At 71.6% G+C, this 109,544-nt stretch carries 114 protein-coding genes, 1 tRNA gene and 1 pseudogene (1 of these 116 only partly in view); 47 read left to right on the top strand and 69 right to left on the bottom strand.

The window, feature by feature from the left end; genetic code table 11:
- Nucleotides 1-72 precede the first annotated feature (72 nt).
- Complete coding sequence (locus GT755_RS14615; protein WP_161480265.1) at nt 73-708, top strand: DUF305 domain-containing protein; 636 nt, start codon at nt 73-75, stop codon at nt 706-708.
- A gap of 70 nt (nt 709-778) precedes the next feature.
- A complete protein-coding gene (locus GT755_RS14620) occupies nt 779-1,072 on the top strand; it encodes a DUF3467 domain-containing protein (protein WP_030450588.1) in 294 nt (97 codons plus the stop codon).
- Here the strand turns inward: GT755_RS14620 and GT755_RS14625 are convergent.
- Complete coding sequence (locus GT755_RS14625) at nt 1,069-1,842, bottom strand: MBL fold metallo-hydrolase (protein WP_161480266.1); 774 nt, start codon at nt 1,840-1,842, stop codon at nt 1,069-1,071. The two genes, GT755_RS14620 and GT755_RS14625, sit on opposite strands and share 4 nt — an antisense overlap.
- Nucleotides 1,839-2,819, bottom strand: coding sequence for a cyclic nucleotide-binding domain-containing protein (locus GT755_RS14630; RefSeq protein WP_161480267.1), 981 nt, complete (start codon nt 2,817-2,819; stop codon nt 1,839-1,841). Before GT755_RS14630 ends, GT755_RS14625 begins: the two co-directional genes overlap by 4 nt.
- Nucleotides 2,820-2,944: 125 nt before the next feature.
- On the opposite strand from GT755_RS14630, the gene GT755_RS14635 reads away from it, so the two are divergent.
- The 4 genes from GT755_RS14635 to GT755_RS14650 are packed head-to-tail and all read left to right on the top strand — an operon-like array spanning nt 2,945 to nt 9,610.
- Entirely contained in the window at nt 2,945-4,228 is a 1,284-nt protein-coding gene (locus GT755_RS14635; RefSeq protein ID WP_202610036.1) for an adenylate/guanylate cyclase domain-containing protein, read from the top strand.
- The gene (locus GT755_RS14640; protein WP_161480268.1) at nt 4,228-4,902 is read left to right on the top strand and encodes an ABC transporter ATP-binding protein; all 675 of its coding nucleotides are present in this window, start codon (nt 4,228-4,230) and stop codon (nt 4,900-4,902) included. Before GT755_RS14635 ends, GT755_RS14640 begins: the two co-directional genes overlap by 1 nt.
- Nucleotides 4,899-7,274 (top strand): ABC transporter permease, encoded by a 2,376-nt coding sequence (locus GT755_RS14645; RefSeq protein ID WP_161480269.1) that lies wholly within the window; start codon nt 4,899-4,901, stop codon nt 7,272-7,274. The genes GT755_RS14640 and GT755_RS14645 overlap by 4 nt, the downstream gene beginning before the upstream one ends.
- On the top strand, nt 7,274-9,610 hold the full coding sequence (locus tag GT755_RS14650) for an FtsX-like permease family protein (RefSeq protein ID WP_161480270.1): 2,337 nt from the start codon (nt 7,274-7,276) through the stop codon (nt 9,608-9,610). Before GT755_RS14645 ends, GT755_RS14650 begins: the two co-directional genes overlap by 1 nt.
- 314 nt (nt 9,611-9,924) lie before the next feature.
- On the opposite strand, the gene GT755_RS14655 is transcribed toward GT755_RS14650, so the two are convergent.
- The gene (locus GT755_RS14655) at nt 9,925-11,031 is read right to left on the bottom strand and encodes an RNA-guided endonuclease InsQ/TnpB family protein (protein ID WP_161480271.1); all 1,107 of its coding nucleotides are present in this window, start codon (nt 11,029-11,031) and stop codon (nt 9,925-9,927) included.
- Between the two features lie 149 nt (nt 11,032-11,180).
- Between GT755_RS14655 and GT755_RS14660 the strand changes: the two genes are divergently transcribed.
- The gene (locus GT755_RS14660; RefSeq protein ID WP_161480272.1) at nt 11,181-13,145 is read left to right on the top strand and encodes a sensor histidine kinase; all 1,965 of its coding nucleotides are present in this window, start codon (nt 11,181-11,183) and stop codon (nt 13,143-13,145) included.
- Nucleotides 13,138-14,562 (top strand): phytoene desaturase family protein, encoded by a 1,425-nt coding sequence (locus tag GT755_RS14665; protein WP_161480273.1) that lies wholly within the window; start codon nt 13,138-13,140, stop codon nt 14,560-14,562. Before GT755_RS14660 ends, GT755_RS14665 begins: the two co-directional genes overlap by 8 nt.
- Here GT755_RS14665 and GT755_RS14670 read toward each other — a convergent pair.
- From GT755_RS14670 to GT755_RS14690, 5 genes are read right to left on the bottom strand one after another with little or no spacing between them, the layout of a single operon-like run.
- Nucleotides 14,448-14,867 carry a response regulator gene (locus GT755_RS14670; protein WP_161480274.1) on the bottom strand — a complete coding sequence of 140 codons (420 nt, stop codon included), beginning with the start codon at nt 14,865-14,867 and terminating at the stop codon, nt 14,448-14,450. The two genes, GT755_RS14665 and GT755_RS14670, sit on opposite strands and share 115 nt — an antisense overlap.
- 42 nt (nt 14,868-14,909) lie before the next feature.
- Nucleotides 14,910-15,578 carry a response regulator transcription factor gene (locus tag GT755_RS14675; RefSeq protein WP_030450597.1) on the bottom strand — a complete coding sequence of 223 codons (669 nt, stop codon included), beginning with the start codon at nt 15,576-15,578 and terminating at the stop codon, nt 14,910-14,912.
- A gap of 14 nt (nt 15,579-15,592) precedes the next feature.
- Nucleotides 15,593-16,645 carry a threonine aldolase family protein gene (locus GT755_RS14680; RefSeq protein ID WP_161480275.1) on the bottom strand — a complete coding sequence of 351 codons (1,053 nt, stop codon included), beginning with the start codon at nt 16,643-16,645 and terminating at the stop codon, nt 15,593-15,595.
- On the bottom strand, nt 16,635-17,297 hold the full coding sequence (locus GT755_RS14685; protein WP_161480276.1) for an SDR family NAD(P)-dependent oxidoreductase: 663 nt from the start codon (nt 17,295-17,297) through the stop codon (nt 16,635-16,637). Before GT755_RS14685 ends, GT755_RS14680 begins: the two co-directional genes overlap by 11 nt.
- Before the next feature lie 2 nt (nt 17,298-17,299).
- Nucleotides 17,300-19,327 (bottom strand): DUF6421 family protein, encoded by a 2,028-nt coding sequence (locus tag GT755_RS14690; protein WP_161480277.1) that lies wholly within the window; start codon nt 19,325-19,327, stop codon nt 17,300-17,302.
- 172 nt (nt 19,328-19,499) lie between these two features.
- On the opposite strand from GT755_RS14690, the gene GT755_RS14695 reads away from it, so the two are divergent.
- Nucleotides 19,500-20,201 (top strand): hypothetical protein, encoded by a 702-nt coding sequence (locus GT755_RS14695; RefSeq protein ID WP_161480278.1) that lies wholly within the window; start codon nt 19,500-19,502, stop codon nt 20,199-20,201.
- Here GT755_RS14695 and GT755_RS14700 read toward each other — a convergent pair.
- Both GT755_RS14700 and GT755_RS14705 read right to left on the bottom strand, forming a co-directional pair.
- Nucleotides 20,144-20,809, bottom strand: coding sequence for a response regulator (locus GT755_RS14700; RefSeq protein WP_161480279.1), 666 nt, complete (start codon nt 20,807-20,809; stop codon nt 20,144-20,146). The genes GT755_RS14695 and GT755_RS14700 overlap by 58 nt on opposite strands.
- A complete protein-coding gene (locus GT755_RS14705) occupies nt 20,806-21,954 on the bottom strand; it encodes a sensor histidine kinase (RefSeq protein ID WP_161480280.1) in 1,149 nt (382 codons plus the stop codon). The genes GT755_RS14700 and GT755_RS14705 overlap by 4 nt, the downstream gene beginning before the upstream one ends.
- 193 nt (nt 21,955-22,147) lie before the next feature.
- Between GT755_RS14705 and GT755_RS14710 the strand changes: the two genes are divergently transcribed.
- Together GT755_RS14710 and GT755_RS38590 are read left to right on the top strand one after the other, a co-directional pair.
- A complete protein-coding gene (locus tag GT755_RS14710; protein WP_161480281.1) occupies nt 22,148-23,611 on the top strand; it encodes a S1C family serine protease in 1,464 nt (487 codons plus the stop codon).
- Nucleotides 23,608-25,248, top strand: a complete 1,641-nt coding sequence (locus GT755_RS38590; protein WP_202610037.1) for a serine/threonine-protein kinase — start codon at nt 23,608-23,610, stop codon at nt 25,246-25,248. The genes GT755_RS14710 and GT755_RS38590 overlap by 4 nt, the downstream gene beginning before the upstream one ends.
- On the opposite strand, the gene GT755_RS14720 is transcribed toward GT755_RS38590, so the two are convergent.
- The 3 genes from GT755_RS14720 to GT755_RS14730 form a co-directional block, all read right to left on the bottom strand.
- Nucleotides 25,238-26,014, bottom strand: a complete 777-nt coding sequence (locus tag GT755_RS14720) for an ABC transporter ATP-binding protein (protein WP_161480282.1) — start codon at nt 26,012-26,014, stop codon at nt 25,238-25,240. The two genes, GT755_RS38590 and GT755_RS14720, sit on opposite strands and share 11 nt — an antisense overlap.
- Nucleotides 26,011-27,018, bottom strand: coding sequence for a FecCD family ABC transporter permease (locus tag GT755_RS14725; RefSeq protein ID WP_161480283.1), 1,008 nt, complete (start codon nt 27,016-27,018; stop codon nt 26,011-26,013). Before GT755_RS14725 ends, GT755_RS14720 begins: the two co-directional genes overlap by 4 nt.
- A 166-nt stretch (nt 27,019-27,184) precedes the next feature.
- A complete protein-coding gene (locus tag GT755_RS14730; protein WP_161480284.1) occupies nt 27,185-28,117 on the bottom strand; it encodes an ABC transporter substrate-binding protein in 933 nt (310 codons plus the stop codon).
- 228 nt (nt 28,118-28,345) lie between these two features.
- Here GT755_RS14730 and GT755_RS14735 point away from each other — a divergent pair, with 228 nt between their 5' ends.
- The 3 genes from GT755_RS14735 to GT755_RS14745 all read left to right on the top strand — a co-directional run bounded on the left by GT755_RS14735 (nt 28,346) and on the right by GT755_RS14745 (nt 31,474).
- The gene (locus GT755_RS14735; RefSeq protein WP_161480285.1) at nt 28,346-29,470 is read left to right on the top strand and encodes a sensor histidine kinase; all 1,125 of its coding nucleotides are present in this window, start codon (nt 28,346-28,348) and stop codon (nt 29,468-29,470) included.
- Entirely contained in the window at nt 29,461-30,105 is a 645-nt protein-coding gene (locus GT755_RS14740; RefSeq protein WP_161480286.1) for a response regulator transcription factor, read from the top strand. The genes GT755_RS14735 and GT755_RS14740 overlap by 10 nt, the downstream gene beginning before the upstream one ends.
- A 121-nt stretch (nt 30,106-30,226) precedes the next feature.
- Nucleotides 30,227-31,474 (top strand): acyltransferase family protein, encoded by a 1,248-nt coding sequence (locus GT755_RS14745; RefSeq protein WP_161480287.1) that lies wholly within the window; start codon nt 30,227-30,229, stop codon nt 31,472-31,474.
- Here GT755_RS14745 and GT755_RS14750 read toward each other — a convergent pair.
- Nucleotides 31,440-32,312 carry a Gfo/Idh/MocA family protein gene (locus GT755_RS14750; RefSeq protein WP_161480288.1) on the bottom strand — a complete coding sequence of 291 codons (873 nt, stop codon included), beginning with the start codon at nt 32,310-32,312 and terminating at the stop codon, nt 31,440-31,442. The genes GT755_RS14745 and GT755_RS14750 overlap by 35 nt on opposite strands.
- A gap of 73 nt (nt 32,313-32,385) precedes the next feature.
- Here GT755_RS14750 and GT755_RS14755 point away from each other — a divergent pair, with 73 nt between their 5' ends.
- Nucleotides 32,386-32,976, top strand: coding sequence for a histidine phosphatase family protein (locus GT755_RS14755; RefSeq protein WP_407929410.1), 591 nt, complete (start codon nt 32,386-32,388; stop codon nt 32,974-32,976).
- Here the strand turns inward: GT755_RS14755 and GT755_RS14760 are convergent.
- From GT755_RS14760 to GT755_RS14770, 3 genes are all read right to left on the bottom strand, one after another.
- Complete coding sequence (locus GT755_RS14760; protein WP_231515285.1) at nt 32,973-33,233, bottom strand: hypothetical protein; 261 nt, start codon at nt 33,231-33,233, stop codon at nt 32,973-32,975. The two genes, GT755_RS14755 and GT755_RS14760, sit on opposite strands and share 4 nt — an antisense overlap.
- A gap of 101 nt (nt 33,234-33,334) precedes the next feature.
- Nucleotides 33,335-33,568 carry a DUF397 domain-containing protein gene (locus GT755_RS14765; RefSeq protein WP_061294725.1) on the bottom strand — a complete coding sequence of 78 codons (234 nt, stop codon included), beginning with the start codon at nt 33,566-33,568 and terminating at the stop codon, nt 33,335-33,337.
- Nucleotides 33,555-34,391, bottom strand: a complete 837-nt coding sequence (locus tag GT755_RS14770) for a helix-turn-helix domain-containing protein (protein WP_051759271.1) — start codon at nt 34,389-34,391, stop codon at nt 33,555-33,557. The genes GT755_RS14765 and GT755_RS14770 overlap by 14 nt, the downstream gene beginning before the upstream one ends.
- Before the next feature lie 151 nt (nt 34,392-34,542).
- Between GT755_RS14770 and GT755_RS14775 the strand changes: the two genes are divergently transcribed.
- Nucleotides 34,543-35,079, top strand: coding sequence for an ATP-binding protein (locus GT755_RS14775; protein ID WP_285579239.1), 537 nt, complete (start codon nt 34,543-34,545; stop codon nt 35,077-35,079).
- Nucleotides 35,080-35,500: 421 nt separating this feature from the next.
- On the top strand, nt 35,501-37,876 hold the full coding sequence (locus GT755_RS14780) for a helicase-associated domain-containing protein (protein WP_161480290.1): 2,376 nt from the start codon (nt 35,501-35,503) through the stop codon (nt 37,874-37,876).
- An 85-nt stretch (nt 37,877-37,961) separates the two neighbouring features.
- Here the strand turns inward: GT755_RS14780 and GT755_RS14785 are convergent, their stop codons facing one another.
- Nucleotides 37,962-38,861 carry an AraC family transcriptional regulator gene (locus GT755_RS14785; RefSeq protein WP_161480291.1) on the bottom strand — a complete coding sequence of 300 codons (900 nt, stop codon included), beginning with the start codon at nt 38,859-38,861 and terminating at the stop codon, nt 37,962-37,964.
- A gap of 121 nt (nt 38,862-38,982) precedes the next feature.
- On the opposite strand from GT755_RS14785, the gene GT755_RS14790 reads away from it, so the two are divergent.
- Nucleotides 38,983-39,300, top strand: coding sequence for a putative quinol monooxygenase (locus GT755_RS14790; protein WP_161480292.1), 318 nt, complete (start codon nt 38,983-38,985; stop codon nt 39,298-39,300).
- Between the two features lie 50 nt (nt 39,301-39,350).
- Nucleotides 39,351-40,289: an alpha/beta hydrolase gene (locus GT755_RS14795; protein ID WP_161480293.1), complete on the top strand. Its 939-nt coding sequence runs from the start codon at nt 39,351-39,353 to the stop codon at nt 40,287-40,289.
- Here the strand turns inward: GT755_RS14795 and GT755_RS14800 are convergent.
- The 4 genes from GT755_RS14800 to GT755_RS14815 all read right to left on the bottom strand — a co-directional run bounded on the left by GT755_RS14800 (nt 40,286) and on the right by GT755_RS14815 (nt 44,766).
- Entirely contained in the window at nt 40,286-40,669 is a 384-nt protein-coding gene (locus GT755_RS14800) for a RidA family protein (protein ID WP_161480294.1), read from the bottom strand. The genes GT755_RS14795 and GT755_RS14800 overlap by 4 nt on opposite strands.
- A 58-nt stretch (nt 40,670-40,727) precedes the next feature.
- Nucleotides 40,728-43,229 carry a penicillin acylase family protein gene (locus tag GT755_RS14805; protein WP_161480295.1) on the bottom strand — a complete coding sequence of 834 codons (2,502 nt, stop codon included), beginning with the start codon at nt 43,227-43,229 and terminating at the stop codon, nt 40,728-40,730.
- 62 nt (nt 43,230-43,291) lie between these two features.
- Entirely contained in the window at nt 43,292-43,828 is a 537-nt protein-coding gene (locus GT755_RS14810) for a DUF1349 domain-containing protein (RefSeq protein WP_030450624.1), read from the bottom strand.
- 5 nt (nt 43,829-43,833) lie between these two features.
- Nucleotides 43,834-44,766 (bottom strand): acyl-ACP desaturase, encoded by a 933-nt coding sequence (locus tag GT755_RS14815; RefSeq protein WP_161480296.1) that lies wholly within the window; start codon nt 44,764-44,766, stop codon nt 43,834-43,836.
- 133 nt (nt 44,767-44,899) lie between these two features.
- On the opposite strand from GT755_RS14815, the gene GT755_RS14820 reads away from it, so the two are divergent.
- On the top strand, nt 44,900-45,505 hold the full coding sequence (locus GT755_RS14820) for an SHOCT domain-containing protein (protein WP_161480297.1): 606 nt from the start codon (nt 44,900-44,902) through the stop codon (nt 45,503-45,505).
- Here GT755_RS14820 and GT755_RS14825 read toward each other — a convergent pair.
- The 10 genes from GT755_RS14825 to kdd are packed head-to-tail and all read right to left on the bottom strand — an operon-like array spanning nt 45,489 to nt 53,837.
- On the bottom strand, nt 45,489-46,412 hold the full coding sequence (locus GT755_RS14825; RefSeq protein WP_161480298.1) for a hypothetical protein: 924 nt from the start codon (nt 46,410-46,412) through the stop codon (nt 45,489-45,491). The two genes, GT755_RS14820 and GT755_RS14825, sit on opposite strands and share 17 nt — an antisense overlap.
- Complete coding sequence (locus GT755_RS14830) at nt 46,409-46,873, bottom strand: hypothetical protein (protein ID WP_161480299.1); 465 nt, start codon at nt 46,871-46,873, stop codon at nt 46,409-46,411. Before GT755_RS14830 ends, GT755_RS14825 begins: the two co-directional genes overlap by 4 nt.
- A 3-nt stretch (nt 46,874-46,876) precedes the next feature.
- The gene (locus GT755_RS14835; protein ID WP_161480300.1) at nt 46,877-48,073 is read right to left on the bottom strand and encodes a macrolide family glycosyltransferase; all 1,197 of its coding nucleotides are present in this window, start codon (nt 48,071-48,073) and stop codon (nt 46,877-46,879) included.
- A complete protein-coding gene (locus tag GT755_RS14840) occupies nt 48,070-48,966 on the bottom strand; it encodes a patatin-like phospholipase family protein (RefSeq protein WP_161480301.1) in 897 nt (298 codons plus the stop codon). Before GT755_RS14840 ends, GT755_RS14835 begins: the two co-directional genes overlap by 4 nt.
- Before the next feature lie 32 nt (nt 48,967-48,998).
- Nucleotides 48,999-49,688: a nitroreductase gene (locus GT755_RS14845; RefSeq protein WP_161480302.1), complete on the bottom strand. Its 690-nt coding sequence runs from the start codon at nt 49,686-49,688 to the stop codon at nt 48,999-49,001.
- Between the two features lie 50 nt (nt 49,689-49,738).
- On the bottom strand, nt 49,739-50,200 hold the full coding sequence (locus GT755_RS14850) for a MarR family winged helix-turn-helix transcriptional regulator (protein WP_161480303.1): 462 nt from the start codon (nt 50,198-50,200) through the stop codon (nt 49,739-49,741).
- Between the two features lie 34 nt (nt 50,201-50,234).
- Complete coding sequence (gene kal / locus GT755_RS14855) at nt 50,235-50,603, bottom strand: 3-aminobutyryl-CoA ammonia lyase (RefSeq protein WP_161480304.1); 369 nt, start codon at nt 50,601-50,603, stop codon at nt 50,235-50,237.
- Nucleotides 50,600-51,349: a lysine 5,6-aminomutase subunit beta gene (kamE, locus tag GT755_RS14860; RefSeq protein ID WP_202610038.1), complete on the bottom strand. Its 750-nt coding sequence runs from the start codon at nt 51,347-51,349 to the stop codon at nt 50,600-50,602. Before kamE ends, kal begins: the two co-directional genes overlap by 4 nt.
- An 11-nt stretch (nt 51,350-51,360) precedes the next feature.
- Complete coding sequence (kamD, locus tag GT755_RS14865; RefSeq protein WP_161480306.1) at nt 51,361-52,860, bottom strand: lysine 5,6-aminomutase subunit alpha; 1,500 nt, start codon at nt 52,858-52,860, stop codon at nt 51,361-51,363.
- Nucleotides 52,857-53,837: an L-erythro-3,5-diaminohexanoate dehydrogenase gene (gene kdd / locus GT755_RS14870; RefSeq protein WP_202610039.1), complete on the bottom strand. Its 981-nt coding sequence runs from the start codon at nt 53,835-53,837 to the stop codon at nt 52,857-52,859. Before kdd ends, kamD begins: the two co-directional genes overlap by 4 nt.
- A 79-nt stretch (nt 53,838-53,916) precedes the next feature.
- Here kdd and GT755_RS14875 point away from each other — a divergent pair, with 79 nt between their 5' ends.
- Entirely contained in the window at nt 53,917-54,771 is an 855-nt protein-coding gene (locus GT755_RS14875) for a BKACE family enzyme (RefSeq protein ID WP_161480307.1), read from the top strand.
- On the opposite strand, the gene GT755_RS14880 is transcribed toward GT755_RS14875, so the two are convergent.
- Nucleotides 54,725-55,243 (bottom strand): hypothetical protein, encoded by a 519-nt coding sequence (locus GT755_RS14880; RefSeq protein WP_161480308.1) that lies wholly within the window; start codon nt 55,241-55,243, stop codon nt 54,725-54,727. The two genes, GT755_RS14875 and GT755_RS14880, sit on opposite strands and share 47 nt — an antisense overlap.
- 115 nt (nt 55,244-55,358) lie before the next feature.
- Between GT755_RS14880 and GT755_RS14885 the strand changes: the two genes are divergently transcribed.
- On the top strand, nt 55,359-56,534 hold the full coding sequence (locus tag GT755_RS14885) for a M20 metallopeptidase family protein (protein ID WP_161480309.1): 1,176 nt from the start codon (nt 55,359-55,361) through the stop codon (nt 56,532-56,534).
- Here GT755_RS14885 and GT755_RS14890 read toward each other — a convergent pair.
- Nucleotides 56,524-56,967, bottom strand: a complete 444-nt coding sequence (locus GT755_RS14890) for a TIGR02611 family protein (protein WP_161480310.1) — start codon at nt 56,965-56,967, stop codon at nt 56,524-56,526. The two genes, GT755_RS14885 and GT755_RS14890, sit on opposite strands and share 11 nt — an antisense overlap.
- A 209-nt stretch (nt 56,968-57,176) precedes the next feature.
- On the opposite strand from GT755_RS14890, the gene GT755_RS14895 reads away from it, so the two are divergent.
- Nucleotides 57,177-57,749 carry an RNA polymerase sigma factor gene (locus tag GT755_RS14895; protein WP_161480311.1) on the top strand — a complete coding sequence of 191 codons (573 nt, stop codon included), beginning with the start codon at nt 57,177-57,179 and terminating at the stop codon, nt 57,747-57,749.
- Complete coding sequence (locus GT755_RS14900) at nt 57,742-58,641, top strand: CU044_5270 family protein (protein WP_161480312.1); 900 nt, start codon at nt 57,742-57,744, stop codon at nt 58,639-58,641. Before GT755_RS14895 ends, GT755_RS14900 begins: the two co-directional genes overlap by 8 nt.
- A gap of 49 nt (nt 58,642-58,690) precedes the next feature.
- Here GT755_RS14900 and GT755_RS14905 read toward each other — a convergent pair whose 3' ends face one another.
- Nucleotides 58,691-61,414: a cellulose-binding domain-containing protein gene (locus GT755_RS14905; RefSeq protein WP_161480313.1), complete on the bottom strand. Its 2,724-nt coding sequence runs from the start codon at nt 61,412-61,414 to the stop codon at nt 58,691-58,693.
- Nucleotides 61,415-61,556: 142 nt separating this feature from the next.
- Between GT755_RS14905 and def the strand changes: the two genes are divergently transcribed.
- From def to GT755_RS14930, 5 genes are read left to right on the top strand one after another with little or no spacing between them, the layout of a single operon-like run.
- The gene (gene def, locus GT755_RS14910; RefSeq protein WP_407929411.1) at nt 61,557-62,093 is read left to right on the top strand and encodes a peptide deformylase; all 537 of its coding nucleotides are present in this window, start codon (nt 61,557-61,559) and stop codon (nt 62,091-62,093) included.
- Between the two features lie 8 nt (nt 62,094-62,101).
- Nucleotides 62,102-62,926 carry a patatin-like phospholipase family protein gene (locus GT755_RS14915; RefSeq protein WP_161480315.1) on the top strand — a complete coding sequence of 275 codons (825 nt, stop codon included), beginning with the start codon at nt 62,102-62,104 and terminating at the stop codon, nt 62,924-62,926.
- Nucleotides 62,927-62,955: 29 nt separating this feature from the next.
- A complete protein-coding gene (locus GT755_RS14920; RefSeq protein WP_161480316.1) occupies nt 62,956-63,378 on the top strand; it encodes a nitroreductase/quinone reductase family protein in 423 nt (140 codons plus the stop codon).
- A gap of 30 nt (nt 63,379-63,408) precedes the next feature.
- Complete coding sequence (locus GT755_RS14925) at nt 63,409-65,073, top strand: sodium:solute symporter family protein (RefSeq protein ID WP_161480317.1); 1,665 nt, start codon at nt 63,409-63,411, stop codon at nt 65,071-65,073.
- Between the two features lie 10 nt (nt 65,074-65,083).
- Nucleotides 65,084-65,317 (top strand): hypothetical protein, encoded by a 234-nt coding sequence (locus GT755_RS14930; RefSeq protein ID WP_051759199.1) that lies wholly within the window; start codon nt 65,084-65,086, stop codon nt 65,315-65,317.
- On the opposite strand, the gene GT755_RS14935 is transcribed toward GT755_RS14930, so the two are convergent.
- Nucleotides 65,303-66,376: a sugar ABC transporter substrate-binding protein gene (locus GT755_RS14935; protein WP_161480318.1), complete on the bottom strand. Its 1,074-nt coding sequence runs from the start codon at nt 66,374-66,376 to the stop codon at nt 65,303-65,305. The two genes, GT755_RS14930 and GT755_RS14935, sit on opposite strands and share 15 nt — an antisense overlap.
- 154 nt (nt 66,377-66,530) lie before the next feature.
- Between GT755_RS14935 and GT755_RS14940 the strand changes: the two genes are divergently transcribed.
- The 3 genes from GT755_RS14940 to GT755_RS14950 all read left to right on the top strand — a co-directional run bounded on the left by GT755_RS14940 (nt 66,531) and on the right by GT755_RS14950 (nt 70,113).
- Complete coding sequence (locus GT755_RS14940) at nt 66,531-67,490, top strand: LysR family transcriptional regulator (RefSeq protein ID WP_161480319.1); 960 nt, start codon at nt 66,531-66,533, stop codon at nt 67,488-67,490.
- Nucleotides 67,491-67,586: 96 nt separating this feature from the next.
- Nucleotides 67,587-69,026 (top strand): S1 family peptidase, encoded by a 1,440-nt coding sequence (locus GT755_RS14945; protein ID WP_161480320.1) that lies wholly within the window; start codon nt 67,587-67,589, stop codon nt 69,024-69,026.
- 103 nt (nt 69,027-69,129) lie between these two features.
- Complete coding sequence (locus GT755_RS14950) at nt 69,130-70,113, top strand: ABC transporter permease (RefSeq protein ID WP_161480321.1); 984 nt, start codon at nt 69,130-69,132, stop codon at nt 70,111-70,113.
- 5 nt (nt 70,114-70,118) lie between these two features.
- Here GT755_RS14950 and GT755_RS14955 read toward each other — a convergent pair whose 3' ends face one another.
- A complete protein-coding gene (locus GT755_RS14955; RefSeq protein WP_161480322.1) occupies nt 70,119-70,865 on the bottom strand; it encodes an IclR family transcriptional regulator in 747 nt (248 codons plus the stop codon).
- 89 nt (nt 70,866-70,954) lie between these two features.
- On the opposite strand from GT755_RS14955, the gene GT755_RS14960 reads away from it, so the two are divergent.
- Nucleotides 70,955-73,558, top strand: a complete 2,604-nt coding sequence (locus GT755_RS14960; RefSeq protein WP_161480323.1) for a DUF5107 domain-containing protein — start codon at nt 70,955-70,957, stop codon at nt 73,556-73,558.
- Between the two features lie 127 nt (nt 73,559-73,685).
- On the opposite strand, the gene GT755_RS14965 is transcribed toward GT755_RS14960, so the two are convergent.
- Nucleotides 73,686-73,759: transfer RNA gene (locus GT755_RS14965), tRNA-Ile, on the bottom strand.
- A gap of 261 nt (nt 73,760-74,020) precedes the next feature.
- Here GT755_RS14965 and GT755_RS14970 point away from each other — a divergent pair.
- Entirely contained in the window at nt 74,021-74,839 is an 819-nt protein-coding gene (locus GT755_RS14970; RefSeq protein WP_161480324.1) for a tyrosine-type recombinase/integrase, read from the top strand.
- A 1-nt stretch (nt 74,840) separates the two neighbouring features.
- Here GT755_RS14970 and GT755_RS14975 read toward each other — a convergent pair whose 3' ends face one another.
- From GT755_RS14975 to GT755_RS15000, 6 genes are read right to left on the bottom strand one after another with little or no spacing between them, the layout of a single operon-like run.
- On the bottom strand, nt 74,841-75,434 hold the full coding sequence (locus GT755_RS14975) for an alkaline shock response membrane anchor protein AmaP (protein WP_161480325.1): 594 nt from the start codon (nt 75,432-75,434) through the stop codon (nt 74,841-74,843).
- Nucleotides 75,431-76,036, bottom strand: a complete 606-nt coding sequence (locus GT755_RS14980; RefSeq protein ID WP_161480326.1) for a DUF6286 domain-containing protein — start codon at nt 76,034-76,036, stop codon at nt 75,431-75,433. Before GT755_RS14980 ends, GT755_RS14975 begins: the two co-directional genes overlap by 4 nt.
- Nucleotides 76,033-76,335, bottom strand: coding sequence for an Asp23/Gls24 family envelope stress response protein (locus tag GT755_RS14985; RefSeq protein WP_161480327.1), 303 nt, complete (start codon nt 76,333-76,335; stop codon nt 76,033-76,035). The genes GT755_RS14980 and GT755_RS14985 overlap by 4 nt, the downstream gene beginning before the upstream one ends.
- Nucleotides 76,332-76,517, bottom strand: coding sequence for a hypothetical protein (locus tag GT755_RS14990; RefSeq protein ID WP_161480328.1), 186 nt, complete (start codon nt 76,515-76,517; stop codon nt 76,332-76,334). The genes GT755_RS14985 and GT755_RS14990 overlap by 4 nt, the downstream gene beginning before the upstream one ends.
- Nucleotides 76,518-76,519: 2 nt before the next feature.
- Nucleotides 76,520-76,891: an Asp23/Gls24 family envelope stress response protein gene (locus tag GT755_RS14995; RefSeq protein WP_202610040.1), complete on the bottom strand. Its 372-nt coding sequence runs from the start codon at nt 76,889-76,891 to the stop codon at nt 76,520-76,522.
- Complete coding sequence (locus GT755_RS15000; protein WP_161480329.1) at nt 76,888-77,334, bottom strand: Asp23/Gls24 family envelope stress response protein; 447 nt, start codon at nt 77,332-77,334, stop codon at nt 76,888-76,890. Before GT755_RS15000 ends, GT755_RS14995 begins: the two co-directional genes overlap by 4 nt.
- Nucleotides 77,335-77,567: 233 nt before the next feature.
- Here GT755_RS15000 and GT755_RS15005 point away from each other — a divergent pair, with 233 nt between their 5' ends.
- Nucleotides 77,568-78,491, top strand: a complete 924-nt coding sequence (locus GT755_RS15005) for an alpha/beta hydrolase (protein WP_161480330.1) — start codon at nt 77,568-77,570, stop codon at nt 78,489-78,491.
- Here the strand turns inward: GT755_RS15005 and GT755_RS15010 are convergent.
- Genes GT755_RS15010 through GT755_RS15025 form a run of 4 tightly spaced genes read right to left on the bottom strand, consistent with a single transcriptional unit; the run spans nt 78,478 to nt 81,368 of the window.
- The gene (locus GT755_RS15010; RefSeq protein ID WP_161480331.1) at nt 78,478-79,308 is read right to left on the bottom strand and encodes a hypothetical protein; all 831 of its coding nucleotides are present in this window, start codon (nt 79,306-79,308) and stop codon (nt 78,478-78,480) included. The genes GT755_RS15005 and GT755_RS15010 overlap by 14 nt on opposite strands.
- A gap of 4 nt (nt 79,309-79,312) precedes the next feature.
- On the bottom strand, nt 79,313-79,660 hold the full coding sequence (locus GT755_RS15015; protein ID WP_161480332.1) for a TIGR03668 family PPOX class F420-dependent oxidoreductase: 348 nt from the start codon (nt 79,658-79,660) through the stop codon (nt 79,313-79,315).
- A 19-nt stretch (nt 79,661-79,679) separates the two neighbouring features.
- Nucleotides 79,680-80,594, bottom strand: coding sequence for an NADP-dependent oxidoreductase (locus GT755_RS15020; protein ID WP_161480333.1), 915 nt, complete (start codon nt 80,592-80,594; stop codon nt 79,680-79,682).
- Nucleotides 80,595-80,609: 15 nt separating this feature from the next.
- Nucleotides 80,610-81,368 (bottom strand): SDR family NAD(P)-dependent oxidoreductase, encoded by a 759-nt coding sequence (locus GT755_RS15025; RefSeq protein ID WP_161480334.1) that lies wholly within the window; start codon nt 81,366-81,368, stop codon nt 80,610-80,612.
- Nucleotides 81,369-81,445: 77 nt separating this feature from the next.
- On the opposite strand from GT755_RS15025, the gene GT755_RS15030 reads away from it, so the two are divergent.
- Complete coding sequence (locus GT755_RS15030; protein ID WP_161480335.1) at nt 81,446-81,652, top strand: TOBE domain-containing protein; 207 nt, start codon at nt 81,446-81,448, stop codon at nt 81,650-81,652.
- A 14-nt stretch (nt 81,653-81,666) separates the two neighbouring features.
- On the opposite strand, the gene GT755_RS15035 is transcribed toward GT755_RS15030, so the two are convergent.
- Genes GT755_RS15035 through GT755_RS40555 form a run of 3 tightly spaced genes read right to left on the bottom strand, consistent with a single transcriptional unit; the run spans nt 81,667 to nt 82,843 of the window.
- Nucleotides 81,667-82,074: a VOC family protein gene (locus tag GT755_RS15035; protein ID WP_161480336.1), complete on the bottom strand. Its 408-nt coding sequence runs from the start codon at nt 82,072-82,074 to the stop codon at nt 81,667-81,669.
- On the bottom strand, nt 82,071-82,538 hold the full coding sequence (locus tag GT755_RS15040) for an SRPBCC domain-containing protein (protein WP_161480337.1): 468 nt from the start codon (nt 82,536-82,538) through the stop codon (nt 82,071-82,073). Before GT755_RS15040 ends, GT755_RS15035 begins: the two co-directional genes overlap by 4 nt.
- Complete coding sequence (locus tag GT755_RS40555; RefSeq protein ID WP_202610041.1) at nt 82,535-82,843, bottom strand: ArsR/SmtB family transcription factor; 309 nt, start codon at nt 82,841-82,843, stop codon at nt 82,535-82,537. Before GT755_RS40555 ends, GT755_RS15040 begins: the two co-directional genes overlap by 4 nt.
- 77 nt (nt 82,844-82,920) lie before the next feature.
- On the opposite strand from GT755_RS40555, the gene GT755_RS15050 reads away from it, so the two are divergent.
- Both GT755_RS15050 and GT755_RS15055 read left to right on the top strand, forming a co-directional pair.
- Nucleotides 82,921-84,309: a hypothetical protein gene (locus tag GT755_RS15050; protein WP_161480338.1), complete on the top strand. Its 1,389-nt coding sequence runs from the start codon at nt 82,921-82,923 to the stop codon at nt 84,307-84,309.
- Between the two features lie 11 nt (nt 84,310-84,320).
- Nucleotides 84,321-84,788 (top strand): hypothetical protein, encoded by a 468-nt coding sequence (locus GT755_RS15055; RefSeq protein WP_161480339.1) that lies wholly within the window; start codon nt 84,321-84,323, stop codon nt 84,786-84,788.
- Nucleotides 84,789-84,860: 72 nt separating this feature from the next.
- Here the strand turns inward: GT755_RS15055 and GT755_RS15060 are convergent, their stop codons facing one another.
- Nucleotides 84,861-86,051 (bottom strand): ROK family protein, encoded by a 1,191-nt coding sequence (locus GT755_RS15060; protein WP_161480340.1) that lies wholly within the window; start codon nt 86,049-86,051, stop codon nt 84,861-84,863.
- Nucleotides 86,052-86,231: 180 nt separating this feature from the next.
- Here GT755_RS15060 and GT755_RS15065 point away from each other — a divergent pair, with 180 nt between their 5' ends.
- From GT755_RS15065 to GT755_RS40560, 3 genes are read left to right on the top strand one after another with little or no spacing between them, the layout of a single operon-like run.
- Nucleotides 86,232-87,458: an ABC transporter substrate-binding protein gene (locus GT755_RS15065; protein WP_161480341.1), complete on the top strand. Its 1,227-nt coding sequence runs from the start codon at nt 86,232-86,234 to the stop codon at nt 87,456-87,458.
- 27 nt (nt 87,459-87,485) lie between these two features.
- The gene (locus tag GT755_RS39545) at nt 87,486-88,454 is read left to right on the top strand and encodes a carbohydrate ABC transporter permease (protein ID WP_161480342.1); all 969 of its coding nucleotides are present in this window, start codon (nt 87,486-87,488) and stop codon (nt 88,452-88,454) included.
- Nucleotides 88,451-89,296, top strand: a complete 846-nt coding sequence (locus GT755_RS40560; protein WP_161480343.1) for a carbohydrate ABC transporter permease — start codon at nt 88,451-88,453, stop codon at nt 89,294-89,296. The genes GT755_RS39545 and GT755_RS40560 overlap by 4 nt, the downstream gene beginning before the upstream one ends.
- A gap of 109 nt (nt 89,297-89,405) precedes the next feature.
- Here GT755_RS40560 and GT755_RS15080 read toward each other — a convergent pair whose 3' ends face one another.
- The 4 genes from GT755_RS15080 to GT755_RS15090 form a co-directional block, all read right to left on the bottom strand.
- Nucleotides 89,406-89,996, bottom strand: coding sequence for a DUF6461 domain-containing protein (locus GT755_RS15080; RefSeq protein ID WP_161480344.1), 591 nt, complete (start codon nt 89,994-89,996; stop codon nt 89,406-89,408).
- Entirely contained in the window at nt 89,996-90,202 is a 207-nt protein-coding gene (locus GT755_RS15085) for a hypothetical protein (RefSeq protein WP_161480345.1), read from the bottom strand. The genes GT755_RS15080 and GT755_RS15085 overlap by 1 nt, the downstream gene beginning before the upstream one ends.
- A complete protein-coding gene (locus GT755_RS40565; protein ID WP_268903280.1) occupies nt 90,199-90,327 on the bottom strand; it encodes a hypothetical protein in 129 nt (42 codons plus the stop codon). Before GT755_RS40565 ends, GT755_RS15085 begins: the two co-directional genes overlap by 4 nt.
- Nucleotides 90,328-90,396: 69 nt before the next feature.
- Entirely contained in the window at nt 90,397-90,999 is a 603-nt protein-coding gene (locus tag GT755_RS15090) for a hypothetical protein (RefSeq protein WP_161480346.1), read from the bottom strand.
- A 44-nt stretch (nt 91,000-91,043) separates the two neighbouring features.
- Here GT755_RS15090 and GT755_RS41725 point away from each other — a divergent pair.
- A pseudogene (locus GT755_RS41725) lies at nt 91,044-91,203 on the top strand (IS982 family transposase); the annotation flags it as partial.
- 31 nt (nt 91,204-91,234) lie between these two features.
- On the opposite strand, the gene GT755_RS15100 reads toward GT755_RS41725, so the two are convergent.
- Together GT755_RS15100 and GT755_RS15105 are read right to left on the bottom strand one after the other, a co-directional pair.
- Nucleotides 91,235-92,173 carry a hydroxyacid dehydrogenase gene (locus GT755_RS15100; protein WP_328794349.1) on the bottom strand — a complete coding sequence of 313 codons (939 nt, stop codon included), beginning with the start codon at nt 92,171-92,173 and terminating at the stop codon, nt 91,235-91,237.
- Nucleotides 92,170-93,555: an aldehyde dehydrogenase family protein gene (locus tag GT755_RS15105; protein WP_161480348.1), complete on the bottom strand. Its 1,386-nt coding sequence runs from the start codon at nt 93,553-93,555 to the stop codon at nt 92,170-92,172. The genes GT755_RS15100 and GT755_RS15105 overlap by 4 nt, the downstream gene beginning before the upstream one ends.
- A 55-nt stretch (nt 93,556-93,610) precedes the next feature.
- Here GT755_RS15105 and GT755_RS15110 point away from each other — a divergent pair, with 55 nt between their 5' ends.
- Nucleotides 93,611-95,290, top strand: a complete 1,680-nt coding sequence (locus GT755_RS15110; protein ID WP_235966685.1) for a DUF2264 domain-containing protein — start codon at nt 93,611-93,613, stop codon at nt 95,288-95,290.
- On the opposite strand, the gene GT755_RS15115 is transcribed toward GT755_RS15110, so the two are convergent.
- The 3 genes from GT755_RS15115 to GT755_RS15125 are packed head-to-tail and all read right to left on the bottom strand — an operon-like array spanning nt 95,268 to nt 100,059.
- A complete protein-coding gene (locus tag GT755_RS15115; RefSeq protein WP_161480349.1) occupies nt 95,268-98,459 on the bottom strand; it encodes an ATP-binding protein in 3,192 nt (1,063 codons plus the stop codon). The genes GT755_RS15110 and GT755_RS15115 overlap by 23 nt on opposite strands.
- Complete coding sequence (locus tag GT755_RS15120) at nt 98,459-99,079, bottom strand: hypothetical protein (protein ID WP_161480350.1); 621 nt, start codon at nt 99,077-99,079, stop codon at nt 98,459-98,461. The genes GT755_RS15115 and GT755_RS15120 overlap by 1 nt, the downstream gene beginning before the upstream one ends.
- Nucleotides 99,079-100,059, bottom strand: a complete 981-nt coding sequence (locus GT755_RS15125; RefSeq protein WP_161480351.1) for a DUF559 domain-containing protein — start codon at nt 100,057-100,059, stop codon at nt 99,079-99,081. The genes GT755_RS15120 and GT755_RS15125 overlap by 1 nt, the downstream gene beginning before the upstream one ends.
- Before the next feature lie 453 nt (nt 100,060-100,512).
- On the opposite strand from GT755_RS15125, the gene GT755_RS15130 reads away from it, so the two are divergent.
- Nucleotides 100,513-102,072, top strand: coding sequence for a GDSL-type esterase/lipase family protein (locus GT755_RS15130; protein ID WP_202610042.1), 1,560 nt, complete (start codon nt 100,513-100,515; stop codon nt 102,070-102,072).
- A 22-nt stretch (nt 102,073-102,094) separates the two neighbouring features.
- Nucleotides 102,095-102,598: an O-acetyl-ADP-ribose deacetylase gene (locus tag GT755_RS15135; protein WP_161480352.1), complete on the top strand. Its 504-nt coding sequence runs from the start codon at nt 102,095-102,097 to the stop codon at nt 102,596-102,598.
- Here GT755_RS15135 and trxA read toward each other — a convergent pair.
- Genes trxA through GT755_RS15165 form a run of 6 tightly spaced genes read right to left on the bottom strand, consistent with a single transcriptional unit; the run spans nt 102,589 to nt 105,827 of the window.
- Complete coding sequence (gene trxA, locus GT755_RS15140; RefSeq protein ID WP_161480353.1) at nt 102,589-102,903, bottom strand: thioredoxin; 315 nt, start codon at nt 102,901-102,903, stop codon at nt 102,589-102,591. The genes GT755_RS15135 and trxA overlap by 10 nt on opposite strands.
- Complete coding sequence (locus GT755_RS15145) at nt 102,900-103,238, bottom strand: MerR family transcriptional regulator (protein WP_062352537.1); 339 nt, start codon at nt 103,236-103,238, stop codon at nt 102,900-102,902. The genes trxA and GT755_RS15145 overlap by 4 nt, the downstream gene beginning before the upstream one ends.
- Nucleotides 103,239-103,272: 34 nt before the next feature.
- Nucleotides 103,273-104,052, bottom strand: coding sequence for a class I SAM-dependent methyltransferase (locus GT755_RS15150; protein ID WP_161480354.1), 780 nt, complete (start codon nt 104,050-104,052; stop codon nt 103,273-103,275).
- Nucleotides 104,053-104,108: 56 nt separating this feature from the next.
- Nucleotides 104,109-104,285 (bottom strand): DUF4236 domain-containing protein, encoded by a 177-nt coding sequence (locus GT755_RS15155; RefSeq protein ID WP_137246908.1) that lies wholly within the window; start codon nt 104,283-104,285, stop codon nt 104,109-104,111.
- Nucleotides 104,286-104,319: 34 nt separating this feature from the next.
- The gene (locus GT755_RS15160; protein ID WP_161480355.1) at nt 104,320-105,033 is read right to left on the bottom strand and encodes a polyphenol oxidase family protein; all 714 of its coding nucleotides are present in this window, start codon (nt 105,031-105,033) and stop codon (nt 104,320-104,322) included.
- Nucleotides 105,034-105,035: 2 nt separating this feature from the next.
- Nucleotides 105,036-105,827, bottom strand: coding sequence for a 1-aminocyclopropane-1-carboxylate deaminase/D-cysteine desulfhydrase (locus GT755_RS15165; protein ID WP_328794350.1), 792 nt, complete (start codon nt 105,825-105,827; stop codon nt 105,036-105,038).
- Nucleotides 105,828-105,845: 18 nt separating this feature from the next.
- Here GT755_RS15165 and galK point away from each other — a divergent pair, with 18 nt between their 5' ends.
- On the top strand, nt 105,846-106,952 hold the full coding sequence (gene galK, locus GT755_RS15170; RefSeq protein ID WP_161480356.1) for a galactokinase: 1,107 nt from the start codon (nt 105,846-105,848) through the stop codon (nt 106,950-106,952).
- On the opposite strand, the gene GT755_RS15175 is transcribed toward galK, so the two are convergent.
- The gene (locus tag GT755_RS15175) at nt 106,945-107,916 is read right to left on the bottom strand and encodes a helix-turn-helix transcriptional regulator (protein WP_161480357.1); all 972 of its coding nucleotides are present in this window, start codon (nt 107,914-107,916) and stop codon (nt 106,945-106,947) included. The genes galK and GT755_RS15175 overlap by 8 nt on opposite strands.
- A gap of 62 nt (nt 107,917-107,978) precedes the next feature.
- On the opposite strand from GT755_RS15175, the gene GT755_RS15180 reads away from it, so the two are divergent.
- Nucleotides 107,979-109,181, top strand: a complete 1,203-nt coding sequence (locus GT755_RS15180) for an epoxide hydrolase family protein (protein WP_161480358.1) — start codon at nt 107,979-107,981, stop codon at nt 109,179-109,181.
- Here GT755_RS15180 and GT755_RS15185 read toward each other — a convergent pair.
- A protein-coding gene (locus GT755_RS15185) for an alpha/beta fold hydrolase (RefSeq protein ID WP_161480359.1) crosses the window boundary here: on the bottom strand, nt 109,168-109,544 show its 3' portion. 508 nt of this gene lie beyond the right edge of the window; only the last 377 of its 885 coding nucleotides appear in the window; its start codon lies off the right edge, out of view; the stop codon is at nt 109,168-109,170. The genes GT755_RS15180 and GT755_RS15185 overlap by 14 nt on opposite strands.

Below are 109,544 nucleotides of genomic sequence, written 5' to 3' on the forward strand. Positions count from 1 at the left end.
TGGACAAGGAGAATAGTGGGTATAGATAGCCGTTTGGCCCATCGCGTCCCGGCGGGAAGTAATCTGAGGGCGATGAAGAACCCCCGTTCGCTTCTGCTCCCGGTCGCCGCGGCCGTCGTCGTGGTCGTCGCGATCGTCCTGCTGCTGGTCAACCTGGCCCGGCCGGGCACCCCCGGCGACCTGTCTCCCGAGGCCGGCTTCGCCCGTGACATGGGGGTTCACCACGCGCAGGCGGTCGAGATGGCGTTCGCGGTGCGCGACGAGAGCACCGACGACAAGGTGCGCACGCTGGCCTACGACATCATCACGACGCAGTCGGCACAGCGTGGAATGTTCATCGGCTGGCTGCAGCAGTGGGACCTGTCGCAGGCCTCCAGCGTGAAGCCGATGACGTGGATGGCGGGGCACGGCCACGCGGCGGCGGCCGGGGTGACACCCGGCGTGATGCCCGGAATGGCCACCGCCGAGGAGATGAAGCGGCTCGCCGACGCGAAGGGGCAGGCGGCCGAGGTGCTGTTCCTGCAGCTGATGATCCGCCACCACGAGGGCGGCGTCGAGATGGCCAAGGGCGCGGTGGAGCTGGCCGAACGTCCGGAGGTCCGGAACATCGCCCAGCACATCGTCGACGGCCAGACCGCCGAGATCGACCTGATGAAAGAGATGCTCGCGACGCGCGGCGCCCAGCCGCTTCCGTCGATCCTCAAATGAACAGGACGTGTCGGACGCGGGAACGCTCCCCCGACAGGGCACCATGGAGGCGACCCGGAGGGATGAGGATTTGACCAACGAGCCCGAGAGCCGACTCGAAGTGAGCATCACCCCCGAAGTGGAGGCCGGCCAGTACGCCAACTTCGCCTCCGTCTGGCATACCCAGGACGGGTTCGTGCTCGACTTCGCGGTGATCACCCGCCCGCCCGGCCTGGCCGACAACGGCGACGGCCAGCAGTACATCAGCGTCCCCACGCGGATCGTGAGCCGGGTGCGCATTCCCCCGGCGCAGGTCTTCGAGCTGATGAAGGCGCTGGAGCAGCAGCTCACCGCCTACGAGAACGAGGTCGGCCACAAGATCTAGACGGTCACGACGTCGCCTTCGCGGGCGAACCGCACGTCGGGCCACTCCTTGGCGACGGCGTCGAGCTGGTCGTCGGTGCGGCCGGGCGCGTGGTGGGTCAGCAGCAGCCCCCGCGCGCCGCAGCGTTCGGCGAAGGCCAGCGCGTCGGTGACCGTGGCGTGCCCGTAGTCGTCGGCCAGCGCCTGCTCCTCGGGCCGGAACTGGCCGTCGTGCACGATCAGGTCGGCGCCCCGGCACAACTCCTCGGCCGCCGCCGAGCCGAGCTGGGGTGCGTGGTCGGGCAGGTAGACGACGGCCACGCCGTCGCACTCGACCCGGGTCCCGACCGTGATCCCGCCCTTGTGGGTCACCTCCGCCTGGATCAGCTCGAAACCGTCATATTCATGGCTCCCGCCGGAAGAGGTCACCGACACGGCTCCTCGCAGACCTCCCGGCTCGATCGGGAAGTGCGGCGGCGAGAAGGCCCGGGTGAGCAGCGCGAGGGGCTGCGCGCCGGGCACGATCAGCTCCACCGACGCCTCCGGGTGGTCGACCGCCCGGCTGAACGGCAACCCCTGCACGTGGTCCCAGTGCAGGTGCGACAGCGCGATCACCCCCCGGAAGGGGACCGGCGCGAGGTTCCTGATCCCGGTCCCCGCGTCGAGGACCAGCGGCGGCGCCGCGTACCCGTCGGGGAGCACGGCCACGCACGAGGTGTGGCCGCCCCACCGGGTGAACTCGGCGCCGGGCGCGGGCGTCGACCCGCGTACCCCCAGGAAGTGCAGTCTCACGCGAACTCCTCGCGGCGGTGGCCCTGGGCCAGGTGTTCCAGGGCGGCCCGGTCGATGGTGTCGGCGCCGGCCTCGGCCACCCTGATCGGGGTGAGCGCGGTCAGCGTGGCGGTGCGGTGGCCGTTCTCCAGCAGGGCCCGCTCCCCCAGCACCGCGCCAGGACCGACCCGGCCGAGCTCGCGGCCGTCAACGTCGACGGTGACGACGCCGTCGAGGAGCAGGAACAGCGACGCGCCGGGCTCACCCTGGCGGACCAGCGCCGTGCCCTCCCTGAGCTCGCGGACGACCGGCTTGCGGGCGCCCCGCATGATCAGCCGGGACAGTTCGCGTTCCAGGGCGGTCTCGGCGGCCGTGACGACGACCGGGGAGTCCTCGGCGCCCCACGGAGTGGCGCGCTGGGCGGCCCACGCCCGGAAGTCGGTGACGCCCGCCTTGAGGATGAGCTGCCCGTCGGCGTCGTAGACCCAGTGGCGCGGGAACGGGCTGGCCCCCGTCAGCGTGACCTCGGAGGTCCCGTCGGCGCGCACGGTGATCGAGAGCGTGGTCCAGACGAGCGGGGAGCGCCAGCGCGGGACCCCGGCGGTGGCGCGCGGGAACGGCAACGAGGTGCGGCCGCCGGCCGACCGGGTGACGGTGACGAAACCGTCGCCGACCGTCTCGGTGAGCAGGTCGGGCAGGCTGATCGCGGCCAGGGTGAGGCCGAGCGGGCCCAGGCGGACCGTGGTGGAGCCCATCACCCCGCCTCCTCCGGCGCCGTGGGCGAGCACCCGGCCATCGTCGCCGAAATCGGCCCAGACGCGAAGCACGTTGGCGAACCGGAACCGGTCGGCGCGGCGCAGCGCCTCCAGATCGTCGACGCGCCCGGGGGGCGGCTCGTCGTAGTGGGAGATCCCGACCTCGAACATCGGCCGGGTGTACCCCTTGACCGCCTCCGAGGGGATCCAGGAAAGGGACGTGGCCTGCGTCTCGACGCGCATGTCGGCCTCCTCTGGTCGTATCCGACGCTAGGAATCGGGGGCCGGGAGACACAGGGGGATGTCCATCCGGGTGCAGGAGGGCTAACCCTCTGTTCCCCGCCACCCGCGGAAGGGACATTTACAGCGTGGACCGCATCACCGTGCTGCTCGCCGACGACAACCTGATCGTCCGCGAGGGCGTGCGCGCGCTGCTGGCCCGGGATCAGGCCCTTGAGGTGGTCGGCGTGGCCGCCGACTACGACGAACTGGTCGCGCGCGCCGAGGAGCTGCGCCCTCAGGTGCTCGTGACCGACATCCGGATGCCCCCGACCTTCCAGGACGAGGGCATCGACGCCGCCCGGGAGGTACGGGGGCGCCTCCCGGGCACCGGCGTCGTGGTGCTGAGCCAGTACGACGACCCCGACTACGCGGTGAAGCTGCTGTCGGAGGGGGCCGACGGGTACGCGTACCTGCTGAAGGACCGGATCGCGGACGCGCGGCTGCTGGGCCGGGCGATCCGTGAGGTGGCGGCGGGCGGGTCGATGGTGGACCCCCAGATCGTCCAGGACCTGCTCTCCCCGGCGCGGTCGCCGGAACTGAGCGCGGCCGAGGAGGCGCTGCTGCGGCAGGTCGCGGAGGGGCGGTCGGTGAAGGCCATCGCGGCGGCGGCCGGCGACAGCCCCGAGAAGGTGAACGCCCTGGTCGAGCAGCTCTTCCTCAAGCTGGCGCGGGGCGCCTCGGCCGGGCGGCAGGGCGCGCTCAAGCGCCTGCGGATGCTGCACACCGCGATCCTGCGCCGCGACGAGCAGGGCGAACGCCTCTCGCGGCTGTTACCGGGCGGCCTGGCCGACAGACTGCTGGGCGACGGGCTCGACCGGACCGAACGGCTCACGGTGACCGTGCTGATGAGCGACGTGCGCGGTTACTCGGCCATCGCGGAGCACACCGACCCGGCGGTGCTGGCCGGGCGGCTCAACGCCCACCGCCGGGCCATGAACGCGGCGATCCTCCGCGAGGGCGGCACCGTCATGCAGTACGTCGGGGACGCCGTCATGGCCGTCTTCGGCGCCCCCGACCCGCGCCCCGGCCACGCCGCCTCGGCGGTCGCGGCGGCCCGGCAGATGCACGCCCGCCAGCGCCGCCTCAACGACGAGTGGGAGACCCCGTTCCGGCTCGGCATCGGCCTGTGCACGGGCGAGGTGGCCGCCGCGCTGCTCGGCAGCGAGGAACGCGTCGAGTACACGCTGGTCGGCGACACGGTCAATCTGGCGGCCCGGATGCAGGACCTGGCCCGCCCGGCCGGGACGGTCGCCGCCGCCAGCACCCTCGACGCGCTGCCCGAAGGGCTGCCCTGGATCCCGCTCGGACCCCGCGCCGTCAAGGGCCGGTCCACCCCCGTCACGGCCTTCCACCTCCCGGAGGAACACTGATGTCCGACACCGCCGTCCGGGTGCGCGGCGCCCGCCGCACCTTCGAGGCCGAACTCGCGCCGGTACGCGCCCTGCGGGGCGTCGACGTCGACGTCGCGCAGGGTGAGTTCGTCGCCGTGATGGGCCCCTCCGGGTGCGGCAAGTCGACCCTGCTGAACGTCATCGCCGGGCTCGACGGCGTCGACGACGGCACCGTCGAGGTCGCCGGGGAACGCGTCGACGGCCGCGACGAAGACTGGCTGGCCCGGTTCCGCCGCCACCACATCGGCTTCGTGTTCCAGTTCTTCAACCTCCTCGACGGAGTGTCCGCGCTCGACAACCTCGTGCTGCCCGGCGTGCTGGGCGGCATGAAGCGGCGGGCCGCCGAGGCGCGCGCCCGGGACCTGCTCGACCTGTTGGGACTGGGTGACAGGTTGCAGCAGGTCCCGGCCGTGCTCTCCGGAGGTCAGCGGCAGCGCCTCGCCATCGCGCGGGCGCTGGTCAACCAGCCGAGCCTGCTGCTGGCCGACGAGCCGACCGGCGCGCTCGACAGCGAGGGCGGCCTGGAGGTGCTGGAGCTGTTCCGCCGGCTGCACGAAGACGGGCAGACGATCATCATGGTGACGCACGCCGCCGAGGTGGCGGCCGGGGCGTCGCGGTCGATCCGGATGCGCGACGGCCGGATCGAGTCATGACCGGCATGTGGCTGCGCCTGGAGTGGCGCCGCCGTGGGCGTTCGGCCGTGGTGCTGGCGCTGATGATCGCGTTCGCGCTGGCGACGGTCCTGACGGCGGTCGCGGGGGCGCGCCGTGGACTGTCGGCGTACGAGCGGCTGGCGGTGGTCACCAAGCCGGCCACGATCACGGTGCTGCCCAACGATCCGGGTTTCGACTGGGACCGGGTCAGGGCGATGCCCGAAGTCGAGGCGGTCGGCACGTTCGTGGTGAGCGGCTTCGCCCTGGAGGATCCGGCCACCGCCGTCGCCGGCGGCATGCCCCCCGGCGACGACCAGGTCTTCATCGGCACCGAGGTGCCGGTGCTGCTGGCCGGGCGGTTGTTCGACCGGAGCCGGATCGACGAGGTCGTGGTGTCGCCGAAGTTCGTCGAGCTCCACGGGCGCGGCGTGGGCGACCGGGTCACCATGCGGCTGGGGCGGCCCGAGGAGGTGGGGCCGACCGCGGGCGACGTCCCGTTCACCGGTCCCCGGGTCGAGGCCACGATCGTCGGGGTCATCCGCACGCCGTGGTGGACGATCAACGACGGCCAGGGCGGAGTGATGGTCAGTCCCGCGCTGGTTCGCCGCTACGAGCCGAACTTCCTGGGCGCCCATCGGGAGGGGTACGTCAACGCCCTCGTACGGCTGCGCGGGGGCGCCGGCCAGATCGAGGCGTTCAAGAAGAGCTTCGCGGCGCTGACCGGCCGCAGCGACATCGACATCTGGGACAACTCCGACAGTCAGCACCGGCTGGCACGGCTGATCGCCTTCGAGTCGGCCTGCCTGCTGGCCTTCGGCCTGGCGGCGTTCGTCGCGGCCGTGGTGCTGATCGGCCAGTCGGTGGCCCGGTACACGGCGGTCGCCGAGGCCCGGCTGCGCACGTTGCGCGCGGTCGGGATGACGCCCCGCCAGGCGATCGGGGCCGCGACCCTGCTGCCCCTGCTGGCGGCGCTCGCCGGTGCGGCCTTCGGGGTCGCGGCGGCCCTCGTGGCCTCCCGCTGGACGCCGATGGGCACGGCGTCCGCGGTCGAGCCCACGCCGGGGTTCGACGCCGACTGGCCGGTGCTCGGCCTGGGCGCCGCCCTGACCGTGCTGCTGGTGACGGGGGGCGCGGCCGTGCTGACGTGGCTTGCGCTGCGGGCCGCCGGCGCCGGGCGGCGCAGCGAGGACCGGTCGGCCGTGGTCGCCGCCGCGGCCCGGCTGGGCATGCCGGTGCCGGTCGTGGTGGGAGCCAGGTTCGCGCTGGAGCGCGGCCGGGGTCCCGACGCGCTGCCGGTGCGGCCGGCGCTGCTGAGCGCCGTCGTCGGGGTGCTCGGCGTGATCGCGGCGTTCATGTTCTCCAGCGGCGTCGACGACGCCGGCAGCAACCCCCTGAGATACGGGCAGAACTTCCAGCTCACCGCCTTCCTGGGCATCGGCGGCCAGTCCTTCGGCGACCCGGAGGCCCTCCTCGGCCAGGTCGCGGCCGACCCGGAGGTGGACACCGCGACCGTGGCCACCATCGGGGTCGCGCAGGCGGGCGCCACCTCGGTCACCCTGTGGGGCGTGCGCTCCCACGACCACCCCTGGGAGCCCGTGTTGTCGGAGGGCGCCGCGCCCCGGGGCGACCGGGAGATCATGCTCGCCATCGGCAGCGCCCGGCACATCGGCGTGGGCGTCGGCGACGACCTCACCCTGACCGGGCCGCTCGGCCCGCAGACCTTCCGCGTGTCCGGGCTGGGGTTCATCCCGGCCGGGCCGCACAACGGCTACGAGGAGGGCGGCGTGGTCGGCGACGCCGGCTATGACCGGCTGTTCCCACCAGGCCAGTTCAAGTTCATGTTCGGCCTGGTCACCGTCAAGGACGGCGCCGACCCGCTGGAGGTCATGGCCCGCGTCAACACCGGCTTCCCGCCCGGCCAGGGCCTGTTCCCACCCGATCCGCCCGAGCAACTGGCGCAGATGCGCGTCGTCGAGCCGCTGCCGATCGCGCTGGCCGTGTTCCTCGGCCTGCTGGCGCTGGGCGCGGTCGCGCACGCCCTGGTCACCGCCGTGCGGCGGCGCGGGCACGAGATGGCGGTGCTGCGCGCCTGCGGCCTGACCGGCGGCCAGGCCCGCGGCGTGGTGCTCACCCAGGCGACCGTGCTGGCGCTGACCGGGCTGCTGTTCGGGGTGCCGCTCGGCTTCGTCGTCGGCCGGGCCCTGTGGGGCGTGGTGGCCGACACGATGCCGTTCTTCTACCACCCGCCGCTGGCGGTGCTCGCGCTGCTGCTGATCGGCCCGGTCACGCTGCTGGCCGCGAACCTGCTGGCCGTCTGGCCGGCCCGGCTGTCCACCCGGTCGCGGGTGGGCCACGTGCTCAGGACCGAATGATGATCGCCGTCCAGTGGCTGAGGCTGGAGACCCGCTCCCGGTGGCGGGCGCTGGTCGTGCTGGCCCTGCTGGTCGCGGTCGCGCTGACGGCCACCCTGGCGGCGGCGGCCGGGGCCCGGCGCGGGGCCGGGGTGGTCGACCGGCTGCTCGCGGTCACCCTGCCGGCCGACGCCATGGTGCTGCCGAATGAGCCGGGCTTCGACTGGGACACGATCCGCGCGCTGCCCTCGGTGGAGGCGGTGTCGGTCTTCCCGGCGACCGGCATGTGGTTCTTCGAGGACCCGCCCGGCATGACGGGGAGCCTGCCGCCGCCGGCCGACGACGACATCTGGCACACCGTCGAGAAGCCGGTGGTGCTCGCGGGCCGGCTGCCCGTGGCCGCCGACGAGGCCGCCGTCACCGCCGCGTTCACCGAGAACTGGGGCAAGGGCGTCGGCGACACCGTCACCATCCGGTTGTTCACGCCCGAGGAGGTCGACCGCGGCATCGGCGACCCGACCCTGTGGGACCGGCTGACCCCGACCGGCCCTCGGCTGGTGACCACGATCACCGGCGTGATCAGGTCGGGCTGGTTCTCCGACTCGATCGAGAGGCCGACCGGCGACGTCTTCCCCTCCCCCGCGTTCTTCCGGGCCCACGAGCACAACCTCGCGGGCGGGCGGGACGTCGCCTTCTACAACGCCATGCTCCGCCTGCGGGCGCCGCTGCCCGAGTTCACCCGGCAGCTCGCGGGCGCGACCGGGCGGACCGACATCGACGTCTGGGACATGCGCCAGTTCGTCGACCACCAGCGGGAGCTGACCCGGTTCGAGGCGATGTCGCTCCTGGCGTTCGGGGTGGCGCTCTTCGCCGCCTCGGCGGTGCTCCTCGGCCAGACGATCTCCCGGCACGCCGCCGCCTCGGCCGGCGCGCTGGCGGTGTTGCGCCCGCTCGGGCTGACCCGCCGCCAGGGAGTGACGGCGGCCGCGGCCGGGCCGGTGCTCGCCGCGTCGGCCGGCGCGCTGCTCGGAGTGGCCGGCGCGGTCGCGCTGTCGCCGCTGCTGCCGATCGGCGCGGCCGCGTTCCTCGAACCCGCCCCCGGCCTCGACGCCGACTGGGCGCTGCTCGTGCCCGGCGCGCTGCTGGCCGTGCTGCTGACCGGGCTGGCGGCGGCGTTCCCGGCCTGGTGGGCGCTGTCGCCGCGCCAGGTGAGGGAGGGCCGGCCCAGCGTGCTCGCGACCGCCGCCGCGCGGGCCGACCTGCCGCCCGCCGTCGTGACCGGGGCCCGGTTCGCGCTGGAGCGCGGGCCGGGGGTGCCCACCCGGCCCGCGCTGCTCGGCTCCGTGGTCGGGGTGCTGGGAGTGCTGGCGGCGTTCACCTTCCACGCCGGGGTCACCGACGCCGGTTCCCACCCCGAGCGGTTCGGGCAGACCCACCAGGCGGAGATCTTCCTCGGCGGCGACGGCGCGGCCGTCGACCCGTCGGCCGCGCTGGCGGCCCTGCGCGCCGACCCGAGGGTGACCGGTGTGACCGACGACCGGACCGCCGTCGCGGAGACCGGCCAGACCCGCGTCGCCCTGCACACGAGGGGCGACCTGCCGCTCGTCCTGCTGTCCGGACGCCCCCCGGACGCTCCCGGCGAGATCGCGCTCGCCCTCAGCACCGCCCGGGACCTCGGGGTCGGCGTCGGCGACGAGATCCCGCTGACCGGCGAGCCCGGCACGGCCACGTTCACGGTCACCGGCGTCGGCTTCACCACGATCGGCAGGCACAACGCCTACGACCGGGGCGGCACGGTCACCTCCGAGGGCTTCGCCCGGCTGTTCGGCACGGGCTACAAGTTCCGCTCGATCCTCATCGGCCTGCGCCCCGGCGCCGACCCGGCCACGCTCGCCACCGCCGGCCTGCCGGCCTGGCCCGCCCCGCCACCGGTCGAAGTGGCCGAGCTCGACGAGCTGGCCGTCCTGCCGGTCGCGCTGGCCGCCTTCCTGGCGCTGCTGGCCGTCGGCGCGGTGGGGCACGTGCTGGCCACGGCCGTCCGCCGCCGGACCCACGAGGTGGCGGTGCTGCGTGCCCTCGGGCTGACGCCCCGCCAGGCCCGCCGGATCGTCGTCACCCAGGCCGGGGTGCTGGCCGTCGCCGGGCTGGCGTTCGGGGTGCCGCTCGGGGTCGCGCTCGGCCGGGCGTTGTGGCGGGTGGTCACCGACCTGTGGCCGATCCACCACCAGCCGCCGGTGGCGTTCTGGGCGCTGGTGCTCGCCGCCCCGGTCGCGCTGCTGACCGCCGCCCTGCTGGCCGTGTGGCCGGGCCGGGCGCTGACCCGGCTGCGGGTCTCCGACGTCCTGAGAGCGGAGTGATGACGGGGCTCTGGGCGCGGCCGGCCGCGCCGGCGCTGGTGCCGGTGGGCCAGTCGGTGAGCCGGTACGTCGCGGCGGCGACGCTGCGTCCGCTCCGCGCCGGGTTGTCACCCCACCGGCTGGCGGTGACCGCCTCGATCGCTCCCCCGCTGGCCGTCTGGGCCCTGCTGCTTGCGAGCGGAGTGATCGACTTGACCTTCTCGCCTCTCCTGAAAGGAGCGGGATTCCCACCGTCGCCAGTTGGGCTTCCTGCTTCACGGCCAGTCGCCCGCCCGGAGTCTCCGTTGAGGTCTTACACCAGCTCCACAGGCGTTTCACCTGTCCGCCAGCCCGGCGGCCAGGATGTTGCGCGCGGCGTTGACGTCGCGGTCGTGCAGGACACCGCAGGAGCATTCCCAAGTACGGACGCCCAGCGGCATGGACTGCTGGATCGTGCCGCAGGCGGAGCACAGCCTGCTGCTGGGGAACCAGCGGTCGATCACGACGAGTCCGCGCCCGTACCAGGCCGCCTTGTACTCCAGCATCGATCGCAGCTCGCGCCACGACGCGTCACTGATGGCGCGGGCAAGCTTGCCGTTTTGCACCATGTTCCGGACGGCGAGGTCTTCGATCACGACCGCTTGGTTCTCACGGACGAGTCGAGTGGTGAGCTTGTGCAGAAAGTCGCGCCTGCGGTCGGCGATGCGGGCGTGGAGGCGGGCCACCTTCTGCCGCGCCTTGTCCCGGTTGGCCGAGCCCTTCTCCTTGCGGGCCAGCGACCTCTGGGCCTTGGCCAGCTTCTTGCGATCGGCCTTCTCGTGCTTTGGATTGACGATCTTCTCTCCAGTGGAGAGCGTCGCCAAGGCGGTGATGCCCGCGTCGACACCCACCGACTGCCCGACCGGGACCAGAGGTGCGATCTTCTCCTCGACCAGGATGGACACGAACCAGCGGCCCGCCGCGTCCTTCGACACGGTCACCATGGAGGGCTCGGCGCCCTCCGGAAGCGGACGCGACCAAACGATGGTCAACGGTGCGTCCATCTTCGCCAGCGTCAGTTGCCCGTCACGCCAGCGGAACGCCGACCGGGTGTACTCAGCCGACACTCGCGACTTCTTGCGGGACTTGAACGTCGGGTACTTGGCCCGCTTGGCGAAGAAGTTCGCGAACCCGACCTGAAGGTGGCGAAGTGTTTGCTGAAGAGGGACCGACGACACCTCGCCCAGGAAGGCGAGCGCCGGCGTCTTCTTCCACTCAGTCAGCCTGGCCGAGGACTCCGCGTAGGAGACACGGCGACCTTCCATGGTGTAGGCGCGGGTGCGCTCGTCGAGGGCTTTGTTGTACACGAGGCGGACGCAGCCGAAGGTCCGCGCCAGCTCGAAGGCTTGTCCAGGGGTCGGGTGGAAGCGGTACTTGTAGGACCGCTTCACGATCTGGGCCATGCCTCACATCTTTTGACGAGATCAACTAAGACTCGTTCAATTGTTCGATTTGGTGCTCCATCTGACAGCCAATCGCCTGCCACTGTCCTGCTCCGCAGGGGTTCGATTCTTCCCCCGTCTGAAGACGGGGATTTCCTCGGAGGTATCCGATGAACCGCGTGCTCACCGCGACGATCGGGGGCGTCGCCGCGCTGGTGACGCTCGGCGCCGGGTTCAACGACGCCGCCGACACCGCCAGCGCCGTGGTCGCCGCCGGGTGGGTGATCGCGGCCGCCGGGTGCCTGGCCTCCGGACGGCCCGCCGTCGCCCGCTGGGCGGGCCTGGTGGCGGTGCTTCAGGGCGCGGCGGCGATCTGGCCGCAGGCGGTGCCGCTGGCCATCGCCGGGTGGCTCGGGTTCGCCCTGGCGCTGCCCGACGGCGACCTGAAGACGCTCCCGAGAAGGATCGTCACGGGCCTGGGCACGCTGGGCGGGCTGGCGCTCACCCTCCTCGTCGAGGTCTCCCCCGGCGCTTACGCCACCGCCGCCGTCGTCGCGGCCGGGGCCGGCACCGCCGCGATCGTGGCGCGCTGCGGGCCGGCCTCACCCCGGCAGCGGGCGGCTTTGCAGTGGACCGGCGCCGCGCTGCTGCTGGCCGCCGCGGCGGGCGCCGTCATCATCGGGCTCCACCTGCTGCTGGGGGTGCCGCGGACGCCGATGGCGTGGCTCGTCGGGGCGCTGGTGATCGTGCCGGTGGGGGCCCTGTTCGGGCATCTGCCGCCGACCGCGCACGTCGGGGAGAAGGCGCTGCTGGAGGCCGTGGTGGTGGCCGGGTTCGCGGTGATGATCGCGAGCGTCTACCTGGTGGTGGTGCTGGGCCTGGGCCGCCTTCCGGCCGAGAGCGAGCGCGACCTGCTGGTCTCCTCGATGGCGGCGGCGCTGGTGGTGGCGATCCTCGCCATCCCGGTACGCAACCGCCTCCTGCACACCGCTCGCGCGATCACCGGGCGGGGCGGCGTGCCGCCGGAGGAGATCCTGGCGACCTTCGGCGCCCGCATGAGCCGTGCCGTCCCCTTCGACGAGCTGCTGCTCCAGCTCGCCGAGTCGCTGAAGGCGGCGATGGCCCCGGCGGGCGCGGAGATCTGGGTCGGCTCCGACGGCGTGCTCCAGCGCACGGTCAGCGTGCCCGACCTGCCGCCCGAGCGCATCACCCTGAACGAGCGCGAACGCGTCATCGTCGGCCGCACCCGGATCGGCGGCCCGTCGTGGCTGGCCATCTGGTTGCCCGGCATGCTCCCCGAGGGCGGCGGCCTGGTGCGCGTCGCGCCCGCCGCCCACCTGGGCGAGCTGCTCGGCATGATCGTGGTACGCCGCCCGCCCGACGCCCCGCCCTTCTCCGAGAACGACGACCAGGTGCTCGTGCAGCTCGCCCGCCAGGTCGGCCTGGCCCTGCACAACATGCGGCTCGACTCCGCGCTCCAGGCCAGCCTCGACGAGCTGCGCCGCCGCAACGAGGAGCTCCAGGCCTCCCGGCTGCGCATCGTGACCTCGGCCGACGCCGCCCGCCGCGCCATCGAACGGGACCTGCACGACGGCGCCCAGCAGCACCTGGTCGCCCTGTCGGTCAAGCTCAGCCTGGCCGGGGAGATCATCGCCGAGGACCCCGACGTCGCCCGCACGATGATGGGCGAACTCCGCGAGGACGTGCAGGGCACCATCGGGGCCCTGCGGGAGCTGGCCCACGGCGTCTATCCGCCGCTGCTGCGCAACCACGGCCTCGACCAGGCGATGCGCTCGGCGGCGCGGCGGTCGGCGCTGCCGTGCGCGGTCTCCGTCGACCTGCCCCGGCGGTTCTCCGAGGAGACCGAGGCCGCCGTCTACTTCTGCTGCCTGGAGGCGATCCAGAACGCGGGCAAGCACGCCGGGGCCGACGCGGCGATCGAGGTGGAGATCACCGCCGACGACAAGGTGCTGCGGTTCACCGTGACCGACGACGGCGCCGGGTTCGAATCCGCTGGTGAGGGGCACGGCTTCGTCAACATGCGCGACCGGCTCGGCGCGATCGGCGGAACTCTGACCGTCGACTCGGCGATCGGCGCCGGCACCACGATCCGCGGGGAGATCCCACATGCCTGAGTTCGATGCCGTCGTCGTCGGTTCGGGCCCCAACGGCCTGACCGGCGCGCTGGAGCTGGCCGAGTCGGGTCGCCGCGTCCTGCTGCTGGAGGCGGCCGGCGCCTTCGGCGGCGGCCTGCGCAGCGCCGGGCTCACCCTGCCCGGCTTCACCCACGACGTCTGCGCGACCGTGATCGCGACCGCGCTGGCCTCCCCCGCGCTCCGCGACCGGCTGCCCGGCCTGGGCGTCGAGCCGCTCCACCCGGAGATCCCGGCCGCCCACCCGTTCGACGACGGCCCGGCCGTGCTGTTCCACCGCTCGGCCGAGCGGACGGCGGCGGGCCTGGGCCGCGACGGCGCGGCCTACCTGGCCACCGTCGGCGCCGCCGCGAAGGCGGGCTTCCCCCTGGTCGACAGCCTGCTCGCGCCCCTCGGCCTGCCGAAGGCCCCCCTCTCCCTGATCCGGTACGGCCTCACCGGCGCCCTCCCCGCCACGACGGCCGCCGGCCTGCTGTTCCGCGGACCCCGGGCCCGCGCGGCGCTGGCCGGGATGGCCGCCCACTCGATGCTCGACCTGGGCGGCCCCATCTCCGCCGGATACGGGGTGCTGCTGGCCGCGACGGCCCACCTGGTCGGCTGGCCGGTGGTGAAGGGCGGCTCGCAGGTGATGGCCGACGCGATGGTGGCCCGGCTGCGGGACCTGGGCGGCGAGGCCGTCACCGGCCACCGGGTGACCGCGCTGAAGGAGCTCCCCGACGCCGAGACGGTCCTGCTCGACGTCACCCCGCGCCAGTTCCTGGAGATGGCCGACCTGCCCGAGGCCTACGCCCGGAAGATGCGGCGCTACCGCTACGGTCCGGGCGTGTTCAAGGTCGACTGGGCGCTCGGCGGCCCGGTCCCCTGGCGCGACCCGGAGGTCGCGAAGGCGGGGACGGTCCACCTCGGCGGCACCCTGGAGGAGATCGCCGCGAGCGAGCGGGCCGCCGTGCGCGGACGGGTCTGCGACCGCCCCTACGTCCTCCTGGTGCAGCCTCCCGACCCGTCGCGGGCCCCCGAGGGTCACCGCACCCTGTGGGCCTACTGCCACGTCCCGAACGGCTACGACGGCGACATGACCGACGCGATCGAGGCCCAGATCGAACGGTTCGCCCCCGGCTTCCGGGATGTGGTCCTGGCCCGCCACACCATGGGCCCGCGCGCCCTGGAGGACCACGACGCCAACTACGTCGGCGGGGACATCGGCGGCGGCGCGGCCGACCTGCGCCAGTTTCTCGGCCGCCCGGTGGTGTCGCGCCGGCCGTGGCGCACCCCTCTTGAGGGCGTCTACCTCTGCTCGTCGTCGACCCCGCCGGGAGCGGGCGTCCACGGCATGGGCGGGTTGATGGCCGCCAGGTGCGCCCTCAGGCGGGCGGGCGTCAGGTCCTCCTTGCGGATGTAGCCGGCCGCCCCGCAACTGCAGGCGTCGGGCGGCAGGTCCTCGGCCGCGTACGTGGACACCAGCACCACGGTGACGCCGGGTTGCCCGGCCAGGATGCGCCGGGTGGCCTCGATGCCGCTGATGCCGGGCAGGTTGATGTCCATCACGACCACGTGGGGCCGCAGGCGGGCGGCCGCGGCGACGGCCTCCTCCCCCGACTCCGCCTCGCCGGCCACGCGCCAGCCGGCGACCAGCGCGACCAGCCGCCGCGCGACGGCCCGGAACGGCGCCTGGTCGTCGACGATGAGAACTTCGACGGACCCCATGGCACTCCATGGTGCCGGGTGGGACGCCCGTCGCTAAGGGTGTTACCCCTCCTGTTCCGACAGGTAGAGCAGCACGGCCAGCACCCGCCGGTTCACGTCGGGGGCGGCCTCCAGCCCGAGCTTGGCGAACACCACGCTGATGTGCTTCTCGACCGACTTCTCGCTCAGGTAGAGCGTCTCGCCGACGGCCGCGTTGCTCTTGCCCTGGGCGATCTGGGCCAGCACATCGCGCTCACGGGGAGTGAGCGCGGCGAGCGGAGAGGCACGCCGCCGCAGCGAGTCGGCCAGGATGCCCTCGACGACGACCGGGTCGATGACCGACCCGCCCCGCGCCACCGCGCGGACCGCCTCGACGAGCTGGCCGGGCTCGCCCACCCGCTCCTTGAGCAGGTAGGCCCGCCCGGCGCTGCCGCCCGCCAGCAGCATCGTGGCGTAGGACGGCTCGGCGTACTGCGAGAGGACCACCACGCCCGTCGAGGGCGACCCGGCGCGCAGCTTCGTGGCGGCCTGGATGCCCTCGTCGGTGGACGTCGGCGGCATGCGGACGTCGGTGACCACGACGTCGGGCCGGTGCTCCGCGACGGCGGCGAGCAGCCCGCCGAGGTCGGCGCACGCCGCCACGACGCTCAGATCGGGATCGCGCGAGAGCACACGTTCCACGCCCTCGCGCATCAGCAGGTTGTCTTCGGCGATCACGACCCGTAACGGCACGGGGACAAGGTTATCTACCCGTCGGCGAGCGCCGCGACGAAGGCGTCCACGTCCTCCTCGGTGGTGTCGAACGAGCACATCCACCGCACCTCGCCCGTCTCCTGGTTCCAGGTGTAGAACGGGAAGTCCTTGCGGACCCGGTCGGCGACCTCGCCGGGCAGGGTGGCGAAGACCGCGTTGGCCTGGGGCCGCCGCGACAGCGTGACGTGGGGGATCTCGGCGGCCTTCTCCGCCAGCCGCGCGGCCATCGTGTTGGCGTTGCGGGCGTTGCGCAACCACAGGTCGCCGGCGAGCAGCGCCTCGAACTGCGCCGACACGAACCGCATCTTGGAGGCGAGCTGCATACTCGTCTTCCGGATGTACGGCAGCCCGCGCACCGCCTCGGGGTTGAGCACGACCACGGCCTCGCCGAGCATCAGCCCGAGCTTGGTGCCGCCGAACGACACCACGTCGACCCCCACGTCGGTCGTCAGCGCCCGCAGCGGCACGTCGAGCGCGGCGGCGGCGTTGCACAGCCGCGCCCCGTCGACGTGCACGACCATGCCGCGCGCGTGGGCGTGCTCGGTCAGCGCGGCGATCTCATCGGGCGTGTAGACCGTGCCGAGCTCGGTGGCGTTGGTGATCGTCAGCACCCGGGGCTGGGCCCGATGGACGTCGCCGAACCCCCACGCCTGCGTGCCGACCAGGTCGGGGGTGAGCTTCCCGTCGGGCGTGCGGACGGTGTGCAGCTTGAGGGAGCCGGTGACCTCGGGCGCGCCGCCCTCGTCGACGTGGACGTGGGCGGTGTCGGCGCAGACGACCGACTCCCACGGCTGGCACATCGCGCGCAGCGAGACCACGTTGGCGCCGGTGCCGTTGAAGACGGGATAGGCCTCGGCCCGTTCGCCGAAGTGGCGGCGGAACACGTTCCGCAGCGCCGAGGTGTAGACGTCGTCGCCATAGGCGACCTGGTGGCCGCCGTTGGCGAGGGCGATCGCCTCCAGGATCTCGGGGTGGACGCCGGCGTAGTTGTCGCTGGCGAAGCCCTTCAGCGCCGGGTCGTGGCGCCGCACCGCGTCAGTTCCCACGGGCGGTCAGGTCCAATCTGAGGCCGTTGGCCTCGGTCACGGGCAGGTCCCACAGGCCGGCCAGGGCGTCGGCGAGGTCGGCGACGTCGGTGAAGCCGCGGAACGGCTTCTCCGGCGCGGCCCGCCGCATCGCGTCGTGCACCAGCGCCATGACCACGACGATCGAGGCGGCCGCGTTGCTGCCCTTGAGCGCGTCGGCGAAGGCCAGCGTCCACGCCTCCGCGGCGGCCTTGGCGGCGGCGTAGCAGGCGTTGCCCTGGGTGGGGGCCTCGGCGGCCTTGGCCGACACGATCGCGAAGCGGCCGTCGTCGCCCGCCTTCAGCAGCGGCTCGAAGGCGAGCGTGACGTGCTGGAGGGTGCGGACCAGCAGGTCGTTGAGGTCGGCCCAGTCGTCGAGGCGCGTCTCGGCGAACGTCTTGGCCCCGCGCCAGCCGCCGACCAGGTGGAGGATCCCGTCGACGCGGCCGTGCTCGGCGCGGACGCGGGCCGCCAGGTCGCGCACCTGGTCGAGGTCGAGGAGGTCGGCCTTCAGGCAGCCCTCGGCGCCCGAGCGGTCGACCCCGATGACGGTGTCGCCGAGGTCGGTGAACCTCCGCACCACGGCCCGCCCGGCGGGACCGCCCGCGCCCAGCACCAGAATGACGCGGCTCATCGTCAGCGCACACCCTTCGTCGATTCGATCACGTCGGCGAGCTTACGGCGCAGCGCCTCGTAGAACATGCTCAGGGGGAACTCGTCCGGCAGCACGGCGTCGACCATGGCCTTCTGCTCCTCCGGCAGGTCCCGCACGGCCCACTTCGAGGCCGGGTGGGGCGCGACGTAGGCGGCGACGAGGTCGTGGGCGGCCATCCAGTGGGCCAGCTTCGACCGGTCGATGCCGTCGCGGTAGAGCTTCTCCACCTCGGCCCGCAGGTCGGCGACGCCGCCCGCGACCCGGTCCCAGGCGATCGACAGGCGGTTGTCGGTCCACCGGACGATGTCGTTGCGGTGCAGGTAGGCGAACAGCAGCTGGCCGCCGAGCCCGTCGTAGTTGCGCACCCGCGCGCCGGTGATCGGGAACCGGAACAGCCGGTCGAACAGGATCGCGAGCTGCACGTAGCGGGCGTGCGGCACGCCGTCGGCCTCCAGCTTCACGGCCTCGCCGAACGCGGTCAGGTCGCAGCGCAGCTCCTCGAGGCTGTAGAGCCAGTAGGGCATCCGCTGCTTGATCATGAACGGGTCGAACGGCAGGTCGCCGTGGGAGTGGGTGCGGTCGTGCACCAGGTCCCACATCGTGAAGGTCTCCTGGGCGAGCTCCTGGGAGGCGACCAGCCGGGCGGCGTCCGGCGGCAGGTCGAGTCTCAGGGTCGTGGCGGCGGCGCCGGTCACCATGCGGAAGCGGGCGGCCTCGCGGTCGCAGAAGATGCCGCCCCAGGTGAAGCGCGGCGGGGTCTCCCGGACCACCACGGTCTCGGGGAACAGCACGGCGGAGTCGGTGTCGTACCCGGCGGTGAAGTCGACGAAGGCGATCGGCACGAACATCGGGTTGTCGTAGCCCCCGGCCTCCAGGTCGGCCAGCCACTGCGGCCAGACGGTTCTGATCCAGACCGCCTCCAGGTGGCGGTTGGGGTTGCCGTTCTGGGTGTACATGGGGAACACCACGAGGTGCTCCAGCCCGTCGACGCGCTGCTCGTCGGGGTGGAAGGCGTTCAGCGAGTCGAGGAAGTCGGGTCTGCCGCCGGTCTCGGCCCACTTCGCCAGGTCCTTGCGCACCTCGGACAGGTAGACCTCGTCGTGCGGGAACCGGGGGGCCAGGGCGGCGACCTCCTCGGCGACCCGGGTGATCAAGGCGGTGTCGCCGGTGAAGGTGCCGTCCTTCTCCGTGTACGGCCTGAGCGCCTCGACGGCCTCCTTGAGCGCGGCGAACTCCGGCCGTCCGGCCGCGGCGCTCGTGCCGGCCTCGGGCGAGCGGGCCGCCCAGGTCACCAGGTTGCCCCACAGGCGGGCGTGGTCGAGGTCGCCGATCGAGTCGTCGCCGAACAGGTCGGAGTCGGCGACCACGACGACCCGGCCCTTCTTGAACGGCAGCGCGACGGCGAGCGCCGCGTTCGCCGGGGTGGCGCTGCCCGAGGTCCGGAAGAGGGCGCTCGCCTCGGGGGCCTCCAGCACGCCGGCCCGGTAGAAGCAGGCCCGCTGGACCCCGGCCAGCACGTCGGCCCCGTCGATCGAGGCGCGCACCGGCTCGCCGAGCACCCAGGAGGCCACGTTGTTGAACCGGTTGGCCGGGTCCTGGACGGTCGTGTGCACGACGCTCACGCCGAAGCGGGACAGCAGATCACCCAGATTGGTGCCGTACTTCTCCTGCTCCTCCTCCGCGAGGACGACGAGCCCTCCCCCGGCCGCCACGAAGGCCTCGACCGCGTCGATCTCCTCGGTCGTGAACACGGGGCTGCCCAGACCGGTGGTGCGTTCCCAGCGCTGCGCCGACGGGTGGGCGATGACCAGCACGTCCTGCCCGTCGAGGACGAGCGGCCCGTCCGTGTGGGCGGAAACCTGGTGTCCCAGCCGGCGGAGAAGATCGGCCGCCCGGGCGTAGGAGTTGTCGTCGGGGTGGCCGGGGTTCATCGCCTGGGCGACGTCGCGCCGGATCGTCCATGCCTCGCTGTGACCCTCGTCGAACAGCACCTTGGGGAACGCAGTCATGAAGATTCTCCTGCTATCGATACCTCTTGACGAAAAATATATGCCAATGTCCGGATGTAACCGCAAGTCACTCTCTGGAGTGACGGCGGATCACCCTCCTGACGGACGAAACCCCCGCCCCCGCGTCCGTAACGTCCGCCCCGTTGAGAGATACCCGAGGGGGAGACGAGAGATGTTCACGAGTTCCACCGGCTTCCGGCGCTGGGCCACCGGCCTGCTGCTGATCGTTTCGCCGTTGCTGCAGTTCGTCGCCGTCGTGGTCGACCCCGGCACCTGGGGCGACATCCGCGAGTCGGTCAGCTACCAGGACAACCCGGCCATGGCGCAGCTCCAGTCGGCGCTCTACCACTGGTCGTGGATGCTGCTCCCGGTCGCGCTGATCGGCGTGCTGCACTTCGCCCGCAAGCGGGGTGCGGTGCTCGCCCACATCGGCGGCACGATGGCCGTTGTCGGCTTCCTGGCGCTGTCGGCGCTGCTGATGGTCGACCCGGTCGAGTGGTACCTGGGGCAGCACAACACCCCCGAGCAGGCCGCGAAGATCTTCGACGAGATGTTCAACCTGCCCGGCGTGGTCTTCGGCTTCCAGATGCCCTGGTTGTTCTTCGGCCCGATCGGGGCCGGCCTGGTCGCCATCGCCCTGTGGCGGGCGAAGTTCGCCCCGCTGTGGACGACCATCCTGATCCTGATCGGCTGGTGGATCGGCTTCGTCCTGGAGTACGGCCCGGTCACCCTCGTCACCTGGGGCGTCCCGGTGATCGCCTTCGGCTACTGGGGCGTCAAGATCCTGCGCATGTCGGACGCGGAGTGGATCTCCTACTACCCGACCGCGCCGGGCGTCACCACGCCCGACTCGTACGCGAACACGACCGCCTGAGCGCGGTCGCGCAGGTTCAGCTTCATCAGCACCCGCGCCACATGGGTCTTGACCGTGGCCTCACCGACGAAGAGCGCGCTCGCGATCTCGGCGTTGGTGAGGCCCTTGGCGAGCATGCGGAGCACTTCCAGCTCACGCGGCGTCAGCTCGGCGAGCTGCGGCGGCCGGACCGGCTCGTGGCGGCCGGCGAAGGAGGCGATCACCCGCGTGGTGACCGCCGGGTCGAGCAGCCCGTCGCCGGCGGCGACCACCCTGATCGCCTCCACGAGCTGCTCGGGCGGCGACACCTTGAGCAGGAAGCCGCTGGTCCCGGCCCGCAGGGCGGCGTAGAGGTTCTCGTCGGTGTCGAAGGTGGTCAGCATGATGACCTTGGGCGGGCTGGGCGCGTCGAGCAGTTGCCGGGCGGCGGTCAGGCCGTCCATGCGCGGCATCGAGATGTCCATCAGGACGACGTCGGGCCGCACCCGGCGGGCCACCGCGACGGCCTCCACGCCGTCGGCGGCCTCGCCCACGACCTCCATGCCCGGCTCGCTCTCCACCACCATGCGGAGCCCGGCCCGGATCATGGCCTGGTCGTCGGCGAGGACGATCCTGATGCTCTCGCTCATACCAGGACGACCCCGGGAGACGTCGGCAGCACCGCGCAGACGCGGAACCCGCCCTCTTCGCGCGGCCCCGCGTCGAGCGTGCCGCCGAACAGCTCGGCCCGCTCGCGCATGCCGATGAGGCCGTTGCCGGTCGACAACCCGCCGGCGCCGGCGGCCTTCCCGTTGTCGGTCACCTCCAGCGTGACCGAGAGCGGGTGGTAAGTGATCTTGATCTGGACGTCGGCCTCGCCGGCGTACTTCACCGCGTTGGTGAGCGCCTCCTGCACGATCCGGTAGGCCGACAGGTCGAGGCCCGGCGCCAGCCGGACCGGCTCGCCGGTGACCGTCAGGGTGACCCGCAGGGCGGTGTTGCTGACCGTGGAGATGAGGTTCCGCACCATGTCGAGACCGGGCTGGGGCAGCGCCTCGTCCTGCGGCATGCGCAGCGCGCCCAGCATCACCCGCAGTTCGTTGACGGCGTCGCGGCCGGACTGCTCGATCCCGGCCAGCACGGGGTTCTCGCCGCCCTGCGCGCGGCGCAGCGCGGCGGCCTGCATGACCATCATGCTGACGCTGTGGGCGACCACGTCGTGCAGTTCGCGGGCGATCCGGCTGCGCTCGGCGGCGACCGCCTCGGTGGCCCGGCGCTCCCGCTCGACCTCGGCCAGCGCGGCCTGCCGGGCGGCCTTCTGGGCTCTGACCAGCCAGGCGCGCAGGCCCACGCCGGTCAGGTAGGCGAAGCCGAACAGGACGGTGAGGAAGATGATCTCGTCGACGGGCAGCGGCCGCATGTCGACCGCGCCGATGTCGAAGACGAAGATCCCGCCGAGCCCCCAGACGGCTCCCCGCTTCCACGACAGGTGGGCGCCCAGCGAGTGGAACGCGATCAGCAGCGCGATCTGCTGGTGCACCTGGCACATCTCATAGCCCTGCCGGTGCCAGAGGAACTGGATCACCACGGTCGCCACGAAGACGATCACGGGCGACGTCCGGCGGAAGCAGAGCACGGCCCCCGCGATCAGGGCCTGCGGGATCCACCAGAGCTCGGGATTCTGGGCGGCGCCGTAGGAGGTCGCGGAGGTGAAGGCCTCAAGAATGCCGACGGCCGCGACGGCGGCGCCGATGAGGAGGTCGCTCCGTGAGGGCGCGGGGATGCGGAGGGCCATGGTGGCAGATTAGTGTGTCCTGGTCGCCCCGCGAAGCGGCAGGTCGCCACCTTCGATCCGATTGCAAGTGAAATGCAAGCCTTGGCGTGATCCTTGGCCGGTATCAGATGAGTTTCGGTGACCGTGTGAACTCTTGCCGGGGTTTCCGGCCACTGAGACGCTGGAATTCGTCGTCATCGGTAAGGAGGCGGACATGCCCCGCCTGGCTGTCATCGCGGGGCTCGGTGCCCTGGGTGTCCTGGGCATGCCCTTGTTGCATCCCCACCCCAGCGGATCGACCGACCGGGTCACCCCGGGAGCGGTCCGGGTGGAGTCCGAGTCCACGGTCTCCGTCACCCTCATCGACGACCGGGCCCGTCTTCAGCGCTTCGAGCGCGAATACGAGGTCGAGCTGGCGACCGGCAGCGGATTCACGGTGACGCCCGACGGCGTGATCGTGACGGCGACCCAGGTCGTCCGGCCCGACAAGGACCTGCAGGTGTACGCCGCCAACCGGGTCTTCGCCGAGTACTTCAAGGTCGACATCCCGGCCGACTTCGACCGCCACACGGTCGACGACCCCGACCTCAACATCCGTCTCCAGGCCTGCTATCCGCCGCGCACCCAGAACTCGACCTGCAACGCCACGGTCGACACGAAGGTGACCGCCTTCCCCTATCTCGACCCGCCCCTGCCCGAGGGCCTCGACGCCGAGGTGCTCTCGGCCGGCGACGCGCCGTCGGCCCCGGCGGTGCTGAAGGTCAACGCGGGCCCGAAGAACAACCTGCCGACCGTGCCGATGGGCACCACGATCGGCGCCGAGGTCGAGTCGGTCGACGTCATGACGCTGGCCGCCCGACCGTCGGCCAAGGCGCCGCCGAAGATGGACACGGCCCACTTCGACCCGCCGGGCAGCCGCAACTTCAAAGCGGCGGAACGTGACAAAATCGACAAACTCATCGAAGCAGGCGCGATCGGCGCAGCGGTGATCGACGACCGCAAGAGCGAGGTGGTCGGGGTGCTGTCGGGGGGCGGCAGCCTGCCCGCGACCGTCACGCCCGTCGACGACATCCGCACCGCCCTGGTGGCGGCCGGGGTGACGCCCCGCCGGGGACCCGTCGACGTCGTCTACGAACAGGCGCTCGCCGCCTACCACAACAAGCTCTACGGCAACGCGGCGCCGGTGCTCCAGCAGGTGCTCACCCTGCGGCAGGACCACGCCGTGGCGCTCGAGTACCTCCGCATCTCGAAGGCCAAGGCGAACACCGCCGAGGACGCGGCGAAGAAGAAGTCCGCGCCCGTCCCCGTCCCGGCGCCGAAGCCGGGCGTGGCGTCGTGGATCTGGATCACCGGGGGGGTCGTGCTCGTGGGGGCCGTCGTGGCCGGGTCGGTGCCGTTCCTGCTGCGGCGCCGGCGCAACGGGGTGGATCAGCAGGACACATCGGGGGAGAACCACGCCTTAGTCACGTCATGGCCGGCCCAGACGGAGGTCTACCGCACTCCGAATCCCGGGCAGCCTGTCATGGACATCTCGCCGGCGGGAGGTCGGCCGCACGTCTCCGACCCCGGCTCGAACCCCGGCGGGACGTCGAAGAAGTTCTGCACCCAGTGCGGCATGCGGCTGGGCCACGCCCACCGGTTCTGCGGCTTCTGCGGTCATCCGTCGGACGCGCCATGAGCGCTGAACTGCCGGCGCTGGTGGGTCAGCGGATCGGCGACTACACGATCGAGGCGGTGGTCGGCCGGGGCGGCATGGCCACCGTCTACCGCGCGCGCGACCAGCGGCTCGGCCGCGCGGTCGCGCTCAAGGTGCTGGCCCCGCAGCTGGCCGAGGACAGCCGGTTCCGCGACCGGTTCGTCCGCGAGTCGCGGCTGGTGGCCTCGATCGACCACCCGCACATCATCCCGATCTACGAGGCCGGCGAGCACGACGGGATGTTGTTCATCGCGATGCGCTACGTCGACGGCGGCAGCGACCTGCGCAAGCTGGTGCAGAGCAACGGCCCGCTGCCGGTGGCGCGGGCCAACCACCTGTTCTCGCAGATCGCCTCGGCCCTCGACGAGGCCCACGCGAACGGGCTGGTGCACCGCGACGTGAAGCCGGCCAACATCCTGGTCACCGGCAACGACCACGTCTACCTGACCGACTTCGGCCTCACCAAGAGCTCCTCGGCCGACACCGGCCTGACCAGTCACGGCCACTTCATGGGCACGCCGCGCTACGTCGCGCCCGAGCAGATCCGGGGCCTGCCGGTCGACGGCCGCGCCGACGGCTACGCTTTCGCGTGCGTCGTCTACGAGGCGCTGGCCGGGCTGCCGCCGTTCCAGCGCGACACCGAGCTGGCGCTGCTCTACGCGCACGTCTCCCACGACCCGCCGCCGCTGACCCCCTACCGTCCCGACCTGCCCCACGCGGTCAACCAGGTGCTGTCGCGGGCGTTGTCGAAGTCGCCGCTCGACCGCTACCCGACGTGCACGGCGTTCGTGTCGGCCCTGCGCGACGCGATCAGCGGCACCGAGGGCGACCTGCCCAGCCCGATCTCGGGCCCCCGGCAGTCGTGGCCGTCGCAGCCTCCGGGCACCGTCTACCAGAACCCGGTCTCCAACCCGCCCTACACGCATCCGTCGCATCCGTCGTATCCCTCGCGGGTGTCGCAGGTGGCGACGGCCCCGGCCGGGGTGCCGCAGAACAAGAGGTTCCCGCTGGTCCCGGTGATCGGCGGGGTGCTGGCGCTGGGCCTGATCGCGGCGGGCGCGGTCTACGTCGTGAGCCAGAGCGGCGGCGACGGCCAGGCGTCGTGGGAGAGCTTCCCGGGCAACGTCGCGGCCCCCTACAGCTTCAGCTACCCGTCCACGTGGACGCGCAAGGACTACTCCGACCAGCACGTCACCATCGCGGCGTCGGCCGACGCCTTCGACGCGCTGTTCAGCGTGCCCGGCAACCCCGACTGGTCGGGGGTCAACCCGATCATCACCGGCTCCCCCGACAAGTCGAGCGGCGTGGTCGCCCAGACCACCGACACGATCTCGGCCAGCGACGCGCTGGAGTCGGTCCAGGCGGGCCTCCAGGCGACCCTGCCCGGGGTGGTGTCGATCCCGGCGCCGCCGTCGCCGACGACGGTGGGCGGGCAGCCCGGCTTCAAGGTCAGCGGCTTCCTGAGCGACGCGTCCGGCGTGGGGCGGCTCGACTTCCGCACCTACCTGGTGACCCGCACCGGCCAGCCGTCGGCGCTGATGACGTTCTTCTGCCCGACGGCCAAGTGTGACGACACGACGATCACGACGATCGTGAGCAGCGTGAAGTTCACCCAGTAGGGCGGCGCAGGTGCACGACCGGCCGTCCGGCCGGGCCGGCGCCGATGGTCACGCGGGCGCCGAAGTGGCGGGTGACGAGCTCCTCGGTGAGCACCTCGCCGGGCCCGCCGGCCGCGACGGCCGTGCCGCCGCTCATCAGGAGCAGGTCGTCGGCGTACTGGGCGGCCAGGGTGAGGTCGTGGAGGGTGCTGACGACGGTGAGGCCGTCGTCGCGGCGCAGCCGGTCGACCAGCTCCAGCACCTGCTGCTGGTGGCCGAGGTCGAGCGCGGTGGTCGGCTCGTCGAGCAGCAGCACGGGCGCCTCCTGGGTGAGCGCGCGGGCCAGCACGACCCGCTGGCGCTCGCCGCCGCTGAGCCGCTCCAGGGGCCGCGCGGCCAGGCCGGTGAGGTCGAGGCGGTCGAGCACCGCGCGGACCGTCTCGGTGTCGCGGGCGCTCTCGCGCCCCCAGTAGGGGATGTACGGCGTGCGCCCCAGCAGGGCGTACTCGTGGACGGTCATGTCGGGCGGCAGCAGCGGGCTCTGCGGCGCGTAGGCCAGCAGCCGGGCCCGGTCGCGGGGCGCGAGGTCGCGTACCGGACGGCCTGCGACGGTGATCAGCCCCGTGCAGGGCAGCAGCCCCATGACCGCCTTGAGCAGGGTCGACTTCCCGGCCCCGTTGGGCCCGATGACGGCCAGCCAGCGGCCCTCGCGGGCGGTGGCCGTCACGCCGCGCAGCACCGGCCGCCCGCCGAGCTCCACGCCCACGCCGGTGATCTCGACGGTCACGTCTCCACCTTCCGGGTGGCCCGCAGGATGGTGACGAAGAACGGCGCCCCGACGAACGCGGTGACCACCCCGATGGGCAGTTCGGCGGGGGCCAGCACGGTCCGGGCGATCAGGTCGGCCGTCACCAGGAACGCCCCGCCCGCCAGCAGCGACAGCGGCAGCACCACCCGGTAGGACCCCCCGGCGAGCCGCCGGACCGCGTGGGGCACCACGACGCCGACGAACCCGATCAGGCCGCCGGCCGACACGGCGGCGGCGGTCGCCAGCGAGGCCGCGACCAGCACGACCAGCCGCACCCGCCCGGCCCGCACGCCCAGCGAGGAGGCCTCGTCGTCGCCGACCGAGAGCACGTCGAGCAGCCGCCCGTGCAGCAGCAGGATCGCGGCGGCCACCACGGCGTAGGGCGCGCACATGACGACCTGCTCCCACCCGCCGCCGACGTCGCCGAGGATCCACGCGTAGACCCGCTGCAGCTCCTCGACCTTGAGCTGCTGGAGGAACGTCTGCACGGCGGTCAGGAACGACGTCACCGCCACCCCCGCGAGCACCAGGGTCGCGGTGCCGCCGCCCCGGGTCGCGGTGTGCCCCAGCCCGTACGCGAGCAGCACCCCGCCCGCCGCCCCGCAGAAGGCCGCGAGGGGCACCGCCGCCCCGTCGCCCACGGCCACGATGACCAGCGTGACGGTCAGCCCGGCCCCGGCGGCGGCCCCCAGCAGGTAGGGGTCGGCCAGCGGGTTGCGGAACACGCCCTGGTACCCGGCGCCCGCGACGGCCAGCAGCCCGCCGACCATGGCGCCGAGCAGCACCCGGGGCAGCCGCAGCTCGAACAGCACCCCGGTCTCCAGGGAGGTCAGCCCGGAGTGGGCCGACACGAACGGCAACCGGTCGGCCAGCGCGAGCACCACCCCCTTCAGGGGCAGCCCGGCCGCGCCGACCATGAGCCCGGCGGTCATACAGGCCGCCAGCACGACGGCGGCCCCCGCGAACATCACGCCCCTGCGCATCAGCGGGCAGCTCTGAAGGCGGCCGCGGGAAAGCCCCGGCAGAGATCGGCGCGATCGGCCGGCGCCCCCGCCCTGCGGAACTCCCGGAACAGGGCCGCGCGATCAGTTCGCCCTTCCGGAGGGAGTCCTCGGGAAAAAGCCCCGGCCGTGGAGATGATCTCGGCCATCAGCCCGCGGCCTTGGCCACCCCGGCGCCGATGGCCCTGGCCAGGTCGACCACGCGGGGGCCCCAGCGGGAGGCGACGTCGTCGTCGAGCTCGACCACGTCGCCGTTCTCGACGGCCTTCAGGCCGCCCCAGCCGGGCCGCTCCGCGAGGGCCTTGGCGTTCTGCCCGCAGCACTTCACGTCGGCCAGGAAGATCAGGTCGGGGTCGGCCTTGGCGACGAACTCGGCCGACAGCTTGGGGTAGCCGCCCGCCGCGTCGGGGGCCTCGTCGGCGATGTTGACCAGGCCGAACACGGCGTAGACCTGGCCGATGAAGGTGGTGGAGGTCGCGGCGTAGGGGGTGACGTCGAGCTCGTGGTAGTAGGTCAGCTCGGCCTTGGGGGCGGCGGCGGCCAGCGCGGCGAGCTCGCGCTTCATGCCGGCCACGACCTCGTCGGCCTTCACGCGGTTGCCGGTGGCGGTGCCGAGCTTCTCGATCTCGGCGTACGCGTCGTCGATCTTGGTGGCGGCGGTCAGCACCAGCACCGGCACGCCCAGCTTGCCGAGCCCGGCGACCACGCCTTCGAGGTCGTTGGAGACGACCACCAGGTCAGGGTTGCGCGCGGTGATGGCCTCGACGTTGGGCTTGAAGCCCGACAGGTCGGTCTTGGGGGCCTCGGCGGGGAAGTTCGACTGGTCGTCGACCGCGGTGACCTGCGGCCCGGCGCCGATGGCGAACAGCGACTCGGTGGCCGTCGGCGACAACGACACGATCCGCTGCGGCCTGGCGGCGATCGTCACCGCGCCGTTGGCGGCCTGGACCGTCACGGGGAAGGGGCCGCTCGGAGCGGCGGACGCGGCGGGGGCGGGGGTGGCGGTGTCACTGCTGCCGCAGCCGGACAGCAGGGCGACACCCAGCAACACGCCCGCGAGGGCCGTGCGTAGGGGCCTCACGAGTTTCCTCCGAAGGGAGTTGCCGGAAACGAGAGACCCGGGGACGGATCACCCTTTCCACGAGGGGATGGCGTCGGCGACGCACAGGCGACCTGGCTCACCCCGGTCAGGCGGGGATTCACAGTTGCGGGAACAGCGCCGGGTTCACACCGGACTTCGCTGCGGCGTCACGCGTCCCATAGGTTACCAACAGCCTTTTCGCCGGGAACGTGAGGCTATGCTGACCGCATGGTGCGGCGGACCGTCACGGCGACCGGGCGGCTTCTGCTGGGACTCCTCCTGGTCCCCCTGTGCCTGCTGGCCATCGCCGTCACCGTCTTCACCCTCGTCGTCTCCGCGACCTACCTCGGGCTGCTCCTGCTCCCCTACGCCATCCGGCTCAACCGGGGCGTCGCGTCGCTGGCCCGGCGGAACGCGGGGGCGTGGCTCGGCCGGCCGGTCACGGCGTCGTACCACCCGATCAGGGGCGGCGTGCTCACCCGGGTGCGCGTGGTCATGGGCGACCCGCAGACCTGGCGGGACCTCGCGTTCCTCGCCCAGCACGTGGTCACCGGCCCGTTCGGCGCGATCCCGGCGATCGCGTTCTGGGGCGCGCTCGGCTGGGCGCTGTCGCTCCCGCTCTGGTGGGACGCGCTCGGGCCCGGCCACCGCATCTACCTGCCGTGGGCGCTCGACTCGTGGGCGACGGTGGCGGTCACCGTCCCGTTGTTCATGGCGCTGGTCGCGGCCGTCGGGTTCCGGGTCGTGCCGCTGGTCGCCGAGGGGCTGGCGCAGCTGGCCCGGTCGCTGCTCGCGACGCCGCAGCACGTGCGGCTGGCCGAGCGGGTGGCCGAGGCGCTCGACGCGCACGGGTACGAGTTGCGCCGCATCGAACGCGACCTGCACGACGGCGCGCAGGCCCGGCTGGTCTCCATCGCCATGCGGCTCGGCATCGCCGAACGTGTCCTGGCCACCGACCCGGGCAAGGCCGCCGCCCTGATCACCGAGGCCCGGCTGAGCACCGAGGAGACCATGACCGAGCTGCGCGGGATCATCCGCGGCATGTACCCGCCGATCCTGGCCGACCGGGGGCTGCCGGGGGCGGTCGAGGCGGCGGCCTACTTCGTGATCGCCGAAGCGCTGACGAACGTCGCCCGGCACAGCTCCGCCGGCAAGGCGAGGGTGAGCGTCCGGCGTACCGAGAACAGGCTGACCGCCGAGGTCACCGACGACGGCCGGGGCGGCGCCGACGAGAACGGCGGATCCGGGCTGGCCGGCATCCGCCGCCGGGTCAGCGCCTTCGACGGCGTGACCACACTGACCAGCCCGCCCGGCGGGCCGACGACGCTGCGGGTGGAGCTGCCGTGCGAGTGATCATCGTGGAGGACAGCGTGCTGCTGGCCGAGGGCCTCACGCTGCTGCTCAACACCGAGGGCCACGAGGTCGTCGCCACCGTGGGCACCGCCGCGGAGTTCCACACGGCCGTCGACGAGCACCGCCCCGACATCGCCGTGGTCGACATCCGGCTGCCCCCGACCTTCCGCGACGAGGGGGTGCGCGCCGCCGTGGAGGTCCGCCGCGTCCACCCCGGCCAGCCGATCCTCGTGTTGTCCCAGTACGTCGAGCAGACCTACGCGACGGAGCTGCTGGCCGGGGGCGGCGGCGGCATCGGCTATCTGCTGAAGGACCGCGTGGCCCGGGTGTCGGAGTTCGTCGACGCGCTGGAGCGGGTGGCCAAGGGCGGCACCGCCATGGACCCCGAGGTCATCGCCCAGCTCCTGGTCCGCCGGCACGCCCACCCGATCGACTCGCTCACCCCGCGCGAGCGCGAGGTCCTGTCGCTGATGGCCGAGGGCCACTCCAACACCGACATCGCAGCCTCGCTCGTGGTCACCGAACGGGCCGTGCACAAGCACGTGGGCAACATCTTCGCCAAACTCGGCCTGCCGCCGAGCGACAGCGGCCACCGCCGCGTGCTGGCGGTCCTGGCCTATCTGAGCGGGGTGTAGCCAGCACTACCATCCGCGGTGGCGGAGACCCGTCGATCAAGTCGGGTGCCCGCGGGACCGACTTCGACGGCCGTTCTCGGGAGGCTCAAGGGGAACCGATTCCCCCCGAAGGCGGCCCCCCATGTCGATGACCCACCCCCATCCCGTCCATCCCGTGGCCTCGCCGCGCGACCCGTTCGTCGACGTCCTGCGGGTGCTGGGCATGGTGCTCGTCGTGGTGCAGCACTGGACGATGCCGGTGCTGCTCGACCGCGGGGGCGACCTGGCCACCGGCAACGCGCTGGCGTCGGTGCCGCTGGTCACGTGGGTCAGCCAGGTCATGCCGCTGGTGTTCTTCGCCGGGGGCGCGGCCAACTACCTGAGCTGGACCGCCAAGCCCCAGAGCGCGGAGAAGTGGATCGGCAGGCGGGTGGTGCGGCTGGGCTGGCCGGTGCTGCCGCTGATCGCCGTGTGGTTGCCGCTGCCCTATCTCCTGGGCGCGCTGGGCGTGCCCGCGCAGCCGCTGGAGGTGGCCTCGCGGCTGGTCGGCCAGCTGCTCTGGTTCCTCGCCGTCTACCTGCTCGCCGTCGTGACCACGCCGCTGCTGGCGCGGGTGCGGGCCGGGGTGCTGGTCCCGGCGTTCGCCGCCGGGGCGCTCGCCGTCGACGTCGTGCGGTTCTCCGGGTTCGAGGCCGCCGGATATCTGAACGTCGTGTTCGTCTGGCTCGCCGTCCACCAGATCGGGTTCCTGTACGCCCAGGGCAGGCTCGCCCACCTGACCGGCCGCCGGGCCCTGTGGCCGGCCGTCGCCGGGTTCGGGATGACGGCGGCCATGGTGCTCGCCGGCCCCTACCCGGCCAGCATGATCGGGATGCCGGGCATGCCGTCGAACATGGCCCCGCCGAGCGCCGTGATGCTCGTGGTCTTCGCCGGTCAGCTCGGCCTGGCGTTGTGGGCGCGCGAGCGGCTGAACCGGGCGCTGCCCGCGCCGGTGCTGGCCTGGCTGGCGCCCCGCATGATGACCTTCTACCTCTGGCACATGACCGCCCTCATCACCGTCGGCGGCGTCGCCTTCGTCGGGTTCGGCGTGGCGACCCCTGAGCCGTGGTCGCCGGCGTGGTGGCTGCTGCTGCCGATCTGGCTCGGCTGGTTGTCGCTGGTGCTGGCCGTGCTGACCGCGCTGCTGGCCCGGTTCGAGGCGGCGCCCCCGGCGAGCCCGACCCGCGCGAGGACCGTCGCGGCGGTGGGGCTGTCGGCGGCCGGGCTGCTCACCCTGACCGTCACCGGGTTCACGCCGGGCACGTTCGTCCCGGCCGCCGGCAGCGCCGCGCTCGCGCTGGGCCTGGCCCTGCTGCTCAGGCGGAGAGCTGCCGCTCCGCTTCCGCGATGATCCGCTGGAGGCGCAGCCCGTGGGCGGCGTCGAGCGGGTGGCCGCCGCCGTTCCTGACCGTCTGGGCGAACTGCGCGACCATCCGCTCGAAGGCGTCGTCGCCCAGCATGGCCCCGAACAGCGTGGCCGATCCCTTCCGGCCGAACACCTCGACGCGGGCGTCGGGCAGGTCGCCGGTGGCGGCCATGGTCAGCGACGCCTCGCTGACCGCGCCCGTCTCGTGCTCCAGCAGCAGCCCGACCCAGCCGAGCGTGTCACCGTGGGCGCGCACCGAGGCGATCGGGCCGAGCGCGGCGTCGAGCAGGTCGAGCATGTGCGGGCCGACGTCGAGGATCGCGCCGCGCTCCAGCCGCCACGGCGTCGCGAACGGGCCGCCGTGCAGCGCGCCGCCGATGTTGGCGGCGTATCCGCCGAACGGCTCGATCCCGGCGGCCTTCTCCAAGAAGGCGGTGGTCGCGGTGGCGTACCGGAAGGAGAACACCATCTGCGTCGCCACGCCGGTCTCGGCGACGGCGTCGGCGAGCCGCCGGGCGCCGTCGAGGCTGTCGGCCAGGGGCTTCTCCAGCAGCAGGGCCTTGCCGGCCTGCGCGGCCAGCACCCCGAGTTCGGCCTGCACGCCCGGCGGCACGCAGAACGCCACCGCGTCGCAGTGGTCGAAGAGCTCGTCGAGCAGCTCGAACGCGCGGGTGCCGTGCCTGGCGGCGAGCTCGCGCGCGGCCTCGGGACGGCGGGCCCAGATCCCGGCCAGCCGGGTGTCCGGCCCGGCGGCGAGCTTGGGCGCGTGGATCATGCCGGCCCACGGCCCGGCTCCGATCAACCCCACAGATACCGGTTCCATCCGCCAACTCCCCTTTGTCGCGACACGTCCGCGATCAGAGACTATCGACCGGGCACCGGCCATCATGGGTTCGGTGAACATCATCCTGCTGCGCCACGGCGAGACCGAATGGAGCAGAGTCGGCCGCCACACCGGACGGACCGACATCCCGCTGACCCCCCGCGGCGAGGCGCAGGCCCGTGCCCTGAACACCCTGGTCGGCGACAAGGACTTCGAGCTGGTGCTGGTCAGCCCGGCCCAGCGGGCGACCAGGACCGTCGAGCTGGCCGGGCTCGCCGACTGGGAGACCGACCCCGACCTGTGGGAGTGGGACTACGGCGGCTACGAGGGCGTCACCACGGCCACCATCCGGCAGTCGATCCCGGGCTGGTACATCTGGCGCGACGGCGTCATCCCGGGCGACTCGGCCCATCCGGGTGAGAGCGTCGACCACGTCGGCGAGCGCGCCGACCGGGTGATCACCCGGGCCGTCGACGCGCTCACCGGTGAGGACAGCTCGGTGCTGCTCGTGGCGCACGGCCACTACCTGCGGGTGCTGGCGGCCCGCTGGCTCGGCCTGCCCGCCTCCGAGGGGAGGCTGCTCCGGCTCGACACGGGCACCTACAGCTCACTGGGGTACGAGCACGGTGAACGGGTCGTCCTGAGCTGGAACTCGCCGATCTAGGAGTTGACGGGCGCGGGCTGCGGTCCGCGCCCGGTGAGCCATTCGAGGACCTTGCGGTGTCCCCGGCGGGCGTCTTCGAAGTGCCCCCAGCGCCAGTAGCGGGGCTGGTCGCGGACCCCGGTGACCCATGTCCGGTACGCCACCGGCCGCGGCTTGCCGTCATGGGGATCGGCCGCCGAGGCGACACCGTAGGTCCTGATCACGACCCGGCCGCCGGGTGCGAAGAGCACGTCGTCGGCGACGGGATACAAGGTCATCTGGTCCAGCATGGGATCCATGCTGCCGGACCCGTGTTACACACCTGGCCCAAAGCCGTTAAGTGCGTGAACCTCGTGTTAAAAGTCGTGGTGAAACCGCGTCACGCGACCAGGCCGTCGAACTCCCCGTCCTTGACGCCCAGCACCAGTGCGCGGATCTCGTCCCGCGTGTAGATGAGCGCCGGCCCCTCGGGGAACCGGGAGTTGCGGACGGCGACCCCGCCGTCGGGCAGCTCCGCGAGTTCCACGCAGTTGCCCGTGGAGTTGCTGTGCAGGCTCTTCCGCCACTGAACGCCGGAGAGGGCGGTGGCGGGCATCCCGTTATAAGTCTGCATACACTTTCTCTCTGAGAAGATCATCGAGCAGGTCCCTGGTCCCGCCCGGCGTGGTGCTCTCCACGCAGAGCTGTTCCATGGCCGTGAGGTACGGATCGATGTCCTCGCGTTTGTCGAGGTACAGAGCGCCCCAGAGTTGCTCGACGTAGACCACGTCCGAAAGGTCGGACTCCGGAAACCGCAGGATGGTGAAGGCCCCGCCCTCGGCGGCGTGCATGCCGAAGCGGAACGGCATCACCTGCAGGGTGATGTTGGGCAGCCGGGCCACGTCGAGCAGATGCTCGATCTGCTCGCGCATGATCTTGGGCCCCCCGATGGGCCGGCGAAGCGCCGCCTCGTCGATGACCGCCCACAGGCGCGGGCCGCCCGCATGGGCCAGCCGCTCCTGTCGCTGCATCCGCACATGCACGCGGCGTTCGATCTCGTCATCGGCGGCGTCGGGGAACCCGAGCCGGATGACCGCGCGGGCGTACGCCGACGTCTGGAGCAGGCCGGGCACGAACTGCACCTCGTAGGTGCGGATCACGCTGGCCGCCTCTTCCAGTCCGATGAAGGTGACGAACCAGTTCGGCAGCACCTCGCCGAACTTGTGCCACCAACCGGGCGTGTTGGCCTCCCGGACCATCTCCAGGAGTTGCCGTCGCTCCGCGTCGTCGACGACGCCGTACAGGGTGAGCAGGTCTTCGACGTCTCGTGTCTTGAATCCGACCCGGCCGAGTTCCATCCGGCTGATCTTGGATTCGGAGGCCCGGATGTGGAATCCGGCCTCTTCGCGGGTGAGGTCCCGCTCCTCGCGCAGCCTCCGGAGACTGGCGCCGAGCATGATGCGCCGGACGGTGGAGCCGGAACCTGGCGGGTCGATGGACACGAGTCATTCCTCCGGTATGTGGACTGAACTACAGTCTGTCAAAGATCGCCCCTTTCGTCCCAGGGTCGTTTTGGGTAACGGTAGCGCCTGCAACGACCATCTGCACGTGCATCCGCTGTTGCACATGCACGAGACCGTGCCCCATCATGATCTCGTGCACTCGGTCCTCGAATGGTCGGCACTCGATTGGTGGCCCCCGGTCGGCTGGTGGCCCGAACCCGCGCGCGACCTTCCGCCTGCCGTCTCCCCCACGCAGGCCGCCACATTCGTCCTGCCGCCCAAAGCCGATTCGGTCCACAGCGCCCGCAGCTTCGCGACCGGCACGCTGACCGGCTGGGAACTCGGCGAGATGTGCGACGGCATGGAACTGGTCGTCTCCGAACTGGCCACCAACGCCCTGCGCCACGGCCTGGAGATCGGCGGCCGCCACCGGCGTGAGGTGATCAGGCTGGCCCTGATCAGGCGCGGCGGCTTCGTCACCTGCGCGCTCACCGACCCCGGCTCGGCCACCCCGGTCATGCGCGAGGCCAACCCCTTCGAGCCCGGCGGGCTCGGGCTCCACATCGTCGAGTCGATCAGCGTGCGCTGGGGCTGGTCGCCCCTCGCCCCGCACGGCAAGGCCGTCTGGGCCGTCCTGAACTAGCTCCCCGCCCGATCTCTCGCCGGCCGAGGGGTGCTCCCGTGTAGCCCGGACTACGCGGGGGCACCCCTCGGCCGACGGGTCACCCGGCAGATCCCCCACGCGAGACGCGGCCCGCCTTCGGCCGCCCGCGACACCTGTCCATCCGGCAGATTCCCAACGCGAGACGCGCCCGGCCTCCGGCCGCCCGCGCCTCGCTCTGATGGGACCCCTGAGACCACTGTTAACGCCCGGCCAGGAATTCCCCATCGAGTATCCGGGATCGCCTTCCGATCGCGTGATCCTGTGCTGAGGTGGAGTTCAGCACGCTCGCGGGGAGGAGGGAGAACAGGAGAATGACCTTTTCGTCGCCCAGAGTGCCGAATATCTTGATCTCACGTGCGTCTCCACCACCGCGGCTTCCCGAGGCCCTGAGAGATCTGTGATGGACGATCACCTAATCGCCTGGCTGACAACTCTCGACGAAGACCGGCTCGCGCGTGTCCTGGCCAACCGGCCGGACGCCATCGCCCCGCCCTGGCCCCGGCGGATCGATGCGCTGGCGCAGCGGCTCGGCAACACGTTCGCGGTCATGGAGGTCATGCGCGGCCTCCCTCTGCCCCCTCTGGAGCTCCTGCAGGCGTGCCTGGTCATCGGCGGCCGCCCGACGGAGGACGAACTGGCCCGGTTCCTCGGCGTGTCCACCTCCGAGGTCATCCCGTGGCTCGACCGGCTCTACGACTGCGCGCTGGCCTGGCCCGGCCCCGACGGCCGCATCCACCTGGCCGAGGCGGTGGCCCGCTGGTGGACCGCGCCGTGCGGCCTGGGCGAACCGCTGGCCCAGTACCTGGAGTCGTGGGCGCTGAACGCCGAAGGGCTGCGGCGCATGTGCCGCACGCTGGGCATCCCCCCGGCGGGCGGCAAACGCCAGATGACGGCGCGGGTGACCGCGCTGCTCAGCGACCCCGACAAGCTCGGCGACCTGCTCTCCACCGCCCCCGAGGGCACCGTCGGCCTGCTCGACGACTTCGCCTGGGACGGCCCGGTCCGCAGCGTCGACGGCAACCGCTTCGTCAACCCCGGCACCCCCGAGAAGTGGGCCCAGGACCGGGGCCTGCTGTTCCGCACCCAGTGGGACGTCGCCGAGATGCCCCGCGAGGTCGCCCTCGGCCTGCGCGGCCCCGAATACCACGGCCCCTTCACCCCCTATCCGCCCGACCTGGCGACGATCCCGGTCGACCGCGAGGCCGTCGACCTGGCGATGGCGCTGGCCGCGCCCCACCTGCTCGACCGCGCGACGGCGCTGCTGGAGAACACCGACAAGACCACGCTCCCGCTGCTGAAGAACGGCGGCGTGGGCGTGCGCGAGATCCGCCGCGTCGCCAAGGAGACCGGCACCTCCGAAGAGGAGACCCGGCTGCTGATCGAGGTCTGCGCGGTGGCCCGGCTGCTCGCCCTCGACGAGAAGGCGGGCGGGCTGGTGCCGACCGACCGCTTCGACGCCTGGCGGCTCGACGACGCCCCCCACCGGCTGCGGGTGCTGCTGGCGGCCTGGTGGCGGATGGAACGCTCGTCGTTGCGCCGCGTCGAGGGCCGCTATCCGGTGGTGCTCGGCGACGACCCCGCCGGTGAGACCCTCGCCCGCATCCGCCGGGCCGTACTCGGCGCCCTGACCGACGTCGAGCCCGGCCAGGGCTTCGCCACGCTGCAGGAGCTGGTGCAGTCGGTGCACTGGCGGGCGCCGCTGCTCGACCGCGAACTGCTCGCAGAGTCGGCGCCCGGCCTCCTGGAGGAGGCGCGGCTGCTCGGCCTGACCGCCTGCGACTCCCTCACCGACCTCGGCCGCGCGCTGGCCTCCCTTTCGGCGGTGGCCGGAGACGAACACGACGACTCGGTCCCCGAGGTCGAACACGACCCGGCGCTGGCCGAGTGCTCCACCCGGGCGCTGGCCAGCGCGCAGCGCACCGCCCTGTTCGGGGCCGACCTGACCGCGGTGGTCACCGGTCCCCCGGCGGTCGAACTGACCTCGCTGCTCGACCGGGTCGCCATCCGTGAGGCCAAGGGCGCGGCGTCGATCTGGCGGTTCAGCCCCGCGACCGTGCGCCGCGCGCTCGACGCCGGGTCGACCGCCGACGAGCTGCTCGACGAGCTCGCCCAGGTCGGCACCCTCCCCCAGCCGCTCGTCTACCTCATCAACGACGTCGCCCGCCGCCACGGCGAGGTGACCGTGACCTCGGTCGGCTGCATCGTGCAGGGTTCCGACCCGGGCCTGCTGGCCGAGATCGCCGGGCACCGCAAGCTGGCCAAACTGGGCCTGCGCCAGCTCGCCCCGACGGTGCTGGCCAGCACCGCCCCCGCCGACCGCACCCTCCGGTCGCTGCGCGAGGCCGGCTACGCCCCCGTCCCGGTGAACGACACCGGCGACATCGAGATCCGGCGCGAACCGCAGGGCGGCCGGCTGATCCTGCTGCCGGGCGGCCGGGTCGCCGAGCTCGAACCGCCGCCCCTGCTGACCGAGCCCCCGCCCGACCCCCACGAACACGCCAAGCGCCTGATCAAAAGCCGCGACGACGGCCGCCAGAGCGGCCACACGTGGGCGCTGATCGGCCGCCTCGCCAGCCGCCTGCCGACGGCCCAGCAGTCGCTTCTGGGCTTCGTCGTCGACCGCGGCGTCCGCGCGCTGATCACCCTGTCCGACGGGGTGACGGCCACCGTCAGCCACGGCGAACTCCACAGCGGCGTCCTCGACGCCTGGTGCGAGGAAGCGGGCGACTACCTGGAGTTCCCCCTCAACGAGATCGCGTCCGTGACGGCTTCTTAGTTACGGCCCCGCCCACCCCGGCCCCGCCCGCCGTCCCGGTCGCGCGCCGCATCCGGCGCCGACCGGCCGCGCGCGGCGGCGGCCGTCACGACAGAGCGCCCACCGACTTGGAGAACGGGCGCAGCGTGGCGTCCTGACTGGGTGGCGCCCCGAACTGGCGGCGGTACTCCCTGCTGAACTGGGACGGGCTGTCGTACCCGACCCGATGCCCCACCCCGGCGATGTCGCCGGGGCTGGTGGCCAGCAGGAGCCGGGCCTCCTGGAGCCGGATCTGCTTCTGGAACTGGATCGGGCTCATCGCGGTCACCGCCTGGAAGTTGCGGTGGAACGCCGACACGCTCATGCCGGACAACCGCGCCACCTCCTCCACCCGGAACGGCTGCGCGTAGTGCTCCCGGATCCAGCGCACCGCCCGCGCGACGTGGCTGAGCCCGCTGTCGGCCAGCCCGAGCTGCCGCACGGCCGCGCCCTGCGGCCCGCTCGCGACCAGCCAGAGGATCTCCTTGATCACCAGCGGCGCGAGCACCGCCCGGTCCCGCGGCCGTTCGATGAGCCGCAACAACCGCACCACCGCGTCGAGCAGTTCGGCGGAGACGTCGCTGACCGCCAGCCCGGGCGCCGCGCCACCCGGCTCCCGGGGCACGTCGCCGGCCCCGGCCGACAGCAGCACCTCGGCCACCGCCTCGGGCCGCAGCACCAGCCCGAACCCGAGCGCGGGCCGCTCCCGCGTCGCGCCGACGAAGTGACCGGTGACCGGCAGGTCGACGGAGGCGACGAGATACTGCCCGGCCCGGTAGTCGTGGACGCGCTCGCCGAGCGCGAGCCGCTTCTCCCCCTGCGCGATGACCGCCAGCACCGTCCCGGACATGGAGGTCTCCGGCGGCTCGGACCGCTCGACCCGGGAGACGAGCACCCCGTCGATGGGGGTGGTCATGTCGGGACGGGCGTGCCGGTTCAGCAGCCCGCGCAGCTCATCCATGCTCATCGCCCGATTACACCGTTCACGAGAGGATCAGGCAAGAGGAGGCGAGCTTCGTTCTACCGGTGACGTGCACGAGCCCATCTAATTGAGGCGACGGAGAACACCACCGAGAGAAGGAATGAGCATGACCGCCACCTACGGTTTCACCGCCACCATGACCGCCCGCCCCGGCCGCGGCGACGACCTGGTCGCCCTCCTGCTGACCGGCCTCGACGCCGGCTCCCCCGCCGCGAGCGAGCACTGCCTGGTCTACCTGGTCAGCCGCTCGGCCACCGACCCCGACGTCGTCCAGGTCACCGAGGGCTGGACCACGGAGGCCGACCACCACCGCCTGTTCGCGGGCGAGCCGGCCCAGTCCATGGTCGCGAAGATCGCCCCTCTCCTCGCGGGCGAGTCCACCTACACCGACCTCACCCCGGTGGGCGGCAAAGCCACCCTCTGAACCGCCCCCAAGCCCTCCTGCTCCTCCGCGTACCACCGAAAGGACCCCTGATGACCCCCGTCCGGCCCGCCGTCGACGCCGAACTCCGTGCGCTGTCCGCCGACCTGCCGCTCATGCCCGAACTGACCCCGGAGGTGGTCGCGACGCTGCGCGCGATCCCGTCCGCTCCCCTCGACACCCTGCTCGGCGGCCGGGCCGTCGAACGGCGGGAGGTCACCGTGGCCGCCGAGGACGGCGCGCAGATCCCGCTGACCGTGCTCATCCCGCCCGGCGCGGTGGACGCGCCCTGTGTCGTCTGGATCCACGGCGGCGGCATGATCATGGGCGACCGGTTCGCCAACCTCGACATCCCGCTGGAGTGGCTCGACCGGTTCGGCGCGGTCGTCGTCACCGTCGACTACCGGCTCGCCCCCGACGTCACCGGCACGACCCTGGTCGAGGACTGCCACCGGGCGCTGACGTGGACCGCCGGGAACGCCGCCGACCTGGGCGTCGATCCGGCGAGGATCGTCGTCGCGGGCGTCAGCGCCGGTGGCGGGCTGGCCGCCGGGGTCGCCCTGATGGCGCGTGACCGGGGCGGCCCGGCGCTCGCCGGGCAGGTGCTGATCTGCCCCATGCTCGACCACCGCGACGCCACCACGTCCACGCTCCAGTTCACCGGCCCGGGGGTGTGGAGCCGCGAGATGAACGCCTACGGCTGGCGGGCCGTGCTCGGCGGCCTGACCGGCGGCGACGTCCCGGCCTATGTCTCCCCCGCCGTCGCCGCCGACCTGTCCGGCCTCCCGCCGGCCTACGTCGACGCCGGGTCCGCCGAGGTCTTCCGCGACGAGGACGTCGCCTACGCCACCCGCATCTGGGCCGCCGGGGGCCGCGCGGACCTGCACGTGTGGGACGGCGGCTTCCACGGCTTCGACGCCCTCTACCCCGGCGCCGCGCTCTCCCAAGAGGCCCGCCGCACCCGGACCGAGTGGCTGGACCGGCTGCTCTAGTCCCGGAGCACGGCCACCATGTCGATCTCCACGAGCTTGTGGTCGAGCGTCGAGCCGACGGTGGTCCGCGCCGGGAACGGCCGGGCCATCGCCGACTCGTAGACGGCGTTGTACGCCTCGTAGTCCCGCCCCAGATCGGCGAGGTGGACGGTCACCTTGACGACGTCCGAGAAGTCGAGCCCCCGTGCGGCGAGCAGCGCCCGCAGGTTGCCGAGCACCTGCCGCGTCTGGGTGGCGACGTCGTCGCCGACGACCTCCCCGGTGACGGGGTCGTGCGGCCCGGTGCCGGCGGTGTAGAGGAACCCGCCGGCGACGACGGCCTGCGAGTAGGCGCCTCCGGGTGCGGGCACGCCGTCGGCGCTGATCACTTCCCTGCTCATGGGTCCGTTGTAGAACGCGGCCGGGCGGCCGGGGCGCGCGCCGCGCCCGCCACAACCTCTACGGGGTGAGCGTCAGTTCGTCGGCCGTGGCCCGCCCGACCGCCTCCTCGGTGAAGGGCCAGGGGGTGGTCCTTCCCTCGGCCCACAGGCCGGCCTGGTCGGCGTAGTTGCCGTTGAAGGCGTGGCCCGAGGCGCCGGTCAGGTTGACCCAGGTCGAGGCGTCGAGGTCGGCCAGGTCGACGACCATGCGCATCGACGGCACCCAGTTCACCTCGTAATTCCCGGACGCGGCGTCCCAGCCGGTGGCGTCGACGGCGTCCTTGCCGCCGGACAGGCGGTAGGGGCCGCGGTTGAACAACCACTCGATGGGGCCGATGCCGCTGGTGCCGAAGGTCTCGTTGACGAGGTCCAGGGTGTGCAGGTCGCCCCAGGTCCACGCCTTCGGGTCGTCGCCCAGCGTGCCGCGCAGTTCCCTGGAGGCCGCGGCGAGGGCGGCGCGCAGGATGTCGTCGCGCTGTTCGGCGGCGGGCGTCTTCACGTCGTCCCACCAGGTGTCGGAGGGGTCGTCGAGGAGCCGCCGGACCACCTCCCACCAGCGGTCGTTGCCGCCGGGGCGCAGGTCTTCGGTGAGCTCGTCGTCGAAGGTCAGCGTGAGGAGGTGGCGCCAGACGGCGTTGAAGTAGGCGGCCGGGGCGCTGTCCTTCCCCTGGGTGAAGTCCCAGCCGGCGAACAGGGCGGTGTCGGCGCCGCCGACCCTCCTCAGGTGCGGGACGAGGATGGGCGCCAGGCCGTTGTAGGAGTCCTGGTGGATCGCCGACATGACGTCCTTGGTCACCTTGCCGGCCGACGCGGCCTGGGTGATGCGGTCGGCGATGCGCTGCGAGCGGTAGCCGTAGGCCCAGTCGTCGGTGAGGAAGTGGCTGTACCCGGGGCCGACGACCGCGTTGTTGGCCGTCGCGATGAACCCCTCGTCGGGGTTGAACGCCGTCGGCAGTTCGTCGAACGGGATGAAGCCGGTCCACTCCTGTTCGCCGGTCCAGCCCTCGGCGGGCCACTTGCCGTCGCCGCCCGATCTGACCGGGATCTTCCCGGGGGCCTGGTAGCCGATGTTGCCGGAGGTGTCGGCGTACACGAGGTTCTGGGACGGCACCTCGAACTGGGCCGCGGCCTTCCGGAACTCGTCCCAGTCGGTGGCCCGGCCGAGCATGAAGATGGCGTTGCCGGTGTTGCCGGGGTCGAGGGCGGTCCAGCGCAGCGCGACCTCGACGCCCTGCGTCTTCAGCGGGGCGACCGGCCCGAAGACGTCGGAGACGATCGGGCCGTGCCGGGTGGTGCGCACGGTCAGGTCGACCGGCTGCCCGCCCGCGACCTCGATGCGCTCGGTGCGGGTCTCCAGCGGGGCCCAGGTGCCGGAGATCTCGTACGTGTTCTCGCGCACCCGCTCCAGATAGAGGTCGGCCACGTCGGGGGCGAGGTTGGTGAAGCCCCACGCGATCGTGCGGTTGTGGCCGATGACGACGCCGGGCAGGCCCGAGAAGGTGAAGCCGGAGACGTCGTAGGGGCACTCGGCCGACAGGGTGCGGCAGTGCAGGCCGGCCTGGTACCAGATCGAGGGCATCTTCGGCCCGAGGTGCGGGTCGTTGGCCAGCAGCGGCTTGCCGGTGTCGGTGTGCTTGCCGGACACCACCCACGAGTTGGAGCCGATGCCCTTCGGGTCGCCCCCGCTGCCCAGCAGCGACGGCACGGCGTTCAGCGTGGCCGAGACGCGCCGCAGGGCGTGGGCCGCCGCGGTCGTGGTCTCCCGGTCGCCCGAGGTGAACGCGCCGTCGCGGACGCCGCCCTCGCCGACGATGGGCCGGTGCCGGTCGTAGGGGTAGGGCGGGAACAGCTCCTCGACCCGTTCCCTCGGGATGGTCGCGGCGTCGACGGCGCGCTCGATCTCGTCGTCCATGTTCGACCGCAGGTCCCAGGCCATCGCCTTCAGCCAGGCCAGGGAGTCGGCCGGCGTCCACGGCTCGGGTTCGTAGGCGCCGTTGGTGAGCTTCAGGACGGCGTACTCCAGGCTCCTGGACGTGAAGCCCTCGTTGTCCTTCATCCAGGCGTTCACCCCGGCGGCGTAGGCGTCGAGTCCCGCCTTCGCCTCCGGGGTGAGGAGGTTGAGCTCCTGTTCGGCCACCCGGCGCCAGCCGAGTGTCCGGACGACCTTGTCGATCTCCAGGGTGGAGCCGCCGAACAGCTCCGACAGGCGCCCGGCCGTGGTCTTGCGCCGGAAGTCCATTTCCCAGAACCGGTCCTGGGCGTGGACGTAGCCCTGCGCCCGGAACAGGTCGGCGGCCGTGTCGGCGTAGATCTGCGGCACGCCGAACCCGTCGCGCCGCACGGTGACCGCCTTGGTGAGCCCCGGCAGCCGCAGCTCACCGCCGGTCTGCGGGAAGGACGCGCGGACCACCCAGACGATCCCGCCGGCCGCGACGAGCACGAGCACGAGAAGCGTCGTGAGGATCCGCAACGACCAGCGGAGCGGCCACGAGAACCTCTTGTACGGAGCGAACCTCACCATTCCCGGACCTTCCCGCTCATGTGCGCATCACAGTATGCGGGTCCGGAAGGGTGTTCTGGTACCTAGCCGGTGATCACGACTTCCGAGAAGTCGACCTGGAAGCCCTTGCCGACGGGGGCGGCCGCCATCGCCCCGGCGAGCGCGGGCACCCCCGGCGGGAAGTAGGCCAGCCGGAGCAGCGTGGCGGGCTCGCCGCCGTTGACGCCCCAGTTGATGTGCACGGCGTCGCCCTCGCGGACGAGCTCGAACGTGACCGAGGTGGTGCCCTCGGGGGCGAGCATCACCGACCAGTCGGAGAAGTCGCGGGTGACGACGGCGCTGATCTGGAGGGCGCCGTCGACGAACTCCACCCCTGCCTTGATCCAGTTGTTCTCGTCGGCGCGCAGGATTGCCCCGGCCTGGTCGTACTGCTCGGCGTAGTCGGCCGTGAAGGTGACCCGCACCTTGGCGTCGCCCTCGACGGTGCGGCCGTACATCGGCGCGGTGTCGTAGGTGTAGCCGTAGTGGGTCTGCCGCCACAGGTCGGTCTCGCCGGTGACGGAGAAGGTCAGGGTGTCTCCGTCTGCGGTCCAGCTCGCAGGCTCATTGATCCACGTCATATGGCCTATTTTGCCGCTTCCCGGGCTCGCCGGGCATCCCTTCGCTCCTCGAATCGCTTCGCGGTGACCTCGAGGTTGTCGAGGAACTCGGCGAGCTCCTGGCGGGCCTTCTCGCCCTCGGGGTCGAGGCCCTCCTTCTCGAAGACCCTCCACTGCCGCAGGACCGGCATCAGCACCTCGTCCTTGTGCGAGCGCAGGTCGTAGATGCCGGCGTGGGCGATCTGCATGGACATGCGGGCGAACCCGGCCATGCCCGCGCCGGGCATCTGGAAGCTCTTCACCACGTCGGTGATGGCGCGCATGGTCTGGTTCGGGTCGAGGTCGAGGGCCGCGCCGAGGAGGTTGCGGTAGAAGAGCATGTGCAGGTTCTCGTCGGCCGCGACGCGGGCCAGGATGCGCTCGCACGTCTCGTCGCCCGACGCCCTGCCGGTGTTGCGGTGGGCGATGCGGGTCGCCAGCTCCTGGAAGGAGACGTAGGCGAGCTGCTGCAGCATGGTGCCGTATTCGGTCTGGAACCCGGCCTCCATGTGCGCCATGCGGGCCCGCTCCAGCGTCTTGGGGTCGAGGGCGCGCGAGGCGATGAGGTAGTCGCGGATGACGATGGAGTGGCGGCCCTCCTCGGCCGTCCAGCGCCCGACCCAGGTGCCCCACGCGCCGTCGCGCCCGAAGGTGGTCGCGATCTCGTGGTGGTAGCTCGGCAGGTTGTCCTCGGTCAGCAGGTTGACCAGCAGGGAGGTGCGGGCGACCTCGGGGATCGTGGAGTCTTCCGGCCGCCAGGCGGTGCCGCCCAGAATTCCGTCGAAGGTCCGCGCGTCGTCCCACGGGACGTACTCGTGCGGGAACCATTCCTTGGCCACGCCCAGGTGCCGGTTGAGATTCTCCTCGACGACGGGTTCCAGCTCGATGAGGAATTCCGTCTGCGTCAGTGCGCGCGCCATCTCAGCTCCCCACTTAACTTACGTTTTCGTAACCTACGCTACCGTAGCTTTGTGGTGAAAGGTGCGAGCCCGCGCACAAGCCGACGCCCCAGTTCTTGTAGATACCGGCGCTTGCCGAGGTAGTGTGCGGCTCATGCCCAAAGGTGCCCGCGTCTGGATCGGTCTGTCGGTCGGCCTCCAGCTGATCTGGACCCTGCCTCTGACCGTCTTCATGTACGTCCTGTGGACGAACGGCGGGCCGCAGGTCAATCTGACCATGTCCATCGTCTTTGGAACGCTCTCCCTCGCCGTGGTCGTGGCGCTCGCCCTGACGATCGCGGCGTGGCGGCGTACCGACGCCCGCGAACGCGCGCTGCGCGAGAGCGGCCTGCGCGCCGAGGCGGTGGTGACCGACGTGGTGCCGACCGGCGTGCGCGTCAACAACCAGCTCATGTACCGGCTGGTCGGGCACGTGCCCGACGTGCCGGGCATGGAGCTGCGGCAGTCGACCATCTGGCCGGTGCCGCCGGGCACCCGCCTGACCGTCGCCTACAGCCCCGACCGCCCGGGGAGGCCGCTCATCCTCGACGACCTCAAGTCGCTGGCCCACCGCATGCGCGTCGGGCCGGTGCCGCCACTGGCGACGGGCGCCGACGCGGTCATCCAGCGGCTCACCCAGCTCGACCGGCTGCGGCAGTCGGGCGCCATCTCCGACGAGGAGTTCGACCGCCTGAAGTCCGACGTCATGGACGGCCAGTAGCTCCCGTGTGCGCGCGGATCACCGAGATCACCAGGGCGGTGGTGCGGGCCAGGTGGGTGCGTCCGTCGGGCAGCCGCGCCGCCGGGCTGATGTAACCGCGCCGCCCCATGTGGGTGGCGGGGTCGAGCCGGTGCACGGTGACCTTCCCGGCGCGCACGGCCCGGTTCCAGCCGCTGCCGCGCAGCAGTCGCCAGCGCTGCGGGAACATCCAGACGGACACCCGCTCGATGACGTCACCGCCGCTGGTGACGCGGTGCAGCCCGCAGGCCCGGGTCAGGTCGTTGGCGCCGTTGTGGAACCCGCCGATGGTGATCACCAGGATCGGGACCCGAAGCCGCGTGTGCAGCTCCTCGACCGCGCCGGTCGCGACCTGCGCGCCGCCGCTGTAGCCGAGCAGCACCACCGGCGTGCCGCTACCGGGCCGGTGACCGGCGCGGCGCAGGTGCCCGGCGATCTGACCGCCCACGGCGCGGTTGTACAGCGGACGGTAGCGGCGGTCGGCGGCGACGAAGACCTGCATGACGTTGTGCAGGAACAGCAGCAGCCCGGCGTGGTGCCGGATCCACTCCCACACGGGCCGGTCGGCGAGCGGGTCGGCCAGCGGCGAGTAGGGCTGCACCTGACCGAGCACCCGCAGCTCCGGCGCGCCGTCGAGCAGGGCCTGGACGAGTTGCCCCCCGTCTCGCGTGTCGCGGAAGCGCCGTTTCCCGATGCCGTCGAGATAGACCAGGTAGGCGGCCGGAGGACGGGCCGGGTCGGCGCCCCGGGCGTAGGGCATGCCCGGCGGGAGGTCGGTGACGGGCGTGCGCCAGCCGGCGGTGTAGGCCAGCACCTCGTAGCGGGCGAGCAGCGCCTCCGCGAGCAGGACCGGGCCGAGCACCAGCACGAACAGCGGGACCTCGATCATGCGGTCACCGGCCGCGCGACCAGCCGCCGGACGGCCTCGATGGCGGCCCCCAGCCCTGCTCCGGCGACGGCCACGCAGCCCGCGGCGGCCCACCAGCCCAGTCCGGTCGTGGCGGCGAGCGGGCCGACGAGGCCGGCCCCGACCTTCACGAAGAGCAGCAGGTGCAGCAGGGGCCCGAGCAGCGGGAACGCCAGCACGGCGGCCAGCAGCAGCGGGGCGACCAGGCCGGGTGTCCAGGTCAGCGCGGCGGCGTCCGGCGCCGGCCGCACCGCTCCGGCGAGGGTCCAGGCGGTCAGCGGCCACAACGCGAACGCCGTGCCCTCGACCACGGCCCCCGACAGCAGCAGCACGACCGCGTGCGACCGCGACCCGCCGGGCCGGCGGGCGACCATGGGCAGGATGCGCCCGGCGGCCTCCGACAACCCGGCGAGCAGCAGCAGGACGACGACGGCGGGGGACATGGGTCAGCGCTCCCGTCGCGCGTCGGCCCGGCGCAGGTGGTGTTCGAGTTCGTCGGCGGCGCGCAGGTGGCCGCCGGCCGCACGCTGGGCGGTGCGCAGGGTGACCGCCGCAGCCCGGAAGCGCGGCTCGCCGAGCAGGCGCCGGGCGAGGGCGCGCACGGCGTCTTCGGTGGCGTCGCGGGGATCGATCGCCAGGCCCGCGCCGAGTTCGGCGACCCGGCGGGCCACCAGCGGCTGGTCGGCGCCCTGGGGGACCACCAGCATCGGGACGCCGGCGTACAGGGCCTCGTTGACGCTGTTCATCCCGCCGTGCGTGACGAACAGCGCGGCGCGGGCCAGCACCTCCGGTTGCGGCACGAAGCGGCGGGCGAGCACGTTGCCCGGCAGCGGGCCGAGGGCGGCCGGGTCGGTGGCCCCGGTGGCGACGACCACGGTGCCGCCCAGCGGCGCGAGCGCGGCGGCGAAGGCGCGCAGCAGTTCCGGACCGGCGTCGAACACGGTGCCCGGCGAGGCGTACAGCACCGGATCCCGCAACCCGACGGCGGGGAACGACGGGCCGGGCGGACGGGCGCCAACGCTCGGGCCGACGAACCGGTAGGACCGGTCGAAGGCGTCGGCGCCGGGCTGGAACGCGCGCGAGGTGAAGACCAGGTTGAGCGGCTGCCGCACGTTCGCCAGGTCGAGCAGGGGCAGCCCGCGGGTGTCGTGGCGGCGGCGCAGCGCCCACCGCGACCGCAGGTAGCCGCGGGCGTCGGGCAGCCGGGCCGCGGCCGAGGCCAGCAGCTCCCGCGACGCGCGGGTGGGGCTGGGCGCCTGACGGTTGAACGCGAACGTGGTGAACAGGGACGCCGCCGGCACCCGCAGTTCGCGCGCGGCGACCGCGCCCCACGGGCAGGCCGCGCCGTGCACGATCAGGTCGGGCCGCAGCCCGCGCAGGTCGGCGAGCACCCCCGGCAGCAGGTCGAGGGTGGCGCGCGCGAGCGCGCCGAGCATCGTGAGCGGGATCGGCGGATCGGGAGGCGGCCGGTCGCCCCCGGAGTAGAGGAACACCTTCGCACCGGCGGCCCCCGCACTCTCCGCGAACGTGGGCGAGGTGTGGTAGCCGACGGAGTGGCCCCGCCGGACGAGCTCGGCGACGACCGGCAGCGTCGGGTTGACGTGCCCGTGCATGGCGAGGTTGACGAACGCGACGGTGCTCATCGCACGACCTCCGAACGGGCGGACGCAGCCAGGCCGTAGAGGCCGGGCCCGCTCACGCGCAGACCGTCGAGGAAGCGGCCCGCCGCGCAACGGGCGGTGTCGATCAGCCGCTGGGCGTGGCGGAAGTCCCACGGCGCGGGCCAGGAGTCGACGCCGGTCGGCAGCACGACCGTCGGAACGCGGCTCGCCGCCTCCTGGAGGTCGCGCTCGATCTGGTGCCGCCACAACAGCAGTCCCGCCCTGGTGGCGACCGCGCCGGCCCGGTGCGGCAGGCCGGCCGCGGACGGCGGCGGGCTCATCGGCCCGGCCGACAGCACCAGCACACTCGCCGCCCCGGCGCGCTGGGCGGCCAGCACCGGAAGATAGGCGACCACCCCGCCGTCGACGAGCGTGCGGCCGTCGCGGTCCACCGGGGGCAGCACGCCGGGGATCGCCGCGCTCGCGAGCAGCGCGGATTCCAGGTCCCCGTGGTCGAGCAGGGTCTCGGCGCCGGTGCCCAGATCCATGGCGACCGCGGTGAAGGGGACGGTCAGGTCTTCGATGCGCGACGGCAGACCGGCCATGGCGATCAGGCCGCGCAGGCCACGGTCGGCGAAGACGCCGCCCCGCGAGGACAGGGGGCCGAACGGGAACACCTGGCGCCGCCGCGTGCGGGTCCACACGCGCTCCAGCCAGGGTGCGGCCCGGCCGGGATGGGCGGCGGCGATGGCTCCGTTGAGCGCGCCCACCGAGGTTCCGACGATCAGGTCGGGGACGAATCCCCGCTCCTCCAGCGCGTAACCGACGCCGACCTGCGCGGCGCCGAGCACGCCTCCGCCCCCTACGGCCACCGCCACCGGGCGGGGCAGGGCGGGCAGCCCGACGGGGCCGTCGAACCCGTACACGTCTCCCATGGTCCGTCCTCTCTCGCCGCGCACACGCGCCGTCAGGCCGCCTGGAGCCGCCGTCCCGCGCCCTCCACGAAGGTGACGGTCTCGTCGAGCGGGGCCCGGCCCGTGCGCGGGTGCCGCACCGTGACGTCCTCGTAGCCGATCGACAGGCCGCAGAAGAGGACGAGCCCCTCGGGGGGCGACAGCACCTCCGCGACGGTCGTGCGGTAGACCGACCAGGCCATCTGCGGGCAGCTGTGCAGCCCCTCGGCGCGCAGCAGCAGCATGACGGTCTGCAGGTACATGCCGACGTCGGCCCATTGGGGCGGGCCCATGTCGGCGTCGATGTAGCAGAACAGGGCGGCGGGGGCGCCGAAGCACTGCCAGTTCGCGGCGGCCGCCCGCTGGCGCGACTCCCAGTCGTCGCGCCGCACGCCGAGCGCGCCGTAGCGCTCCTTGCCGAAGGCGGCCCGGCGTTCCCGGTAGGGGGACTTCAGGTCGGCCGGGTACATCGGGTATTCGCGCTCGTCCCAGGCGTCGCCCGCGGCCACGCGCGCGCCCGCCCGCTTCTTGAGCTCGGCCAGGGGCTCGCCGGTCAGCACGTAGACGTGCCACGGCTGGAGGTTCGACCCCGACGGCGACCACGCCGCGGCGGCCAGCACCCGCTCCAGCACCTCTCTCGGCACCTGCCTGCCGGTGAATCCGCGCACCGCCCGTCGGCTGGTGACCGCTTCGTAGACGTTCACGATCACACCCCCATCCCGTTACATATACGACGGTATCACATGTGATGGTATCAATCGATACTATGTGACGAAGGCGACTCCGCCGGATAGGCGAACCGGGTCAGCAGATCCCGCAGCACCTCGGCCTCTCCGGGCTTGAGGTGGGCGACCAGCCGCTCGGCCAGCGGCTCCGCCGCCGCCTGGGCCGCGTCGAAGAGCTCGCGGCCCTCGGGGGTGATCTCCACCGCCCGCACGCGCCGGTCACCCGGGACGGGCCTGCGCACGGCCAGCCCCATCCGCTCCAGGTCGTCGACGACCCGCATGATCCCGGCCTTGTCCGAGCCCGTCGCCGGCGCCAGGTCACGCTGCACGGTGGGCCCGCGGTCGACCAGCACGACCAGCACGGCGAAGTGCCGCAGCTCGATGCCGAGAGGGCGGAACGCCTCGGTCATCACCGCGGCCGCACGCCAGTGCGCCTGGCGCAGCAGGAGGCCGAGGGCGAACGGCCCCGAGGCGGAAGTCTCATGAGTCATGAGACGATATTAATCGTTACATTCTCATTCGATACTATTTGGCGGGGACCACGACCGTGCCGGTCGCCGTCGTGACCACGAGGGGCGGGTCGAGCACCTCGCTCGCCGACGGCGACAGATCGGGCCGGGCCCGGCAGACCACCCGCGCCTCGAAGGCCAGCGTCCTGCTGCGGGTGCCCACGCGGGTCACCTCGGCCGTCACCTCGACCACGTCGCCCGCGACGACCGGGGCCCGGAACTGCACGTCCTGATAGGAGGCGAACAGGCCCTCGTCGCCGTCCATCCGGATGCAGACCTCGGTCGCGACGTCGCCGAACAGGCCGAGGACGTAGGCGCCGTCGACCAGCGAGCCGCCGTAGTGGGCGTGGGAGGCCGGCACGTAGCGCCGGTGGGTGACCCTCATTCCCGCACCAGCGCGTGGACGAGGTAGCTCGCCACCTCACCCGGTGTGGTGCCCTTGCCGAAGATGCGGTCGACGCCCAGGTCCGATGGGGTGACCGTGTCGAAGCGGGGGCCGCCCACGATCAGCAGGGGACGGCCGAGGCCGCCCGTCAGGGAGGTCGGGTAGGCCTCGGTGAAGGCGGCGGCCATCTGCTTGGTGTTGTGGATGTGGGCGCTCTTCTGGGTCACCACCTGGGAGACGAGCACCGCGTCGGCGTCCACCGCCTTCGCCTTCGCCACGAGGTCGCCGACGGCCACCTGCGCGCCCATGTTGTGGACCTCGATCTCCCGGTAGTACTCCAGGCCCTTCTCCCCCGCGAACCCCTTCACGTTGAGGATCGCGTCGATGCCGACCGTGTGGGCGTCGGTGCCGATGCAGGCGCCGACCACGACCAGCCGCCGGCCCAGGCCGGCCTTGACGGCGGTGTTGACCTGGGCCGGCGTCAGCAGCTCGAACTCCCGGCCCTCCGGCGCCACGATGCCGGCGTAGTCGATCAGGTGGGTCGCCTTCCCGTACACGATGAAGAAGGTGAAGTCGGGGCCCATGGCCTTGCTGTGCACCACGCTCGCCGGGTCGAGGCCCATCTTCCCGGCCAGTTGCAGCGCCGCCAGTTCGGCGCGCGGGCCGTGCGGGACCGGCAGGGTGAAGCTGACCTGGATCATCGCGTCGCCCGTCGTGTCGCCGTACGGGCGGATGATCTGTTTCATCGTCTCGACGGTCACGGGGCCGCCTCCAGGATCTCGGTCGCGGGGTTCACGTAGCCGGCGGCCTTCTCGATCACGCCGTCGAGGCCCCGGCCGCCGTCGGCGGGGCGCTTGGTCACCCCGAACACGCCGTCGGCGATGGCGTTGAGCAGGCCGTCGTCGGCGACCCGGTGCAGCAGGTCGACGGTCTCCGACAACACCCGCGCGGCGCGCTCGCGGATGAAGGGGCCGGGGGTGAAGTCCTCCGACAGGTCGCCGGCCGCCCGGCGGACGTAGCGGACGTTCTCCAGCGCGAGGTCGCGGTCGGAGAGCCAGGGGGTGTGGATGCCCTCGGTCATCATGCCGATGAGGATGATCGACTGGCCGGTCATCACCCCGGCCAGGTTGAAGAACGCGTCGAGCAGGTACCCGGCGAAGATGTTGCCGGTCATGTGCTTGGTGGGCGGCATGTACTTCAGCGGCGCGTCCGGGAAGAGCTCCCGCACGAGCTGCGCGTGCGCCAGCTCCAGGCGGAACGAGTCGGGGATCCGCGGGTTGATCTCGAAGGCGTGGCCGAGGCCGAGCTGCCGGTCGGTCAGGCCCGCCTCGTGGCCGAAGCGCTCGTTCAGCAGTTGCGAGGCGACGACGGTGTGCGCGGCGTCGATCGCGTCGGCGGTGGTCAGGTAGTTGTCCTCGCCGGTGTTGATGACGATCCCGGCGCGGGCGTGGATCTGGCGGGAGAACCGCTGGTCGACGAAGGTCCGGCGGGGGTTGATGTCGCGGAAGATGATGCCGTACATGCAGTCGTTGAGCATCATGTCGAGCCGTTCGAGCCCGGCCAGCGTGGCGATCTCGGGCATGCACAGGCCGCTGGCGTAGTTCGTCAGCCTGACGTAGCGGCCCAGTTCCGCCGACACCTCGTCGAGGGCGGCCCGCATGAGGCGGAAGTTCTCCTGGGTCGCGTACGTCCCGGCGTACCCGTGGCGGGTCGCGCCCTCGGGCACGTAGTCGAGCAGCGACTGCCCGGTCGAGCGGATGACCGCGATGACGTCGGCGCCCTCGCGGGCGGCGGCCTGGGCCTGCGGGATGTCCTCGTGGATGTCGCCGGTCGCGACGATCAAATAGATCCAGGGTTGGCCCGGGTCGCCGTGCCGGGCGAGCAGCCGGTCGCGGTCGGCGCGGTTGCGGTCGATCCGGGCGACGCCCGCCCCGACCGCCGCGCGGGCCCGGGCCAGGGCCCGGTCCCGCTCGGCCCCCGTCGGCAGCTCGAACCTCATGGAGCGCCAGTTCGCGGCCGCGAAGAACGGCAGCGCGACACCGTGTTCCAGGCCTGCCTGGTCGCGTACGGCGTCCACGATCCGGTTGACCCACGGGATGCCGTCGGCGTCGGCGCCGGTGACGCCCGCGAGCCGGAGCACGGCCCGTTCGACCGAGACCGTCGTGTGGGTGCGGGCCATCTCGATGACCGGTTCGGCGGCGCGGGCGGCCAGGTCGCGGGCCCTGCGCACCACGGCGGGGTCGAGGCCGAGCTTCATCGCAGCCGCTCCTCGAACGCGGCCCGGACGCCGGGTTCCTCGCGCAGCAGCCGCAGCGCCAGCTCCGCATGGCCGGGGGCGTAGCCGTTGCCGATCAGCATGGTGACGTCGGCGCCGAGCCCTTCGGCGCCCAGCGCGGCGGCGGAGAACGAGGTCGCCATGGAGAAGAAGACCACGGTCCCGCCGTCGCGGGTGGCCAGGATCGCGGCGTGCTCGCAACCGGGCACGTCCACGCAGACCACCGTGACGTCGGCCCTCAGGTCCGACAGCGCCACGGCGTCGCGGGCGTCGGCGACCAGCACCTCGTCGGCGAGCCCTTCGACCGTCGCGGCCTCCCGCTCGTTCACCACCACCCCGATCGTCCGGCCCCCGGCCCGGCGCGCGGCGGCCAGCGAGAGCGACCCGCTCTTCCCGGCCGCCCCGAGCACCGCCACCACCGGATCGCGATATCTCCGGACAACGCGGTCGGTCAGCGCGGGGGCGCCGCAGACGTCCATGACCGCCAGTGCCAGCGGGACCGGCAGGTCGTCCGGCAGCTCCGCCGCGACCGACCGTTCGAAGAGGATCGCGTGGCCGTCGCAGGGGACCTGCTCCGACAACCCGTCCCAGGTCGTCGAGGTGATGACCAGCGGGGTCAGGGTGAGGGAGACGAGCGTGGCGACCCGGGTTCCGGCCGGGAAGGCCGGGCCCTCCTCGACCACGCCGACCAGCATGCCGCCCGACCCGGTGACCGGGTTGTGCATCTTGCCGCGGGTGCGGATGATCTCCAGCACCTCACCGCGCACCGCCGCGCCGTCGCCGTGGTGTTTCCCGTGCAGCTGGCGGTACGACGCCGCGTCGAGGTTCAGCCGTTCGACCCGCAGGCGGGTCTCCCCCGGCCACAGGCCCGGCGAGGCGTCCAGCCGCCGGGCCGCCTGAGGGAGCACGCCCGGTGGCGACAACACCCGGTGCAGCCCGATCGGAGAGGCCGTCGGCAATGGTCCCACCACCCTTCCCTGAGTCTCGACTCAGGAAAGCATCTTGTCCCGCCCCGGAACAAGGGGGCAATATCCGGATATGTCCAGCACCCTCATCACCGTCGCCCCGACCGGCGCGGAATCGGCCAAGGCCGACGTGCCCGCCCTGCCGGTGACCCTCGGCGAACTGCTCGCCACGGCCAGGGCGTGCGAGGCGGCGGGGGCCGCGGTGATCCACGTCCACATCCGCGACGCCGAGGCGCGGCCCACGCTGGACCTGGGGCTGCTCATGGAGACGGTCGCGGCGCTGCGGGAGACCGACCTGGTCGTCCAGCTCTCCACCGGCGGGTCGGTGCACGACCCGTACACCGACCGGCTCAGGGTCCTGGACGCCGCCCCCGACGCCTGCTCCCTCACCTGCGGCACGGTGAACTTCGGCGACGACGTCTTCATGAACCCGTGGGGGTTCGTGGCCGAGCTCTACCAGGAGACCCAGGCCCGGGGCGTCGTGCCGGAGTTCGAGCTGTTCGACCTCGGCCACGTCGCCACCATGAACCGGCTGCTCGACCGTTACGGCCCGCCCGCCGGCGGGCGGGTGCACTGCGACCTGGTCATGGGCGTGCCCGGCGGGTTCACCGGCGACCTGCGCACGGTCGCCGCGGCGGTCGGCCAGTTGCCACCGGGGGCCACCTGGTCGGCGACCGGGATCGGCCGCGCCACGCTCCCGGTCATGTTCGCCGCCCTCGCCGGGGGCGGCCACCTGCGGGTCGGCATGGAGGACACCCTCACCTACGCCAAGGGCCGCCCGGTGCGCGGCAACGAGGAGCTCGTCGCCCGCGCGGCCGAGGCGGCCCGGCTGGCCCAGCGGCCCCCGATGACCACGACCGAGGCGCGCGCCTTCCTGGGGATCAGACCCGCTCCGGCTCCCGGTCCGACGGCGCGGCCAGCTCCGTGACGGTACGCCGTGTGCGCATCAGCAGGTAGGCCGCGCCCCCGGCCCCGGTCAGCGCCATCAGCAGCGCCACCACGCCGAGCAGGCTCCAGTCGCCCCTGACGCCGATCATGTCGATGTCGCTCGCGCACACCTCGGGCCGCGTCGGGTTCTCCAGGTAGACGCAGGCCGTGGCGGCGACGGCGTCGGACGGCCGCCCGCCGTCGGCCCGGCCGCTCAGCCGGAACGTGCTGGTGCCGGTCGGCAGCAGCGCCTCCCAGCCGGCGTGGTCCGTCGAGAGGGTCGCGCCCTCGGCGCGCAGGTTCGTCAGGCCCGGCGGGAACGCGATCCGCACGTCGGCCTGGACCGGCCGGGGCTCCCGGTTGACCACCTGGACCGCGTATTCCACCCGGCCCGACAACTCGGTCACGCCGTTCTCGATGGTGATGGAGACCCCGCCCGAGAGCAATGCGGTGAGAGCGAGCGGAACGAGCATGATTCCTCCCGGCGACGACGACAGAAAGTAATCACAGAATCACAGTCAGCGACGGAGCGTGGTCGAAAAGGCGCGCCGCGTTGAAGACGATCCGCGACCCGGTCGAGGATGAGACATGACCTTTCAGGACGAGCTGGAAAAACTGCGGCGAGCCATCCACCGGGAGCCCGAGATCGGCCTCGATCTGCCACGGACGCAGGAGAAGGTGCTGGCCGCCCTCGACGGGCTGCCCCTGGAGGTCACCACCGGCGAGAGGCTCACCTCGGTCACCGCCGTGCTGCGCGGCGGGCGGAGCGAGGGAAAGAGCGTGCTGCTGCGGGCCGACATGGACGCCCTCCCGATCCGGGAACGTGTCCCGGTCGACTACCGGTCGGCGATCGACGGCGCGATGCACGCCTGCGGCCACGACCTGCACACCGCCATGCTCGTGGGCGCCGCCCGGCTGCTCGCGGAGCGCCGCGAGCACCTGACGGGCGACGTCGTCTTCATGTTCCAGCCCGGCGAGGAGGGCCACGAGGGCGCCAAGCTGATGATCGACGAGGGCGTCCTGGACGCCTCGGGCAGCCGCGTCGTCGCCGCGTACGGCCTGCACGTGTTCTCGGCCATCGTGCCGAGCGGCTGGTTCGTCACCAAACCCGGCCCGGTCCTGGCCGCCGCCGACACGTTCGACGTGACCGTGCGCGGGCGGGGCGGCCACGGGTCCACGCCGCACCGGGCGCTCGACCCCGTCCAGGTGGGCTGCGAGATCGTGAGCCAGCTGCAGACGTACACGACCCGGGCCTTCGACGTGTTCGACCCGGTCGTGATCACCGTCGGGCAGTTCCACGCCGGCACGGCCGACAATGTGATCCCCGAGGAGGCCTGGTTCCAGGCGACGATCCGGGCGTTCTCCGCCGAGACGCGGGACAAGGTCAAAGAAGGGGTGGTCCGGCTGGCGACGGGCATCGCGGAGGCCCACGGGCTGCGCGCGGAGTGCTCGTTCGGGATCGGCTACCCGGTGACGGTCAACGACGCCGCGGAGGCCGCGTTCGCGGCGGAGGTCGTGCCGGAGATCGTGGGGACCGACCGGTATCTGACGATGCCGCGCCCGGCCACCGGGTCGGAGGACTTCTCGTTCGTCCTCGACGCGGTGCCGGGCGCGTTCCTCGTGCTGGGCGCCCACGCGAAGGGGGCCGACCCGGCGACCTGTGCGACCAACCACTCCCCCGAGACCGAGTTCGACGACTCGGTGATGGCCGACGGGTCACGCGTGCTGGCCGCCCTCGCGGAGCGGCGCCTGCTCAACGCCTGAGGAAGTTCAGCCCGAACTCGACCATGTCGAAGCCCAGGGTGAGCTTCAGGCATCCCCACACGATCGCGAAGGCCACCGCGAACGTCAGGGCGCCGGCGATGATCCGCACCGCCCAGTTCTGCCGCTTCAGCCAGTCGGTCGCGATGGTGACGTAACGCTTGGCGAACTCCAGCACCCGGTGGGCCCAGCTGAACTCGGTCGCCAGGACGGCCAGCCCGGCGAACACGACCAGCCAGCCCGGCCCCGGGAACGGCACCATGATGAGCCCGCCGATCACCATGGCCCCGCCGATCGTGCCGATCACGATCTTCAGGGTCAGGGCGCCCGTACGGGTCGCGCGGAAACGGTCGAGCCGTCCCTTGATTCCACTGTTGTCCACCGCGACCGGCGTCTTCGGATCGACGTCGGGATCGGTGGGCCCGGCCATAGCCATATAGGTGTCACCCCCACGGCCAGCATAACCAGAGCCCTTGCAGCGGACTTTCAGCCAGATGGACCATTCGACCTGATCCGTGGGTCGTATACCGACATTTCGGGGTCCGCCCCAAGGAGGGCTCGCGGCGCCCGCCAGAATGCGGGAAAGCGATTCGGGCCTGCGGCGGAGTGCAGATGTCAGATGACCGCTTCGCCCGGGGGGCACCCATGACGGCCGATATCGGCGAGCAGGTGGGAGACACCGAGCTCGTCGCCGGATTCCGGCGGGATCCGGAGGCGTTCACCCGCGTCTACGACCACTACTTCCGAGACGTCTACCGCTACGTGGCCGGACGGCTCGGCGAGGACGCCGCCGACGACCTCGCGGCGGAGACCTTCCTCACCGCCTTCCGGCTGCGGGCCAGATTCGACCCCGGACGCGGCGGCCTGCGGCCCTGGTTGTTCGGGATAGCCACCAACCTGGTCGCCCGCCATCGGCGGAAGGAAGCACGGCACTACCAGGCGCTGGCCCGCACGGGCGCCGAGCCGGACGCCGAGAGCCACGAGACCCGCGTGCTCGCCTCCGTCGCGGCCGGACGGCTGCACGCCGACCTGGTGCGGGCGCTGGCGTCGCTGAACCGCGGGGAACGCGACGTGCTGCTGCTCGTGGCCCTGGCCCAGCTCTCCCACGAGGAGGTCGCCGAGGCGCTCGGCGTCTCCTACGGCACGGTCGGCTCCCGGCTGAGCCGTGCCCGCACGAAGCTTCGCAAACTGATCGGCAAGGAGTCGTTCAATGGATGACCTTGAGTCGCTGCGCGTCGCGCTGGCCAAGGAACCCTCGCAGGACACGATCGACCGGGGCCGGCACCGGCTCATGAACGCCGCCCGCCGGCCCGCCCCCCGGAGGCGCGGCCTGCTGGCCGCCGGAGTGCTCACCCTCGGCGCGTCGGCCGCCGCGGTGATCACGCTGCTGCCCTCGGCCACCCCCCAGCCGGCCCCGGCCGAGGCGCGGCCCAGCGTGAGCGCGCCGGTCCAGCTCACCGGCCGGCAGATCCTGCTCGCCGCCGCCGACACCGCCCAGCGCGTGGCCGAGGAGCCCGGGAAGTACTGGCACGTCGTCATCGAGCACACCGGGTCCGACAAGATCGTGAAGGGCCGGAAGGACGAGTCGTGGCGGGCCGAATGGTGGTACCGCCGATCCGACGGGCACCTCTTCGGCGGCACCCCCGACGGCAAGGCCATGGACAACCCGAAGTCCGGCGACTTCTGGGTGCTCGACCACTCGTTCACCTACCAGGAGCTCCAGGAGCTCCCGACCGATCCGGACGCGCTGAAGGAGCTGGCCCTCAAGGGCATGCGCGAGGGCCTGAAGGGCGAGAGGCCCCGGGTCGGCGAGGACGGCTACGTCGCCCTCTCGATGTCCTACCTGCTCTATGACGTGCCGATCCCGCCGCAGGTCAGGGCGGGCGTGTTGCGGGCCATCGCGGCGTTGCCGATCGTGTCGAGCACCGGCGACGTCGACGGCGGCCACGGGGTGACGGTGGACGTCAAGGACTCGTCGTTCACGCTGGTCGTGGACCCGGAGACCGGGCTGCTGCGCAGCATCGTCACCTCACCCGGCAACACGATCGACATCACCACCGCCGAGTGGACCGACGACCTGCCCGAGGTGGTGCCGCCGCCCGCCGAGTGAGGCCGCGGACCGGCCAGGACGGAAAGCGTCCTGGCCGGTCGTCTCGGGGTCAGGCGGGCGTGCAGGTCACGCTCGGGATCGGGTTCGTGCCGGACTGACTGGCGTTGAAGCCGAACGAGGTCGTGCCGTTCGGGTTCAGGTTGCCGTTGTAGTTCATGTTCACGACCGTCTGCTGCGCGCCGCTCGCGGAGTGGACGCCGTTCCAGAGCTGGCTGACGGTCTGCCCGTTGGCCCAGGTCCAGCGGACCGTCCAGCCGGTGATCGCGCTGGTCCCGCTGTTCCGGACGGTCACGCTCGCGCCGAACCCGCCGGGCCAGGAGTTCGTGATCGTGTACGTCGCCGCGCAGGCCTTACCGAGGTTGGGCGACGGACTGGGGCTCGGGGAGGGCGACGGCGAGGGGCTGGGACTCGGGCTCGGGCTCGGGCTCGGCGACGGACTCGGGCTCGGCGACGGGCTGGGGCTCGGTGACGGCGACGGCGACGGGGTGGGGCCGGTGCGGTCGGCGTACAGGATGCCTCTGCCGTTGGTGCCCAGGTAGACGCGGCCGTAGATCCTCGGGTCGCCGGTGATGGCCTCGCCGATGTTGCCGTACTGGTGCTGGTCGTCGTTGATGCGCACCCACGTCGCGCCGGCGTCGTCGGAGCGGAAGACGCCGCGCACCCCGTCGATCTTCGCGACGAGGAAGATCGCCATGTACGACTGCCCGGGGGCCGCCTTGCCGAAGCCGACGTTGTCCGACTCCTCCACGTTGGAAATCTTGGTGAACGACGTGCCGGAGTTGGTCGACCGCCACAGGCCCGCGCCGCCGGCCAGCCAGATGTCGCCCTCGCGCCCCGGCACCGCCTTGAAGCGCGCCGTCGTGGGCAGGCCGGTGGCCGCCGAGGCGGTGAAGGTCTGGCCGCCGTTGGTGGAGACGTAGAAGCGCCCGTCGGCGAAGGCGTAGAACTTCTGCGGGTTCACCCGGTCGGACTCGACCCGCGCGCCCGACGGCACCCCGCTCGCGGTCTGCCATGTGTTGCCGTAGCCGACCGAGTAGACGACCGAGGCCCCGGCGTCGCCGGGCGCCCACACGAAGCGGCTGCCGTCGGCCGCCGCCGCGACCGTGCCGCCGTTGTTGATCCCGCCGGGCTCCTGGCCCTGGAACCAGTTGGCGCCGCCGTCGGTCGAGAAGGCCACGTGGTTGTCATTGGGCCGGTCGGCCTCGGTGAAGTTGCCGACCCTGACCATGGTCGAGGGGTTGAGCTCGGCGTAGTCGAGCGAGGTCGTCGAGGTGAAGTTGGGCTGCAGGAACATCATGGGCGGCACGGCGTCGAGGTCGGTGTGCCGGAACCCGCCGATGTCGCCCAGGCCCGAGATCAGCGGTGCGCTGCCGGTGGGCGGGCTGACGAGGTCGAGGACGGCGGTCTCCTCCAGGCCCTTCACCATGGGCTTGATGGTGAGCTGGCCGCCGGTGTCCCACAGTTTCAGGTCGGTCGAGCCGTAGATGGTGGCGCCGGTGCCGTACATGAAGCGGTTGCCGTCGAAGGGGTCGATCTCCATCGACTCGGTCATCCAGCCCAGCTTGGGCGTGACCTCGGGGGGTTGCGGGTTGGCCCCCCAGCTGAGCCACGGCGCGGAGCTGATGTCCATCTTGTAGCGGAAACTACGGTTCGGGTACGAGGTGTAGTCCCAGATCCGCGTCCAGGTCGCCCCCGAGTCGGTCGACCGCCAGAAGATCACGTCGGGCCACCAGGAGATCTGCGTGGCCACCATGATCGTGCTCGGGTTGGTGCGGTCGATGGTCAGGCCGGAGTAGCCGAAGTAGGCGTCGCCGCTGCTCGACGGGATCGGCGAGATCTGCGTCCAGGTGCCGGTCGCGGTGGCGTAGCGCCAGACGTCGCCCTTGGCCCCGGAGTAGGGCCCGGCGGTGTCGGAGGTGGCGAGGTAGAGGTAGCCGTTGACGTGGTCGAGCACGCCCTTGTGGGCGATGTAGCCGGTCGGGGTGCCGGGCAGCCGCTCCCAGGTGGTGCCGCCGTTGGTCGTCCGGTAGACGGTGTTGGCCTTGTCGGCCACGCCGACGTAGATCGTCTGGGTGGCGTTGCCGGACGTGCCGGTGCGCTTGTCGAAGGTCACCCACACGACGCCGGGCTGGTGGCTGGTGTAGCCGTTGGGGTCGCTCGGGTCGTCGCTGTAGTTCCCGGCGTTCGGGAAGCTGGTCACCTTGGCCCAGGTCGCGCCGTAGTCGGTGCTCCGCCACAGGCCGTTGCCCATCGGCGCGCCCAGGTAGAGGGTGGAGTTGCGGTTGGGGTCGACGGCCAGCCGCTCCCCCATGCCCCGGCCGGGCATGTTGCCGCCCATCTTGAACGGCAGCGGGGTGACCGACCAGGAGTCCCCCTTGTTCGTCGACCGCAGGATCGCCCCGTTGTTCGGGTCCCACGAGTTGGTGTACATGCCCACGGCCGCGTAGACACGGTTGGTCTGCACCGGGTCGGTCGCGATGCTGTCGACCCCGTTGTAGCCCCAGTTCGTGAACCCGACCCAGTCGAGCAGCGGCTTCCACGACGTGGTCGACTGCTCCCAGCGGTACATGCCCCCGATGTCGGTCCGAGCGTAGATGAGGTTCCGCTCGGTCGGGTTGAACACGATGCCCGGCACGAACCCGCCGCCGTCGATCCGCACGTTCTTGTACGTGTACGGATCGGAGGCGACCGCCCCCGCCGGCGCCATCCGCACCACCGCCGCGACCAGCACCAGGGCGGCGATCGCGAGCATGCTGACGATCTTTCTTCGCATGGACGGTTTCTCCTCCGTGAATGGATAACCGGCCATGCACGATCAGGTGGGGACCCTGACCGTCCGCCCAGCGCGTGCATGGAACTTGGTTTGATTACCAAACCAACTATCTCAGGTGGAGACCGCTGCGACAATGGACCACATGAGACCCATCACGATCGTCGGGACGCCGGTCCTGCACACCCCGTGCCGCCCGGTGGAGAAGTTCGACGACGAACTCGCGGCCCTGGCCGACGACATGTTCGAGAGCATGTACGCCGCCGAAGGCGTCGGCCTGGCCGCCAACCAGATCGGCGTCGACCTGCGCGTCTTCGTCTACGACTGCCCCGACGCCGACGAGGTCTTCCAGAAGGGCGTGGTCGTCAACCCGACCCTGGAGCTGCCCCCCGCCGACGAGCAGGAGTTCGACGTCGGCGGCGAGGGCTGCCTGTCGGTCCCCGGCCCCCGCGCCGCCCTGGGCCGCCCCAACGTGGCCACCGTCCACGGCTTCGACCTGCGCGGCGAGCCGATCACGGTGGTCGGCACGGGCGTCCTGGCCCGCTGCTTCCAGCACGAGACCGACCACCTGAACGGCATCCTCTACATCGACCACCTCACCCCCGAGGCCAGAGAGGCCGTCATGACGGAGTTCCGGGAGCTGCAGGGGCGGCCTCCCGCAGACGACGCCGATAGAACATAATTCGGTACATGACGAGAGCATTGGTCCTGGGTGGCGGAGGCATCGCCGGCATCGCCTGGGAGGCAGGGATCGTGACCGGTCTGCGGCGCGAGGGCGTCGACCTGGGGGCCGCCGACACGATCATCGGCACGTCCGCCGGTTCCGTCGTCGGCACCCTCATCGCCACCGGCGCCGATCTGGAGCGGGCCGTCGCGCGGCAGAGCACGTCCGACCACGGGCCCCGCCCGGCCGTCGACATGGCGCCGGTCATGCAGGCGTTCGGCATCCTCTTCGACCCGAGCATCGACCCCAAGGAGGCCCGCCGGAGGGTCGGCGAACTGGCCCTGGCCCTCCCCGTGGTCGACGGCATGGCCCGGATCGAGTCGGTCGGCGACCGGCTCCCGGTGAAGGTGTGGCCCGAGCGCGACCTCCAGGTCACCGCCGTCGACGCCGCCACCGGCCAGTTCGTCGTCTGGACCCGCGAGTCGGGCGTCGAGCTCACCCTCGCCGTCGCCTCCAGCTGCGCCGTCCCGTGCGTCTACCCGCCGGTCGAGATCAACGGCGCCCGCTACATGGACGGCGGCGTGCGCAGCGGCACCAACGCCGACCTGGCCAGGGGCGCCGGCACGGTCGTCGTGCTCGAACCCCTCACCGGTATGGTCCCGCCCGAGCGCCTGGCCCGGGAACTGGAGAAGACCGGCGCGTCCAAGACCGCGTCGATCGGCCCCGACGAGGCCGCCAAGGCCGTGTTCGGCACCAACGTCCTCGACCCCGGCCTGTGGGCCCCCGCCTTCAAGGCCGGCCTCGCCCAGGCGCCGTCGGTCGCCGCGCGGGTCGCCGAGGTGTGGGACTGAGAGCCTCTTTTCCGGCAAGTATGAGGCGCATGAGCAACCCGATTGACGGCGACATCCGTGAGATCAACCGCAGGACGATCGAGGAGTTCCGCGCCCACAAGGGCGGCGGCCCCTTCGAGGGCCGCGCCCTGCTGATCCTCACCACCCGCGGCCGCGTCACCGGCCGCCCCCACACGACCCCGATGATGTACGTCATCGAGGGCGACCACCTGCTGGTCATGGCCTCTGCCGCCGGCGCGCCCGAAGACCCGGAGTGGTACCGGAACCTGCTGAAGACCCCCGAGGTCACGGTGGAGGTCGGCGACCAGGTCTACGTCGCCACGGCCCGGCCGACGGAGGGCCCGGAGTACGACGCGTTGTGGTCGCAGATCAAGAAGAACTACCCGTTCTTCTCCGAACACGAGAAGGCGGCCGGCCGCAAGATCCCGGTCGTCGCACTGGAGCGCACGTGAGGCGGTGAGGTTCGGGGGTAGCGGGGGTCCGTGCTCGCTCTTGCTCCCCAGGACCTGCGCCTGGACGTCAACGCGCTGGACTATCTCATCCTGGCGCTCTACTTCGCCGTCGTGGTGGGCATCGGATTCGCCGCCCGCCGCGCCATCCGCTCCTCCAGCGACTTCTTCCTCGCCGGGCGTGCCCTGCCCGCGTGGATCACGGGTCTCGCGTTCGTCTCCGCCAACCTCGGGGCGATCGAGATCCTCGGCATGGCCGCCAACGGAGCCCAGTACGGCCTCATGACCGTGCACTACTACTGGATCGGCGCCATTCCGGCCATGGTGTTCCTCGGCGTCGTGATGATGCCGTTCTACTACCGGTCGAAGGTGCACAGCGTGCCGGAGTTCCTCCGGCGGCGGTTCAATCCGGCCACGCAGTTGTTCAACGCCATCGCGTTCGCCGTCGCGCAGGTGCTGATCGCGGGGATCAACCTCTACGCCCTCGCGCTCGTCATGGAGGCGCTGCTCGGCTGGCCCCTCTGGTTGTCCGTGATCGTGTCGGCGGCGATCGTGCTGGCGTACATCACCCTGGGCGGGTTGTCGTCGGCGATCTACAACGAGGTCATGCAGTTCTTCGTGATCATCGCGGGGCTCGTTCCCGTGGTGGTGCTGGGGCTGGTCCGGGTCGGGGGCTTCGAGGGGCTCGGGCAGAAGGTCCGCGAGAGCGTGCTCGGGGAGGGCGGGCTGCACACCTGGTCGACGACCGCGTCCACGGACAACCCGCTGGGGGCGAGCTGGATCGGGATCGTGTTCGGGCTCGGGTTCGTGTTGTCGTTCGGCTACTGGACGACCAACTTCGCCGAGGTGCAGCGCGGCCTGTCGGCGCGGAACACCAACGCGGCGCGGCTGACGCCGATCGTGGCGGCCTATCCGAAGTTGCTGATCCCGGTCGTGACCGTGATCCCGGGGCTCGTCGCCCTGGTGCTGTTCTCGAACCTGGGCAAGGAGGGCGGGCCCGCCTACAACTACGCGATTCCGCTGCTCATGAACGAGTTCCTGCCCAACGGGGTGCTCGGGGTCGCGGTGACCGGTCTGCTGGCGTCGTTCATGGCCGGCATGGCGGCGAACATCTCCGGGTTCAACACCGTGTTCACGTACGACATCTGGAAGGGTCACGTGAACGGCGACAAGCCCGACGAGTTCTATGTACGTCTCGGGCGCGTCGCCACCGTCGGCGGTGTGGTGGCCGGCATCGGGACGGCGTTCATCGCGGCCGGGTTCTCGAACATCATGAACTACCTCCAGGCGCTGTTCGCGTTCTTCAACGCGCCCCTGTTCGCGACGTTCATCATCGGCCTGTTCTGGAAGCGGATGACCCCGTGGGCGGGCTTCTGGGGCATCATCGCGGGCACCCTGGCGGCGTTCGCGGTCTACATCCCCTACCGGGCGGGGGTGCTCGACCTCGGCACCGACCTGAACGCCTCGTTCGTGGCCGCCGGGGCGGCGTTCGTCGTCGACGCGGTCGTGTCGGTCGTGATCACGCTGGTGACCACGCCCAAGCCGGAGGAGGAGCTGCGGGGGCTGGTGTACGGGCTGACCGACGTCGACCTCAAGGACGACTCCCTGGCCGGGGACCGGGCCTGGTACCGCTCCCCGGTGATCCTCGGATCCGGCGCGCTGGTCCTGGCCGCCGCCTTCTACCTGCCGTTCCTGTAAGGGGGACTCGATGTTGTTCGACATCCGCCGCATCCTGGGCGGCCTGTTCGCCGTCTACGGCGTGATCCTGGTCGTCGCCGGGCTCCTCGACGGGGCCGAGGAGATCGCCAAGGCCGAGGGGGTGCGCATCAACCTGTGGACCGGGGTCGGGATGCTGGTGCTGGCCGGGGTGTTCCTGGTGTGGGAGCGGCTGCGGCCCAAGGACGTGCCCGACCCCTCCGACGAGTCGTCAGGCGATGCCTAGCTCCGCGCACGCCGGCTTCATGGTGGCCGGGTTGCAGACCTCGTTGACCGTCCAGAAGCCGTCCCTGACCACGGTATCCTTGATCGTGTCCCGGGTGACCACGATCGCCTTGGTGATCATGGCGGGGATCGCCTGCTCGGTGTCGTTGCTCACCGTGCTGGTGCCCCGGACCGGTCGGCCGGCGCCCAGGTCCACGGCCAGCTGCGCGGCGTTCTGCGCCTCGGGCTGGATCGGCTTGTAGATGGTCATCGTCTGGGTGCGGAGCATGATGCGGTGGATGGCCTCCAGGTCGGCGTCCATGCCGGTCAGCGGGGTGTCGGGGGGCATGCCCGAGTCGCGGATCGACGCCGCGGCGCCGTCGGCGAGGCCGTCGTTGGCGGCGTACACGCCGACGATGTTGGCGGGGCCGATGCGGTCCATGGCCATCTCCGACTCGCGTTCGGCCTCCTCGGGGCTCCAGCCGGGGGTGTCGTACTCGGCGCCGATGCGGACCCGCCCGTCGAGGGCGGCGTGGGCGCCGGCCTTGAACTCGGCGGAGTTGGGGTCGGTCGTCGGGCCGTTGAGCATGATGATCTGGCCCTCGTGGCCGCGGGCCCTGATGGCGTCGACCAGGGCCTGGCCCTGCAACCGGCCCACCTCGACGTTGTCGAAGGAGGTGTAGGCGTCGATGGCGCCCTCCGCGAGACGGTCGTACGAGACGATCCGGACGGCCCGCGCGGCGGCGCGGTCGACCGACGGCTGGATTCCGCGGGCGTCCACCGGGGTCAGGATGACGGTCTTGATCCCCTGGGCGGTGAACTGGTCGAGCTGGCGGCGCTGCGCGACGGGGTCGCCCTCGGCGTTGACCGAGACGATCTCGCAGTTGGGGCAGAGCTGGGCGACCGACGAGGTGATGTACGGGCGGTCGAACTTCTCCCACCGGGGGGTCGTCAGGTCGGGGAGCATGAGTCCGATCTTGAACCCGCGGGCGATGATCTCGGCCGGACCGGTCTGCGGAGGCTTCTCGGGGCCACAGGCGGCCACGGCGACCAGCAGCGCCAGCGCGAGAAAGGTCCTCACTCATGCCCCCCGTTCGTCTGGGGAGGCCTACCCTGCCCGTTGCCCGGGGGTAACGGTGGTGGCGGAGTCTTGATAGACCTTTTCCGACATGACTAGTCAGAATGTGTGACAAATCATCATTGCTGGAGTTATTCGGGGGTCATACCTTCACGTTATGGACCTGGAGCTCCGCCATCTCAGAATCGTGCGTATGGTCGCCGAGACCGGCAGCGTCACCAAGGCGGCCAGTGCGCTCGGGCTCGCGCAGCCCGCGCTCACGGCACAGTTGAAGCGGATCGAACGGGCACTCGGGGGCAGCCTGTTCGAGCGGGACCACACCGGTTCCCGCCCCACCGCACTCGGGGAGCTGGTGCTCGCCCGCGCACAGGTGCTGCTGCCCGCCGTACAGCAACTGCAGGAGGAGGCCGCCCGGCTGGCCAACGGTGAACCCGACGGCCGCCGCTACCGGATCGGCGCCGCAAACGGGCCGATCCTGGGCGGCCTGGTCGACCGGCTGGCCGCGGCCGAGCCCGGCGCGGTGATCACCACCGCCACCTCGTGGTCGACCGGGGAACTGGCCACCAAGGTGATGCTCGGGCGGCTCGACTTCGCCCTGATCGGGGTCTGCGGCGACTCCCGGCCCCCCGGCGACGAGGCGCTGTCGTGGGCCATGGTCGCCAACGATCCGGTGTTCGTGCTGGTCGCCGACTCCCATCCGCTGGCCGGAGAACGGGAGGTCGAGCTCGGCGACTTCGCCAGGGAACAGTGGGCGGTCACCCCCGGCGACGGCTGCTTCGGCGAGTGCTTCGCCGTGGCCGCGTCGCGGTCGGGGTTCGCCCCGTCTGCGATCTACGAGACCGACGTCGCGACCTGCGTCCACCTGGTGCGGGTCGGCCGCGCCGTGGCGTTGTGCCAGGCCACGTTCCGCCGCAGCGAGGGGATGGTGGCCTTACCCGTACGCGGGGCGCCGCTGCGCTGGCGGCAGCTGCTCGGCTGGCATCCGGAGACCGCGGCCGCCCAGTCGGCGCCGGCCGTGGTCAGCCACGCCAAGTTCTCCCACCTGGACGCCGTCCGGCAGAGCGCCCCCTACTCGAACTGGCTGGCCCGGAACCCGGGATACGGAACCATGCCGTAGCCGGGCCATAACACGGTGGTAGGGGGCAAACGACGGCTCCTCGGGGGCGTGCCTGGAGATTACGTTCAGGGCACTCCCAGCCCCCAAGGAGAATCGATGCGCAGCAGGCACATCCTGAGCGCGGCGAGCGCCCTCACCATGGGCGTCGCCCTCGTCCTGTCCTCCGCCCCGGCCGCCGTCGCGGCGCCGGCGAAACCGGCACCCTCGATGTTGGAGGCCCTCCAGCGCGACCTCAACCTCTCCGCCGAGCAGGCCCAGCTCCGTCTCGTCAACGAGGCCCGGCTCAGCAAGCTCGAAGGCAAGGTCCGCACCGACCTCGGCTCGGCCTTCGGCGGGTCGTGGCTCAGCGGCGACACCGCGAACGCGCTGACGGTCGCGACCACCGACGCGTCCAAGGTCGGCGCCATCGAGGCCGGCGGCGCCAAGGCGCAGGTCGTGACCCGGTCGTTGGGCGACCTGACCACGCTCAAAGACCGGCTCGACGCCGCCACCGCCCCGCAGACCGTGCCCGTCTACTACGTCGACGTGAAGTCGAACTCGGTCGTCGTCGAGACCCGCGACCAGGCCGCCGCCGAGGCGTTCGTGGCCTCCGCCGGGGTCGACAAGGCGGCCGTGACCTTCGTCGCGTCCAGCGAGCAGCCGGTCCCCTACTACGACCTGCGCGGCGGCGACGCCTACTACATCAACAACTCGGGCCGCTGCTCCATCGGCTTCTCGGTCACCCGCGGCAGCACCCCCGGATTCGTCACCGCGGGCCACTGCGGCACGGCCGGCAGCTCGACCCAGGGCTACAACCGGGTCGCGCAGGGCACCTTCCAGGGCTCCTCGTTCCCCGGCAACGACTACGCCTGGGTCGCGGTGAACTCCAACTGGGTGCCGACCCCCACCGTGGCCGGCACCTCCGCGACCGTGTCGGGCTCGACGGCGCAGGTCGTCGGCGGCTCGATCTGCCGCTCCGGATCCACCACGGGCTGGCACTGCGGCACCGTCCAGCAGATCGGCACGTCGGTCACCTACCGGGAGGGCACCGTCTCGGGCGTGACCCGCACCAACGTCTGCGCCGAGCCCGGTGACTCGGGCGGCTCGTGGATCTCCGGCACCCAGGCCCAGGGTGTCACCTCCGGCGGCAGCGGCAACTGCACCGTCGGCGGCACCACCTACTTCCAGCCGGTCAACGAGATCCTGTCGGCCTACGGCCTGACCCTGACCACCACGGGCACCCCGCCCGGCGGCGGCACCTGCAGCGGCTACGCCAGCACCACCACCGGCTCGGTCAGCAGCGGCGGCAACGCCTACAGCGCCCAGTTCACCGCCAACGCGGGCACCCACCGCCTGTGCCTCGACGGCCCGAACGGGGTCGACTTCGACCTGTACCTGCAGCGCCTGAGCGGCTCCACCTGGACCAACGTGGCCAGCGGCACCAGCTCCGGCCCGGACGAGACCGTCACCTACACCGGCACCGCGGGCACCTACCGGTACCGCGTCCACGGCTACAGCGGGTCGGGCAGCTTCACCCTCGCGTACACCCGCCCGTAGAACGTAAAACTTTCGGTCGATTCAGCACCGTCGGGCTTTATTCGCGGCCCGGCGGTGTTGACCGTTCTGAGACCTTTTAGCAGAACTCGTATGGGGGACTTCAATGTCGGGCACCAGTCGCCGGATCCGGGCGCTGGCGGGTTGCGTCGTCGCGGCGCTCGCCGGTCTGCTCCTGATCGGCACGGGCCTCCACCTTTCCGGCGCCGGCTGGCACCTCGCGCGCTGCCTGTCGGGCGGCGCAGCCCCCTTCGACGCGGCCGTCCTCCCGGCGGGATATCCGGGGCTCGCGACGATCCCGTCCTTGCCCGAGACGTCGGTCGCGCAGATCCGCGCGGTGCCGGGCGTGGCCTCCGTCGTGCCCGTCCAGGGCGGCGAGGTGGGCCTGGTCGGCTTCGGTTCCCTGGTCCCGCTGGAGGCGGTCGCGCTGGACATGGCGCTGCTGTCGTCCTCGGGCATGGAGGGCGAGGCCCCCCGCGGCGCCTCCGACGCCGTCCTCGACCAGCGCACCGCCGACCAGCTGCACCTGGAGGTCGGCGAGACGATCACGGTGCACGGGAACGGCGCCGACCGCTCCTTCGAGATCACCGGCGTGACCGAGTCCCAGGGCAACCCGACGCTGGACGTGCGGGGCACCCTGGGGGTGCTGCCGATGACGGCGGCCGACCTGGTCGGGTCACTGGAGACCGAGGTGGTGCACGTCCGCGCCGCCGACGACGTCGACCCCGGCGAGCTGCGCAACCGCCTGCAGTCCACCCTCGGCGGCGAGTACGACGTGCTGACCCACGCCGAGATGCTCGCCAGCGGCGACGTGACGGCCGAGACGCTGCCGCCGGTGCTCGGCGTGGTGGGCTCGCTGCTGGTCGTGGGGGCGGCGCTGACGGCGTACATGGGCCGGCAGTCGACGACCACCACGAGCCTGCTGATGGCGACGGCGGTGCTGAGCGTGGCCGCGACGGCCGCGGTGATCGTGGCGTCGGCGGGCGTGGAGATCTCCACGCCGACGATCCTGGCGGTGGCGGGCACGACCGCCGCGGCGGCCCTGGCGGCCATGCTGATGCGCCCGAAGATCGTCAGCCACATCGGCTGAGCTTCCTAGTGGAGCAGGTTCGTCACGGCCGAGGCGGCCGCCCGCAGGGCCGGGACGAACGAGAGCAGCTCCTCCCGCGACAGCAGGGGCGCGACCGTGGAGACGCTGACGCCGCCCGCGACGTGCCCGGCCCGGTCGAAGACCGGAGCCCCCAGGCAGCGGATGGCCGTCTCGTTCTCCTCGTCGTCGACGGCGTAGCCCCGCTCACGGATCCCGGCCAGCTCGGCCGCCAGCAGGCCGGACGAGGTCAACGTGGCGGGCGTCCTGGCGGGCAGCCCGGCGGCGGCCAGGACCGCCGCCAGTTCGTCGGGCGGGAGGTGCGCGAGCACGCACTTGCCGATCGCGGTCGAGTGGAGCGGCAGCCGCATGCCCACCCGTGAGGCCATCCGGTAGGGCCGGTCCCCCTCGACCTTCTGCACGTACACGGCGTGGTCCCCGCTGCGCAGCGCGAAGTGCACCGTCTGCCGGACCTCCGCCGAGAGCCGGGTCAGCACCTCGCCGACCCCGCCCGCTCCCGCCGCCTTGACCTCCTCGGCCAGCGCGAACATCCGGATCCCGGCGCGGTAGCTGCCGCCGCCCTCGGCGGCCACGAAGCCCAGCTCCACCAGCGTCGACAGGATGCGGTGCACGCTCGCCTTCGGCACCCCGGCGTCCGCGCAGATGTCGGCGAACCGGCGCGGGCCCGGACCGGCGACCGCCGCTTCCAGCACGGTCAGTGCCTTGGTGAGCGCATTTCCCGTTTTGGGGTCCATTGACAGGTTGATCCCTTCAACTTAGCGTCTCATCCATTCCACCACGCAGTCCAGCGTTCCGCCAGACGGAACATTTCGAGAGGACCCCCGTGAAGAACCGCGCCCTCTTAGCCCTGGCCCTGGCGATGACCTCAGTGGGAACCACGCTCGTGGCGCTCCCCCCACCGGCTGCGGCCGCGCAGCGGCAGCACGCGCCGCTGCGGATCAGCCAGGTCACCGCGGTCGACGACCGGTCGATCGACATCACGTTCAACTCCACCCTCGGGCCGGACATCCTGCAGTTCACGGCGGCGAACCCGGCGTACGCGGGACAGTTCGTCAAGATCAGCGGCGGCGCGCTCGACGGCCGGCCGGTCGCCCAGATCGCCGGCACGACCGTGCGTCCCGTCGACACCCCCGGCCACCGGACCCTGCGGGTGGTCCTCGGCCCCGGTGTCACCCTCGACACCGGGACCTACGAGCTCTGGTTCGACGGCGGCGCCGACACGCTCGGCGACCTGTTCTTCCGCTCCGCCGACGGCCGCGCCCTGCCCGGCACGTCGACCACGCCCGTCAGGTTCGCGGGCACCGCCGACGACGCCGCCCCCGCCCGGATCGCCTCCGCGAGACGACTCGACACCCGCACGGTCGAGGTCACGTTCGCCACCACCGTCTGGTCGGGCGTCCCGGCCGGCGCCTACACGGGCGCGGACATCACCCTGACCGGCGGCGACGCCGTTTCCCGGCCCGTGTACGTCGAGGGCGTCCCCGGCACCGCCCAGCGCGTGTACCGCCTCTACTTCGGCGCCGACCTCACGGCCTCGTACCGGCTGGCACTGGCCCCGGCGTTGCGCCTGACCACGAACGCGGGCCAGACCACCACGGAGGTCGCCGCCGACGTGACCGGCGGCGGCGGCGCCTACGAGGCCCCGAGGATCGCCGGGGCCGAGGTCGCCGACACCGGCGACCGCATCCAGATCCGCTTCAGCCGCCGGATCGCCTCGGTCGGCGCGCTGCCCGTCAAGGAGACCCGGACCGGCGTGAGCGGCACGAACGTGACCGCCGCCCAGGTCCGCGCCCTGCTGCGGTTCTCCGGCCTGCGTGCCACCTCGGGCCGGGACGCCGCCGAGGCGCTCCGCGACGACGCCGCCTACTTCTCCGACGCCTCCACTCTTGTCGTCAAGCTCGACGACCCGCTCAAGCCCGGCTCACGCGGCACCGTCGCCCTCGTCGAGGGCGCGCTGAAGGACGTCACCGGCACGGCCGGCACCGCCACCGCCGCCGTGCCCGTGCAGGCCCCCCGGCACCCGAGGCCGCCCGGCTCCGGCTTCAACCCGCACGGCCCCGACTACCTGAAGGTGAACACCCGCGCCACCACGGTCTTCCAGCGCTACGACCACCGGGTCAGCGACGACGGCGTCTCGGTCCGCCGCGACGGCGTGGCCGACAAGGTCAGCGGCCAGACCATCAAGACCATCGAGGTCGACACCAAGTACCTGAAGGCCGTCTTCGCCCCCGAGTACGGCGGCCGGCTGGTCTCGATGATCTACAAGCCCACCGGCAACGACCTCTTCTACACCAACCCGGTCGGCACCCCCTACGGCTTCTCCAGCGCCGCCCCCGGGACACCCGGGAACTCGCCGTTCTACCAGAACTGGCTGATGGTCTGGGGCGGCGTGTTCCCCACGCTCACCGAGGCCGAGCACGGCAAGTTCTGGAACGTCCCCTGGGACTACTCGATCAAGCAGGAGAACGGCCGCTTCGCCCTCACCATCACCAAGACCGACGACGTCGACTACCCGTACAAGCCCAGCCGGTACGTCTACGGCGCCACCGGCCTGAAGACGTCGGTCACCTACACGATCGACGCCCGCAGACCGACTCTGGACATGACGGTCGGCATCGAGAACCCCGGCGCGGAGGACAGGCGCTTCGAGTACTGGACCTGCACCACCCTGGCCCCCGGCGCCCCCTCGGACCAGGGGTCGCCGACCATGTCGGTCGTCTCCCCGGTCAAGACGATCTACCGCGACCCCGGCTACCGGTGGATGGAGAGCGTCGAGGAACCCGCGGGCCCGGCCGGCTCCGGCCTGCTCAAGCTCGACAAGCTCAACCAGATGTCCAACTGGACGCGCGACGGCATCGCCTACGGCCAGGACCTCGCCACGCTGCCCCAGGGCGACTGGTGGGGGGTGATCAACCACGAGAACAACGAGGGCGTCATCCGGGTCGGCGACAACAAGAAGACGCCGGGCATGAAGTTCTGGGAGTGGGGCCAGAACAACTCCTTCGACACCAACGTCTACACCAAGGGCAACTCGGCCCGGCCGTACATCGAACTGTGGGCCGGCGCGTCGCCGAAGTTCTTCACCCCCGCCGTCCTGAAGGCCGGCCAGACCCTGTCGTGGACGGAGACCTACCTGCCCACGATGGACCTCGGCGGCGTCACCAACGCCAACGCCAACGGCGCGGCCGAGGTCAGGGTCGACGCGTCGGGCACGGTCACCGGCCGCCTGTTCGCCACGGCGATCGGCAAGCGCCTGCGCGCGACCCTGGTCGACGCGTCGACGGGCGCGACCCTCGACTCCGAGACGTTCACCGGTTCGCCCGACACTGCGGTGCGGCTCGGCGGCACGGTCGAGCCGGGCGTCCAGGCGCGCCTGATCCTGACGGAGGGCGACACGACGCTGCTGACGGCCGAATCGGGCCTCTGACCCTCATCGGAACGGCCCGGCGGCACACCGGGCCGTTCCCGGCACGGTGCAATGATCATCTTGCGTTGATCACCGGATATCCTGTGGAGGGCCGTCCGCTTTCCACGATTTGGCCTGGGGTTGTGAGTAGGGCGGGTGGGACTTGAACCCACGACCCACGGATTATGAGTCCGATGCTCTGACCGGCTGAGCTACCGCCCCGCTAAAAGCGTGCCTGATCTGGGAATTCGTCAAGCTGTCGGAACGTACCACAAGCGCATAACTAAGCGACAGCATAGGATTCGCAACGTGGCCGAACGGAGACAGCGTATCTCACCACCCTTGATCAACATGGTCGCCTCGTATCGACTGGCCCTGGAATCGGCCAATCGCAGCGAGGGCACGATCCGTTCATACGAAGACACGATCAAGCTATATCTGCGTCACGCAGACGTACATGCCCTCCCCATAACGGTTGATGACGTGGACGCCGACGCGATCCGCCGCTTTCTGCTCGCCACCCGCGCCGGCTGCTGGATCGACGACGACGAAGTTCGCACCCGGTGTGAATGCGGACTGAACGCCACCTCCCCCGGCAACGCGCACAAGCACTACCGCAATCTGCGGGCGTTCTTCGGATGGCTGATCAAGGAGCAGGAGCTGCTCGGGCCGCACCCCATGGCGGCCGTCGTCGAGCCGGAGGTGCCCGACAACCCCGAGGACGTCTTCACCGACGACGAACTGCGGGCCCTGGTCAAGGTGTGCGACGGCGCGACCTTCGAGAGCCGCAGAGACCTCGCCATCATCCGGATCTTCATGGACACCGGCATGCGCGCAGGCGGCCTGACCGGGCTCCGCTACCACCCCACCGACCCCGACCTGTCCGACGTCGACCTCGGCGGCAAGCAGCTCACCATCCACCTCAAGGGCGGGCGCACACGGCGAATACCCCTCGGGGCCAAGGCCGCCGCGGCCCTCGACCGGTATCTGCGGGCGCGGGCCCGCCACAAGGACTTCGCGGAGCCGTGGCTCTGGCTCAGCGTGAAGGGGCGGTTCACCCAATCGGGTGTGCGGCAGATGCTGGAGCGCCGCGCGAAGGAGGCGGGCGTCCACAACGTGCATCCGCACCGGTTCCGGCACACCTTCGTGGACGACTGGCTGGAGAGCGGCGGCACCGTCCAGGACGTCATGGAGGTGGGGGGATGGAAGAGCGCCCAAGCCGCCCTGCGGTACGGCCGGGCCGCTGACGAACGCCGGGCCCACACGGCGCACGCCCGTCTGTCGCCCGGCGACCGGATATAACTCAGTGGACCTCGCGGGTCCGCCCGCCCGGGTCGAAGCGGAGCCGTATCAGGGCGGGCAGGCGTTCCAGCCCCAACGCGGTCCGCAGGTCGGGGAGCGCCTCGTCGTGCAACCGGGTGATCAGGGTGTCCGGATGCGCCGGATCCTGTGAGGTCACCCGCAGCTCGAGGGCGGGCGCGTCCGGCTTGCCACGCAGCGAGGCCCGTGCGCTCCGCACGCCCTCGTAGGCGCTGACCTGACCGGCCAGGGTTTCGCCGGCCTGCCTGCCGCCGATCTCGGTGACCCCGGACGGGCCGGCCTCCAGCCGCACCCGATCCAGCCGGTCGAGCCGGAACTGGGCGATCAGCCAGCCGAGTCCGATGGCGCCCACCACGGCGCCCGCGGCGGCGACGGCCGGCCAGAACCAGGAGGTGGAGCCGGCGAAGGCGGAGACGGCACCGGGCAGCAGGGGCGCCCGGGCCGCGTTCGCGCCGAAGAGTCCCAGGCCGCACGCCAAGGCGGCGGCGCCCGCCGCGAGAAGGATCAGACCGAGCAGCACCAGGCCGGTGCGGTTGCCCCACGCGATGCCCCGGCCGAAGGCCCTACCTGGTGTCATGGCGCACCTCTCACCTTGGTCTTGACCGTGTAACGGCCGACCGGCGCGAGCTTGGCCAGCTCGTCCTCCACGGCGACCCGCACGCGCTCGCGCACTGCGGCCGTGTCGCGCAGGTCGGTGCCCGCGTGTACGGTCACCCGCCGCCCGCGTACCCGCGCCCGTGCCCGGCGCACCCCGTCCACCTGAGCCGCGACCGTGCCGAGCACCCGGGCCAGCATGCGCCGCGGCGTGCTGATGATCATGTCGGGGTCGCCGCTGCGCAGCGCCACCAGCCGGGGTCGCCCGGGGACCGTCCCGATCAGGATGAGCAGCACCCCCACGATCGCCACGGCCCCGGCTGACGCCATGACCGCGTTGTCCTGCCAGGTCGCGGCACGCGCCCAGTCCGCCACCCGGTCGTAGGGCACGATCCGCGCCGGGTGGCCGAACAGCGCCGAGAGTGTCTGCACCGCGATCAGCAGCCCGGCGGCGAACAGGACGAGCGCGGCGATCGCCGCGGGCACCTTCCGCTTGGGACGCAGGAAGCGCGACCCGCCCCTCCCCCGCGCGGACACGCGGGAAGCCGGTTCCGGGCCTTCAGCTCCCGTGTGGAGAGTCGTCATAGCCGCTCCTCGATTCTGACGAGCCGGACGATGTCGACGTCGACGTTCTCAACCGTGATGCCGGTCAGGTCGCCCATCCGGCTCATGAGCCGCTCGCGCGCCTCCGCCGCGACCTGAAGCAGTGGCGCCGGGTAGCGGACGGCGAGGCCGAGACGCACGGCCGCGACGGCTCCGCTGACGGACGCCGCCACTCGCGGCGTTCCCGCGAGCCGGTCGTCGGCGGCGGCCACCTCTGTCGCGATCTTCACGAACGCGCGCTCCGAGACCGTGGTGGCGCCGTGCCCGGCCATGGCGGTCACTGCCGCCTGGCCCGAAGCCTGGGAATCTGGACGCCGCCTTCGAGCATGAGCCCGACGAAGAAGCCGACGACTCCCAGGACCAGCACGATGAGGAAGGCGTTGAGGCCGCCGAAGGCGCCCACGATTCCGAGGATCGTGCCGAACACGAGCCCGACGATGGACCAGACTGGGAACTCGTTCATGATCATCCTACCTTCCTGGCTTCTTCGGTGTCGGTGACGTCTTCGACCATCACGTCCACACGCCTGTCGCCGGACAGCGGGCTCACGGCTTCGCGAACCTCGTCCACGATCTCGGGTATCGGCCTGCCGTACCGGACGGCCACATGAATCTCGACCGCCTCGTCGCGCAGGGACACCCCCGGCACGGATCCGCCGGGCCGATACGTGGCGACCGTCCCGAACGGACCACGGGTGAGCCCGGCGACGCCCGGACAGGAGACCACCGTCTCGGCGATCCGCCCCGCGTCCGGAGCGGTCCGGGGGCGCGTGACCCCCGGGTCCGGCGGAGCCGCCGGATCGAACCGGGGGGCCGTACGGCCCCTGCCCCTGGTCATTGGACCCGCGCACCTTCCCTCATGCCCGAGGACTCGTCCTGGCTCGGCAGGTAGACGTCATCGACCGCGACGTTGACCTCGGTCACCTCGAGCCCGCACATCTGCCCGACGGCCGTCGTCACGTGTTCTCGGACCGCTGCCGCGAGGTCCGGGATGGCCACGCCGTAGTCGACGACCAGATCGATGTCCACGGCCGCCTGGCGTTCGCCGACCTCGACGGCGATGCCGCGCGTGACGCCGTCCTCGCCGACGAGTCTGCCCTTGAACGCGCCGAACGCGCGGGCCGGCGCGGTGCCGAAGTCGTGGACCCCGGAGATCTCCCGGGCGGCCACGCCGGCGATCTTCGCGACGACGTCCCCCGAGATGGTGGTGCGTCCGTGGTCGTGGGCGCGATCTCGCGGGACTGGCGCGCCCTGGGCCGATGGCGCATGGGTCTCCGTCATATGAATCCCCCACTTTGGCCTTTTTGACGGCCTTATCGGTTTCTGGCCGCCTTCATCCCTTAGTACCCATTTTGATGAAGGAAGGGATGAAGGTCAGGGTTAGGTTGCGTCATGGGCCTGCCTCGACTTGCCAAAGCGGCATTTTCCGGCGTCCGTACTCGCACAGATCTCGCTTGGACGATTGCGCACCGTCAGTGAATACTCGTCCGGGGAAGTCGAGTATGTTCTCGCGCATGCCGCTGCACCCGCAGTCCCAGTTCTTCCTCGACCGTTTCCCGCCCGTCGCCGGGGCCGACCTCGACGCGCTCACCGACGACGAGGTGGCCGTGCTCCGGAACCTCGACAACAAGACCGCCGAGCGCGGGGCCCCCGTCGAGGTCTTCTCGGCCGTCGACACGACGGCCGCCGGAGTTCCCGTACGCGTCTACCGCCCCACCGGCGAAGAGTCGCTTCCCGTCGTGGTCTACCTCCACGGCGGCGGCTGGGTCTACGGCACCCTCCCCCAACTCGATCCTCTCGGCCGTGACCTGGCCGTTCGCAGCGGGGCGGTGGTCGTGATGGCCGACTACCGGCTGGCGCCCGAGCACGTCTTCCCGGCCGCCGTCGACGACGCCTGGGCGGTCGTCCGCGACGTCTTCGACCGTCCCTCCTTCTACAACGCCGTTCCGGGCATGGTCGCCGTCGCGGGCGACAGCGCCGGGGGCAACCTGGCCGCGGTGACCGCCTGGCTGGCCCGCGACGCCGGGTTGCCGCTCGTCCACCAGGCCCTGATCTACCCGGTGACCGACGTGGCCATGGACACCCCGAGCTACACCGAGTTCGCGCACGGCTTCGGCCTCAGCGTGACCGACATGGCGTGGGTCGTCCGCAAGTACGCCCCCGGCGTCGACCCCCGCGACCCCCGCCTGTCCCCTCTCCACCTGGCCGACAAGTCGGGGCTGGCCCCCGCGACCGTCATCACCGCCGAGTACGACGTGCTCCGGGACGAGGGCCGGGCGTACGCCAAGGCGCTGGCGGACGCCGGGGTGCCGGTCGACCACCACGACTACGCGGGCGCGCTGCACGGGTTCGTCTCCTACCCGGGGTTCTTCGACGTGGCCGACGAGGCCAGGGAGCACGTCGCGCGGAACCTGCGGGCGGCCTTCAGACGTCCCTGAGCTCCCCGAGTTCCTCCGCCGTCACCGGCCGGGTCTGGGCGAAGCCGCGCACCAGCACCTCTTCCGGCACGTCGTTGGCGATCATCTGCATGGTCACCCCGCCGGCCCGGCCGAGCGCCCGGGTGAAGCCGCCCGCGGTCCTGACCCACACCCCCGGCGCGGCCTGGCGGCAGGTGGCGTCCGCGTCGATCGGATATCGGGGGACCGGGTCGAGGCACATCTCCTCGGGATCGCTGGCCCCGGGATGGAGGTAGACCTCGACCTCGGTCTTCCCGTCGGGCGACGCGTAGGTCAGCGCGATCTCCCCGTTGACCGGGAAGCTGCTCGACGAGACCAGGTCGTGCCCGGGGATGACCGGCGCGACCAGCGGCACTCCGGAGGAGGCGATCATCTCCTCGAACTCGCGGTCGTACTTGAGCTCCTCCACCGGGCCGGTGGCGGCGAACCCCGCGATCAGGAGAGCGCTCACGCCGATTTTCGGCCATGGGAACCCAGGGGAGAAGAACCAGGAGACGATCAGGAAACCCAGCGCCGGATAGGCCAGGATGACCGGCCACGGCACGTCGTGGTCGAGCAGCGAGTGCCATGCGACCACGGTGAACATCAGGAAATAGGCGCCGGGAAACGCGAGCAGGCCGACGGGCAACCACCAGGGCAAGCGCGCCAGCCAGCCGAAAATCAGGCCGAGCGTGAGCGGGGCTGCGAAGACCAGCATGAGGCCGCCGACGACGTCGTCCGTCGGCGCCCACATGCTGAACACGAGCGCGGCCACCCAGATCGCCATGGCGACCAGCAGGCGTCTCCCCCATAACGGCATGCGCCTAGTCTGGCAGCGCCGTCCAATCCCGCCATAGATGTACGTCGATCACAATGAACGGCCCGACCGGCGGAATTTCCCGATATTGCGGATATTTTGCCGTCAACGCGACGACCGGCCATTCATCGACGACCCGGGCGGTCCCGTCCGCCCGTACCCACCACAACCTCTCCCAGTTCTCCTCGTAGTGGTCGGCGAGCACGCTCACCCGGGGATCGGCCGCGATGTTCTCCAGGCGGCGCAACCGCCGGGTGGTCTTGGGCTTGTGGTCGACGGCGGTCACGATCACGTCGCCCTCCAGGGCGAAGGTCACCGGCACGACGTGCGGGCCGGCGGTCGCCAGCCGGGCCACCCGGGCCGCCGCGAAGCGCTCACGCGGTGATGACGATCTTGCCTTGTGCGTGCCCGTTCTCGACCTCCCTCAACGCCCGGTCGGCCTGGTCGAGCGGATAGGTCGCGGTCACGTGCGGGTCGAGCACGCCGTCGGCCACCAGGTCGGCGACCGCGCCCAGCACCTCCTTGGTGCGGGCCCGCGCGACCGGCTTGCCGCCGAGGTCCCTGGCCGTGGTCTGGTCTCCGGCGGAGATCAGCTTCGAGTGGTCCTTCAGCACCGGCGCGACCTCGCGGAGCGCGTCGCCGCCGACCAGGTCGTAGATGCCGTCGACGCCCTGCGGGGCCACCGCGCGCACCCGCTCGGCGACGCCGGGGCCCGGTTCCACGTACGCCGCCCCGAGCGACTCGACGAACCCCCGTTTGGCCGGGTCGGCGGTGCCGATCACGCGCACCCCGGCGTGCCGGGCGATCTGCGCGGCGGCCGTGCCGACGCCCCCGCCGATACCGGTGATCAGCAGGGTGCCGCCGCGCGGCAGGCCGAGCTGTCGGACGCCGTCGTAGGCCGTGGCGGCGGCGACCGGCAGGGTGGCGGCGTCCTCGAACGACACCACGTCGGGCTTGCGCGCCAGGCCCGACGCCGGGAGGACGGCGTACTCGGCGTAGCCGCCCTTCAGCGGGCTGCCGAAGACGGCCTCGCCCGGCTTGAGCCCGGTGACGCCGGGGCCGATCTCGGCGATGACCCCGGCGACCTCGTTGCCGAAGACGGCCGGGAAGTGGTCGGGGTTGACGCCCGGCCCGCGCCAGCCGGTGCGGCGCTTCCAGTCGGCCGGGTTGACCCCGGCGGCCTTGACCCTGACGACGACCTGGCCCGGTCCGGCGGTCGGTTTGGGCAGGTCGGCGAACTCCTCGACCTCGGGGCCGCCGTACTCCCGGTACACGTAGGCTTTCGGCATCTCGCCCTCCTCGGCTTACCGTTCCTGCTCCGTCGGCCGGATGAGCACCTCGTTGATCGCGACGTGCCGGGGCCGGGTCACGATGTACGCGATGGCGTCGGCGATGTCCTCCGGCTGCATGCGCTCGACGTCGCCGAAGGTGCTCCTGATGCCCTCCAGCACCTCGGGCCGGTTGTGCCCGGCCAGCTCGGTCTCCACCGCGCCCGGCTCGACCAGCGAGATCCGCACGTGCTTGCGGGTGACCTCCTGCCGCAGCGCCTCGCTGAACGCGCCGACGCCGTGCTTGGTGAGGTTGTAGACGCCGCTCCCGCTGCGGGCGATGCGCCCGGCGACCGAGGAGACGTTGACCATGTCGGCGACGTAGCGGGGCCCGTCGTCGGCGGCCCTGATCAGGTGCGGCAGCGCGGCGTGCGCGCAGTAGAGCAGGCCCAGGACGTTGACCTCGACCATTCGCTGCCATTCGGAGACGGGCGCGTCCTGCGCGGGCCCGAGCAGCATGACCCCGGCGTTGTTGACCAGGGTGTCGATCCGGCCGAGCTCGGAGGCGGTGCGCTCGACGGCCGCGCGGGCCTGCGCCTCGTCGGTCACATCGGCCTCGATCACCAGGACCCGGCCTCCGTCCTTGCCGATCCGGGCGGCCAGGTCCTCAAGACGTTCCCGCCGCCGGGCGACCGCCGCGACCGCGGCGCCCTGGTGGGCGAGCGCCACAGCGGCGGCCTCCCCGATTCCGCTCGACGCCCCGGTGACCAGGGCGACCGTGCCGTCAAGGCGCATGACTTACCCCTTTCGTCCGTTCCCCAGTCTACGGACAGGGTGTTTTCCGCCCCCGTGAGCCCGGGCACAGGACGATCATGAAACTGAGTGCACGGAACGCGATCCCGGCCGAGGTCACCGGGGTCACGCGGGGCGAGGCCACCGCCAACGTCGAGTTGTCGGCGGGCGGCCTCCGGCTGGTCGCGTCGATCACCGCCGAGGCGGCCGAGGAGCTCGGACTGGCGGTCGGCAGCCGGGTCACGGCGATCGTGAAGGCCTCCGACGTGATCCTGGCGACCGGCTGACGACCCGTGGGCGGTCAGCCTCGTGAGGAGATCTGCTGCACCGCCCACCCGTTCCCGTCGGGGTCGTCGAAGAACACGAAACCGACGTTGTCGAGGGGATCGGGCACCGGATGGGGGTTCTCCCCGATCGTCTGTACGCCGGTCACCTCGACCCCCCGCTCCACCAGCAGCGCGTGCGCCTTCCGGATGTCCGGCACCACAAGCTGGAGCCCCCGCAGCGACCCCGGCGGCATCTGCGGCACCGCCCCCTTCCCGATCACGATCGAGCACCCCGACCCGGGCGGGGTCAGCTGCACGATCCTGACGTCGTCGCCGAACGCCGTGTCGTGGTCGACGGCGAAGCCCAGCCGGTCGGCGTAGAAGGCCTTGGCCCGGTCGACGTCCGACACGGGGACGACGACCACTTCGAGGGTCCAGTTCATGCCTGTCCTTCCAACAGCAGATCGATTCTCGTGTACGCCTCCGCCATGCCCCTGGCCATCGGGTAACGCAGCGCGGTCGCCCGGCCGGCTGGGGTGGCGTAGCGGATCGTGGTGGTGAGCAGGGTCGCGGCCCCCTCCTCGGTGAGGTCGTGGGTGATCACGGTGACCCCTGGATACGACTGGTCGTCGAAGACCTCGCTGACCGTGATCGAGACGGGCGGCTCGACGGCCCGCACCTCCCCGCGCTGCGTCATCCGCGCCCCGCCCGGCCCCTCGGAGACGAACAGGTATGCGGCCCCCACGGCGGCCTCGAACGAACACTCCACCAGCCGCCACCCCCGCGCCCCGTACCACTGGACGAGCAGGCCGGGCACGGTGAGCGCGGCGAACACCCGGTCGCGGGGCGCGGCGAACCGGCGGGTGACGACGAGCTCCCGGTCGCCCCGGGTGAGGACGTCGGTCATTCCATGCCCTTCAGCAGGGAGTCGAGCCGCTGGAAGCTCTCCTCCCAGTAGTCGCGGTAACCGGCCAGCCATTCGGTCGCCTCACGCAGCGGTCCGGCGGCCAGGCGGCAGGGGCGGCGCTGGGCGTCTCTCCCCCGGGTGATCAGGCCCGCCTTCTCCAGGACCTTGAGGTGCTTGGAGACGGCCGGCTGGCTCATCGCGAACGGGGCGGCCAGTTCGGTCACCGTGGCCTCGCCCTGCGCGAGCCGGGCCAGGATCGCCCGGCGGGTGGGGTCGGCCAGGGCGGCGAACGTGGCGTCCAGCATGGGCAGATAACCTTTCAGTTATTTAACAGGATGGTTTTATACCACTCCGTCGGCGGGGCTCGCTAGGGTTGCCGCCCATGCGCCGGAGATCATCCCTCTACCTGACCCTCGCCTCCGTGATCTCGGCGGGCTCCCTCCTCCACCGGCCGGCACGAAGCGACGTGCGGATCTGGGCGTTCCCCGGCTTCGGCAACTGCCTGGGAGGCGACCTCCACTTCGCGATCATGCGCCACCTTTCGCAGCTCGACGAGCCCGCCTGGACCGGCGGAGCACCCGGTCTCCTCGGTCTCGGAGTGCTCGGCGCGGGTCTCATCGAGGTCCTGGTCCACAGCGGGCTCGCCCTGGTCATGCTGGCCGCGGTGGTGCTGGCCGCTGGAGGCGGATCACGGCCCGCACGGGTGGCGGTCCGGATCATGGGATGGTGGCTGGTGATCGGCCACGGCCTGCGGTTCGCGCTGCTCGCGCTCGACGTGGCGAGCGCCCCGGCGTGCTTCGAGACGGCGTGGCTCGGCTGGGACGGGGTCCGGGCGCTCGGGCCGTCCGACGCGCTGGGGGTGCTGAACGGGTGCCTCCTGCTGGCCGCCGCCCGGCGACGGCCCGGCGCGGCCGCGCGGCTGCTGTCCCGGCCACGGGTGCGCCGCGGGTTCGTGCGCCTGACGGCGGCCGGGCTGATCGCCAGCCTCGTGCAGACCGACGGGCACCGGGGCGCCGTCGCCGCCCACGACTGCGCCGCCCTGACGTACGGCGACGACATCGCGGTCGGCGAGGCCGCGTACCTGTGCGGCATGCGCGGCGGCGGGCGTTTCGCCGGGATCCCCGACCGCGACCTGGTCGCCTACGGACGGGCCGCCTGCGCGCGCTATCCCCTCAGGGCGGAGTCGGTCTACGACCTCGCCCCGATCTGCCCCCTCGCCCACCGCGACGCGACCGCGCTGATCCTCTCGGAGACGGTGACCTATGACCTGGCCGACGCGGCCTCCGAGGTCTTCTGCGACCTCAACCGCCATCGCCCGCTGATCCGCCCGGCCCATGTGGCGAGCGACCTTACGTGGACCGACTACGGCGCCATCGAGTCGTGGGAGCCCGACGTGGCGGAGGAGAGCGCCGGAGACCCGCCGGAGGGCCCGCTCATCGCCGCCGCGCCCGGCGTGCTCGCACTGAACGTCGACCCCGACTTCGACGTCTGCCTGACCGCCGAGGTCTATCCAAGGCGGCCCCCGCTGGAGACGAAGGGCTGGGAGCAGGTCGTCGAGGTCGGCTACCGGAGTTCCACGGGCCATCTGGAGCTGAACGACCCGATAGGCGGCGGCCACGGGCTGAAGGTGCCCGGCCTGCGGCGCGGCGACTACCGGATCAGGGCCCACTTCCGGCCGACGGACGGCTACCAGCCGCAGCTCCTGCTGCTGATGATCTTCCCGGGGAAGGGCGGCCACCGCCGGGAGTTCCCTGTCGGCCGCCACCGCTAGATTGTGCGCCCATGTCCTGGAGATCCCTGATCTACTTCGCCCTGGCGTTCTGCGTGTCGATGGCCAACATGGTCGCGGGCGGGGGCGCGCTGACGGGGCCGCTCGCCTACGTCGACCCCGACGGCGAGTGTGCCTACACACCGGAGGAGACCGGTGCCGGGCCTTCCGTCGATCAGGTGGTGTCCGTCTCCGCCGCCCCCGCGATCGTGGTGGCCGGCCTCCTCGTCCTGGCCCTGGCCACCACCCACGGCCGGGCCCGGCTCGGCCGGGTGACGGTCCGGGCGCTGGCGGGGGTGCTGCTGCTGACGGGCGGCTACGGCACCGTGACCTTCCTCTTCAACTTGATCGCCTACTCCGACTGCTACTACGGCCTGGGCGGCGACGTGAGCGAACTGGTCTACTTCGTGGCCCCGGCAGTGCCCCCCGCGGTCGCCGCGACGGCCATGGTCCTGGCCGCCGCCCGCGACGACCGGCCGTGACGGTCGTTCTGTCGGCTCCCGCAGCCGGTCTTCGTCGTGCCGGAACCTTAGTTCAACACTTTGACATAAGCATCAACTGGCCACGTGCAGTCGCAGTGGAGCGCTCGCGTCGAGGAACTCCTCCAGCACCAGCGTGGCCGCTCCCATGGCGACCGCGTCGGGGCCCAGTTCGCCCAGCACGATCGAGGTCGCGTTGTAGGGCTGGGTGAGGGAGTTCTCCCCCACCACGACGCGGATCTGGTCGAGGTGCCGTTCGCCGATCATCAGGCCGGCCCAGCCGCCGATCAGTATGCGCTCCGGGTTCAGCATGTTGATCAGGTTCGCCAGACCGGTCCCCAGGTAGGTGAGCGTCTCGTCGACGACCGGACCGCCGTCGGCGAGCACCCGGCCGAGCGCCGACGGCCAGTCGGTCGTCTGGGCCGGCACCCCGGCCCTGGCCAGCAGCCCTTCTGCCCCGATGTAGGCCTCCAGGCAGCCGCGCGAGCCGCAGCGGCACGGGCGGCCGTTCATCTCGATCTTGGTGTGGCCCCATTCGCCGGCGGAGTTCGAGGTCCCGCGCACGGCCTGGCCGTCGGCCACCACCGTGGCCCCGACACCCGAGCCGATCAGCACGATCACCGCGTGGTCGGCCCCCCGGCCGGCCCCGAACCACAACTCGGCCTGACCCATCGTCTTGGCGCCGTTGTCGATGAAGACGGGCAGGGAGGTGCCGGCCCGCATCAGCGCGCCCAGCGGGACGCCGTCCCAGCCGAAGGTCTTGGCGTGGATGAGCGCGTCGGAGGCGCCGCGCTCGACGATCCCGGGCACCCCGATGCCGACGCCGAGCACCTGGGCGGCGGTCACCTGGCCGTCGGCCAGCACGACGTCGATCCCGGCCAGGATCCGCCGCGCGACCAGCTCGATGTCGTGGTGGGAGGGCCGGAGGGTGTAGTCGACCCGGGCCTTCTCGGTCATCTCCAGGTCGAAGAGCTCGACCCTCACGTGGGTCTCGGCGACGTCGACGCCGATGAGGTAGGCGTACACGGGATTGACCCGGAGCAGCACCCTCGGCCGGCCGCCGTCGCTGTCGACCTGACCGGCCTCCATGAGGATCTTCTCGGTCAAAAGGTCGCCGGTCATGGTGCTGATGGTCGCCGCGCTCAGGCCGGTGAGGCCGGTCAGCTCATGTCGGCTGCGGGGACCGCCGAAGTACAGCGTCCGCAGCAGCATGCCGCGGTTCCCCTTCCGGACGTCCCTGACCGTCTTGCGCTCCGGCCTTGCCATGGGCCTGTCCTCCCGTTTTCTGCCGACATGTTAGTTCAATGCGTGAACGAAACGGCTACCAGGCAAGTGCCGCCGCACAGGGTAGCGGGTGTCGCGTTACCAAAGCGTTTCCGACGAGGGACTGATCTTTTTTTGCGTCTTACATTATCGTCTGTTCAACCCCCCGAGAAGGAGATGGAAATGATCAGGAGAGTCACTGGGGCGGCTGCCGCAGCGGTGCTGCTCGCCGGGCTCGCCGCCTGCGGCGGCGGCTCCGAGGAGGGCGGCGCGGGCTCTGCCACGGAGTTGACCTACTGGATGTTCCAGGACCGCACCCCTCAGGCCGGCGAGGTGGTCGAGAAGATCCGCACGGACTTCGAGAAGGCCAACCCCGGGGTCAAGGTGAACATCGTCAAGATCCCCAAGGACGACTACAACACCAAGCTCGGCTCCGCCCTCGCCGGCAACACGGTCCCCGACGTCGGGATCCTCGACCAGCCCCTGGTCTCCCGCTTCGCGCAGGAGGGCACCATCAAGGAGGTCCCGGCCGGCACCCTCAATGAGGCCGACTTCTGGGAGGGCGCGCTCAACACCAACAAGGTGGGCGGCAAGCTCTACGGCTTCCCGATCGACCACACCGCGGTCGCCCTCTTCTACAACAAGGCGCTGGTCCCGACCCCGCCGAAGACGTGGGACGAGCTCAAGTCGATCAGCGCCGCGATCCACCAGAAGGACCCGAAGGTGGCCGGCATCGTGGTGCCGAAGGGCGACGGCTACGGCGCCTGGATGTGGCCGGGCGTGGTCGGCGGAGCCGGCGGCCAGATGGTCGACGAGGCGAACAAGAAGATCCTGTTCGACCAGGCGCCGGCGGTCGAGGCGCTCCAGCTCTGGGTCGACCTGCTGCCGTCCTCGCCCCGTGAGATCACCGACTCCGACCAGGCGTTCGCCAACGGCCTCGCGGGCATGATGATCTCCGGTCCGTGGGACGTCGCCACGATCAAGGACCAGTTCCCCGACCTCGACTTCAACGTCGCCCCGCTGCCGTACAAGACGACCCCGGCGGGCAACATCGGCGGCGAGAACGCGGTCGTGTTCACGAAGGGCAAGAACGAGCAGCTCGCGTGGAAGTGGCTGCAGCACCTGACCAACTCCACCAACAACACCGTGCTGGCCCAGGCCCTGGGCGGCTTCCCGGTCAACAAGGAGGCCGCCGAGCGCGACGCCGCCACGTTCGGCGAGCAGCAGCAGGCCTTCCTGGAGCAGCTCAAGGTGGCGCAGGCCCGTCCGGCCCTCCCGCAGTGGATCCAGATCAACGACGAGATCATCGCCCCGGCCCTGGAGTCGGCGCTGAGCGGCAAGATGACCGCCCAGGAGGCGCTCACCGACGCGGCCAACAAGACCCGCGCCCTGCTCGGCTGGAACAGCTAGCCCAGTCATCACGGAAGCGAGGCAACCGTGGCATCTCCGGTCGTGGCCCAGCGGCCCGCCGAGACGCCGGCCAGGCCCGGACGGCGCCGCCGTCCGGGCATCGGCAGGCGTGACCACCTGATCGGGTGGCTCCTCATCGCCCCCGCGCTGGTGTACTTCATCATCTTCCTGCTCTATCCGGCCCTGGCGGCCCTGTACTACAGCTTCACCGAGTGGGACCTGCACTCCGCGCCGATCTGGGTGGGGCTGCAGAACTACACCGACCTGTTCTTCGACGACGTGAAGTATCCGCACTTCTGGAAGTCGATCCAGGTCACCCTGCAGTACACGCTCGTCGCGGTGCCGCTGACGCTGGTGGCGGCGCTGGGCCAGGCGCTGCTGATCAACGCCATCCGGCGCGGCTCGAACCTGTTCCGACTGCTGCTGTTCCTGCCCGTCGTGACCGCGGAGGCGGCGGTCGGCGCCATCTGGCGCTGGCTCTACGACCCGCAGTACGGCCTGGTCAACGCCGTGCTCGGACTGGTGGGCATCCCCCGGCAGAACTGGCTGAACACCCCGGAGCTGGTCATCCCGGCGCTGGCCTTCATCGCCGCCTGGCAGTGCGGCATCTCGATGATCATCTACCTGGCCGGGCTGAAGAGCATCCCCGAGTCGATCAGGGAGGCGGCGGTCATCGACGGCGCGGGCCCGGTGCAGCGCTTCTTCAAGGTGACGGTCCCGATGCTCCGCCCGACCACGTTCTACCTCGTCGTGACCGGCATCATCGCCGCGCTCCAGGTCTTCGGGCTCGTGTACGTCATCTTCAGCGGCGGCGGCAACCGGAGCGTCACCGGCGGCCCCGAGCAGTCGGGCCTGGCCTACGTGCTGCACATCTACCTGTACGCGTTCCGCTACAACGCGATGGGCGCCGCCTGCGCGATGTCGTTCATCCTCCTGGTCTTCATCATGATCATCACGTTCGTGCAGTTCAAGTTCATGAAGCAGGAGGCGTCGTGAACCAGAAGACGGTGCGCCGCCTGCCCATCTACATCGCGCTGATCCTGCTGGCGCTGGTGTCGGTCGTCCCGTTCGTGTGGATGCTCGCGACGTCGTTCAAGAACGGCCCCGACGTCTACACCCAGGTGCCGCAGCTCCTCCCGCTGGACAAGAAGACCGGCGAGTGGAACCCCACGCTGGGGAACTACGAGTACGTCTTCACCATCAGCGGCCTGGGCACGGCGTTCTGGAACAGCGTGTGGATCACCTGCGTGCTGGTCCCGCTGAAGCTGCTGATCGACGCCCTGGCGGCCTACGCGTTCGCGCGCATCCCGTTCCCGGGCCGGGACAAGATCTTCGTCCTGATGCTGGCCGGCATGATGGTGCCGACGATCACCCTGCTGGTGCCGCGTCTGCACGTCACGCAGTTGCTCGGCGTCTACGACTCGCCGTGGGGCATCATCCTGCCCAACGTGGCCTCGGTGCTGGACATCTTCCTCATGCGCCAGTTCTTCCGCACACTTCCGGTCGAACTGGAGGAAGCCGCCCGCATCGACGGCGCGGGCCGGATGGCCATCTTCTGGCGGGTGATCCTGCCGCTGTCGAAGCCGGTGCTGGCCGTTGTGACGATCACCAGCTTCATCTTCCACTGGAACGACCTGGTGTGGCCGCTGATCGTGCTCAACAGCCCCGACCTCTACACGCTGCCGCTGGCCTTGCAGCAGCTCGCGAGCACGGAGTCGGGCCGGGCCTACTACATCATGGCGGGCGCGGCGCTCGCGGTGATCCCGGTCATGGTCGTGCTGCTGATCTTCCAGCGGCGCATCATGCAGGGCATCGCGTTCTCGGGCCTGAAGAGCTAGAGGCTTCTCAGACGTGCGGAGGGTGTCCGGCATCGGGTCGTGACCACCGAAACAGACACCCTCTCAACGGAAGATCCGGCGGCATCGTGGACGGCCGCCCCGACCGCGACTACGGCGCGATCGCCGCCGGACGCGGGATCGAGTAGGTCGTGTGGGGGGCGTCCAGCCACTCGCGGTCGAGCCTGCGGCCGGTGACCCGGCCGATCACGGTCAGCGCCGAGGTGAAGCTCTCGGCGGGCTCGGCGTCGTCGATGTCGAAGCGCAGGCCGTCCATGAACGGGTCGAGGGCGGCCGGATCGGCGCCGTGGCGCTCGGCGGGAGAGAAGAGGTCGAAGGCGGTGACCACCTGGCCGCCGGCGGCGTACTTGAGGAAGGACGTGCCGTCCTCGTTCCACGAGACGGCGAACGCCCGCCCTCCTCCCCGCGTGAGGGTGACCAGCGCGTCCTCTTCGGTGGGACGCCAGTCGCCGATGAGCAGCGTCCAGTCGCCGATCGGGCCGGCCAACAGGGCGCCCTCGTCGTCTTCGTCGACCCAGCCCCAGCAGCCCTCGAAGCGGTCGGGCACCCCCGAGGCAGGGTCGCCCTTCAGCAGCGCGACCGCCTCTTCGACCGGCGTGCCCTCGACCCAGACGGCGTAGAACCAGTGCATCGGGACGTCACTTGGGTCATACGAGGCGAGTAGGCGGTAGAGGTCGTCCATCAGCCGAGGTCGATTCGCTCGTGGAACCCGCCGACGCCGCGTCCGGCGTCGGTCAGGCGGATCTCCCGGCTCCAGTGGGCGATCCGGCCGGTCTCAGCGGTGCGGCTCATCTCCCCGACGAGATGACCGGCGTGGACGTGCCCGAGGACCCGGCCGCGCTCCCGGGCCGGCCGGTCGACCTCGGCGAACAGCAGGGCGCCGGTCATGCCGGGATCGAGGCATTGGTGGTCTTCACCGTCTCCGGCCGGAACCCGGGCAGCGCGTCGGGATGGCCGTCGAGCTCCCGGCCGGCTGGACCTGCTCCATAGGAGAAGATCAACTGATCGGACAATCCGGCTCCTTTGGAACACGACATCGGCGGCCCGGCCAAGATAACCGGAAATATCCCGACCCGGCTCGTTCACGCTTCCGGGGAGACGGGGTGGAGGGTCCGGGTCGTCGAGAACCAGGGCCGGTCGATGAAACGGCCGGTTATCCGTCCCATCATGACTAGGAAGCGGTCGAACGTCTCGGCGTCGCTCAAGTCCCCCACGAGTTCGAGCCCGCGCCCGTGGGCCGCGAACTCCTCGACCTCCACCTTGCCTCCTGGCTCAGACGGTGGGTACACATCTCCGATGTAGTCGCCGTCTCGCAGGTAGATCAGGTGGCCGGGGTGGACGACCTCGTGGAAATAGGCCTCCAGGACACGCCGCCCACCCGAACTCAACGCCTCGACGATCTCCGGCGGCACCGATCCGCGGTTGACGGTGAGGACGACCGACCAGCCCGGCGCGTGCTCCCCGACCCAGACGACCGGCGTCCTCGGGTTGACGCCAGACGACCGCATGGCCGTGGGGAAGTCGCACGGTGCACCGGAATCAGGCTCAACACCCATGCGCCGGGCGATCTCGCCGACGTCTTCGGTGTCCACCCACAGGCAGTTGAACGACTCCAGATGGTGCTCCACCAGGAGAACCCACTGGCTTTCCTCCGGAAGAGCATTCTCTGCGATCTGCATCGTCATTCTTTCACTCGTATTCGACGGAATGACGACGGTGCGGCACACCTCGTCCGGGAGAGCCGCTGCTCAGGACGGTCCGGCAGCTGATCGACTCATGAACAGCACGGCGGCCGGACCATTGAGGGCGTCGGTGTCCGAATGGTTCAGCGGATCCTGGCACCGACCTGCGCGATCTGGCAAAACCGCGCCACAGGACCAGATCCCTGATCGCTTACGAGAGCCATTCGGAACTACTCGTCTAGGCCTGACGCGACAGGACGCGCGGGTCGACCTCGTACCTGAGGGGGACACCGCGCCTCAGCCGTGCCACCTCCTCCAGCGCCGTCCGTCCCAGCCGCCCGACCTCCGACCCCAGCGCCCCCGCGACGTGCGGGGTGAGCACCACGTTGGGCAGGTCCCAGAGCGGCGAGTCGGGCGCGGGGGGCTCGGGGTCGGTGACGTCCAGGATCGCGGAGATCCGGCCGGTGCGGAGCTCCGCGATGAGCGCGGCCTCGTCCACGAGGGAACCCCGGGCGGTGTTGATGAGGGTCGCGCCGTCCTTGAGCGCCCGCAGGCGCTCCGCGCCGATGAGCCGGTACGTCTCCGGCGTGGCCGGGGCGTGGATCGACACCACGTCGCTGCGGCCGATCACGACGTCGAGGTCGTGGGTGACCAGGTCGTCGGCGTAGGGGTCGGCGACCAGCACCTCCAGGTCGAACGGCCGGAGCAGCTCGATGACCCGCCGGCCGACTCGGGAGGCGCCGACGACGCCGACGGTCTTGCGGTAGTTGCCGAGGTCGTTGTCCTGCGTCAGCAGGCCCAGGTCGCTGCGGGCCGCGCGGTATTCGCGGGCCAGTCGCGGCACGGCCTTGTTGGCCAGCAGGATCATCGCGAGGGTGTACTCGGCGACCGGGATCGCGTTGGCGTCGGCGGCCGAGCTGACCACGATGCCGCGCGCGAACACCTCAGGCGTGACGTGCCCCTTGATGCTCCCGGCGGCGTGCACGACGGCCTTCAGGTTCGGCGCGGCCTCCAGCGCCCCGCCGTCGAGGACGGGGCAGCCCCAGCCGGTCACCAGGATCTCCGTGCGGGCCAGCCGGGCCCGCGCCGCCGCGCTGCGGAACTCGGTCAGCGGCGGCTCGGGCAGGTCGAACAGCCGGACCGTGAGCTCCGGGTACATCGCGTAGTCGACGATCACCGCCGGGTCCATTCGGGCAGGTCGAGCGGCCCGCGCTGCACCCCGATCCACTGGCGGCGGGTGAACCCGGGCATCTGGTTCTCGGCGCCGTGCCGGGCGTGCGCGTCGTTGACGTGCACCTCCCCCGCGTTGAGCCGTTCGGCAACGGCCATGCCGCGCATCAGATCGCGGCTGAAGACGGAGTTCATCAGCATCGGATAGCCGTTGACCAGCCCGATCGCCTCCTCCTCTGTCGCCGCGACGGTGACCGGCAGCACCGGCCCGAAGATCTCCTCGGCGAACGCCGGCATGTCCGGGGTGACGCCGGTGAGCACGGTCGGCCGGTAGAACAGCCCGTCGTAGGTCGCGCCCGTGGCGACGACCGCCCCCTTCTCGACGGACGGCAGCACGATGCGCTCGTGCACGCGGTCGCGCTGCGCCTCGCTGATCAGCGGCCCGAGGTCGACGCCGTCGAAGGGGTTCCCGACGGTCAGCGCGGCGGCCTTGCGGGTGAGCGCGGCCACGTAGGCGTCGGCGACCGGTTCGAGCACGATGTGGCGGCTGGCGCTGATGCACGTCTGCCCCTGGAACTCCAGCGACGCGATCAGCGCGCACGACGCGGCCAGTTCGACGTCGGCGTCCTCGAGCACCACGAAGGCGTTGCTCCCGCCGAGTTCCAGCCGCACCGGCCGCAGGTCCCGGGCGGCCGACAGCGCGATGGCCGTGCCGACCTCGCGTGACCCGGTGAAGTCGAGCAGGTCGAGCCCCCGGTGCTCGGCCAGCGCGTGCCCCGCCTCCGGCCCGTCGCCCTCGACGACGTTGAAGACGCCCGGCGGCAGCCCGGCCGCGTCGGCCGCCTCGGCCAGCACCCGCCCGCCGATGATCGGCGTCAGCTCGGCCGGCTTGAGCACGATCGTGTTCCCGAACGCCAGCCCCGGCGCGACCGCCCGCATGGCCAGATTGACCGGATAGTTCCAGGGCGTGATGATCCCGAGCACCCCGAGCGGCACCGCCCGCGACAACGACAGTTTCCCCGCCTTGTACGGCTGGAGGACGTCCCCCGCCGTCCCGCACGCCTCCACCGCGGAGATGGCGAGCTGCTTCAGCCCGGCCGACACCTCGTCGACGGCCTTGGCCCGCACTCCCCCGGTCTCCCGCATGGACAACTCGACCAGCTCGTCGTAGCGCGACCGCAGGTGGTCGGCGAACGCCGTCAGGTAGGCGGCCCGCTCGGGCGCCCCGAGGGCGGCCCATCCCGGCTGGGCCCGGCGGGCGGCCGCGACGGCCCGGTCGACGTCGGCGGCGGTGCCGAGGGCGTATCGGCCGATCTCGGCTCCGGTGGCCTTCTCGTGCACGGGAGCGGTCTCAACGGCCGGGACGAAAGCCCCATCGATGTAGTGCATAGGCTATATTCTATACTTAAGCGTATATATAAAAATAAGTATTGACAGGAGCGAGATGGCAGCGGATCGTGCGTCGATGGCCCAGCTCGTCCGGGATCTCGTCACCCCGCTCCACCCGTTCTTCAGCCCCGGCCGCGCCCGCCTGAGACTCGGCGTCAACACCGCCCACTACGACGACGCCGCCGCCGAACTGGAGGCCTTCGCCCGCCCCCTGTGGGGCCTGGCACCCTTAGGTGAGGACCTGGACCCGTGGCGCGAGGGCCTGGCGAACGGCACCGACCCCGGCCACCCCGAATACTGGGGCGACATCGCCGACGTCGACCAGCGCCTGGTGGAGACGGCCGCGCTCGGCTTCGCCCTCGCGCTGGCGCCCGACCTGTTGTGGGACGGCCTGAGCGGAGCCCAGCGCGACCGCGTGGCGACGTGGCTCTCCCAGGCCCTGGCCCGCTCGGGCGTGGACAACAACTGGCAGTTCTTCCCCGTCCTGGTCAGCCTGGGCCTGCGCCGCGTCGGCGTACCCTTCGACGAGCCGTCGGTCGAGGCCCGGCTCGACCGCCTGGAGTCGTTCGCCCTGGGCCGCGGCTGGTACTCCGACGGTCCGACCGCCCAGCGGGACTACTACGTGCCGTTCGCGATGCACTACTACGGCCTGATCTACGCCGGTCTGAGCAAGAACGCCCGAGCCGAGCGCTTCCGCGCCCGTGCGGGCGAGTTCGCCCTCGACTTCCGCCACTGGTTCGCCGCCGACGGCGCGGCCGTCCCCTTCGGCCGGTCGATGACCTACCGGCACGCCCAGGCCGCGTTCTGGGGAGCACTGGCGTTCGCTGAGGTCGACGCCCTGCCGTGGGGCGAGACCAAGGGCTACCTACTCCGCCACCTGCGCTGGTGGGACGGCCGCGACGTGGCCACCCGCGACGGCGTCCTGACCATCGGCTACGCCTACCCGCAGCCGCTGCTCGCCGAGCAGTACAACGCCCCCGGGTCGCCCTACTGGGCCATGAAGGCGTTCCTCCCGCTGGCCCTGCCGGACCACCACCCGTTCTGGACCACTCCCGAAACCCCCGCGCCGATGCCCGACGGCGTCGTCCACCAGCCCGAGGCCGGCACCGCCGTGATCCGGTCGCACGAAGGCCGCCACGTGGTCGTGCTGAGCGCCGCGCAGCACAACACGTGGGCCCGAGGCGGCGCGGCGAAATACGCCAAGTTCGCCTACTCGACGGTCTTCGGCTTCAGCGTCCCCGCCGGAAGCCACGGCCTGGACCAGGGCGCCTTCGACAACACCCTGGCTCTGAGCGACGACGGCGTGCACTGGCGCTGCTGCGAGGTCCCGGAGTCCGCCGGCGACCTCCACCTGCGCTGGTCCCCGTGGGACGACGTCGAGATCGAGACGTGGCTGATCCCGGGCGCCGCCGACCACCTGCGCGTCCACCGCGTCGCGTCGGCCCGCCGCCTGTTCACCGCGGAGGCCGCCTTCGCCGTGAACCGCGACACCGAGACGGCCCGCGACAGCGGCGCGGGCTACGCCTGGGCGACCTCAGACCAGGGCCTGTCCCGCATCGAGGACGTGACGGAATCCGCATGGCCGACGGGGGTCCGGCGGGAGGGGGAGGTCGTGCAGCCGCACCCCGGGACGAACGTCCTGGTGCCGCGCACGATCCTCCCCACCCTGCGGGGTGAGCACGACCCGGGCGAGTTCTGGCTGACCGGCAGGGTCACCGGCTCGCCCGGTCGATGACCTCCTCGCTGGTGAGCGGCGCCCGTGGGTGGTGGCTCAGGCACAGAGGTGTCCGCACCTTCGCGAATCCCGCCCCCTCGGGAGCGACGTAGAACTGGCCGCTGCGCAGCGACCCGATGTCGTCGGCCCTGCCGCCCTTGACCCGGGCCATCTCCTTGGCCGCCTCGATCTGCACCTGCGCGTTGAGCAGCCCGTAGAACTGGGTGGCCGCGTTGCCGGGGATCCGGTTGTGCAGCCCCTTGGGCGCCTGCGTCGCGAACACCAGCCCCAGCCCGTACTTCCGGGCCTGGGAGGCGAGCGCGAGCGTGCTCTGCGTGCACACGGTGGAGGCCCCGGAAGGCGCGAAGTTCTGCGCCTCGTCCATGACGAACAACCCGCCCAGCGGCCGGTCACCCGCCGGGTTCTTCTTGATCCAGGCGAACAGCGCCATCTGCAGCTGGTTCACGAACGACTGGCGCTCGGAGTCGCTCTGCAGCCCCACGAACGAGATCACCGAGACCCGCGCCCGCTTGCCGGCGGCCGGGGTGAGCAACCGGCCGGGGTCGAGCGGCTGCCCCTCGCCACCGAACAACGGATCGTTGACCATCGCCGCCCGGAGCACCTGCGCCAGCCCATCGGCGATCTTGACCGCGCCGCTGATCCGGCTGATGTCCTCCGGAAAGTCGGCCAGCAGCCCGATCAGCCCGTTGAGCCCCCCGCTCCCGTATCTCCCGAAGTGGACGACGGCCTCCTTGAGCACCGCCCGCGCCACTTCGGCCTTGCTCGTGTTGCCCTCCGCCTTGGCCCTGGGAACCAGCGCCGCCACGGCGGCGTCGACGGCCTCGTTGAACTCGTCGACGTCGTCCCGGACACCGGCGAAGTCCGGCAGCGCCCGGAACGCCAGCGGCCGCCCCTTCTCCCGGCGCGGGGTCCAGATGACGACGTCGGTGTCGGCGATGTAGCGTGCCGCCCGTGCGGCGTCGCCGGGCCCCCAGGCGGAAGGCTCCTCGGGCCAGGCGTCACCGAGCCGGGCGAGGTCGTTGTTGGTGTCGAGCACGATCGAGGAGACACCCTGCAACGCGCACTCTTCGACGATCCGCCTGATCAGGACGGTCTTGCCCGAGCCGGAACCGGCGAAGATCGCGGTGTGCTTCCGCAACGCCTCCAGCTCGACGGAGACGGGCAGCCCACGCTCATAGGATCGGCCGACGACCAGGGTGGGCGCCTTGGCGGGCAGGTCCACCGGGCCTGCCAGAGTCACGGGCGAGTGCCCCGAAGTGCCCGCCTCGCGGGTCGGCAGTGCGGGCGGCTCCTCAAGGATGTCGCCCTCAGGTGCTTTTGGGACGTGGTGCACCTGCGGAGCGGCCTGCGGCTCGTCGGACCAGCCCTCGAGGACGTCCCTGAGCAGCTTGATCGCGCTGGCCGGCCGCTTGAGGACCAGCCACTTGTTGAGGCTGGGCGGGTTCTGCGCCATCAGGTCCCGGAGAGCGCTGAGGGTCCTCAGGTCGTCCTCGTCGACGGTGACGACCCGGCCGCCCCGGGCCCGGAAGTCGGCCAGGGCCTGCTGGGTCTTCGGCCCGGCGGCCCACGGAACGTTCCTGAGGACGATGAGCCTGCGCTTGGGCGTCTCGGCTTCGAGGCCCGCCGCGATGGCCGCCCGCTTCAGCCGGGTCAGCGCCGCGTTCGGATGTTTGGCGCTGATGCCGCGGATCGCCCAGTGGATCTCGTCCTCCCTGGCCTCGTCCAGGATCTGGCGGAGGCGCGCGTGCAGGGAGGTCTTCTGGCCGAAGGTCGGGTCGACCTTGTAGGTCGTCGTGTCGTCGCCCTTCTCGATGGCCCAGGCCTGCAGCCCGGCGGCGAGCAGGCCGGGCAGGACGGCGTCCTCCTGCGTCGCGTCGAGGGCTCCGGTGACGTGGGCGGCGTCTTCCAGCAGGGCGAACTTGGTCTCGATGCCGTGGACTTCGCTGAGCGTCGTCTGTATCGCGGCGACCGGTTCGACGTGGTGCGTCTCGACCCGGTCGAACCGGAAGAGCTCTTTCACCTCGCCCCGCGCGACGCAGGCCCCGATGTGGTCGGTGAGAGCGCGGAGGATGTTCCGCGGCGTGTAGAACGGCGCTTCGGCGAACGCCTCCGGCCGGACCGGCCACGTCGGGTAGGGCGGCTCGAACCCGATGCTCTTGAAGTGCTCCGCGAGCCGCCGGATCACCAGCTCACGGCCCACCTCGGGCGACGGGACGCGCTTCAGGACGGTGGTCTGCTCGAACCGGTCCTTGAAGCTGGCGACCGACAGTTGCCTGAGCAGGATCCACGTGTCCGGGAGGCACGAGACGACCGAGAGGGTCCTGCTGGTAACCTCGCGCAGCGAGGTCAGCCCGTGGGCGATCTGCAGAGCCGTGGCCCGCGTGCGAGGGTCGACCTCCCCGTTCCCGAACAGCGCCATCGAGTTGATGAGCGGGTCGAGTTGGTCGAAGGCCATGACGCTGGGCCCCGTCATCGCCAGCAGCCGGGAGGTGTCCCGGACCAGCTCCTGGGGAGTCCGGATGACCGGCCGGAATCCCCATTCCCGGCGGCTTCCGTCGAAGTCCTCCATCCCGTACATGTAGCCGTCGCCCAGGCTGGCCAGGTTGTAGTCGTTGGCGGCCAGCAGGACCAGCGCGCGGGCGGTGTCCTGCGCCTCCATGAACACCCGGGAGTCCCGCTTGTGCAGCCCCTGCAGGAACTCCTTCAAGTGTTCCTTCTCCAGAGGCTGGTTGCCGATGACGGCCTGCTGGGTCCGGCGGGGCAGTGACATCGGTTCGGTCAGGTTGCGGAGGAAGCGCTTGAGCTGGCTCTCCTCGTCGACCCCGATCCTGGCGAGACCGTCCTGGATGGACACCAGGGCGCTCTCCCAGAAGTTGCGCGCGTCGAGCACGCTCATCAGGAAGAAGTAGCCGTCGCGCCGGATGACCTGCTCGCGCAGCCAGCTCATCAGGTGCGTCTTGCCGCTGCCCGCCGTCCCTTCGAGGACGACGCCGATCGGGCTGGAGGTGCCCACACTGAGGGCGGCGGCGTCCAGACCCGAGGTGAGCGCCTTCGACGCCTGGGGATGCATCCCCTCCACGTGGAACGGCACGGGGTGCCACACGTCCTCGGCGCCGTTGACCGTCGAGATGATGTTCAGCGAGCTGATCGCGTACCAGTCTGTGATCATCAGCGGGCGCCGATCCGCAGCTGATGGTTCGGCTCGTTGCCGATCATGACGGCGGCGGCGTGGTCCTCGGGCGACAGGTGGCCGACGATAGCCGCGGCGAGGATGTGGACCTCGGGCGCGTTCAGCAACATCCGGCGCAGTGCGTTGTCCTGCTCGGACCGGTCGATGTCGCTCAGCAGCGGCCGCAACTTCGTCAGCGAGACCCACTCCCCCACTCCGGGAGTGATCTTCGCGTAGGCCTCGCGGATGCGGTCCTCCACCTCGTCGTCCGTGCGGCCGGACGTGACCACGGGTGCTGCCGCGACCTGAGGCAGGGTGGGCTCAAGGAGGCTGCGCAGGTAGAGCAGGGCCAGGGTCTTGCCCGATCGAGAGGTCACCACGACGCCCTTCTGAACCTCTTCGAGCGCCCGCTCCTCACCGGCGGGCGTGATGGAGTACCAAAGGCTCCGTTCCCGCTTCTCCATTTCCATCAGCTTGGCGTCGATCAATCCGGCGCGGTTCTTCGTGGAAAGCGAGAGACCCCACGTCGCCTCCAGATCCTGGCGCGCGACCTCAGTCCCTAACGTCTTGAGGACAAGTAGAGCCGCCACCTGCTGGTACGTCAGTCTTTCTTCGGACATCAACCTGCTCCTTCGTTCAGTCCGAGGCGTCGCCCCAGGAGGAATTCCTTGATCCGGCGGAGCACCGCCGGCAGATCGTCGAGCACCTGCTCGTTGGTGAAGCGCAACACGGCGAACCCGTCACGTTCCAAACGCCGGTCGCGGAGCCGGTCCATCTCTGCCTTGGCCGCCGTCCGATGTTCGGGACCGTCGAGTTCGACGACGCACTTCTCCCGCGCCCACATCAGATCCGTGCGGATCGTCACGAACAGCGAGTCGGTCGACGCGTAGGTCTGGTTCCATTCGCGCCCGTGCGCCCAGGGGCAGTCGAACAGGGCCTTCTCCACGGCCTGCTCGACCTCGCTGTAGCGGGCGGGCTCACCACGGAGCGGCGGCACCCGGAGGATCTCGACGGGCGTCTCGGACGGCGGAAGCTCGGCGGCCAGCCGGGCGACCGCCTCCGGGACCTTCAGGTGAACGGTCTCGACCCGCTTCACCTCGGGGCCGACCAGCCAGACGCCCATCCCGCTCTGATGGGCCAGCCATTCACATCCGGCGACCAGCACCGTCTCGCCGTGGGAACTCAGCTTCTCCGGCACGTGGACGACGAGCGCCACCTCACAACGCCGGAAAGCGGCCCCGACGACCCGGGCCAGCCCGGCCGCGCGGACCTCGGCGGGAAACGCCCGGCTCCGGGTGGACCGGAGCCCGAGGGCGAACGGGTCCCGGTGCTGAATCGCGTGCGCGGCGAGTTCCGCCAGGAACGGTCCGAAATGACGGGTGCCCGTCGCCATGCGCATCGCGAGAACACGCGCCGCCGCCATTCCGCCGCCACCCGGGCCGTCGAGTTTCTCGCCCTCGGGCAGCCAGTCGGGAAAGAGCTTGACGGCCAGCGTCTCCAGTTCCCGGAGGATGGATCCCACCAGCTCAGGCACCGAGTCGCACTCCGCGGCCGCATACGTCACGACCGCCGGCCCGATCTCCGGTAAAGGGTCCAGCAACAATTCCATGACATTGGCGTCAATTGTGGAATCGACTCCGGCAATGCGGAGCACCCTCCCCACCGGGAGATCGCCCCACGAGAATGGCATGCCGGTTCCCTCTGGACAGTCATCTGAAAACGTGACGCCGCAGAGGGTATAGGGCACACCGCATGATGCGCAGGAATTCCAGAGATATCACTGTTTCCGGAGTAACAAAACCATCGAAACAGTCATCCTGACAATCCATCAAATCCCGCTATATCCGAACAAATCCGGGTCGCTCCGTACAGAAACCCCCACACCACCCCGGGCCGCCGTCAGATCCGACCTATGTCCGGTTTCGAGGCACTCGAACGTGCACTCTGTCACGTTCCCACGTCCAGACATCCAACCTATCTGTTGACGACAAAGACCTGTCAGCTTAATCTCGCCCTGATCACGAGCGTGGTCTCGTACAGGCAGAAGGACACGATGCAACGGTTAATCCGGGCGCTCGTCGCCGCGCTCGTCGCGGTTCTCGTCGCGGCGAACCTCCCCGCCCCGGCCTCCGCCGCCACCTGGCTCGGCACGTGGGCGGCCTCGCCCCAGAGTGGAAGCCGCGAGTTCGACAATCAGACCCTGCGCCATATCGTCCGCACCAGCATCGGCGGGTCTGCCGTGCGGGTGCAGCTCTCCAACACCTTCGGCACCCGTGCCATCACCGTCTCCAACGTGCACGTCGCCAGAAGGACCACCGGGTCGTCGGTCGACCCGGCCACCGACCGGACGCTGACGTTCGGCGGGCAGCAGTCGGTGACCATCCCCATCGGGGGGCTGGCCGTCAGCGACGCGGCGAGTGTGCCGGTCGCGGCCTCCTCCGACCTGGCGGTGAGTTTCCACCTGCCGTCCGCCACCGGGCCGGCGACCTATCACCAGACGGCGCTGCAGACCAGTTACATCGCGAGCGGCAACGTCGCGGGCAACGCATCCATCACGCCGACCGGGGAGACGGGAGACACCTTCATCCTGTCGGGCGTCGACGTCGACAACGCCTCCGGGACCGGCACCGTCGTGGCGCTGGGGGCCTCGATCGTCGACGGGGTCGCCTCCAGTCACAACGCCAATCGGCGGTGGCCGAACCTGCTGTCCAACCGGCTCAACGCGTCCGGGCGGACGGTCGGTGTCGTCAACCAGGGCATCAGCGGCAACCAGCTGCTCCGCGACGGCGCGGGGCAGAGCGCCATCAACCGGTTCGAGCGCGACGTGCTTAATCAGACCGGGGTGAAGTGGGTGGTCTTCGCCGACAACCCCATCAACGACGTCGGGTCGAACCGGCCCGTGCCCACGGCGCAGCAGCTCATCACCGGGGCTCAGAACCTCATCGACCGGGCGCACGCCCGGGGCATCCAGTTCATCTGCGCCACGCTCACCCCCTTCCAGGGGGCGAACTACTGGACGCAGGAGGGCGAGAACAGCCGCGCCGCCTACAACGCGTGGGTGCGCGGCGCGGGCAGCGGGTGTGACCGGGTCGTCGACTTCGACGCGGCCACGCGCGATCCCGCCAACCCGACCCGGTTCCTGCCGGCCTACGACCCGGGCGACCACCTCCACCCGAACGACGCCGGGTTCCAGGCCATGGCCGACGCGTTCGACCTCGCCTGGTTCGGGGCCACGAGCGGGACCCCGGGCGTCCAGCTCCGCTCGCGCGCCAACAACCAGCTCGTCAACGCCGGTCCGACCCTGGTCGCGAACGGCAACGCGACCACGTTCGACCGCGTCGACCTGGGCAACGGCAACATCGCCCTCCGGTCGCGGGCCAACAACATGTACGTCGCCGCCGAGGCCGCCGGGGCGCAGCCGCTCGTCGCCAACCGGACCGCCGTCGGGCCGTGGGAGACCTTCCAGGTGATCGACAATCCCAACGGCACGATCAGCCTCCGTGCCCAGGCCAACGGCAACCTGGTCTGCGCCGACGGCGGGGGCGCGCAGCCCCTCATCGCCAACCGGACCGCGATCGGGCCCTGGGAGCAGTTCGACGTGGTGAACGTCTGACCCCAGCGGGAACAATGCGGCCATGCGGATCATCGTGGTCAAGGGTGACATCACCGATCAGCGGGCCGACGCGATCGTCAACGCCGCCAACTCCTCGTTGCTGGGAGGGGGCGGCGTCGACGGCGCGATCCACCGGAAGGGGGGCAGCGAGATCCTGGAGGCGTGCCGCAGGCTGCGGGCCTCCGCCTACGGCAAGGGGCTGCCCCCCGGGCAGGCGGTGGCCACCACGGCGGGGCGGCTTCCGGCGAAATGGGTGATCCACACCGTCGGGCCGGTGCACAGCAGGAGCGAAGACCGGTCGAAGACGCTGGCGTCGTGTTATCGCGAGGCGCTGCGGGTGGCCGACGAGCTGGGGGCCACGACGGTCGCCTTCCCGGCGCTGTCGGCGGGCATCTACGGCTGGCCGATGGACGACGCGGCCCGGATCGCCGTCGAGACCGTCAGGGGGACCCCCACGAAGGTGGAGGAGGTGCGGTTCGTGTTGTTCACCGACGAGGCCTACGAGCACTTCCAGGCTCAGATGTGAGGGGCGATCCCGTCGACGATGGCGCGCTTGGGGCGGGCGCCCTTGATCTGGTGGACGACCTCGCCGTCGCGGTAGAGGTTCAGGGTGGGCAGGCCGATGACGTCGTAGCGCAGCGCGATCGACGGGTGCTCGTCGGCGTTGATCTTGGCGATGACGACCTTGTCGCCGTACTCGCGCTCGATCTCCTCCAGGATGGGGGAGATCATCTTGCAGGGCGGGCACCACTCGGCCCAGAAGTCGAGCAGCACCGGGCGGTCGCTGCCCAGCACGTCGCGCTCGAACGTCTCCGTGGTGACCTCGATCATGTGTTCCTCCGTAGCATCTCGTCGCGGCGGGCCATCAGGTCCCGGATCTCGGTGTCGATCTCGGCGAGCTTGCGGCGGACGACGTCGACCGACTCGGGGCAGACCCCGCCCGACTCGTTGCCGGCGCGCAGGCAGGCCACGAACGGGCGGGCGTCCTCCAGGGTGAAACCGACGGCCATCAGCGCCCGGATCTCCTGGACGAGCCGCACGTCGGCCTCGTCGTACTCGCGGTATCCGTTGGCGCCCCGGCGGGCGGCCAGCAGGCCCTTCTCCTCGTAATGGCGCAGCGAGCGGGTGCTCACACCCGATCGCCGTGCCAGCTCACCGATCCGCATATCCGCAGGCTAAACCTTCACATCAGCGTCAGGGTCAAGCCCGGCAGAGGACTTCGCCGTGCACGATCGTCAGGTACCCGTCGGGGTCGGCGGCCCAGGTGAGCCAGCCGTCGGCGATGCGCCGCAGATCCTCCGGCGTGGCCAGCCCCGCGTCCAGGGCCTGGCGGCCCAGCGACGACTTCACGACGCGGTCGGCCCACATGCCGCCCCAGAACGCCCGGTCGCCGGGGGTGGCGAAGGTCCAGGTGGAGGTGGACACCTCGATGTCGGCGAACCCGGCGGCGCGGGCCCACGAGAGCATCCGGCGGCCGGCGTCGGGCTCGCCGTCGTTGCGCCGGGCCACGGCGTAGTAGAGCGCGAGCCACTCGTCGAGCTCCGGCAGCGCCGGATACCAGGTGAACGCGCCGTAGTCGCTGTCGCGGGCGGCGACCAGCCGGGCGACCCTGCCCATCTCGCGGAGCGCCCCGACCGGGTCGGCTAGGTGCTGCAGGACCTGGTGGGCGTGGGCGACGTCGAAGGCCTTGTCGCCGTACGGCAGCGCGTGCGCGTCGGCCACCTCGAAGGCGATGTTCGGCGTGCCCCGCCGCTCCGCCTCGGCGCGGGCGAGGCCGAGCTCGCCGGGCCCGATCTCGGTGGCGGTGACGTGGGCGACCCGGGCCGCCAGGTCGGCGGTGATGGTGCCGGGGCCGCAGCCCACGTCGAGCAGGGTGGTGTCTGGGGTCAGGTGCGGCAGCAGGTGGGCCGCGGAGTTCTCGGCGGTGCGCCAGCGGTGGGACCGCAGCACGCTCTCATGGTGCCCATGCGTGTAGTGCATGGGCACGAGAGTAGTACCGTCTCGCGATACGAGAAGATACGTATCGAATAGTGAGACTAGAACGTCTTGCCGATGTGGAACCCGCCGGGCAGCCGCACGGTCACGTGACGACGCCCGTCAGGGGTGCGATAGACGTGGAAACGACGGCCCCCGTAGCTGCGGGAGACGCCGTGACGTGAGAGGTGAAAGCGCAGCGGTCCGACTTTTACCGACTTCCGGTAGTCCCATCCCATGCCTGGAGAACGAGCGGAATCGGGGGGAAAGTTCCTAGCCGAGCCAGATATAGGCCCCGAAGCGCCCGGTCTGCCCTTCGCGGCGGTATGAGTAGAGATCACCGGATTCGATGGTGCACCGGGCGTCGTGCCGGACGTCGCCCACCCCGGCCCTGGAGAGCTGCGCCGAGATGGCCGCCCGCAGGTCGACCGACGGGGTGCCGTGCGACGTGGTCGCCCAGGCCTCGGGGACGACGGCGGCGACCTCCTCGCGCATCTCGGCGGGCACCTCGTAACACCGCCCGCAGGCGGCCGGACCGACCAGCGCGACCATCCGGCCTGGGTCTCCCCCGCGCCCGGCCATGGCCTCGACCAGCGCGGGCACCACCCCGGCGAGTGTGCCGGGCCGCCCCGAGTGGGCGGCGCCCACCAGCCGGGCGACCGGATCGGCCACCAGCACCTGGGCGCAGTCGGCGGCCAGCGAGACCAGCGCGAGCCCCTCTTCCGCGGTGAAGATCGCGTCGAGGCCGGGCGGGTCGTCGCCGAACGGCCGGTCGACGTAGGCGACCTCGCGCCCGTGGACCTGGCGCATGAGCACCACACGCGAGGGGTCGACGCCGACCTCAAGAGCGGTCATCCGCCGGTTGGCCGCGACGTTCCCGGGGTCGTCGCCGACGGCCCCGCCGAGGTTCCGGCCGCCGAACGGGGCCGGGCTCACGCCGCCACGGCGATCGGTGATCACGGCGTGTACGCCCTCGGCCAGCAGCACCCTCACACCCTACCGGTGATCACCGCGACGACCGTGGGACCGAGGCCGAGGGCGCGGATGCCGTACATCATCTTGGCCGTGTAGACGTGGTCGAGCCGGAGGCCGTGCCGGGTCTCGAAATCACCGATGAACGCGCTCAGTTCCGGCGTGGTGCGGGCGTAGCCCCCGAAATGGAACCCGGTCTCGACGCGCCAGTTGGGCGTGACGTGGCCGAGCGCCTCGGTCTGGAGGCGGGCGACCTCGTCGTACAGGAACGAACCGCCTTTCAGCACGGAGAACCCGACGGCCGTGAACCCCGGCGGCAGCCCGGCCGCGAGGCCGGCCAGCGTGCCCCCGGTCCCGACGGGGCAGCACACCACCGCCTCCCCGAGATGGGCCAGCTCGGGCCCGATCTCCATGCACCCGCGCACCGCCTCCGCGTTCGACCCGCCCTCGGGCAGCACGCGGTGGCCGGGGAACTCCTCGCGCACGAGCCGCAGCACCTCGGGCGAGGTCTTCGCCCGGTAGCGCGCGCGGTCGAGGAAGATCAGCCGCATCCCGCAGGCCACCGCGAAGTCGAGTACCTCGTTCCTGACCGGCTCGCCCCGGATCACCCCGCCGGTCGGGAACCCGAACTCGCGCCCGGCCGCCGCGACGGCCCTGATGTGGTTCGAGTAGGCCCCGCCGAAGGTCACGATCGGCTCGCCCGTGAGGTTGTACTTGAGCTTGCGCCACTTGTTGCCGGGGATGTCGGGATGCAGAAGATCGTCGCGCTTCAGCAGGACCCCGTCGGCGCGGGTGAGAGGCGAGACCACAGCGATAACCTAACGGCCATGCGGGTCGTTTCCTCCTTTGAGACCGCCTTCGGCGGCACCCCCGAGGGCGTCTGGCACGCCCCCGGCCGGGTCAACCTGATCGGCGAACACACCGACTACAACGACGGCCTGGTGCTTCCCTTCGCGGTGCCCTGGGGCGTCTCGGCGGCGGTCGCCCGGCGGTCCGACGACCGTGTGCGGGTCGTGTCGGCGCAGGCGGGCGGCGGCCCGGTCGAGGAGGTCGCCGGGTGGGCGGCCTACCCGATCGGCGTGGCCCTGACCATGCGGAAGGCCGGTCTCCCTGTCGGCGGCGCCGACATCGCGATCGACGGCGACATCCCCCGGGGCGCGGGCCTGTCGTCGAGCGCGGCCCTGGAGGTCTCGGTCGCGCTGGCGCTGAACGACCTCTACGACCTCGGCCAGAGCCCGCTCGACCTGGCCAGGCTCGGGCAGCGGGCCGAGAACGAGGTCGTCGGCATGCCCTGCGGCATCATGGACCAGGCCGCCTCGGCCCTGTCGAAGGAGGGCCACGTCCTCCTGCTCGACTGCCGCTCCCTGGGCAGCCGCACGATCCCCTTCGACCTGCCCTCCCAGGGCCTCGAACTCGTCATCATCGACACCGGCGTCCACCACGAACTGGCCGACGGCCAGTACGCCCGGCGCCGGGCCGACTGCGAGAGCGCCGCCGCGAAACTGGGCGTCGAGGCCCTGCGCGACGTCACCGACCTCACGGCCGCGCTGTCCGAGTTGAGCGGAGACGAGCGCAAACGCACCCAGCACGTCGTGACCGAGAACCACCGCGTGGAAGCCGTTGTCGGCCTCCTGCGGGCCGGCGCGGTGGCCGAGATCGGCGCGCTGCTGAACGCCTCCCACCTGTCGCTGCGCGACCAGTTCGAGGTGAGCTGCGCCGAACTCGACGTGGCCGTCGAATCGGCGGTCAGGGGCGGCGCGCGGGGCGCCCGGATGACCGGCGGCGGCTTCGGCGGCTCCGCCATCGCCCTCGTCGCGGCCGACCGCGCCGACACGATGCGCCGGACGGTGGCGGAGGCCTACGAGGCGAAGGGCTGGCAGCCCCCGGTCTTCCGCACCGCCACGCCCTCGGCGGGAGCCCGCAGGCTCAGCTAGCGCCGCGATCCCCGGGAACCGCGCGCCGGTAGCGGTCGGCCAGCACGCGGAGCTCCGCGACGAGCTCGGGCGGCCCGGTGACCTCGAAGTCGGCGTCGAGCAGGCCGAGATGGCAGGCCAGCGTCTGGGGCGTGTCCGAGCCGACCTCGGCCACGCAGGCGTCGTCGCCCAGGGGTTCCACCGGGACGCCGGGCGGCAACCGCTCGCGCACGTGCCCGGCCGGCGCGCGGACCGTCACCCGCGCCCGGTACCGCCAGGTGGCGGTGGCCAGGCCGGTGGCGACATGGCCGGCGAGGTCGCCGCCGGGATGCTCGCGCGGGGTGAACCGGGGGCCGTTCGGGGTGCGCAACCGCATCCGGTCCACCCGGAAGGTGCGCCAGTCGGACCGGGCGACGTCCCAGCCGACCAGGTACCAGCGGCCCCGGCTGTGCGCGAGCCGGTGCGGCTCGACCTCGCGGCGGCCGGCCGCCCCGTCGTGGCCGACGTAGTCGAACCGGAGCCGCTCGTGGTCGCGCGCGGCGGCCGCGATGGCGGTGAGCGTGTCGGCGTCCACGCGGGGGCCCGCCTGCGGAAGCGGGACGAGGTGCGCGCGCAGCCCGTTGACCCGGCGGCGCAGCCGGGCGGGCAACATCTGTTCGAGCTTGGTCAGGGCCCGCAGCGCCGCCTCCTCGATGCCGGTCACCGCGCCCTGGGTGGCGCCCACCCGCAGCCCGACCGCGACGGCGACCGCCTCGTCGTCGTCGAGCAGCAACGGCGGTAGCCGCGCGCCCGACCCGAGCCGGTAGCCGCCGGTGACGCCCCTGATGCCCTCCACCGGATAGCCGAGGCCGCGCAGGCGTTCGACGTCGTTGCGCACCGTGCGCACGGTGACGCCGAGACGCTCGGCCAGTTCCGGTCCGCTCCAGTCGCGCGGCGTCTGCAGGAGGGAGAGCAGCCGCAGCAGTCGTTGTGCCGTGTCCGACATAAGGTGAAGTCTGCCGCGATACAGGAACGGCTGGTTCCGGTATCGATCCTAGATTCTCCGTCATGGACGACAACACCGACATCCGCCCGTTCCGCGTCGACATCCCGCAGGCCGATCTGGACGACCTGCACGACCGCCTCACCCGCGCCCGCTGGCCCCGGCGGCTCGGCGGCGCCGGCTGGGAGCGCGGCGTCCCGGTGGACCACCTCAGAGAGCTGGCGGCCTACTGGGCCGACGGCTTCGACTGGCGGGCCCAGGAGAAGGCGCTCAACGAGCACCCGCAGTTCGTCACCACGATCGACGGCCAGGACATCCACTTCCTGCACGTCCGCTCCCCCGAGCCCGGCGCGCTGCCGCTGATCCTCAGCCACGGCTGGCCGGGCTCGTTCGCCGACTTCCTGGACGTCATCGGGCCCCTGACCGATCCCCGCGCGCACGGCGGCGACCCGGCCGACGCCTTCCACCTCGTGATCCCGTCGCTGCCCGGCTTCGCGTTCTCCACCCCGGTGCGCGAACCCGGCTGGGGCGACCTGTTCCGGGTGGCCGCCGCGTTCGGCGAGCTCATGCGCCGGCTCGGCTACGAGCGGTTCGCCGCGCAGGGCGGCGACATCGGGGGCGGCGTCACCACGCTGCTGCCCATGGCCGCCCCCGGCCGCGTGGTCGCCACCCACGTCAACGGCCCGTCGCCCTACCCGTTCGGCCCGCCCGTCGAGCTCGACGGCCTGTCGGACGCCGACCGGGCCCGCGCCGAGCGGTTCAACACCTTCCGCCAGGACGGCCTCGGCTACCTGCACCTGCAGTCGACCCGCCCGCAGACCGTCGCCTACGCGCTGAACGACTCGCCGATCGCCCAGCTGGCCTGGATCGTGGAGAAGTTCAAGGAGTGGACCGACCCCGCCGCCGACCTGCCCGAGGACGCGGTGGGCCGCGACCGGCTGCTCACCACCGTGAGCCTGTACTGGTTCACCGGCTCCGGCGCGTCGTCGGCCGGCATCCTGTACGACGGCATGCGCGCCTACCGCGAGATGGCCGCCGCCCCGGCGGACGGCGGCCAGGCCGGGTGGCCGTCGGCCCCGGCGCCGCCGCAGGGCGTGGCGGTGTTCGCGGCGGACATGACGATCCGCGCCCTCGCCGACCCGGCCGGCGCCGTCGCCCACTGGTCGGAGTTCGACCGGGGCGGCCACTTCCCGGCGATGGAGACGCCCGAGCTGCTGGTCGGCGACCTGCGCACGTTCTTCCGCGTCGCGCGGCTCACCCGGAACTGACCGTCTTCCACGTCCGGTCGAGGAAGTGGGCGATCAGCGGCGCGATCTCCGGCAGGTACTCCTCCAGGGCGAAGTGGCCCGTCGGGTAGACGTGCAGCTCGGCGTCCGGGACGTCGCGCAGGTAGGCGTGCGCCCCCGGTTCGGGGAAGAACATGTCGTTCGCCCCCCAGGTGATCAGCATCGGCGGGCGCCGGGTGCGGAGCCACTCCTGCCACTCCGGGTAGTGGCCGAGGTTGGCGTGGTAGTTCAGCAGCAGGTCGAGCTGCGGCCGGGCCCGTTCGGGCTTGTCGAGGAAGTACTGGTCGAGCACCCAGCTGTCCGGCGAGACCAGCTGGACGTCGCCGGTGCCCGCCTCGTACTGCT

The sequence above is a fragment of the Herbidospora solisilvae genome (genome assembly GCF_009901565.1).
Lineage (GTDB): Bacteria > Actinomycetota > Actinomycetes > Streptosporangiales > Streptosporangiaceae > Herbidospora > Herbidospora solisilvae.

Excerpts from the sequence above, each read along its gene's own strand:
- GT755_RS14615 (WP_161480265.1), top strand. The coding sequence starts at position 73 with ATGAAGAACCCCCGTTCGCTTCTGCTCCCGGTCGCCGCGGCCGTCGTC.
- GT755_RS14630 (WP_161480267.1), bottom strand. The coding sequence starts at position 2,819 with ATGCGCGTCGAGACGCAGGCCACGTCCCTTTCCTGGATCCCCTCGGAG.
- GT755_RS14640 (WP_161480268.1), top strand. The coding sequence starts at position 4,228 with ATGTCCGACACCGCCGTCCGGGTGCGCGGCGCCCGCCGCACCTTCGAG.
- GT755_RS14645 (WP_161480269.1), top strand. The coding sequence starts at position 4,899 with ATGACCGGCATGTGGCTGCGCCTGGAGTGGCGCCGCCGTGGGCGTTCG.
- GT755_RS14650 (WP_161480270.1), top strand. The coding sequence starts at position 7,274 with ATGATCGCCGTCCAGTGGCTGAGGCTGGAGACCCGCTCCCGGTGGCGG.
- GT755_RS14655 (WP_161480271.1), bottom strand. The coding sequence starts at position 11,031 with ATGGCCCAGATCGTGAAGCGGTCCTACAAGTACCGCTTCCACCCGACC.
- GT755_RS14660 (WP_161480272.1), top strand. The coding sequence starts at position 11,181 with ATGAACCGCGTGCTCACCGCGACGATCGGGGGCGTCGCCGCGCTGGTG.
- GT755_RS14665 (WP_161480273.1), top strand. The coding sequence starts at position 13,138 with ATGCCTGAGTTCGATGCCGTCGTCGTCGGTTCGGGCCCCAACGGCCTG.
- GT755_RS14670 (WP_161480274.1), bottom strand. The coding sequence starts at position 14,867 with ATGGGGTCCGTCGAAGTTCTCATCGTCGACGACCAGGCGCCGTTCCGG.
- GT755_RS14685 (WP_161480276.1), bottom strand. The coding sequence starts at position 17,297 with ATGAGCCGCGTCATTCTGGTGCTGGGCGCGGGCGGTCCCGCCGGGCGG.
- GT755_RS14690 (WP_161480277.1), bottom strand. The coding sequence starts at position 19,327 with ATGACTGCGTTCCCCAAGGTGCTGTTCGACGAGGGTCACAGCGAGGCA.
- GT755_RS14695 (WP_161480278.1), top strand. The coding sequence starts at position 19,500 with ATGTTCACGAGTTCCACCGGCTTCCGGCGCTGGGCCACCGGCCTGCTG.
- GT755_RS14700 (WP_161480279.1), bottom strand. The coding sequence starts at position 20,809 with ATGAGCGAGAGCATCAGGATCGTCCTCGCCGACGACCAGGCCATGATC.
- GT755_RS14705 (WP_161480280.1), bottom strand. The coding sequence starts at position 21,954 with ATGGCCCTCCGCATCCCCGCGCCCTCACGGAGCGACCTCCTCATCGGC.
- GT755_RS14710 (WP_161480281.1), top strand. The coding sequence starts at position 22,148 with ATGCCCCGCCTGGCTGTCATCGCGGGGCTCGGTGCCCTGGGTGTCCTG.
- GT755_RS38590 (WP_202610037.1), top strand. The coding sequence starts at position 23,608 with ATGAGCGCTGAACTGCCGGCGCTGGTGGGTCAGCGGATCGGCGACTAC.
- GT755_RS14725 (WP_161480283.1), bottom strand. The coding sequence starts at position 27,018 with ATGCGCAGGGGCGTGATGTTCGCGGGGGCCGCCGTCGTGCTGGCGGCC.
- GT755_RS14735 (WP_161480285.1), top strand. The coding sequence starts at position 28,346 with ATGGTGCGGCGGACCGTCACGGCGACCGGGCGGCTTCTGCTGGGACTC.
- GT755_RS14745 (WP_161480287.1), top strand. The coding sequence starts at position 30,227 with ATGTCGATGACCCACCCCCATCCCGTCCATCCCGTGGCCTCGCCGCGC.
- GT755_RS14750 (WP_161480288.1), bottom strand. The coding sequence starts at position 32,312 with ATGGAACCGGTATCTGTGGGGTTGATCGGAGCCGGGCCGTGGGCCGGC.
- GT755_RS14760 (WP_231515285.1), bottom strand. The coding sequence starts at position 33,233 with ATGACCTTGTATCCCGTCGCCGACGACGTGCTCTTCGCACCCGGCGGC.
- GT755_RS14765 (WP_061294725.1), bottom strand. The coding sequence starts at position 33,568 with ATGCAGACTTATAACGGGATGCCCGCCACCGCCCTCTCCGGCGTTCAG.
- GT755_RS14770 (WP_051759271.1), bottom strand. The coding sequence starts at position 34,391 with ATGCTCGGCGCCAGTCTCCGGAGGCTGCGCGAGGAGCGGGACCTCACC.
- GT755_RS14780 (WP_161480290.1), top strand. The coding sequence starts at position 35,501 with ATGGACGATCACCTAATCGCCTGGCTGACAACTCTCGACGAAGACCGG.
- GT755_RS14785 (WP_161480291.1), bottom strand. The coding sequence starts at position 38,861 with ATGAGCATGGATGAGCTGCGCGGGCTGCTGAACCGGCACGCCCGTCCC.
- GT755_RS14790 (WP_161480292.1), top strand. The coding sequence starts at position 38,983 with ATGACCGCCACCTACGGTTTCACCGCCACCATGACCGCCCGCCCCGGC.
- GT755_RS14795 (WP_161480293.1), top strand. The coding sequence starts at position 39,351 with ATGACCCCCGTCCGGCCCGCCGTCGACGCCGAACTCCGTGCGCTGTCC.
- GT755_RS14800 (WP_161480294.1), bottom strand. The coding sequence starts at position 40,669 with ATGAGCAGGGAAGTGATCAGCGCCGACGGCGTGCCCGCACCCGGAGGC.
- GT755_RS14805 (WP_161480295.1), bottom strand. The coding sequence starts at position 43,229 with ATGGTGAGGTTCGCTCCGTACAAGAGGTTCTCGTGGCCGCTCCGCTGG.
- GT755_RS14810 (WP_030450624.1), bottom strand. The coding sequence starts at position 43,828 with ATGACGTGGATCAATGAGCCTGCGAGCTGGACCGCAGACGGAGACACC.
- GT755_RS14815 (WP_161480296.1), bottom strand. The coding sequence starts at position 44,766 with ATGGCGCGCGCACTGACGCAGACGGAATTCCTCATCGAGCTGGAACCC.
- GT755_RS14820 (WP_161480297.1), top strand. The coding sequence starts at position 44,900 with ATGCCCAAAGGTGCCCGCGTCTGGATCGGTCTGTCGGTCGGCCTCCAG.
- GT755_RS14825 (WP_161480298.1), bottom strand. The coding sequence starts at position 46,412 with ATGATCGAGGTCCCGCTGTTCGTGCTGGTGCTCGGCCCGGTCCTGCTC.
- GT755_RS14830 (WP_161480299.1), bottom strand. The coding sequence starts at position 46,873 with ATGTCCCCCGCCGTCGTCGTCCTGCTGCTGCTCGCCGGGTTGTCGGAG.
- GT755_RS14835 (WP_161480300.1), bottom strand. The coding sequence starts at position 48,073 with ATGAGCACCGTCGCGTTCGTCAACCTCGCCATGCACGGGCACGTCAAC.
- GT755_RS14840 (WP_161480301.1), bottom strand. The coding sequence starts at position 48,966 with ATGGGAGACGTGTACGGGTTCGACGGCCCCGTCGGGCTGCCCGCCCTG.
- GT755_RS14850 (WP_161480303.1), bottom strand. The coding sequence starts at position 50,200 with ATGACTCATGAGACTTCCGCCTCGGGGCCGTTCGCCCTCGGCCTCCTG.
- kal (WP_161480304.1), bottom strand. The coding sequence starts at position 50,603 with ATGAGGGTCACCCACCGGCGCTACGTGCCGGCCTCCCACGCCCACTAC.
- kamE (WP_202610038.1), bottom strand. The coding sequence starts at position 51,349 with ATGAAACAGATCATCCGCCCGTACGGCGACACGACGGGCGACGCGATG.
- kamD (WP_161480306.1), bottom strand. The coding sequence starts at position 52,860 with ATGAAGCTCGGCCTCGACCCCGCCGTGGTGCGCAGGGCCCGCGACCTG.
- GT755_RS14875 (WP_161480307.1), top strand. The coding sequence starts at position 53,917 with ATGTCCAGCACCCTCATCACCGTCGCCCCGACCGGCGCGGAATCGGCC.
- GT755_RS14880 (WP_161480308.1), bottom strand. The coding sequence starts at position 55,243 with ATGCTCGTTCCGCTCGCTCTCACCGCATTGCTCTCGGGCGGGGTCTCC.
- GT755_RS14885 (WP_161480309.1), top strand. The coding sequence starts at position 55,359 with ATGACCTTTCAGGACGAGCTGGAAAAACTGCGGCGAGCCATCCACCGG.
- GT755_RS14890 (WP_161480310.1), bottom strand. The coding sequence starts at position 56,967 with ATGGCTATGGCCGGGCCCACCGATCCCGACGTCGATCCGAAGACGCCG.
- GT755_RS14895 (WP_161480311.1), top strand. The coding sequence starts at position 57,177 with ATGACGGCCGATATCGGCGAGCAGGTGGGAGACACCGAGCTCGTCGCC.
- GT755_RS14900 (WP_161480312.1), top strand. The coding sequence starts at position 57,742 with ATGGATGACCTTGAGTCGCTGCGCGTCGCGCTGGCCAAGGAACCCTCG.
- GT755_RS14905 (WP_161480313.1), bottom strand. The coding sequence starts at position 61,414 with ATGCGAAGAAAGATCGTCAGCATGCTCGCGATCGCCGCCCTGGTGCTG.
- def (WP_407929411.1), top strand. The coding sequence starts at position 61,557 with ATGAGACCCATCACGATCGTCGGGACGCCGGTCCTGCACACCCCGTGC.
- GT755_RS14915 (WP_161480315.1), top strand. The coding sequence starts at position 62,102 with ATGACGAGAGCATTGGTCCTGGGTGGCGGAGGCATCGCCGGCATCGCC.
- GT755_RS14920 (WP_161480316.1), top strand. The coding sequence starts at position 62,956 with ATGAGCAACCCGATTGACGGCGACATCCGTGAGATCAACCGCAGGACG.
- GT755_RS14930 (WP_051759199.1), top strand. The coding sequence starts at position 65,084 with ATGTTGTTCGACATCCGCCGCATCCTGGGCGGCCTGTTCGCCGTCTAC.
- GT755_RS14940 (WP_161480319.1), top strand. The coding sequence starts at position 66,531 with ATGGACCTGGAGCTCCGCCATCTCAGAATCGTGCGTATGGTCGCCGAG.
- GT755_RS14945 (WP_161480320.1), top strand. The coding sequence starts at position 67,587 with ATGCGCAGCAGGCACATCCTGAGCGCGGCGAGCGCCCTCACCATGGGC.
- GT755_RS14950 (WP_161480321.1), top strand. The coding sequence starts at position 69,130 with ATGTCGGGCACCAGTCGCCGGATCCGGGCGCTGGCGGGTTGCGTCGTC.
- GT755_RS14955 (WP_161480322.1), bottom strand. The coding sequence starts at position 70,865 with ATGGACCCCAAAACGGGAAATGCGCTCACCAAGGCACTGACCGTGCTG.
- GT755_RS14975 (WP_161480325.1), bottom strand. The coding sequence starts at position 75,434 with ATGACACCAGGTAGGGCCTTCGGCCGGGGCATCGCGTGGGGCAACCGC.
- GT755_RS14980 (WP_161480326.1), bottom strand. The coding sequence starts at position 76,036 with ATGACGACTCTCCACACGGGAGCTGAAGGCCCGGAACCGGCTTCCCGC.
- GT755_RS14990 (WP_161480328.1), bottom strand. The coding sequence starts at position 76,517 with ATGAACGAGTTCCCAGTCTGGTCCATCGTCGGGCTCGTGTTCGGCACG.
- GT755_RS14995 (WP_202610040.1), bottom strand. The coding sequence starts at position 76,891 with ATGACCAGGGGCAGGGGCCGTACGGCCCCCCGGTTCGATCCGGCGGCT.
- GT755_RS15000 (WP_161480329.1), bottom strand. The coding sequence starts at position 77,334 with ATGACGGAGACCCATGCGCCATCGGCCCAGGGCGCGCCAGTCCCGCGA.
- GT755_RS15005 (WP_161480330.1), top strand. The coding sequence starts at position 77,568 with ATGCCGCTGCACCCGCAGTCCCAGTTCTTCCTCGACCGTTTCCCGCCC.
- GT755_RS15010 (WP_161480331.1), bottom strand. The coding sequence starts at position 79,308 with ATGCCGTTATGGGGGAGACGCCTGCTGGTCGCCATGGCGATCTGGGTG.
- GT755_RS15020 (WP_161480333.1), bottom strand. The coding sequence starts at position 80,594 with ATGCCGAAAGCCTACGTGTACCGGGAGTACGGCGGCCCCGAGGTCGAG.
- GT755_RS15025 (WP_161480334.1), bottom strand. The coding sequence starts at position 81,368 with ATGCGCCTTGACGGCACGGTCGCCCTGGTCACCGGGGCGTCGAGCGGA.
- GT755_RS15030 (WP_161480335.1), top strand. The coding sequence starts at position 81,446 with ATGAAACTGAGTGCACGGAACGCGATCCCGGCCGAGGTCACCGGGGTC.
- GT755_RS15035 (WP_161480336.1), bottom strand. The coding sequence starts at position 82,074 with ATGAACTGGACCCTCGAAGTGGTCGTCGTCCCCGTGTCGGACGTCGAC.
- GT755_RS15040 (WP_161480337.1), bottom strand. The coding sequence starts at position 82,538 with ATGACCGACGTCCTCACCCGGGGCGACCGGGAGCTCGTCGTCACCCGC.
- GT755_RS40555 (WP_202610041.1), bottom strand. The coding sequence starts at position 82,843 with ATGCTGGACGCCACGTTCGCCGCCCTGGCCGACCCCACCCGCCGGGCG.
- GT755_RS15050 (WP_161480338.1), top strand. The coding sequence starts at position 82,921 with ATGCGCCGGAGATCATCCCTCTACCTGACCCTCGCCTCCGTGATCTCG.
- GT755_RS15055 (WP_161480339.1), top strand. The coding sequence starts at position 84,321 with ATGTCCTGGAGATCCCTGATCTACTTCGCCCTGGCGTTCTGCGTGTCG.
- GT755_RS15060 (WP_161480340.1), bottom strand. The coding sequence starts at position 86,051 with ATGGCAAGGCCGGAGCGCAAGACGGTCAGGGACGTCCGGAAGGGGAAC.
- GT755_RS15065 (WP_161480341.1), top strand. The coding sequence starts at position 86,232 with ATGATCAGGAGAGTCACTGGGGCGGCTGCCGCAGCGGTGCTGCTCGCC.
- GT755_RS15080 (WP_161480344.1), bottom strand. The coding sequence starts at position 89,996 with ATGGACGACCTCTACCGCCTACTCGCCTCGTATGACCCAAGTGACGTC.
- GT755_RS15085 (WP_161480345.1), bottom strand. The coding sequence starts at position 90,202 with ATGACCGGCGCCCTGCTGTTCGCCGAGGTCGACCGGCCGGCCCGGGAG.
- GT755_RS15090 (WP_161480346.1), bottom strand. The coding sequence starts at position 90,999 with ATGACGATGCAGATCGCAGAGAATGCTCTTCCGGAGGAAAGCCAGTGG.
- GT755_RS15105 (WP_161480348.1), bottom strand. The coding sequence starts at position 93,555 with ATGCACTACATCGATGGGGCTTTCGTCCCGGCCGTTGAGACCGCTCCC.
- GT755_RS15110 (WP_235966685.1), top strand. The coding sequence starts at position 93,611 with ATGGCAGCGGATCGTGCGTCGATGGCCCAGCTCGTCCGGGATCTCGTC.
- GT755_RS15115 (WP_161480349.1), bottom strand. The coding sequence starts at position 98,459 with ATGATCACAGACTGGTACGCGATCAGCTCGCTGAACATCATCTCGACG.
- GT755_RS15120 (WP_161480350.1), bottom strand. The coding sequence starts at position 99,079 with ATGTCCGAAGAAAGACTGACGTACCAGCAGGTGGCGGCTCTACTTGTC.
- GT755_RS15130 (WP_202610042.1), top strand. The coding sequence starts at position 100,513 with ATGCAACGGTTAATCCGGGCGCTCGTCGCCGCGCTCGTCGCGGTTCTC.
- GT755_RS15135 (WP_161480352.1), top strand. The coding sequence starts at position 102,095 with ATGCGGATCATCGTGGTCAAGGGTGACATCACCGATCAGCGGGCCGAC.
- trxA (WP_161480353.1), bottom strand. The coding sequence starts at position 102,903 with ATGATCGAGGTCACCACGGAGACGTTCGAGCGCGACGTGCTGGGCAGC.
- GT755_RS15145 (WP_062352537.1), bottom strand. The coding sequence starts at position 103,238 with ATGCGGATCGGTGAGCTGGCACGGCGATCGGGTGTGAGCACCCGCTCG.
- GT755_RS15150 (WP_161480354.1), bottom strand. The coding sequence starts at position 104,052 with ATGCACTACACGCATGGGCACCATGAGAGCGTGCTGCGGTCCCACCGC.
- GT755_RS15155 (WP_137246908.1), bottom strand. The coding sequence starts at position 104,285 with ATGGGATGGGACTACCGGAAGTCGGTAAAAGTCGGACCGCTGCGCTTT.
- galK (WP_161480356.1), top strand. The coding sequence starts at position 105,846 with ATGCGGGTCGTTTCCTCCTTTGAGACCGCCTTCGGCGGCACCCCCGAG.
- GT755_RS15175 (WP_161480357.1), bottom strand. The coding sequence starts at position 107,916 with ATGTCGGACACGGCACAACGACTGCTGCGGCTGCTCTCCCTCCTGCAG.
- GT755_RS15180 (WP_161480358.1), top strand. The coding sequence starts at position 107,979 with ATGGACGACAACACCGACATCCGCCCGTTCCGCGTCGACATCCCGCAG.